General features: G+C 43.6%; 112 protein-coding genes, 10 tRNA genes, 2 pseudogenes and 1 riboswitch (1 of these 125 running past the window's edge). Of the genes and pseudogenes, 94 read left to right on the forward strand and 30 right to left on the reverse strand.

Going from position 1 to position 115,343, the window contains the following annotated elements:
* Nucleotides 1–40: 40 nt before the first annotated feature.
* The 5 genes and pseudogenes from D4N35_RS03205 to ptsP all read left to right on the forward strand — a co-directional run.
* Nucleotides 41–274: pseudogene (locus D4N35_RS03205) on the forward strand (DUF7916 family protein); the annotation flags it as partial.
* Between the two features lie 31 nt (nucleotides 275–305).
* A complete protein-coding gene (locus D4N35_RS03210; protein WP_120069901.1) occupies nucleotides 306–794 on the forward strand; it encodes a PTS sugar transporter subunit IIA in 489 nt (162 codons plus the stop codon).
* Between the two features lie 165 nt (nucleotides 795–959).
* Nucleotides 960–2,207 (forward strand): N-acetylglucosamine-6-phosphate deacetylase, encoded by a 1,248-nt coding sequence (gene nagA, locus D4N35_RS03215; RefSeq protein WP_120069904.1) that lies wholly within the window; start codon nucleotides 960–962, stop codon nucleotides 2,205–2,207.
* A 157-nt stretch (nucleotides 2,208–2,364) separates the two neighbouring features.
* Entirely contained in the window at nucleotides 2,365–2,631 is a 267-nt protein-coding gene (locus D4N35_RS03220; protein ID WP_120069908.1) for a phosphocarrier protein HPr, read from the forward strand.
* Nucleotides 2,631–4,346 (forward strand): phosphoenolpyruvate--protein phosphotransferase, encoded by a 1,716-nt coding sequence (ptsP, locus tag D4N35_RS03225; protein WP_235870274.1) that lies wholly within the window; start codon nucleotides 2,631–2,633, stop codon nucleotides 4,344–4,346. Before D4N35_RS03220 ends, ptsP begins: the two co-directional genes overlap by 1 nt.
* A 631-nt stretch (nucleotides 4,347–4,977) precedes the next feature.
* Here ptsP and D4N35_RS03230 read toward each other — a convergent pair.
* The 3 genes from D4N35_RS03230 to esaA form a co-directional block, all read right to left on the reverse strand.
* A complete protein-coding gene (locus D4N35_RS03230) occupies nucleotides 4,978–6,147 on the reverse strand; it encodes a hypothetical protein (protein WP_120069911.1) in 1,170 nt (389 codons plus the stop codon).
* A gap of 741 nt (nucleotides 6,148–6,888) precedes the next feature.
* The gene (locus tag D4N35_RS03235; RefSeq protein ID WP_120069914.1) at nucleotides 6,889–7,353 is read right to left on the reverse strand and encodes a YueC family protein; all 465 of its coding nucleotides are present in this window, start codon (nucleotides 7,351–7,353) and stop codon (nucleotides 6,889–6,891) included.
* A complete protein-coding gene (gene esaA / locus D4N35_RS03240; RefSeq protein WP_120069917.1) occupies nucleotides 7,343–10,366 on the reverse strand; it encodes a type VII secretion protein EsaA in 3,024 nt (1,007 codons plus the stop codon). The genes D4N35_RS03235 and esaA overlap by 11 nt, the downstream gene beginning before the upstream one ends.
* A gap of 323 nt (nucleotides 10,367–10,689) precedes the next feature.
* On the opposite strand from esaA, the gene D4N35_RS03245 reads away from it, so the two are divergent.
* The 14 genes from D4N35_RS03245 to D4N35_RS03310 all read left to right on the forward strand — a co-directional run bounded on the left by D4N35_RS03245 (nucleotide 10,690) and on the right by D4N35_RS03310 (nucleotide 25,961).
* The gene (locus D4N35_RS03245; protein WP_120069919.1) at nucleotides 10,690–10,980 is read left to right on the forward strand and encodes a WXG100 family type VII secretion target; all 291 of its coding nucleotides are present in this window, start codon (nucleotides 10,690–10,692) and stop codon (nucleotides 10,978–10,980) included.
* A 77-nt stretch (nucleotides 10,981–11,057) separates the two neighbouring features.
* Nucleotides 11,058–11,297: an ESX secretion system protein YukD gene (yukD, locus tag D4N35_RS03250; protein WP_120069921.1), complete on the forward strand. Its 240-nt coding sequence runs from the start codon at nucleotides 11,058–11,060 to the stop codon at nucleotides 11,295–11,297.
* A 34-nt stretch (nucleotides 11,298–11,331) separates the two neighbouring features.
* A complete protein-coding gene (gene essB, locus D4N35_RS03255; protein WP_120069924.1) occupies nucleotides 11,332–12,606 on the forward strand; it encodes a type VII secretion protein EssB in 1,275 nt (424 codons plus the stop codon).
* Nucleotides 12,606–17,078, forward strand: coding sequence for a type VII secretion protein EssC (gene essC / locus D4N35_RS03260; protein ID WP_120069927.1), 4,473 nt, complete (start codon nucleotides 12,606–12,608; stop codon nucleotides 17,076–17,078). The genes essB and essC overlap by 1 nt, the downstream gene beginning before the upstream one ends.
* A gap of 135 nt (nucleotides 17,079–17,213) precedes the next feature.
* Nucleotides 17,214–17,627 (forward strand): DUF5082 domain-containing protein, encoded by a 414-nt coding sequence (locus D4N35_RS03265; RefSeq protein WP_120069930.1) that lies wholly within the window; start codon nucleotides 17,214–17,216, stop codon nucleotides 17,625–17,627.
* 3 nt (nucleotides 17,628–17,630) lie between these two features.
* Nucleotides 17,631–17,891: a DUF5344 family protein gene (locus D4N35_RS03270; protein WP_120069933.1), complete on the forward strand. Its 261-nt coding sequence runs from the start codon at nucleotides 17,631–17,633 to the stop codon at nucleotides 17,889–17,891.
* 5 nt (nucleotides 17,892–17,896) lie between these two features.
* Nucleotides 17,897–19,591, forward strand: coding sequence for a T7SS effector LXG polymorphic toxin (locus D4N35_RS03275; protein WP_120069936.1), 1,695 nt, complete (start codon nucleotides 17,897–17,899; stop codon nucleotides 19,589–19,591).
* A gap of 168 nt (nucleotides 19,592–19,759) precedes the next feature.
* Nucleotides 19,760–20,374, forward strand: a complete 615-nt coding sequence (locus D4N35_RS03280; RefSeq protein ID WP_128205394.1) for a hypothetical protein — start codon at nucleotides 19,760–19,762, stop codon at nucleotides 20,372–20,374.
* Between the two features lie 194 nt (nucleotides 20,375–20,568).
* Nucleotides 20,569–21,660, forward strand: coding sequence for a hypothetical protein (locus D4N35_RS03285; protein ID WP_120069942.1), 1,092 nt, complete (start codon nucleotides 20,569–20,571; stop codon nucleotides 21,658–21,660).
* A gap of 463 nt (nucleotides 21,661–22,123) precedes the next feature.
* Nucleotides 22,124–23,215 (forward strand): hypothetical protein, encoded by a 1,092-nt coding sequence (locus D4N35_RS03290; RefSeq protein WP_128205395.1) that lies wholly within the window; start codon nucleotides 22,124–22,126, stop codon nucleotides 23,213–23,215.
* Nucleotides 23,216–23,305: 90 nt separating this feature from the next.
* Nucleotides 23,306–23,875: an STM3941 family protein gene (locus D4N35_RS03295; protein WP_120069947.1), complete on the forward strand. Its 570-nt coding sequence runs from the start codon at nucleotides 23,306–23,308 to the stop codon at nucleotides 23,873–23,875.
* 59 nt (nucleotides 23,876–23,934) lie between these two features.
* Nucleotides 23,935–24,723, forward strand: a complete 789-nt coding sequence (locus D4N35_RS03300; protein ID WP_120069951.1) for a hypothetical protein — start codon at nucleotides 23,935–23,937, stop codon at nucleotides 24,721–24,723.
* Nucleotides 24,724–24,753: 30 nt separating this feature from the next.
* The gene (locus D4N35_RS03305) at nucleotides 24,754–25,551 is read left to right on the forward strand and encodes a hypothetical protein (protein WP_144460779.1); all 798 of its coding nucleotides are present in this window, start codon (nucleotides 24,754–24,756) and stop codon (nucleotides 25,549–25,551) included.
* 107 nt (nucleotides 25,552–25,658) lie between these two features.
* Nucleotides 25,659–25,961 carry a dihydrofolate reductase family protein gene (locus D4N35_RS03310; protein ID WP_306463598.1) on the forward strand — a complete coding sequence of 101 codons (303 nt, stop codon included), beginning with the start codon at nucleotides 25,659–25,661 and terminating at the stop codon, nucleotides 25,959–25,961.
* A gap of 145 nt (nucleotides 25,962–26,106) precedes the next feature.
* On the opposite strand, the gene D4N35_RS03315 is transcribed toward D4N35_RS03310, so the two are convergent.
* Nucleotides 26,107–26,673, reverse strand: a complete 567-nt coding sequence (locus tag D4N35_RS03315; RefSeq protein WP_120069957.1) for a Uma2 family endonuclease — start codon at nucleotides 26,671–26,673, stop codon at nucleotides 26,107–26,109.
* A 550-nt stretch (nucleotides 26,674–27,223) separates the two neighbouring features.
* Here D4N35_RS03315 and D4N35_RS03320 point away from each other — a divergent pair.
* The 3 genes from D4N35_RS03320 to D4N35_RS03330 all read left to right on the forward strand — a co-directional run bounded on the left by D4N35_RS03320 (nucleotide 27,224) and on the right by D4N35_RS03330 (nucleotide 30,825).
* Entirely contained in the window at nucleotides 27,224–28,036 is an 813-nt protein-coding gene (locus tag D4N35_RS03320; protein ID WP_120069960.1) for a squalene/phytoene synthase family protein, read from the forward strand.
* Nucleotides 28,037–28,143: 107 nt separating this feature from the next.
* The gene (gene fni / locus D4N35_RS03325; protein WP_120069964.1) at nucleotides 28,144–29,172 is read left to right on the forward strand and encodes a type 2 isopentenyl-diphosphate Delta-isomerase; all 1,029 of its coding nucleotides are present in this window, start codon (nucleotides 28,144–28,146) and stop codon (nucleotides 29,170–29,172) included.
* A 57-nt stretch (nucleotides 29,173–29,229) separates the two neighbouring features.
* Nucleotides 29,230–30,825, forward strand: a complete 1,596-nt coding sequence (locus tag D4N35_RS03330; RefSeq protein WP_164876274.1) for an amidohydrolase — start codon at nucleotides 29,230–29,232, stop codon at nucleotides 30,823–30,825.
* Between the two features lie 265 nt (nucleotides 30,826–31,090).
* Here D4N35_RS03330 and thiT read toward each other — a convergent pair whose 3' ends face one another.
* Nucleotides 31,091–31,666: an energy-coupled thiamine transporter ThiT gene (gene thiT, locus D4N35_RS03335; RefSeq protein ID WP_120069967.1), complete on the reverse strand. Its 576-nt coding sequence runs from the start codon at nucleotides 31,664–31,666 to the stop codon at nucleotides 31,091–31,093.
* 66 nt (nucleotides 31,667–31,732) lie between these two features.
* Nucleotides 31,733–31,830, reverse strand: a riboswitch (TPP riboswitch).
* Nucleotides 31,831–31,931: 101 nt separating this feature from the next.
* The gene (locus D4N35_RS03340; RefSeq protein ID WP_120069970.1) at nucleotides 31,932–32,264 is read right to left on the reverse strand and encodes a DUF3784 domain-containing protein; all 333 of its coding nucleotides are present in this window, start codon (nucleotides 32,262–32,264) and stop codon (nucleotides 31,932–31,934) included.
* A gap of 202 nt (nucleotides 32,265–32,466) precedes the next feature.
* On the opposite strand from D4N35_RS03340, the gene D4N35_RS03345 reads away from it, so the two are divergent.
* Nucleotides 32,467–32,730, forward strand: coding sequence for a YesK family protein (locus D4N35_RS03345; RefSeq protein WP_164876275.1), 264 nt, complete (start codon nucleotides 32,467–32,469; stop codon nucleotides 32,728–32,730).
* A gap of 51 nt (nucleotides 32,731–32,781) precedes the next feature.
* Here D4N35_RS03345 and D4N35_RS03350 read toward each other — a convergent pair whose 3' ends face one another.
* The 3 genes from D4N35_RS03350 to D4N35_RS03360 all read right to left on the reverse strand — a co-directional run bounded on the left by D4N35_RS03350 (nucleotide 32,782) and on the right by D4N35_RS03360 (nucleotide 34,964).
* A complete protein-coding gene (locus D4N35_RS03350; protein WP_313957214.1) occupies nucleotides 32,782–33,420 on the reverse strand; it encodes an MFS transporter in 639 nt (212 codons plus the stop codon).
* A gap of 62 nt (nucleotides 33,421–33,482) precedes the next feature.
* Nucleotides 33,483–34,292, reverse strand: coding sequence for a hypothetical protein (locus D4N35_RS03355; RefSeq protein WP_120069975.1), 810 nt, complete (start codon nucleotides 34,290–34,292; stop codon nucleotides 33,483–33,485).
* A gap of 204 nt (nucleotides 34,293–34,496) precedes the next feature.
* Nucleotides 34,497–34,964: a C40 family peptidase gene (locus D4N35_RS03360; protein ID WP_120069978.1), complete on the reverse strand. Its 468-nt coding sequence runs from the start codon at nucleotides 34,962–34,964 to the stop codon at nucleotides 34,497–34,499.
* A 417-nt stretch (nucleotides 34,965–35,381) separates the two neighbouring features.
* Between D4N35_RS03360 and D4N35_RS03365 the strand changes: the two genes are divergently transcribed.
* From D4N35_RS03365 to salA, 13 genes are all read left to right on the forward strand, one after another.
* Nucleotides 35,382–36,461, forward strand: a complete 1,080-nt coding sequence (locus tag D4N35_RS03365) for a sugar ABC transporter substrate-binding protein (protein WP_120069982.1) — start codon at nucleotides 35,382–35,384, stop codon at nucleotides 36,459–36,461.
* 73 nt (nucleotides 36,462–36,534) lie between these two features.
* Complete coding sequence (locus D4N35_RS03370; protein ID WP_120069985.1) at nucleotides 36,535–38,058, forward strand: sugar ABC transporter ATP-binding protein; 1,524 nt, start codon at nucleotides 36,535–36,537, stop codon at nucleotides 38,056–38,058.
* 3 nt (nucleotides 38,059–38,061) lie between these two features.
* Nucleotides 38,062–39,045 (forward strand): ABC transporter permease, encoded by a 984-nt coding sequence (locus tag D4N35_RS03375; protein ID WP_120069988.1) that lies wholly within the window; start codon nucleotides 38,062–38,064, stop codon nucleotides 39,043–39,045.
* A gap of 23 nt (nucleotides 39,046–39,068) precedes the next feature.
* Entirely contained in the window at nucleotides 39,069–40,292 is a 1,224-nt protein-coding gene (gene mtnK, locus D4N35_RS03380; protein ID WP_120069991.1) for an S-methyl-5-thioribose kinase, read from the forward strand.
* Nucleotides 40,285–41,337, forward strand: a complete 1,053-nt coding sequence (gene mtnA, locus D4N35_RS03385; protein ID WP_120069994.1) for an S-methyl-5-thioribose-1-phosphate isomerase — start codon at nucleotides 40,285–40,287, stop codon at nucleotides 41,335–41,337. The genes mtnK and mtnA overlap by 8 nt, the downstream gene beginning before the upstream one ends.
* A gap of 32 nt (nucleotides 41,338–41,369) precedes the next feature.
* Nucleotides 41,370–42,170, forward strand: coding sequence for a DeoR/GlpR family DNA-binding transcription regulator (locus D4N35_RS03390; RefSeq protein WP_120069998.1), 801 nt, complete (start codon nucleotides 41,370–41,372; stop codon nucleotides 42,168–42,170).
* A gap of 25 nt (nucleotides 42,171–42,195) precedes the next feature.
* On the forward strand, nucleotides 42,196–42,837 hold the full coding sequence (locus tag D4N35_RS03395; protein WP_120070001.1) for an L-fuculose-phosphate aldolase: 642 nt from the start codon (nucleotides 42,196–42,198) through the stop codon (nucleotides 42,835–42,837).
* Nucleotides 42,838–43,164: 327 nt separating this feature from the next.
* Nucleotides 43,165–43,944 carry a glutamine ABC transporter substrate-binding protein gene (locus tag D4N35_RS03400; RefSeq protein ID WP_164876277.1) on the forward strand — a complete coding sequence of 260 codons (780 nt, stop codon included), beginning with the start codon at nucleotides 43,165–43,167 and terminating at the stop codon, nucleotides 43,942–43,944.
* 229 nt (nucleotides 43,945–44,173) lie between these two features.
* A complete protein-coding gene (locus tag D4N35_RS03405; protein ID WP_120070007.1) occupies nucleotides 44,174–44,833 on the forward strand; it encodes an amino acid ABC transporter permease in 660 nt (219 codons plus the stop codon).
* On the forward strand, nucleotides 44,834–45,556 hold the full coding sequence (locus D4N35_RS03410; protein ID WP_120070010.1) for an amino acid ABC transporter ATP-binding protein: 723 nt from the start codon (nucleotides 44,834–44,836) through the stop codon (nucleotides 45,554–45,556). It begins immediately after the preceding gene.
* 787 nt (nucleotides 45,557–46,343) lie between these two features.
* Entirely contained in the window at nucleotides 46,344–48,500 is a 2,157-nt protein-coding gene (locus D4N35_RS03415) for a bifunctional diguanylate cyclase/phosphodiesterase (protein ID WP_120070016.1), read from the forward strand.
* A 190-nt stretch (nucleotides 48,501–48,690) separates the two neighbouring features.
* Nucleotides 48,691–49,401, forward strand: coding sequence for an N-acetylmuramoyl-L-alanine amidase CwlD (cwlD, locus tag D4N35_RS03420; protein ID WP_120070250.1), 711 nt, complete (start codon nucleotides 48,691–48,693; stop codon nucleotides 49,399–49,401).
* A gap of 110 nt (nucleotides 49,402–49,511) precedes the next feature.
* Complete coding sequence (gene salA / locus D4N35_RS03425; RefSeq protein ID WP_120070019.1) at nucleotides 49,512–50,576, forward strand: iron-sulfur carrier protein/transcriptional regulator SalA; 1,065 nt, start codon at nucleotides 49,512–49,514, stop codon at nucleotides 50,574–50,576.
* Between the two features lie 251 nt (nucleotides 50,577–50,827).
* Here salA and D4N35_RS03430 read toward each other — a convergent pair whose 3' ends face one another.
* Together D4N35_RS03430 and gerD are read right to left on the reverse strand one after the other, a co-directional pair.
* Entirely contained in the window at nucleotides 50,828–52,204 is a 1,377-nt protein-coding gene (locus D4N35_RS03430) for a vWA domain-containing protein (RefSeq protein ID WP_120070022.1), read from the reverse strand.
* A 272-nt stretch (nucleotides 52,205–52,476) separates the two neighbouring features.
* A complete protein-coding gene (gene gerD, locus D4N35_RS03435; protein ID WP_120070025.1) occupies nucleotides 52,477–53,052 on the reverse strand; it encodes a spore germination lipoprotein GerD in 576 nt (191 codons plus the stop codon).
* A 145-nt stretch (nucleotides 53,053–53,197) separates the two neighbouring features.
* Here gerD and D4N35_RS03440 point away from each other — a divergent pair, with 145 nt between their 5' ends.
* Entirely contained in the window at nucleotides 53,198–53,875 is a 678-nt protein-coding gene (locus D4N35_RS03440; RefSeq protein ID WP_120070029.1) for a KinB-signaling pathway activation protein, read from the forward strand.
* Between the two features lie 12 nt (nucleotides 53,876–53,887).
* Here the strand turns inward: D4N35_RS03440 and D4N35_RS03445 are convergent, their stop codons facing one another.
* Nucleotides 53,888–54,637 (reverse strand): polysaccharide deacetylase family protein, encoded by a 750-nt coding sequence (locus D4N35_RS03445; RefSeq protein WP_120070032.1) that lies wholly within the window; start codon nucleotides 54,635–54,637, stop codon nucleotides 53,888–53,890.
* Nucleotides 54,638–54,779: 142 nt separating this feature from the next.
* Between D4N35_RS03445 and D4N35_RS03450 the strand changes: the two genes are divergently transcribed.
* The 16 genes from D4N35_RS03450 to D4N35_RS03525 all read left to right on the forward strand — a co-directional run bounded on the left by D4N35_RS03450 (nucleotide 54,780) and on the right by D4N35_RS03525 (nucleotide 67,817).
* Nucleotides 54,780–55,010, forward strand: coding sequence for a hypothetical protein (locus D4N35_RS03450; protein ID WP_120070035.1), 231 nt, complete (start codon nucleotides 54,780–54,782; stop codon nucleotides 55,008–55,010).
* 121 nt (nucleotides 55,011–55,131) lie between these two features.
* Nucleotides 55,132–55,206: transfer RNA gene (locus D4N35_RS03455), tRNA-Asn, on the forward strand.
* Between the two features lies 1 nt (nucleotide 55,207).
* Nucleotides 55,208–55,280 (forward strand) — tRNA-Thr (locus D4N35_RS03460).
* Nucleotides 55,281–55,576: 296 nt separating this feature from the next.
* Nucleotides 55,577–55,894 (forward strand): DUF3870 domain-containing protein, encoded by a 318-nt coding sequence (locus tag D4N35_RS03465; protein WP_120070039.1) that lies wholly within the window; start codon nucleotides 55,577–55,579, stop codon nucleotides 55,892–55,894.
* Between the two features lie 193 nt (nucleotides 55,895–56,087).
* Nucleotides 56,088–56,282: a hypothetical protein gene (locus D4N35_RS03470; protein ID WP_120070045.1), complete on the forward strand. Its 195-nt coding sequence runs from the start codon at nucleotides 56,088–56,090 to the stop codon at nucleotides 56,280–56,282.
* Nucleotides 56,283–56,335: 53 nt separating this feature from the next.
* Nucleotides 56,336–57,160, forward strand: a complete 825-nt coding sequence (dppA, locus tag D4N35_RS03475; protein WP_120070049.1) for a D-aminopeptidase DppA — start codon at nucleotides 56,336–56,338, stop codon at nucleotides 57,158–57,160.
* Nucleotides 57,161–57,173: 13 nt separating this feature from the next.
* Nucleotides 57,174–58,106: an ABC transporter permease gene (locus tag D4N35_RS03480; protein WP_120070052.1), complete on the forward strand. Its 933-nt coding sequence runs from the start codon at nucleotides 57,174–57,176 to the stop codon at nucleotides 58,104–58,106.
* Nucleotides 58,106–59,059: an ABC transporter permease gene (locus D4N35_RS03485; RefSeq protein WP_120070055.1), complete on the forward strand. Its 954-nt coding sequence runs from the start codon at nucleotides 58,106–58,108 to the stop codon at nucleotides 59,057–59,059. The genes D4N35_RS03480 and D4N35_RS03485 overlap by 1 nt, the downstream gene beginning before the upstream one ends.
* Before the next feature lie 4 nt (nucleotides 59,060–59,063).
* Nucleotides 59,064–60,059 (forward strand): ABC transporter ATP-binding protein, encoded by a 996-nt coding sequence (locus D4N35_RS03490; RefSeq protein WP_120070058.1) that lies wholly within the window; start codon nucleotides 59,064–59,066, stop codon nucleotides 60,057–60,059.
* Nucleotides 60,060–60,088: 29 nt separating this feature from the next.
* Nucleotides 60,089–61,720: a peptide ABC transporter substrate-binding protein gene (locus tag D4N35_RS03495; RefSeq protein ID WP_120070061.1), complete on the forward strand. Its 1,632-nt coding sequence runs from the start codon at nucleotides 60,089–60,091 to the stop codon at nucleotides 61,718–61,720.
* 71 nt (nucleotides 61,721–61,791) lie between these two features.
* Nucleotides 61,792–62,721: a S66 peptidase family protein gene (locus tag D4N35_RS03500; protein ID WP_120070065.1), complete on the forward strand. Its 930-nt coding sequence runs from the start codon at nucleotides 61,792–61,794 to the stop codon at nucleotides 62,719–62,721.
* Nucleotides 62,722–62,733: 12 nt separating this feature from the next.
* The gene (locus D4N35_RS03505; protein WP_120070068.1) at nucleotides 62,734–63,834 is read left to right on the forward strand and encodes a mandelate racemase/muconate lactonizing enzyme family protein; all 1,101 of its coding nucleotides are present in this window, start codon (nucleotides 62,734–62,736) and stop codon (nucleotides 63,832–63,834) included.
* On the forward strand, nucleotides 63,827–64,747 hold the full coding sequence (locus tag D4N35_RS03510; RefSeq protein ID WP_120070071.1) for a C40 family peptidase: 921 nt from the start codon (nucleotides 63,827–63,829) through the stop codon (nucleotides 64,745–64,747). The genes D4N35_RS03505 and D4N35_RS03510 overlap by 8 nt, the downstream gene beginning before the upstream one ends.
* A 1-nt stretch (nucleotide 64,748) precedes the next feature.
* Nucleotides 64,749–65,759, forward strand: coding sequence for an ABC transporter ATP-binding protein (locus D4N35_RS03515; protein WP_120070074.1), 1,011 nt, complete (start codon nucleotides 64,749–64,751; stop codon nucleotides 65,757–65,759).
* Between the two features lie 23 nt (nucleotides 65,760–65,782).
* The gene (locus D4N35_RS03520) at nucleotides 65,783–66,535 is read left to right on the forward strand and encodes a serine hydrolase (protein ID WP_164876276.1); all 753 of its coding nucleotides are present in this window, start codon (nucleotides 65,783–65,785) and stop codon (nucleotides 66,533–66,535) included.
* 226 nt (nucleotides 66,536–66,761) lie between these two features.
* Complete coding sequence (locus D4N35_RS03525; RefSeq protein ID WP_120070079.1) at nucleotides 66,762–67,817, forward strand: hypothetical protein; 1,056 nt, start codon at nucleotides 66,762–66,764, stop codon at nucleotides 67,815–67,817.
* Nucleotides 67,818–67,917: 100 nt separating this feature from the next.
* Here the strand turns inward: D4N35_RS03525 and D4N35_RS03530 are convergent, their stop codons facing one another.
* The 6 genes from D4N35_RS03530 to D4N35_RS03555 form a co-directional block, all read right to left on the reverse strand.
* The gene (locus D4N35_RS03530; protein ID WP_120070082.1) at nucleotides 67,918–68,880 is read right to left on the reverse strand and encodes a lysozyme inhibitor LprI family protein; all 963 of its coding nucleotides are present in this window, start codon (nucleotides 68,878–68,880) and stop codon (nucleotides 67,918–67,920) included.
* Between the two features lie 208 nt (nucleotides 68,881–69,088).
* The gene (locus D4N35_RS03535; RefSeq protein ID WP_120070085.1) at nucleotides 69,089–70,990 is read right to left on the reverse strand and encodes an ABC transporter permease; all 1,902 of its coding nucleotides are present in this window, start codon (nucleotides 70,988–70,990) and stop codon (nucleotides 69,089–69,091) included.
* Nucleotides 70,965–71,729, reverse strand: a complete 765-nt coding sequence (locus D4N35_RS03540) for an ABC transporter ATP-binding protein (protein ID WP_120070253.1) — start codon at nucleotides 71,727–71,729, stop codon at nucleotides 70,965–70,967. The genes D4N35_RS03535 and D4N35_RS03540 overlap by 26 nt, the downstream gene beginning before the upstream one ends.
* Before the next feature lie 108 nt (nucleotides 71,730–71,837).
* Nucleotides 71,838–72,812 (reverse strand): sensor histidine kinase, encoded by a 975-nt coding sequence (locus D4N35_RS03545; RefSeq protein WP_120070088.1) that lies wholly within the window; start codon nucleotides 72,810–72,812, stop codon nucleotides 71,838–71,840.
* Complete coding sequence (locus D4N35_RS03550) at nucleotides 72,809–73,510, reverse strand: response regulator transcription factor (protein ID WP_120070092.1); 702 nt, start codon at nucleotides 73,508–73,510, stop codon at nucleotides 72,809–72,811. Before D4N35_RS03550 ends, D4N35_RS03545 begins: the two co-directional genes overlap by 4 nt.
* A 219-nt stretch (nucleotides 73,511–73,729) precedes the next feature.
* A complete protein-coding gene (locus D4N35_RS03555) occupies nucleotides 73,730–73,837 on the reverse strand; it encodes a YjcZ family sporulation protein (protein WP_120070095.1) in 108 nt (35 codons plus the stop codon).
* A 211-nt stretch (nucleotides 73,838–74,048) separates the two neighbouring features.
* Here D4N35_RS03555 and D4N35_RS03560 point away from each other — a divergent pair.
* The 8 genes from D4N35_RS03560 (at nucleotide 74,049) to rocF (ending at nucleotide 76,484) form a co-directional block, all read left to right on the forward strand.
* Nucleotides 74,049–74,123: transfer RNA gene (locus D4N35_RS03560), tRNA-Glu, on the forward strand.
* Nucleotides 74,124–74,231: 108 nt separating this feature from the next.
* Nucleotides 74,232–74,307: transfer RNA gene (locus tag D4N35_RS03565), tRNA-Val, on the forward strand.
* A 16-nt stretch (nucleotides 74,308–74,323) separates the two neighbouring features.
* A tRNA-Thr gene (locus D4N35_RS03570) sits at nucleotides 74,324–74,399 on the forward strand.
* Between the two features lie 22 nt (nucleotides 74,400–74,421).
* Nucleotides 74,422–74,506 (forward strand) — tRNA-Tyr (locus D4N35_RS03575).
* Between the two features lie 63 nt (nucleotides 74,507–74,569).
* Nucleotides 74,570–74,643: transfer RNA gene (locus D4N35_RS03580), tRNA-Gln, on the forward strand.
* 1 nt (nucleotide 74,644) lies between these two features.
* Nucleotides 74,645–74,717, forward strand: a tRNA-Lys gene (locus D4N35_RS03585).
* Nucleotides 74,718–74,738: 21 nt separating this feature from the next.
* Nucleotides 74,739–74,811: transfer RNA gene (locus D4N35_RS03590), tRNA-Ala, on the forward strand.
* Nucleotides 74,812–75,584: 773 nt separating this feature from the next.
* Nucleotides 75,585–76,484, forward strand: coding sequence for an arginase (rocF, locus tag D4N35_RS03595; RefSeq protein ID WP_120070102.1), 900 nt, complete (start codon nucleotides 75,585–75,587; stop codon nucleotides 76,482–76,484).
* Nucleotides 76,485–76,515: 31 nt separating this feature from the next.
* On the opposite strand, the gene D4N35_RS03600 is transcribed toward rocF, so the two are convergent.
* The gene (locus tag D4N35_RS03600; protein WP_120070105.1) at nucleotides 76,516–76,695 is read right to left on the reverse strand and encodes an aspartyl-phosphate phosphatase Spo0E family protein; all 180 of its coding nucleotides are present in this window, start codon (nucleotides 76,693–76,695) and stop codon (nucleotides 76,516–76,518) included.
* A 175-nt stretch (nucleotides 76,696–76,870) separates the two neighbouring features.
* On the opposite strand from D4N35_RS03600, the gene sigW reads away from it, so the two are divergent.
* The 8 genes from sigW (at nucleotide 76,871) to D4N35_RS03640 (ending at nucleotide 83,637) form a co-directional block, all read left to right on the forward strand.
* Nucleotides 76,871–77,434, forward strand: a complete 564-nt coding sequence (gene sigW / locus D4N35_RS03605; RefSeq protein ID WP_120070108.1) for an RNA polymerase sigma factor SigW — start codon at nucleotides 76,871–76,873, stop codon at nucleotides 77,432–77,434.
* 17 nt (nucleotides 77,435–77,451) lie between these two features.
* Nucleotides 77,452–78,066 carry an anti-sigma factor family protein gene (locus D4N35_RS03610; protein WP_120070255.1) on the forward strand — a complete coding sequence of 205 codons (615 nt, stop codon included), beginning with the start codon at nucleotides 77,452–77,454 and terminating at the stop codon, nucleotides 78,064–78,066.
* Between the two features lie 173 nt (nucleotides 78,067–78,239).
* Nucleotides 78,240–79,055 carry a diadenylate cyclase CdaA gene (cdaA, locus tag D4N35_RS03615; RefSeq protein ID WP_120070111.1) on the forward strand — a complete coding sequence of 272 codons (816 nt, stop codon included), beginning with the start codon at nucleotides 78,240–78,242 and terminating at the stop codon, nucleotides 79,053–79,055.
* Nucleotides 79,048–80,298, forward strand: a complete 1,251-nt coding sequence (locus D4N35_RS03620) for a CdaR family protein (RefSeq protein ID WP_120070114.1) — start codon at nucleotides 79,048–79,050, stop codon at nucleotides 80,296–80,298. Before cdaA ends, D4N35_RS03620 begins: the two co-directional genes overlap by 8 nt.
* A 90-nt stretch (nucleotides 80,299–80,388) precedes the next feature.
* Entirely contained in the window at nucleotides 80,389–81,738 is a 1,350-nt protein-coding gene (gene glmM / locus D4N35_RS03625; protein ID WP_120070117.1) for a phosphoglucosamine mutase, read from the forward strand.
* Nucleotides 81,739–81,909: 171 nt separating this feature from the next.
* A complete protein-coding gene (locus D4N35_RS03630; protein WP_120070120.1) occupies nucleotides 81,910–82,230 on the forward strand; it encodes a PadR family transcriptional regulator in 321 nt (106 codons plus the stop codon).
* Nucleotides 82,227–82,793, forward strand: coding sequence for a DUF1700 domain-containing protein (locus tag D4N35_RS03635; protein ID WP_120070123.1), 567 nt, complete (start codon nucleotides 82,227–82,229; stop codon nucleotides 82,791–82,793). Before D4N35_RS03630 ends, D4N35_RS03635 begins: the two co-directional genes overlap by 4 nt.
* Nucleotides 82,780–83,637: a DUF4097 family beta strand repeat-containing protein gene (locus tag D4N35_RS03640; RefSeq protein WP_120070126.1), complete on the forward strand. Its 858-nt coding sequence runs from the start codon at nucleotides 82,780–82,782 to the stop codon at nucleotides 83,635–83,637. Before D4N35_RS03635 ends, D4N35_RS03640 begins: the two co-directional genes overlap by 14 nt.
* Before the next feature lie 38 nt (nucleotides 83,638–83,675).
* Here the strand turns inward: D4N35_RS03640 and D4N35_RS03645 are convergent, their stop codons facing one another.
* Both D4N35_RS03645 and D4N35_RS03650 read right to left on the reverse strand, forming a co-directional pair.
* Nucleotides 83,676–83,948, reverse strand: coding sequence for an alpha/beta-type small acid-soluble spore protein (locus D4N35_RS03645; protein ID WP_120070129.1), 273 nt, complete (start codon nucleotides 83,946–83,948; stop codon nucleotides 83,676–83,678).
* A gap of 45 nt (nucleotides 83,949–83,993) precedes the next feature.
* A complete protein-coding gene (locus tag D4N35_RS03650) occupies nucleotides 83,994–85,136 on the reverse strand; it encodes an MFS transporter (RefSeq protein ID WP_120070132.1) in 1,143 nt (380 codons plus the stop codon).
* Between the two features lie 270 nt (nucleotides 85,137–85,406).
* On the opposite strand from D4N35_RS03650, the gene D4N35_RS03655 reads away from it, so the two are divergent.
* The 8 genes from D4N35_RS03655 (at nucleotide 85,407) to D4N35_RS03690 (ending at nucleotide 93,049) form a co-directional block, all read left to right on the forward strand.
* Nucleotides 85,407–86,564 carry an ABC transporter substrate-binding protein gene (locus D4N35_RS03655; RefSeq protein WP_120070135.1) on the forward strand — a complete coding sequence of 386 codons (1,158 nt, stop codon included), beginning with the start codon at nucleotides 85,407–85,409 and terminating at the stop codon, nucleotides 86,562–86,564.
* An 83-nt stretch (nucleotides 86,565–86,647) separates the two neighbouring features.
* Complete coding sequence (locus tag D4N35_RS03660; protein ID WP_120070137.1) at nucleotides 86,648–87,532, forward strand: branched-chain amino acid ABC transporter permease; 885 nt, start codon at nucleotides 86,648–86,650, stop codon at nucleotides 87,530–87,532.
* 4 nt (nucleotides 87,533–87,536) lie between these two features.
* A complete protein-coding gene (locus D4N35_RS03665) occupies nucleotides 87,537–88,490 on the forward strand; it encodes a branched-chain amino acid ABC transporter permease (RefSeq protein ID WP_120070140.1) in 954 nt (317 codons plus the stop codon).
* Entirely contained in the window at nucleotides 88,487–89,257 is a 771-nt protein-coding gene (locus D4N35_RS03670) for an ABC transporter ATP-binding protein (protein ID WP_120070143.1), read from the forward strand. The genes D4N35_RS03665 and D4N35_RS03670 overlap by 4 nt, the downstream gene beginning before the upstream one ends.
* Nucleotides 89,250–89,951 (forward strand): ABC transporter ATP-binding protein, encoded by a 702-nt coding sequence (locus tag D4N35_RS03675; RefSeq protein WP_120070146.1) that lies wholly within the window; start codon nucleotides 89,250–89,252, stop codon nucleotides 89,949–89,951. Before D4N35_RS03670 ends, D4N35_RS03675 begins: the two co-directional genes overlap by 8 nt.
* A 180-nt stretch (nucleotides 89,952–90,131) precedes the next feature.
* A complete protein-coding gene (locus D4N35_RS03680; protein ID WP_120070149.1) occupies nucleotides 90,132–90,854 on the forward strand; it encodes a (Fe-S)-binding protein in 723 nt (240 codons plus the stop codon).
* Between the two features lie 48 nt (nucleotides 90,855–90,902).
* Nucleotides 90,903–92,321 (forward strand): LutB/LldF family L-lactate oxidation iron-sulfur protein, encoded by a 1,419-nt coding sequence (locus tag D4N35_RS03685; RefSeq protein WP_120070152.1) that lies wholly within the window; start codon nucleotides 90,903–90,905, stop codon nucleotides 92,319–92,321.
* Entirely contained in the window at nucleotides 92,318–93,049 is a 732-nt protein-coding gene (locus D4N35_RS03690; RefSeq protein ID WP_120070154.1) for a LutC/YkgG family protein, read from the forward strand. Before D4N35_RS03685 ends, D4N35_RS03690 begins: the two co-directional genes overlap by 4 nt.
* Before the next feature lie 810 nt (nucleotides 93,050–93,859).
* On the opposite strand, the gene D4N35_RS03695 is transcribed toward D4N35_RS03690, so the two are convergent.
* A complete protein-coding gene (locus D4N35_RS03695; protein ID WP_235870276.1) occupies nucleotides 93,860–94,849 on the reverse strand; it encodes a nuclease-related domain-containing protein in 990 nt (329 codons plus the stop codon).
* An 84-nt stretch (nucleotides 94,850–94,933) separates the two neighbouring features.
* Nucleotides 94,934–95,263 carry an MGMT family protein gene (locus D4N35_RS03700; protein ID WP_120070158.1) on the reverse strand — a complete coding sequence of 110 codons (330 nt, stop codon included), beginning with the start codon at nucleotides 95,261–95,263 and terminating at the stop codon, nucleotides 94,934–94,936.
* A gap of 178 nt (nucleotides 95,264–95,441) precedes the next feature.
* On the opposite strand from D4N35_RS03700, the gene D4N35_RS03705 reads away from it, so the two are divergent.
* From D4N35_RS03705 to D4N35_RS03730, 6 genes are all read left to right on the forward strand, one after another.
* Nucleotides 95,442–95,753, forward strand: coding sequence for a cupin domain-containing protein (locus tag D4N35_RS03705; RefSeq protein WP_120070161.1), 312 nt, complete (start codon nucleotides 95,442–95,444; stop codon nucleotides 95,751–95,753).
* A 251-nt stretch (nucleotides 95,754–96,004) separates the two neighbouring features.
* Nucleotides 96,005–96,802, forward strand: a complete 798-nt coding sequence (locus tag D4N35_RS03710; RefSeq protein WP_120070164.1) for a hypothetical protein — start codon at nucleotides 96,005–96,007, stop codon at nucleotides 96,800–96,802.
* Nucleotides 96,803–97,266: 464 nt separating this feature from the next.
* Complete coding sequence (locus tag D4N35_RS03715) at nucleotides 97,267–97,647, forward strand: GntR family transcriptional regulator (protein ID WP_120070167.1); 381 nt, start codon at nucleotides 97,267–97,269, stop codon at nucleotides 97,645–97,647.
* Nucleotides 97,644–98,555, forward strand: a complete 912-nt coding sequence (locus D4N35_RS03720; protein WP_120070170.1) for an ABC transporter ATP-binding protein — start codon at nucleotides 97,644–97,646, stop codon at nucleotides 98,553–98,555. Before D4N35_RS03715 ends, D4N35_RS03720 begins: the two co-directional genes overlap by 4 nt.
* Nucleotides 98,527–99,276: a hypothetical protein gene (locus tag D4N35_RS03725; protein ID WP_120070172.1), complete on the forward strand. Its 750-nt coding sequence runs from the start codon at nucleotides 98,527–98,529 to the stop codon at nucleotides 99,274–99,276. The genes D4N35_RS03720 and D4N35_RS03725 overlap by 29 nt, the downstream gene beginning before the upstream one ends.
* On the forward strand, nucleotides 99,273–99,980 hold the full coding sequence (locus tag D4N35_RS03730; protein WP_120070175.1) for a hypothetical protein: 708 nt from the start codon (nucleotides 99,273–99,275) through the stop codon (nucleotides 99,978–99,980). The genes D4N35_RS03725 and D4N35_RS03730 overlap by 4 nt, the downstream gene beginning before the upstream one ends.
* Before the next feature lie 216 nt (nucleotides 99,981–100,196).
* Here the strand turns inward: D4N35_RS03730 and D4N35_RS03735 are convergent, their stop codons facing one another.
* Both D4N35_RS03735 and pdxR read right to left on the reverse strand, forming a co-directional pair.
* Nucleotides 100,197–100,937, reverse strand: a complete 741-nt coding sequence (locus D4N35_RS03735) for a MerR family transcriptional regulator (RefSeq protein WP_120070178.1) — start codon at nucleotides 100,935–100,937, stop codon at nucleotides 100,197–100,199.
* 63 nt (nucleotides 100,938–101,000) lie between these two features.
* Complete coding sequence (gene pdxR, locus D4N35_RS03740) at nucleotides 101,001–102,416, reverse strand: MocR-like pyridoxine biosynthesis transcription factor PdxR (RefSeq protein ID WP_120070182.1); 1,416 nt, start codon at nucleotides 102,414–102,416, stop codon at nucleotides 101,001–101,003.
* Between the two features lie 108 nt (nucleotides 102,417–102,524).
* On the opposite strand from pdxR, the gene D4N35_RS03745 reads away from it, so the two are divergent.
* Nucleotides 102,525–102,968 carry a GNAT family N-acetyltransferase gene (locus tag D4N35_RS03745; protein ID WP_120070186.1) on the forward strand — a complete coding sequence of 148 codons (444 nt, stop codon included), beginning with the start codon at nucleotides 102,525–102,527 and terminating at the stop codon, nucleotides 102,966–102,968.
* Between the two features lie 254 nt (nucleotides 102,969–103,222).
* On the opposite strand, the gene D4N35_RS03750 is transcribed toward D4N35_RS03745, so the two are convergent.
* The gene (locus D4N35_RS03750) at nucleotides 103,223–103,774 is read right to left on the reverse strand and encodes a short-chain dehydrogenase (protein WP_120070190.1); all 552 of its coding nucleotides are present in this window, start codon (nucleotides 103,772–103,774) and stop codon (nucleotides 103,223–103,225) included.
* A gap of 141 nt (nucleotides 103,775–103,915) precedes the next feature.
* On the opposite strand from D4N35_RS03750, the gene D4N35_RS18670 reads away from it, so the two are divergent.
* The 4 genes and pseudogenes from D4N35_RS18670 (at nucleotide 103,916) to D4N35_RS03765 (ending at nucleotide 106,674) form a co-directional block, all read left to right on the forward strand.
* Nucleotides 103,916–103,996 (forward strand): putative holin-like toxin, encoded by an 81-nt coding sequence (locus D4N35_RS18670; protein ID WP_430722768.1) that lies wholly within the window; start codon nucleotides 103,916–103,918, stop codon nucleotides 103,994–103,996.
* Nucleotides 103,997–104,260: 264 nt separating this feature from the next.
* Complete coding sequence (locus D4N35_RS03755; RefSeq protein WP_120070192.1) at nucleotides 104,261–104,986, forward strand: ABC transporter ATP-binding protein; 726 nt, start codon at nucleotides 104,261–104,263, stop codon at nucleotides 104,984–104,986.
* A pseudogene (locus D4N35_RS03760) lies at nucleotides 104,983–106,011 on the forward strand (ABC transporter permease). Before D4N35_RS03755 ends, D4N35_RS03760 begins: the two are co-directional and overlap by 4 nt.
* A 12-nt stretch (nucleotides 106,012–106,023) precedes the next feature.
* Nucleotides 106,024–106,674 (forward strand): TetR/AcrR family transcriptional regulator, encoded by a 651-nt coding sequence (locus tag D4N35_RS03765; RefSeq protein ID WP_120070195.1) that lies wholly within the window; start codon nucleotides 106,024–106,026, stop codon nucleotides 106,672–106,674.
* A 25-nt stretch (nucleotides 106,675–106,699) separates the two neighbouring features.
* Here the strand turns inward: D4N35_RS03765 and D4N35_RS03770 are convergent, their stop codons facing one another.
* Nucleotides 106,700–107,485 (reverse strand): TIGR00266 family protein, encoded by a 786-nt coding sequence (locus tag D4N35_RS03770; protein WP_120070198.1) that lies wholly within the window; start codon nucleotides 107,483–107,485, stop codon nucleotides 106,700–106,702.
* Nucleotides 107,486–107,632: 147 nt separating this feature from the next.
* Here D4N35_RS03770 and D4N35_RS03775 point away from each other — a divergent pair, with 147 nt between their 5' ends.
* From D4N35_RS03775 to D4N35_RS03790, 5 genes are all read left to right on the forward strand, one after another.
* Entirely contained in the window at nucleotides 107,633–108,583 is a 951-nt protein-coding gene (locus D4N35_RS03775) for an ABC transporter ATP-binding protein (RefSeq protein WP_120070201.1), read from the forward strand.
* Nucleotides 108,576–110,090 carry an osmoprotectant update ABC transporter permease/substrate-binding subunit OpuFB gene (opuFB, locus tag D4N35_RS03780; RefSeq protein ID WP_120070203.1) on the forward strand — a complete coding sequence of 505 codons (1,515 nt, stop codon included), beginning with the start codon at nucleotides 108,576–108,578 and terminating at the stop codon, nucleotides 110,088–110,090. Before D4N35_RS03775 ends, opuFB begins: the two co-directional genes overlap by 8 nt.
* A 17-nt stretch (nucleotides 110,091–110,107) precedes the next feature.
* Nucleotides 110,108–110,236 (forward strand): hypothetical protein, encoded by a 129-nt coding sequence (locus tag D4N35_RS18495; RefSeq protein ID WP_268920374.1) that lies wholly within the window; start codon nucleotides 110,108–110,110, stop codon nucleotides 110,234–110,236.
* A 325-nt stretch (nucleotides 110,237–110,561) separates the two neighbouring features.
* Entirely contained in the window at nucleotides 110,562–110,855 is a 294-nt protein-coding gene (locus D4N35_RS03785) for an AbrB/MazE/SpoVT family DNA-binding domain-containing protein (RefSeq protein ID WP_235870277.1), read from the forward strand.
* Nucleotides 110,855–111,181 carry a type II toxin-antitoxin system PemK/MazF family toxin gene (locus D4N35_RS03790; protein WP_120070206.1) on the forward strand — a complete coding sequence of 109 codons (327 nt, stop codon included), beginning with the start codon at nucleotides 110,855–110,857 and terminating at the stop codon, nucleotides 111,179–111,181. The genes D4N35_RS03785 and D4N35_RS03790 overlap by 1 nt, the downstream gene beginning before the upstream one ends.
* Before the next feature lie 136 nt (nucleotides 111,182–111,317).
* On the opposite strand, the gene D4N35_RS03795 is transcribed toward D4N35_RS03790, so the two are convergent.
* The 3 genes from D4N35_RS03795 to D4N35_RS03805 form a co-directional block, all read right to left on the reverse strand.
* Nucleotides 111,318–111,391: transfer RNA gene (locus D4N35_RS03795), tRNA-Pro, on the reverse strand.
* A 108-nt stretch (nucleotides 111,392–111,499) separates the two neighbouring features.
* Complete coding sequence (aguA, locus tag D4N35_RS03800; protein ID WP_120070209.1) at nucleotides 111,500–112,597, reverse strand: agmatine deiminase; 1,098 nt, start codon at nucleotides 112,595–112,597, stop codon at nucleotides 111,500–111,502.
* A 131-nt stretch (nucleotides 112,598–112,728) separates the two neighbouring features.
* Nucleotides 112,729–114,114 carry a sigma-54 interaction domain-containing protein gene (locus D4N35_RS03805; RefSeq protein ID WP_120070211.1) on the reverse strand — a complete coding sequence of 462 codons (1,386 nt, stop codon included), beginning with the start codon at nucleotides 114,112–114,114 and terminating at the stop codon, nucleotides 112,729–112,731.
* Between the two features lie 172 nt (nucleotides 114,115–114,286).
* Between D4N35_RS03805 and D4N35_RS03810 the strand changes: the two genes are divergently transcribed.
* Nucleotides 114,287–115,343: the 5' portion of a Zn-dependent hydrolase gene (locus D4N35_RS03810; protein WP_120070213.1), read on the forward strand. 182 nt of this gene lie beyond the right edge of the window; 1,057 of the gene's 1,239 nt are visible here — the first part of the coding sequence; it begins with the start codon at nucleotides 114,287–114,289; its stop codon lies off the right edge, out of view.

Here is a 115,343-nt window from a genome sequence, read left to right on the forward strand (position 1 = left end):
ATGAATTAATTAATGCAACGCTAGTGAAATCGCCTATATTCACCAACAGGGCGCCTTAGTGATGACAACGATTGGAACCAGTCAGGAAGGGGCAGATGAACAAACCATCCGGCAAATTGCCCTTCACGCCAAAATGGCCGGGGCAGATGTGCATCATCTTGGCGATGCCGGTTATCATGGGGTTGCCGTGCCTGAAAACATTTTTGCCTACTCCATCGCCATCCGGGGAAAAAGGCATACGTTCAGGCGCATGGCAGCTTCACCCTTACGGTAATCAGGCTGTTCAACAAGAAAGGAGTCAGAACATGCTAAAGAACTTGTTTAAAACAAAAAAAGAACTAGAGGTAAAAGCGCCATTGGAAGGAAAGGTGATTCCCCTGGCGGAAGTTCCCGATCCTGTGTTCGCGGAAAAGATGATGGGAGATGGCCTGGCCATTATTCCTGCCGGCGGAAAAGTTGTTTCCCCGGTGGATGGAGAGCTGGTCCAAATTTTTCCTACTAAACATGCCTTGGGATTTCGTACCAGACAGGGGGTTGAACTCCTGCTTCACATCGGCTTGGATACGGTCATGATGAAAGGAGAAGGCTTCCGGGTATATGTAGAGGAAGGGACCAAAGTTGAGGCCGGACAACTGCTGCTTGAGTTTTCACTGGAACTGGTTGAGGAAAAAGCAAAAAGTCCGATCACTCCACTTGTGATCACAAACGGTGAAGCGGTGGAGGAGCTGGAGCTGCACCTTGCTGAGCAAGCTATTCCTGGGGAAACAGTACTTATGAACGTACGGGGAAAATAGGGGACAACGATGAGTCGGCATATAAGGGATGCCGTGTTAACCCTGATTGGATCGACGTGCTGTTTGCTCCTGTTTCAACTGTGATGGGTGCCTTCATTTTGCACAGCATGAGGACCTTGGATTGGGTGCATAAACTGGGAGAAGCAGGAAAGGACAGGGACATCAATGGAGAAATACTTGCTGAAAAATGGAGAGTTTGTCATTGAAGGCCGTGTGCTCCCGGGAGACCTCTATATTCGTGATGGCTTGATCGAGCGCTTTGCCGTCAGAGGGGAACAGGGAGACGTACCATCTGACAGCACGTCTTATACCGTGCTTGATTGTAAAGGAGCCTTGGTGGGGCCTGGATTTATTGATCTGCATGTACATGGCGGGGGCGGGGCCGATGTGATGGATGCTTCCTGTGAAGCATTTGAGAAAATGGCTGCCACTCATGCCAACTATGGCACGACCCGTTTTCTGTTAACGACCGTAACCGCCTCCCATGAAGAGATTCTGGAAGTTTGCCACAAATATACGGAGTGGAAGAAAAAGTTGCCATTCATTCAAGAGCAGACGGCTATACACGGAATAGCAGATTTTGTAAAGTCAGACTCTGTCAGCGGAGCATTGCCCCTCGGCATTCATTTGGAAGGGCCTTATATTGCGGTGGAGCGAAAAGGGGCCCAAAACGAAGCCCATATCCGCCCTTTTTCGATGAAAGAGTTTACCGCTTACCAGCAGGCCGCCACTGGCGGCATTAAGATGATTACCTTGGCTCCGGAAAAATTGACTCACCCCGAGATGATTACCCGGCTGTGCCGGCAGGGCGTGCTGGTCAGCATCGGACATACCGAAGCTAACTATGAACAAACCCGGGAAGCTTTTCGCCTGGGAGCCTCTCATGTGACCCACTTGTGTAATGCGATGAACACCATTCATCATCGCGAGCCGGGACCTATCGTGTTTGCCTTGGAAACGGATGGTATCAGCACCGAGTTTATCGCCGATGGCATCCACGTCCATCCGGCGATGATCAGGCTGGCCTTGCGGGCGAAGCGAAATCAGGAAATCGCTGTGATCACGGATGCGATCAGCGCTACTGATTTAGGCAATGGCGATTATCACTTGGGAGGACTCCCTATAGTGGTAAAAAATAACACTGCCGTTTTGGCGGATGGGACGTTGGCGGGAAGTTGTCTTACGATGGAGCGGGCATACCGCTTTTTACATGAGCATATTACGTCCGATCCGGCGCTGCTGTTTCAAATGATGAGCACAACCCCGGCCCGGATATTAGGGATCCAGCAGTATTTTGGCAGTATTGCGGCCGGCAAAGTGGCCGATTTGGTCATTTTCCGCGGCAATCGGGTAACCGGGGTAATGGTGGCCGGCTGCTGGGTAAAGGGCGGCACCAGGAACTCCGCGAATTGAGCAAAATATCCTGAAGCAGCTGGTTTCGAGCAGCGGAATGTAGGCTCTTATATATAATCAGCATAGAAACGAGCCAACGAAGAGATTCGTTGCTTATCATTTGGCGGCTTTTTGAACAACTTCTACAAATGAAAAAGAAACAGGGAGATTGATTTCTATGGCAGAAAAAACATTTAAAGTAATGGCAGAGACCGGCATTCATGCACGTCCGGCAACGGTATTAGTACAAACTGCAACAAAATTTAAATCCGATGTGAATCTTGTGTATAAAGGGAAAAGTGTAAACCTAAAATCTATTATGGGTGTAATGTCCCTTGGTATTCCAACCGGCGCTGAAATCACAATTGTTGCCTCTGGCCCGGATGAAAATGAGGTGCTTGCTGTTCTAGCTGAAACAATGAAAGATCAGGGGTTAGGTGAATAATGATTCACAAGTTAACAGGTATAGGAGCATCAGAGGGTATTGCTATTGCAAAGGCCTATCTCCTGGAAGAGCCGGTATTAAAAATAGAAAAAATAGGTGCAGCAGATAAGGAAGCAGAAGTAAAGCGTTTTGAGGAAGCGATTAATCGGGCAAAATCCGAGCTGGAACAAATAAAAGAGCATGCAAATCGGAAATTAGGTGCTGATAAGGCAGAAATTTTTGCGGCACATTTGCTTGTTCTGGCGGATCCTGAGTTGATACAGCCTGTTAAGGTAAAAATCTGTGATGAGGGCATAAATGCTGAAGCTGCTTTAAAAGAGATCGCAGATATGTTTGTGTCCATGTTCGAATCTATGGACAATGAATATATGAGAGAACGCGCAGCTGATATTCGGGATGTAACCAAACGTGTCATGGCCCACCTGTTAGGTGTACAAATTCCCAATCCAAGTATGATTTCTGAAGAAATGATTATTATTGCCAAGGATTTAACACCTTCCGATACAGCACAATTAAATCGTCAATATGTAAAAGGGTTTGTGACAGATATGGGGGGCCGTACATCGCACTCCGCCATTATGGCCCGTTCCATGGAAATCCCGGCGGTCGTCGGTACAAAAACAGCATTGGCTGAAATCCAAGATGGTGCATTAGTCATCCTGGACGGTACAGATGGAAAGGTCATTGTCAATCCTGATGCTGATACAGTGAGAGAATACGAAGCGAAAAAGGCAGCTCATGAAGCGAAAAAAACGGAGTGGGCAAAGCTTTTACATGCACGTACAGTTTCAGCGGATGGATGCCATGTAAAACTTGCTGCCAATATTGGGACCCCTGAGGATGTAAAAGGTGTGCTGGAAAACGGTGGTGAAGGCATTGGCTTATTCCGCACGGAGTTTTTATATATGGGCCGTAACCAGCTTCCGACAGAAGAGGAACAATTTGATGCATTTAAAACGGTATTAGAAGATATGGAAGAAAAGCCTGTAGTAATTCGCACTCTTGATATTGGCGGAGATAAAGAACTGCCGTATTTAAACCTGCCTGAGGAAATGAATCCGTTCCTGGGATTTCGGGCGATTCGTTTATGCTTGGAACTCCCGGATTTGTTCCGTACTCAGCTACGTGCCTTGCTTCGGGCAAGCGTTTATGGAAATTTAAAAATCATGTTTCCCATGATTGCCACACTTGATGAGTTCCGGTCGGCAAAAGCACTTCTTGAAGAAGAAACGCAAAAACTTTTGTCTGAAGGCCAACGGGTAGCAGAAAAAATCGAGCTTGGGATTATGGTAGAAACTCCTTCTGCTGCTATTTTAGCTGATCAATTTGCCAAAGAAGTGGATTTTTTCAGCATTGGGACAAATGATCTAATCCAATATACAATGGCTGCAGATCGTATGAACCAGCGTGTTTCCTATCTGTATCAGCCATACAGCCCGTCGATTTTAAGAATGGTTAAAATGGTAATTGATGCCGCACATGCTGAAGGTAAATGGGCAGGCATGTGCGGTGAAATGGCAGGGGATGAGAGAGCAATTCCACTTCTCTTAGGCCTTGGACTTGATGAATTCTCAATGAGTGCAACATCGATCCTAAAAGCACGTTCCCAAATTCTTCTTCTTTCCAAAACCGAAATGAAGAGTTTAGCAGAAAAAGCCTTGCAAATGAAAACAACAAATGAAGTAATCGAAGCTGTAAAGGAAATTTTTAAATAGGGGACAGTCTCGCAAATGTGATAAGATCAAGCTCTCTGAAGGGGTAACAGTGCCTGAAACTTCGTCTACTAGAGAACGGAAGAGGTACCCCCTTAAAGGTGCACGCAGGGCTCCGCAATTTTCAAAACTTTAAAGGTTCTGTTCTGAGGTAATTTTGCTAGAGGGTTTGCCACGAGCTCGCTTCAAAGCAGACTACCAGTTTGGAAACATATTGTAGGAGCTCCTATTCCTAAGTCGGGAGCAGAGCAAGTGTTGGTTTATATTAGTGATAATGGCGGCGAAACGTGGGATGGGAAAGCTTTGTTTACGTTACAGTCAGGTAGTGTGAATCCTGACTGTAACGTAATTTGTTGAGAATTTTTGGGATGTTGTTCGTGAACTTTTTTCAAAATGACGTAGATCCCCGTAAAAGTTAACTAAGAGCGCTGTTTTTTGCTTAAGTGGTTCAAAAGAATCAACAAATGTATGTTCTCTTCGTTGCTCTCTCCATCACTAGTGCGCCCAGCATGGGCGCAGTCTATAGGGGGCAAGTCCCGAGCCGTGAAGGCAGAAGTAACGGTTAGCCTAACGCAAGGGTGTCCGCGGCGACGCGGAATCTGAAGGAAGCGGGCGGTGAACGCCCGTTCCCTTTTTAATATTTATCTTCCAGTTTTTCTATTAATTTATTTAACTCTTTTTCATTTTCCGTAAATGTCGGCTTTTCATTTATTGCATCAAAAACAGCTTTATTCGCAAATACTCGATCGTCACTCATTGCTGAATCGATGATTGTATAGATGTCTTCGGTATTAATCGTTTTATCATTGTAGGATGTTACTTCAAGTTCATAATAATACACATCATCTGACCAATAGAAATAACGATCATCCTCCCCGTTGTCTGAATACTCGATGACGCTATATCCATCAGCTGTCTGTTCCTCGCCTATCTTTTTATACAGGTCATCATTCACCCATAAACTTTCCTTATCTTTGATCCTGTAGGAAAGCTGATCTTCATCGCCAGTCAGGTAGGTAATGGTAGCACTGGAACCTAATGTATTATCAACCTCTACGACGGCAGCATAGATATCTGAACGATTTTTATTTACTTTTGGAAATTTAAGTTTGTCTATATCCAATGAAAACATATGATAAAAAGGATCGTATGCACCTTCCTCTTCTGTTTTCATTGATTTGCCCATAAGCTTCATCATCTCATTTGTATATCCTTCATCTGAATGGCCAGCTTTCACGATATAACTTGTACCGTTTTTATCTTCACCGGTAATGTAGTACGTATCTTCACCCGAAAACTCATAAGCGCCATACAATGCATCCAATGAGTCGTGATCAAGTTTTTCTCCGTTGGAGGTATCGATATGCCCATTATCGGATGTTAGATTAGTCGTTCCACCTTCAAAGAAAATGGAAGAAATGATATGAGGGTACGTGTAGCTTGCTCCGTATGAAAACTCATCATCCAAAGGATAATAACCGACACCTACTCGGCCATTTCGATAATCATCCGTTATGAAGCTTAATTTTAACACGTCTCTTTGACGATTCATTGCTTCTTCCAACATTGCTCGTTCATTTAATGGATTATTTTCATCGATAAGCGGTGCAGAGTTATCTTTTTCTTCAGCTGCTGTTACTTTTTTTTCTCGGTTTTCTGCTTGTGCTGATGATTCCTCGGATGTAGTTGATTCCTTCGATTCATTGCTACATCCAATAACGACCAATGCAGTGATAAGTAAAATGACTAACCATAAATTTTTCATATGTATCGCTCCAATTTGCGTTTTTTTTTGCCATGACATAGTGTTAGACTCAGCCCCCTATTTCGTTTCGTTTACATCTTTTAATAAAATACAGGAAGTGAAGTAAAGTATGGCAGGAATTAACGGGATAATGGCTTGGGGCTTTAAGATTAGTTCCCCAGTGGTGGCATAGACATACGCATGTGAAATGCTGTTTAAGACGATGACAGAGCAGGCGATATTCAATAAGCCTAGCACAAAAAAATAAACAAGCCATTTTTTCTTTAAGAACGAGTAATTTGGATGAAGCCAATCCAGTTGAGGGTGACTATACCTAAAAAAATGGCAACTATGATAATGATGGCTAGTTGGAATGGGTTGCCCCCCAATCTGCCAATGCAAGGATAAGAAAAGCAGCAGCGATTCCTATAAACGAATTTATGAGATTGGCAAGAAATAAACATATAGCCCCAATTTTCTTTTTCTGCTTCATAACCCCTCACTCATTTCAATAGATTTAATGGCGTCCTATAAATCTTACCATGAAACGGCTGTTCCCTAAAGGGCTTGGTTTTAAGCTACGGTGGCGGCGTTTTAGAAGTTTTGCCCGCGAAGTTGAAAAAATTCAGCCCCCAGATCTGCAATCGTTGGAGTAAAAGGTGATAAAAGATTTTCCAAGTAAGATTGAACCAAATCCTAAAAAACTCAAAAATTAAGAATCCGGTTATATCAGCATTTTTGAACAGAAAAAGGGCTTCCAAAAGTCGAAAAATTGACTTTTCGGACAGCCCGAGAATGATTTTACTGCTCCATTTGCTTAAACCCTTTAGGCAAGATATACAAAAACAACATTAAAAAGAGAGCCACCACAACACCACCCAGTGCCCAAGGGAGCCAAGCGGCGGATGAATCATCATTGTTAGGTGTCTGTTGCGGCAAAGGATTTTCTGTATCAAACAGTCCAATATGACTTGCTATCATTTCAGTTGTGACTTTATCTTCTCCTGTGAAAGAGAGGGTATGAATCATTTCATCGTATTCTTGTTCTCGTGGTTGATCGAATTGTAACTTACGCACTTCTTCAGGTACCGGCTCTTGTGCCTCTTCTGAAGTGAAATCTTTTCGTAAATTGGACCGGATTTCATGCTCTTGGTACTCAGCGGGATCCGTACGCGCAGGTTCTTCCGCCCCAAAAGAGACGGAAGAAAATCCTATAAGGAACACTGCTGCTACACCACAACAAACAGTCAAACGTTTAAACTTCATATTCCTCTTCCTCTGCTGAATGACGTAATTGTTGATTTTTGTAAATGTGTTTAGCTACCATTATTGCGATCGAAAAGCAGGTGATGGCGACTAGTACCGCAGCACCTGGCAAGAATAGGCTTTTTTCTTGATGTTGAATGGATATGAATAGTTCGGCGATCGGGTTATTGGAACTAAAGTTTGGCAACGCCATATCAAGGAGCGGAGTGGTAAATAGGAAAATGATTAAAGTGCTCCCGAGTGCTCCTATCCATGGTCCGATCATGAGCATTAAGCACATCACCCCTGATGTAGCCAGAACAAGCAGTACCGTAATAATGGACCATTGAATGGCTTGTGCCTCCGACATTTTATAGATATTAAGCCCGTATATGCCAATGATTAATCCAAGAGCAACAGATAAAATGACATATAGTGATAGATGCACAGGGATAGGCAAATTCCTATAATGGTGGGCCAAATATCCAATCAGCAGGCTGACAAGCAAAATAATCACAAGCATGACAACCGGTGGCGTATTCGGTTCGGCAGGTCCTTCCACTTGTTCTCCGGCAACGTTGACCGGGTTGGATAAGTGTTTGTAAACGTAGTCGTTGTAATAGCCATCGTTAATCGCATTATGAAGGATGTCATTCAAATTGTCGTGTACAAGTTTTGTTGTATCCACACTTTTTTTCCATCGGGTATTTAGATCATCAGATTTGCTTTGGACACTTGAGACTTGTCCAAACATTTCTTCCGTTGACCCAATCAAATCGTCTTGGTGCTTGCTAAGAGAGGATACTGCATCGCCAAGTTGTTTGACCTCCATTAGAGAAGCTTGATAACTCACCTGCACAAGGTGGCCGTCAAGGCCCTCGATTGGCCCAGCTTCAATTTCGATTGGTTTGCGGTTACTCTTTATTTGCTCTAAAGCGTTGCCCGCGTGTACATGCGTTTCATTAACCAATGATAAAATATGCTGTTGTTCTTCTTTTATTTTAGCACTTAGATCATTGAGCAGGGTATTCGTATCTTCAAGAAGAGTATCCATTTCGGTACGTGCATCTGTAGAGAATTTCTGGAATTGTTTAATATCCTTGGTTAAGAACATAAAGGATGTCACGTTTTCTTGTGACTCAAGGATTTGCTCTCTTAACTCTCCCATACGAGCAAATTGCATAATCGCCGCATCTGCATGTTCCCGATTTAAAGTGCTGCTAGAACGATAGTTTTGCAGGGTTAGTTCAAGCTCGGAAAGTAATCCGTAATAATCCATCAGTAAGTCAGGATCACGATTTTGGATAGAGTCCCTAAAGCGAGACGCAAATTCATCTGCAGGTTTAGATGATAAAATCTGCTGTTCGCGCTGCTGAATTTTGTCTATCAATAAGCTCGGCAGCGCCTCTGTACTTTCTTCTAATTGATCCACGTAGCGCTGCAGTTTTTCTAAATAGTCGACATAACTAGATACGAGATCGTGATTGTTTTTGATGTTTGTCTTTTGGCTGTTCAATTCATTTTCTAGCTGATCAATAAGAGCAATTGCTTCTTCCCAGGTCGTATACGGAGAACGGCCATCTGGTTGCTGTGGTTCTTCTGGCTGTTCAGGCTGTTTTTCTGAATCCCTTTTATTGTCTTGGTCATTATCTTCGGACTGCCCTAATGTGTCTTCTTGTCCGGGATCGTCGTCCGGTTCACCCGGTGATCCAGGTTTAGTTTCTGGCTCTGGCACTGGATCAGGCTTAGGCTTCTCTTTTTCCGGTTCAAGCTTGGTAAGCAATTCTTTTATGGATTCGATTTTCCTCTGTACCTCGTCAAGCGTACTTGGTTGCAGCCCATTCAATTCATCTTGTGGTGCACTTGGCCGCTGTTGCTCACCGGGAGTTTTTTGAGTCAGGTCCTTACGTTTAACGAGAGTTGATTCCATTTTAGTTAAAAAGGCATTCAAATCGTCTTGCTGATTGTAATTTGTAATGACATCTATGTATGACTGCGGCAGGAGGTCAACTTCCTGATTTAATGCCTGAAAAGAGGTGCTCATATTCGCTTCAAAGCCTTGCATTTGTTGATCAAGAGTGCCTAGCCCAACACGAATTGTTTTCAAATAGTCGTATACGCTGTTCCCTTCATTTTCTAATTGTGGCTGAAAGGGCTCTTGGCCTTCTCTGACCCGTTTCTCACCATCTTCTAATAATGTGTTGAACTCGACGGATGCTTCATTTATCAGCTGTTCATTATGAAGATCGATTAATTGTAAGGAATCTGCCGCATCTGCTTGATAAGCCAGGTACGTGTCGATATTATTCGTGAGCGTTTCAAAAGCTTTTTCTGCTTCCGTCAAGCTGGTTTGTGAATTTCCTGCAATACCTGCCGCTTCTTTCGAGTTGAAAAATAGCTGCCTTAAGCGCTCACGCTGGCGATCAATTTCTTTCCCAAGTTCTTGTGAGCTAGGCGCGTAAAACGAATACATTTCATTTAAGAAATCGATCTCTTTGTCTAGTATTTTACCAAAGTTCGTTTGAACTTCGTTAATTTCTTCACTCACATAACGCCAATACATGGCTGTAACTTGCCCGTTCAGCTTTTGTTGGGCGGCTTCCAGCTCTTTTTGGACACGTTCTTGGTTTTTCGCGTTTAGGTGTGGCGATATCTCAAAGCGAATATTGGTGATTCTCGGTACTTCCTCCTTAAATGACATAATGTCACGTGAAAATGAGGAAGGAATATAGATGATAGCATCGTATTCCTTGTTTTTTAGCCCTGATTGAGCGGCGGGCCGGCTGACAACAGGCCATTCGTACTCAGAATCACCGCCTTCAATCGTTTGAATCGCATCTTGTCCTAGCGTGACGAGGTCATCTTTTGCTTGAAGAAAACCATCATCTTCGTTAACTATTGCGATTTGCTCTGTCGTGTTTTTTGGACGAAACATTGGTTCAGGCCCAATGTAATTAAAAAAGCCGATGGGTATCGCAGCGATGATTAGAATGGCGATGAGTAGGCTGATGACACCGTTTTTCTTGCTTCTCACAGTCTACAAATCCTCCTTCTTTATATGATTATCACGACTGTATGTCACGATTTCCTTATTATCGTAACAGAAACAACAATTGATAAAAACATCATTTTGTGTGAAAGTATAAATAAATGGAAAATATTAAGAGGTTAATCATGATTATGAGAGTGGCAGCGAAGCAAAATATTGGAGTTTTAGGGACCATATCGGCTAGATTGGGGAAAGATTAGATCCGAGATTCCTGAATATACCCAAAAAAGGTTGACACCGCAATAATTCCACTCTTACAATAATTATGTATTTATAGAAAAACCGAAATTTTTAGGAGGGGTTTTTTCATGGCACAAATTCGTATGACACCAGATGAATTACGCACCGAGGCAAATGAGACTCGTGCGGATGCAGCATCGTACCAAGAGCTACTTCAAAGAGGAGATGCACGTATTATGAAGCTGGGCTCTACTTGGGAAGGGGAGGCATTCCAAGGATTTGCCGAACAGTGGCAAGACAAACGGAAGCATGTAGAAGAGCTTATCCAGTTGTACGAAGAGCTGGGAGCACAAACGGATGATATTGCGAACGTTGTGGAAACAACAGACCAAGAAATCCGTAGCCGCATTGGATACTAATTCATTTTACGAAAGCGCAATCGCGATTCATGTTATTGTGGATTGTGATTGCTCTTTCTTTTGAGAGAGGTGTTTTTGTGTACATAAAAGTAACGGTTGACTTGCGTAATTATTCAGAAAAGGAAATTGATTTGCGTCTATCCGACCAATACACTGTGCGCAAGTTCATCGACATTGTGTGGGAAGTTGAAAAGCTGAATCAACAGCGGCGAGAGGGGGATTATATCCGGATTGAAAACAAAGCGCGGATACTTGCGGGAGATCAGATCCTGGGAGACCATGGTGTCACAAATGGTGACCGTTTAGTGATACTGTGAACATCGGCCATAGGAGAGGGGCAGAGTTGGAAAAATGAGTGAGAGAAAACGACTTTATTTAGAAGAACGACTAGGTATGCGGTTAGGGAAAGATGAAAACGGCTATTATACTATTACATTTCAAAATGAAGAGATTCAATTAAATGATACGTTAGAAGCAAGGGTACTAGACGGTTGTGACCCGCTCACTACGAGAGAAATCGAACAAAATGAAGACGACTTTGTCATTAAAGTACGACCAGTGGTCCCTTTGAGGCCGTTTGGTACGCTTAAAAACAAAGAAGAAAGTGTGAAACTCTTTGTTGCCCACGCATTGATCCAAAAAGTCATCCAACATGATAATGATAGACTTCATTTGATTGTCAGCCCGGAGAACGTGCTTGTCAGTGATGGGTTGGAGGTGACATTTATCCATTACGGTGTGAAAGACAGCATCCCCCCATATGAAAAAACCCCCGACAGATTATTTCTTGAATTACGCACGACATTACTAGTACTTTTGGATGGGAACTATAGATTCAATGAATATATGAATCATCATGATACATTAAAATTATCACAAAGAGCAACAGCTCTTAGTCAACAAACAACGTTAGAAGGATTACGTGAACTTGTTTGTGATTGGATTCGGGAACAGGAGCAACAAGAGAAGCAATTACATAAAGTACCGAAAAAAAGGTGGACCCTACAAAAGTGGATAGGCATCGGGCTCATTTCCGCGCTTGTGCCAGCGATCGTGTATATTGTGTACGTCCTTGTCTTTTTACAGCCACGCCAAGAAGCATTCACCGCTAGCCATGCCGCTTTCTTAAATGAAAACTATAGTGAAATCATTGATACCCTTGAACCGTATTCGCCAAGCAGCATGCCCCGCGTTGTAAAATATGAACTCGCGCAATCTTACGTCGCAGTAGAACCACTGCAAGACTATCATCGGGAAAACCTTAAAAATGTGCTTGTACTACAGGCTGCAGAGCCTTATTTCGATTACTGGATTGCGATTGGACGGGGCGAGAATGAAGAAGCCATTGATATTGCCCGCGGGCTTCAAGATAAAGAGTGGCTCGTATATGCCAATTTGAAGCGTCGAGAAGAAGTCAAAAATGATAATAAGCTGTCAGGAAAAGAGCGGGAAGACTTGCTCAAGGAGATTGAAGCGGAGATCGATAATTATATGCATGAACTTGAGGAATTAGCGGAGGAAGAGGAACCACTCCAGCCGAATGATGAAGGTAATCCAGGCAACCGGGAAGGAAAAGACGAGGGGCAAAAGGATCATAAGAAGGAAAAGGATGGTGGTGACAAATAATGTCCTCGACATTGTGGGTTTATTACGATCAGTATGTGCAAAGGGCAGCGGTAGATGGGCTCCCTGCTGTTATTGGCCAAGGGGAACAAGCGAAGGTGCGTATTTCTTGTTTGCAAAAAGACATACAAGTCCGTGATCAAGACGGTCAGTGCTTGATTACGTGTGCAGAGGAAGAGCTTTATACCCTTTCTTCTGGTGAATCATGCAACTTGGACATAGACGGTCAACCGTATTCTTTTCTATATATAAAAGAGGCTCCGAGTAAAAAAAGATATTACATGGGTCATACGAATCTTGTGACCATTTCCAATAAGTCTGCTGCAAATGTTGTTTTACCGTTAGATATTCAGGTGGATTGCACGTTGCTCTGTGAAGGGAAGAAATGGACGCTCTATCCGAAAGAAGGGACGCAAGCTCCATATGTGAATGGAGTGAAAGTGTCCACACCGACCCGTATATTAGACGGTGATGAACTTCTTTTTGGTCGCGTGCTTTTGAAAATTTTAGATGGGGATATTTTGGCAGTTGAAAGCAGTGAACCTTATGAAACGACATTGACCCAGGTAGAAACGCCAACGTCCCTTATGCAGCAACAGTATCCTATTTACCGTCGTACGCCGCGTATGATCTATGAACAACCGACGGAAAAAGTGGATTTCTCTATGCCGTCTGAAGAAGTGGATGATCCGACTCGGCCACTGTGGTTGGTTTTGCTGCCGCCGGTTGCGATTATCGTGATCATGGTCACAATTTCGATTACATTGAAACGTACGTGGATGTTGTTCATGTCTGTCCCGATTATGACGGTAATGGCGTTTGTGGCGACAATGATGTTTTTTCGCGAGAAGAAAAAACGGAAGCAAAAAGAAGAAAAGCGTAAGCGTGTGTACACTCGCTATTTAGAGATGAAGCGGGATGAATTGCAGGCGCTGGCGGAAGCGCAAAGGCACGCGCTTTCGTATCATTTGCCGACGTTTGAACAGATGAAGGATATGACACTTCGTGTCAGCAGCCGTATTTGGGAGAGGACCATTGATAACGCCGACTTTTTAGATGTTCGAATTGGACGCTCGTCTGTACCCGCCAGCTTTGAATTAAATCAACCGGGTGATGAGTTATCGAATCGTGATCGGGATGAGCTGATGGAGGATTTTGAGCGGTTACGTGACAAGTATTCGCACCTAGAGGATGCCCCGCTTCGTTTAAGTGTTGCCCGCGGTGCGCTCGGATATGTCGGAAAGCCTTCCATTGTGGAACGTGAAGTATCGCAAATCATTGGGCAACTCGCTTTTGCCCACAGTTATCATGACTTAAGGTTTGTCGCGGTTTTACATGAAGAACAGCGCAGGAAATGGGAGTGGATGCGCTGGTTACCACATTTTCAATTGCCTGGTTCAGAGGCAAAAGGCTTCATTTATGATGAAAAGGCGTGCGAATACATTTTAAATCCATTGTATCACATGCTGCGTGAGCGAGACTTGGCGCAAAAAGAAGAATTTGAGAAGAAGAAAGAAGGAAAAAAATTCCTTCCGCACATCGTTTTCTTTGTCGCAAACCGTTCACTGATTGCGGAACACGGCATTATGGAATATTTGGAAGGGAAAGATAAACAGCTCGGCTTCACCGTCATTTTTTTAACAGATGTGGCTCAAAACTTAAATGAACATGTACATACAATTGTGAAAGCAGTAAACCGAAACGAAGGGGAAATTGTTCTGCTAAGGAATATTTCGATTCATAAACGCTTCCAGTTTGATCCGTACGATCCGTCGAACGAAAACTATGCCCGCATGCTTGCCTCTTTGCATCATCAACAGGGTATGAGGCGTTCAATCCCTGACATGGTGTCCTTTATGGAAATGTTTCCAGCGGTTAAGCAGGCGAAAGATTTAAAAATCAATAAACGCTGGCAACTGAATGACAGCACTAAATCCCTTGCAGTGCCAATCGGCTTTAAAGCAAAAGATGAGGTGCTTGAGCTGGATGCACATGAAAAGATGCATGGTCCCCACGGATTGCTTGCAGGAACAACGGGATCAGGGAAATCAGAGTTCTTACAAACCTATATTTTGTCTTTAGCCGTCAACTACCACCCCCATGAAGTTGCCTTCTTGCTTATTGACTACAAAGGGGGCGGAATGGCGCAGCCATTTAAAGGGATGCCGCATCTCCTAGGTGTGATCACCAATATTGCAGAGAGTGAAAACTTTAGTTTGCGCGCCCTAGCCTCCATTCGATCAGAACTAAAGAAGCGGCAACGCTTATTTGATGAACATACCGTTAACCATATTAACGACTATACGGAACTGTATAAATCAGGTGTCGCTAAAGAGCCGATGCCGCACCTCTTTATTATTTCCGATGAATTTGCGGAGCTAAAAAATGAGGAGCCGGAATTTATTAAAGAGCTTGTATCTGCGGCGCGCATTGGGCGCTCGCTTGGTGTACATCTTCTCCTGGCGACACAAAAGCCGAGTGGAGTTGTGGACGGACAAATCTGGAGTAACTCCCGTTTTCGGATCGCTTTGAAAGTACAAAATGCCACGGATTCAAGAGAAATTTTGAAAAATGAGGATGCCGCATATATTAAAGAAACGGGACGGGGCTATTTGCAAATTGGTAGTAACGAGCAATACGATTTGTTCCAAAGCGCATGGAGCGGTGCACAGTACATGCGGTCAGCACACGAGGGGGAAGAGGAGATTGCTTATGTGACAGATCTCGGTTTAAAGCTTGTTTCACGAGCGGAGATGGAAGAGGACAGTAAACTTGAAAGCATCACCGAGATTGAGGCGATTGTCGAAGAAATTGTAACAACAACAGACCAATTGGGGATTGTTCCAGCGAAAAGCCCATGGCTTGACCCATTGGAAGAACGGATCTTCTATGATGCTAAAAGTGACGAAGAAGATGATTCGCAAGCATTCCCGTTTGCCCTTGCCGATGACCCGGAAAATCAACGACAATTCCCCATTAGTTACGATTGGGGCAAGAGCGGCAATTTAATGATCTTTGGCATGAGCGGATACGGAAAATCGATGACGCTCATGACGTTACTCTTGGCATTTGCGGAAAAACGGTCGCCTGAGCAAGTTAACTATTATTTGCTCGACTTCGGGAACGGCGCTCTTCTGCCATTGCGCCAGCTTCGTCATACCGGGGATTATATTAAATTGGATGAAGGACGTAAGTTAGAAAAGCTCATTGACTACATTGAAAAAGAAATGGAGCGTCGCGGTGAGCTGTTTATGGAGAAAGAAGTGAGCAGCATCTCCGTTTACAATGAGGTGAGTGACGAGCCATTGCCATCGATTTTCATTGTCATCGATAACTATGACATCTTGCCGGAAGAGTATCCAGACCTAGTCCCGGCCTTCACTCGGTTCGCCCGAGATGGTCAATCACGCGGGATTTACGTCTTTGTAACCGTAACTGCAAGAAACGCAGTGAAGCCTGTGCTGTTAAACAGCATGAATATGAAGATTTGTCATTATATGATTGATAGAACCGATGTCACATCGTTACTTGGAAGGGTTCCATTTGCGATTGAGTCTGTCCCGGGTCGAATGATTGTCGCAAAAGGCAAAAACTGGCTTGCCCATACGTACTTGCCAGCAGAAGGGGAAACGGACTTTGAAGTAATTGAAAACGTGAAAGCACGTATCCAAACGATCAATAGCCGCTATGAAGGTTCGGCACTGCCAAAATCGATGGTCATGTTGCCGAATACCTTGACACTTGCCGGGTTTCGGCAACGCTTGGAAGAAGATTCTCAACCAGGAATCCCACTCGGCCTGAACGAAGAGACTGTGCAGCCGGTCTATATGGCTGAGGATGCAGGGGCGCACACATTGGTTGTTGGTGAACCACAGCGTGGAAAGTCAAATATGTTGAAAGTCATGCTTTCGTTCTATCTTGAGTACGATAACATAGAAAAGATTGTCGTATTTGATGGGGTCGATCGCCCGTTATTTGATTTCAATCGCCATGAAAGAGTGTCCTATGTAATGGCGCCGGAAGTATTGAATCAAGAGATGGAAGAAGCGATGCGAGTGATGGAATCACGAAAGGCTCAATATGAAGAGGCATTAAGTCAGGGGATGGAATTTCCTGCTTTCTCTCCTTATCTCTTTGTTATTGATAATGTTGCAGACTTTAAACAGGCACTGGGCATGACGAAAGAAACTGCTTTTGCGGATATGATGAAAACGTTTGGGCATTTACAGTTCCAAGTCATAGCCGCAGCAAATCATCGAGAAATCAGTTTGGGGCGCAGTCCAGTTATTGAACAATTAAAGACTGTCCGACAACATATACTTCTAATGAAAAAATCAGGGCAGAGCGTGATAAGCTTTACGATGGATCGCAAAGAGACAATGGGAGAGGGATTTGGTTACCATATCGTCAATGGGCAAGATGTGAAAATCAAAATCCCGGAAGTGGTAAAAGAAGATCTGCTTGTCCTTGTATAATATGTTAATCAGTCATCGCTGTTTTTGGTTTTGTCGTCTGGCGAGGGCTAAATGAAACTTGACAGTAAGGATGGGGTTTTATTCAGTGAAGAAGGATGAAACTGTGTGATAAAAACGAAGAAGGGTGTATAGGTGATGAGCTATTATTTAAATCAAATTAATATGCTGAATCATGAGATCCGAACGATTAGGAAAGGAATGGATATAGCAGGAGAGCATCGTCAGGAGCTGCTGGATGTCAGAAGTAAGTTAGTAACTGAAAAAAGCACGTTAGTATCAGATAAAAGTCATATCGATAATCCGGAATTAGGAAATGACGCAGCGCGTGGGACCATTGCATCTGACTTCGAAAAGACAGAGCGAGATATGCTTAAACAGGAGCATGTGAAGTTACCAGAGCAAGTCCAAGAAATGATCGATGCCATCGATAGTGAGCGAGATCGACTCCATGAAAAAATGGAGAGTGGAAGACTACAAATTCAATACCGAAATGATCGAATTAACCATTTGAGAAAGCTAGATAAGCTAGCAAGGGAAAAGAAGGGGTGATAGATGATGGAAATTAAAGTAAACGTAGAGGAAGCCCTAGTAATCCTTCAAGCAGTCGGAGAGCTTGCTGGTAGTTTTCAAAAAGAAGCGGTTGATTCAACTGAGGGGCTAGACATGTTGCTAGCTGAAACCGGAGAAGTAGAAGAAATAGAGGATAAATTAAGCATGTATTTTCAGGCGTTGAGTCAAATGGAACAGCAATTCCAAACCTTAGTGCAAGAATATGAGAATGTGGACCATGAACTTGCAGGGAAAATGAGGTGAAAATAATGAAAATCTTAGATGTCAGTCAAGCGATCGCGAAGCTTGATAAAGACATAGATCAATTGCAACGTCGCTTGGATTTTTTGGATTTGATGGATGTAGGAATTGAAAGAGTACTGAATATGGACGGCGCATTCACTGGAGAAGGTGGGGAAGCAATAATCTTGAATCATGCTGAGTTACAGCTCCCAACGATCCGGGCATTTCGCGCCCACATCACCACTACGATTGAAAAAATCAAAAAAATGAAGGCATATATCCTTGAATTTGAGCCCTCTGAAAATGGGGTAGTGACCGAAGATTTTTGGGATACGCAAATGACTCGAGGGCTAGATAAAGTTGAGGAGTCAACGGAGCAGTCTAAACAAAAAGTGGATGAGTATGCCGCTTCGGTTAACCATATTATGAATCTTGGAAAGCTAGACATAAGCCAAGTATTAAACTGCATCGATAGTTCGCGAAAATTCGCAAGTGAAGTCGTTGATGATTTGTATATGCTTGATAATGACGGAGTCGATTTAATGGATGACGTACAAGCGAGCCGTACCGAACTAGACACCATTGTGCAAAAAGCGGTAGAGTGGACCAATGCAGGCGGACCTCTTTTAAAAGGGGTGAATATTCAAGACGTAAGGTCACATTTCGAAGAGATGACGTTACATAAGGAAGCGCCGGACGTGAATATGGGTCGCTTGGATCGTGGAGATGACCGTTCGTTAGTACAGGGAGTAGTGAATTTCTTAGGAACAGATGTAAAAACGATTCAGAATTGGGGACTGGTCGGTGTTGATGTTGCGCGTGGTGCAGCGACGACAATAATGTTTACAACGGGCATGTTGAAATTCGTGGACAATGGAAACGGTACTGTTAAATTGGTGGCCGATAAGAAATGGACAAAGCAAAAAGGAAAGTACGATTCAAAACTGGCTTCTAAAATACATGAGTTGATGAAACACCCAAAAGGGAAATATATTGTTCAACGTTATGGATATATGCCTAGCAATCTTCCAAAAGAAATAGCCGGATTAAGAAATCTACCTAACGTAGGAGTTGGAGGACTGTTGAACAGAGCTTCAGGTCCAACGGTGATCTATAAAAATGGACAGCGGTTTGTAAATTACTTCCGGCGTGGGGATGGTATTATAGGGAATTCTATAAACTTATTGAAAAATTTGCGTAACAATTTCTTACCAACAATAAAGAGCGTTGATGTGAAAAAATCACTTAAAAATATAAAACCAGGTGGCGGCGGTTGGCAAAAGAATCTCGCCCGCGCAGGAAATGTATTGGCGGTGGGACTCAACTTTATGGAAGCATTTTCGGATGCACATAAAGATAAAAGTACGGCACAAAGAACGGGTCGCGCGCTTGCAGGAACAGCTTTGGATATTGGTGCTGCATATGCGGGTGCAACCGGAGGGGCGGCTATAGGTACGATGATTTTCCCTGGCGTCGGTACGGTTGTTGGTGGATTTGTTGGCGCAGCAATTGGCGGTTTCGCAGCGAACACATTTTTAGGAGAGCCTGTACGGCAAGTTGGAGAGAAAATTGGAGCTGCAGCTGAAAAAGGTTGGAATGCCGCAGTAGATGCAGGAAAAGCTGCTTGGAATGCAGCAAGTGATTTTGGAAATGAGGTCAAAGAAGGAGCGAAGAATTTACTATCAAGCGGCGCCAAAGCGCTTGGTAGCCTGTTTGGTTAATGTAGGTGATAGGGGGATCTCCCCTTCCCTTATTTACTACTAGGGTTTTTATATTGTGTTGAAATGGGGATCTGAGGTGGGGCTGTAAGAAACATCGATTCTTTTTCTGATAAAAGTGAGGAGAAGGAAAGGTACCGATCAATTTTAAGCCTTTATCTCTTGGGTGGGGTGTTTGTTTATCTTTATAGCATTCCAAATATCTTTTTTGTGTATATTGATGATATATGGCGTTTGTTTGATGTTTTACTCTGTTTAAGTTATTTTGTGGTTAGTGCAGTTGCTGCATTTATTGTTTACCGCTTACCAAGTTATGAGCGACTCGAGACAAACTTGCTTGGTTTCACGGTTTGCTTATGGTCAATGGTGGAGAGCAATTTATATGGGATACAGGCGCTAGTGGATCAACCATTCTATCAAGAGCTTTATATCGATCTTCTATTGATCCAATTATTTTTAATTTTATTTTCATTGATCAAGTGGATCCCAGTTCGTACACGAGAAAGGATAGCCCGTATCGTAACCATTATACTTGGCTCTTTTTTTATATTTCATTTGTTAGGGATTTTTGCTTCCACCAAAGGCATGGGTATTTATGTGTTTTTGTTCGGTAAAGAGGTAGCAGTAGCTCTCATATGGCCAGGCATAGCTCTATTTTTCTCTGGATTTTGGACACATGTGACCATGGCCGGAGGTATAGACTTAGGTGTTACTCCAAAAGAGCGAGCGCGAATGATCGGAGAAGAGAAAGCTATTTGGAACAAGCGATTGGATACAGACGTATAGTCCCGTACTTTGTAGAGGTTCCGAGTGATATTGATGAGTCCAAGATTGACAGGGATGAATAAAATATATTTTTGAAAAAGCTATAAGCTGTTGTAGAGAATAATTTGGTACGATAAAAAACGGCTTTAGGAGAGCCTGTGTGACAAGTTGTAGAGAAAATTGTTGCTGCAGCTGCGGAATTGAGGTGCAAAATTGTGATAAATGTTAATCCTTCTACTCATACATACGAAAAAAAGGAAAGTTTTCTCTTTATTTATAGTGGGTATCATTTTTTTTTCGGGGTGTTGGTTCATCTCTATAGTATTCCCAATATCTTTTTTGTTTACCTAAATGACACATCACGTTTGTTTGCCATTTTGCTGTGGGGAAGTTATTTTATTGTGAGTGCCATTTCTGCATATGTACACTATCGTTTTTCAGACAATATTCGATTGGCAACTTATTCGTTTGTATTCACTGCAGGTCTATGGTCAATGGTGGCCATTAATTTATATGGAATACAGGCGCTGGTGGATCAACCATTTTACCAAGAGCTCTATATTAATCTTCTGTGGATTCAATTGTTGTTTATTTTATTTTCATGGATCAAGTGGATCCCAGTTCGTACACGAGAAAGGATAGCCCGTATCGTAACCATTATACTTGGCGCTTTTTTTATATTTCATTTGTTGGGGAGTTTTGCTTCCACCAAAGGCATGGGGATTAATGCATTTTTGTTTGGTAAAGAAGTAGCGGTAGCCCTCATATGGCCAGGCATCGCCCTTTTTCTCACTGGATTTTGGACACGTTTGATTATGGCTGCAGGCATAGACTTAGACATTACGCCAGAAGAGCGGGCCCGAAGGATGGCTGAAGAGAAAGCACGCGAAGAGGCGCAGAAAAGAAAACCATCAGAAGAAATGCTGTCAAGTGGACGTTACTTGGAGTATGGAGAGTTGGATTATTACATTGCAGAGGGAATAAGCAGTTATCGGGAAAAGGGATCGAAGACATTTGAAGATGTGGAGTTTTTATATGTAGAGAATGGCGTCCGTTATTTTAATCGCTTGGATTGGACTCCAACAAAAGAAATGATTTTGTACAAAGAGAACGGGCAATGGTACTGTCAGACAACAGGGCAAGAACCTGAACGAGTGTTGTTGCCAGAGCATCTAGAAGAGGAAAAGCAAGAATTTGAAGTCGATAAACGTGAATATTTGGAACAAGCAATTGAATACAGACGTATAGTCCCGTACTTTGTAGCGATTCCGAGTGACATTGATGAGTCCGAGATTGACAGGGGATGAATAAACTATTCAAAACTGGCTTCTAAAATACATGAGTTGATGAAACACCCAAAAGGGAAATATATTGTTCAACGTTATGGATATATGCCTAGCAATCTTCCAAAAGAAATAGCCGGATTAAGAAATCTGCTTAGAGTAGGAGTTGGAGGTCTGTTGAACAGAGCTTCAGGTCCAATGGTGATCTATTATAAAAATGGTCAGAGGTTTAAATTACCACCGGCGTGAAGCTGGTCGGAGTAATGCCGTGAACTTGTTCAAGAATGTAAGGAACAATTTCATACCAACAATAAAGGGCGTTGATGTAAAAATTCACTTAAAAATATAAAACCAGGTGGTAGCGGTTGGCTTGCCGGAACAGCGTTGGATATTGTGGCTGCGTATACCGGTACAACTGGAGGGGCGGCTTAGGTACGATGATTTTCCTTGGCGTCGGTACGGTTGTTTATGGATTTGAGGTGTGGCTGTGGGAAGTACCGAATCTTTTTTTGATCAAAGAGAGGAGAAGGAAAGTTACGGATCAAATTTAGGCTTCTATCTTGTGTTTGGGCTGTTTGTTCATCTTTACAGTATTCCAAATATCTTTTTTGTTTACATAAACGATACTTGGCGCTTGTTTGCGATTGTCCTCTACGTGAGTTATCTCATTATTAGCGTAGGTTTTGCGTATGTTGTCAGTTACCACCTTTCAAGTTATGAGCGACTCAAAACGTATCTTCAAGGTATTCCAGCATGTTTATGGTCAATGGCGGCAATTAACTTGTATGGAATCCAGGCGCTAATCGATCATCCATTTTATCAAGAGGTCTATATCAATCTTCTATGGATCCAAATCTTTTTAATTGTATTCACGTGGATCAAATGGATTCCCTTTCGTATACGTGAGCTTGCAGGAAAGGCAGTGACGATTGCGCTAGGAGCCTTTTTCATGTTCCATCTGGCAGGGGCCTTTAATTCGACGAAAGGCGCGGGCATTTATGTGTTTTTATTTGGGGAGGATGCTGCGGTGGCTCTTATCTGGCCAGGCTGGGCTCTTTTCTTTTCCTTGTTTTGGACACGTGTGATGATGGTAGCGGGTATCGATTTATATATTACCCCAGAAGAACGAGCGCAAATGATGGCAGAAGAAAAAGCACGCGAAGAGGCGTCAATACGAAAAGTATCAGAGGAAATGCTGTCAAGTGGGCGTTATTTGGAATATGGTGAGCTAGAATATCCGGATGAGAGTTACCGAGAAAAAGGATCGAAGACATTTGAAAATGTGCTATTTTTATATGTGGAAAATGGTGTGCGTCATTTTAGTCGAATGAAATTTGATCCGCCAAAAGAAATGATTTTGTACAAAGAGCATGGTCAATGGTATTGTCAAACATCTGGACAAGAACCAGAACCAGTATTGCTGCCGGAATGGACGATTCAAAGAGAAGAGGTATTACATGAATTTGAAGACGATAAACGTGCATATTTAAAGCGAGCGATCAGAGATCGTCTACAAGTCCCATATTTTGTGGAATTGCCAGATGACATTGACGAATCTAGGATTGATAGGTATGAATAGTAAGAGTTTTAGGAAACGAGGGTTCGTATATAAGAGTATTGATGCTCTTATTTCATTGTCATAAAAAATAGTTTGAAGGAGGAATCTCAGGTGAGTGAAACAAATCGAACACAAGTCAGTAAAGAAAGTATGATTGTTTACCCAGGGAAAGGGAGAATGTTGATGCTTTCGATCCTGTCATTGGCGTTTGTGGCCGTGCTCGTGTGGGCGGCGTTTAATCGAGGGGAAATTGCAGAGGATGCCCAAGGGATCACCACTGTCATCGCACCCATTCTCCCCTTCATCTTGGTGGTAGGCATCCCGTTCTGTAGCATTTGTACGGTGTATTTATTGTATCGTTTTGTAAAACCGAAGCCATCGCTGCGTATTGATAAAGATGGGATTGATGAAAATGCTTCTTTTGTTGGTGTAGGCCAGATCCGTTGGGATGAAATTGAACGGATTGTGATGTATTCGATGATGGGCCAAAAAATGATTGGCATCATTCCAAAAGACTTTGAGCCATTCCTGGAGCGACAAAGTGGTGTGAAACGTGCCCTTTTAAGTATGAACAAGAAAAAAGAGATTCCGATCAGTATCCCGCAAAATGCAAGTGATGTTCCGTTAGAGGCAGTGTTGGAATTTGTTGGGCAGTTTATTGATCATGAGAAAATTGGATAGGCACATTCAGTTGTACCTCTGATTGCGATAATGAACAAACCTGAGTGGAGGGATGGACAATGATTCAGGAGAAAAAAGCATTTTCGTTATCGACAGAAGAACTAAGCGTAGCGATGCTGTTGTGTGGATACGAGCAGGCGGCGGCTGATGCGTTAAAGAACACGCGGGATTGGAAAAGTGACGAACAACTGCAAGAAGTTGTCGGAGAAGCGGAGTTGTTATTATGGCGTCGCGGCTATCAAAATGAAAAAGGTGAAATAGATCATGGACTCGAAAGTTTGATTCATCTGTTGATGAGAGCAGAGAAAAAAGTACGTTGCGTGCACGATAAAACGGTGATGCTTTTACATAACATGGGGTCTCGGAAAGTGCTTGTGCAAAAATGTGAAGATGGCATGCATAGCTTTTACTACATAGATATGACAAAGAATAAACAAGGTGAAGATACAATACAAGACTTTTATCAGTTTCCCTCCGAAGAACCGATCGACATGGAGCCCTTTATAATGTCGAGTGAGATGTTCCAGTCCTTTTCAGTTGCAAAGACCGCAAAACAAATCAACGAATTGCTTTCTGAAGGAGAACATCCTCCAGCTATGCAGGCATTCATGGAATCGTTTGTGAAGAGTGGATGTTTCCTCAATAATTTTTCATTGATCAAGTCTGACTACATCACAGATGAGAATGAGATTCCGGAAATACATTTGTTTTTACCGTCAAAATCATGCATTTGGTATATCGATTACACGGAAGTAGATACGCAAGGTCAAGTATACTTCTATCCTATAGAAGCATCTTCATTAATTCAGATGATCATGACACGGATAAAAATGTGGTTTGGTTTTTAAAAAAGAGCGGATGTGCCTATGGAGGGATGGATGATGAACTTGTTAAAAGAAAAGAGGATCGCCTTATCGACAGATGAATTTATTGGAGTGCTCGCCTTGTGCGGTTATGAGGATGTGGCACGTGAAGCCTCATTGCTAAAGCGGGATATGACAGAGGAACAGCTAGGCGCTTTCGCGCATCACGTAGAAAGGCTGTTAAAGCATCGCGGTTATTGGGATGAAACCCGTTCAACACAACTAGTCCAAGAAGTAGAAGACCTGATTCATGCTGTGATAAAGGCGCCAAAAAAGGTTCGTTGCGTATATGGACAGTATGCATTAATATTTCATCATCTGGCAGATGGAGGCAGGATTGTCCAACGTTTCGAAGGTATGGATCATATGTTTACGATGATTAGTGGTAATCTTGATTATGTAGAGCATCTGATCGACTTTTATGGTTTACCTGAGGAAGAGCCAAAAGAGGGGGTCGCACCATTTAAGATCGAAAGAGAACTGTTTGATTCCATGGGTACATATACAGATGAAGAAATAGACGCAATTTGTGAGGATGAGGATCATCCAATCTCTTTCCGCTCCTTTTTAAGAGACTTTCAAGAACGTCATGCTGCTTTTGATTCAATTACGTTTATGTTCGGGGAAGAAGAGGAAGAGGAGCAGCGCGATGAGCCAGTATATCTATTTTTAAGAGGAAAGTCGTGTGTGTGGTTTCTAGATTATAGCTTCGTAATGGAAGCAGATGAAATAGATGTATATCCTGTGGAAATGAAGGAATATATGAAACTGATTGCAGAGGAAGAGCTTCCAGCTTGGTTGGAACGGAATTAACATCACAGAAGTATACTTTTCTTGGTGGCGAGCTTTCTAAAGGAGCTCGTCATCTTACTATGCGATCAAGAGTGATCTCCAATGGAATTTCCATATAAAAATAAAGATTGCTACGTGTTTACATTGAAGATACTGAAAATGTAAAATTTGTCAGCCCTAATATAACTGATTTTATTAATGAATTAAAAAGCCAACCTGGCAAAAAAATTTGGATCGTTGGTGAAGGAGAACTGTTACATTCTTTTATACAAGAGAATTTAATTGATGAACTTATCGTAACAGTTGCACCAACCATAATCGGCAAAGGAATTCCTTTATTTAAAGAGGGGGATTATCAATTAGACCTTTCATTGAAAGGAACAAGGAACTTTAATCAATTTGTTGAATTGCATTATGAGGTTAAGAGGTAAAACGTCTGACAAATAAAAAAATATGCAAGTAAAAGCTCTCCTTATTATAGCTGTTTTAAAAAAACGCACGTTCGAAAAGTAAGGAATATTTGTGATTTAAAATAATAGACCGTTTTTTAATGAAGAAAGCTAGTCACAAAAGTGATTAGCTTAGGTTGAATAATTCATTGGTATTTATCTTAAATTCTTTAAAATGGTTTGAGGTAACAATTTCCCCTAGATTAACCAGAGTGAATTGAATCTCTCCATCTTGATCCAGGAAATAAACCATTATACGATTTTCCATAGGGTCTACTATCCAGTATTCTTTAACACCGAAATTCATGTATAAATTCAGCTTTGTAATCATATCGTGCGATTTATTTGAAGGACTCAATATTTCAATAATAAAATCAGGAGCTCCGATGTATTCATTTTCAGTGAAGTTACCTTGGTTACAAACTACAAATAGATCGGGGACAACTGTCTTTTTTTCATCTTTACTTTCGTTATTAAAGACGACGTCAGTTGGTGCAGCGAATACCTTGCATTTACTCCCCTTCAATAAATTGTATAACTCACCGTGCAAATAAGATGATATCTCTTGATGTTTGATGCTTGGAGATGGAGTCATATATATAACACCATCGATAAATTCTAACCTTTTATCTGTTTTCTTCCGTTCAGATTCAAATTCTTCATAGGTGCTATACCTTTCATTTAATAAACTCAAAGCAATCACCACCCTAAGTCAATTATACTCGAATTAATAACCAAAAAGAAATAATGATGCGCGACACCCTCGCATTTGATTCGGAGGGGGATATACACTTCTATGAGGAATTGGGATTACTTATTCCGCCGAGCGCAATTAATAATATCCTCTGATATACCTTTCGATGAAATTGTGTCAATTCAATGAAATCGTTTTCTGGAAAATGGATAAGATCAAGTTCTCTCTAAAGGGGTAACAGTGCCTTAAAGAAGGTGCGCGTAGACCTCCGCAATTTTCAATACTTTAATATCGGCGTTATATCAACGTTTACAGGTTATCTCATTTATGATGGGGCAGCCTGTTTTTGTTTAAAAAAAGATAAGTGAACCCTGATAGAGGGCGTTTATTATATCCTTTATCCTTGTTTAAACCAATGCCGGGATATGAGATAATATAGTAATACACCAGATCAGGGAACAACTCCGTTTATTGTATGTTTTCGTGTGTTTTTTAAAAAATTAAGATACGATATTTATAGCCAGATTTAAATAGGAGGTACGGAAAAAGAATGAGTGGATTTCCGAAAGATGCTATGCGTATGCTGAAAGAGACGAGTCGTACATTTTATATTCCGATTACTTTTTTGCAAAAGGAGTTAAAGTATTCGGTTGCAGCTGCTTATTTAGTATTTCGGGCAATTGATGAAATTGAAGACCATGAAGAATTGGACAATGATGTAAAATGCACGATCTTAATGAAAGTAAGCGAATTATTTAAACAACCATTTGATAACCAAGAGTATTTAAGAATTCTTGGACGGACAAAAGATCAAATGCCCGAAGTTACACTTCGTTTAGAAGAATGGCTGCAAGCTTGTCCAAAAGATGCCCTGCCAATCGTTACGAACGCTGCTTCTGAAATGGCATTTGGTATGGCAAAATGGGCAAAAGCAAACTGGGATATCCGCACATGTGAAGATTTGGATGACTACACATATTACGTTGCAGGACTTGTTGGAGTCATGCTGTCGGACCTTTGGGAGCATTATGGCGAAGAAAAAACAGACCGGGAACTTGCCATTGGTTATGGGCGCGGGCTTCAGGCCGTAAACATTTTGCGCAATGAAAAGGAAGATTGGGATGAACGTGGTGTAAGCTTCGTACCCGACGGCTGGAATCGTGCAAAGCTATTTGAATATGCAGAGGTAAACTTGGCAAAGGCAGATGAATATATGAAGTTTCTAAAAAAGAAAAGCATTTTATTATTCTGCCGTCTGCCGCTTGCCCTGGCTCAGAAAACGTTAAAAGCGATGAAAGAGGGACGGGAAAAAATCACACGTGCAGAAGTAGAACAAACGGTAGAAGAAGTTCAAATCAGTTAATTCCATGTTTCAGGTGCAGAGAACGCTTTAGATTTATTAATCCCCGTCTCCCCTATGGAGCGGCTGCGAAATCTGTAAGAATATTGATGATAAGGCAGGTGTTGGCGTTGGCCAACTCAATCGAGCAAAGGAAATCTGAGCATATTCAAATCACTTTGAATGAAAAGGTTACAGGGGAGTCGATTTCCACAGGATTAGAGTCGTTTACGTTCATCCACAATGCGCTCCCCGAAATCGCTTTTGACGAAATCTCCATTGAAACCACATTCCTCGGCTTTGAATGCAAAACGCCGTTTCTCATCAGTTCCATGACGGGCGGGACAGCCCTTGCCGAGACGATTAACCGGAACTTGGCCGCAGCGGCCGAAGAACGGGGGTGGGTGCTTGCGCTCGGATCCACCCGGGCACTGCTCGACAGCGACGGACATTCCTCCTCTTTCATGATGAGGAAGTACGCACCGAGTGTCCCTGTTATTGCAAACCTTGGTGCTGTTCAGCTCAATTACGGATACGGTGTCGAAGAATGCAGGAAAATTATCGGGATGACTGAGGCGGATATGCTCGTCCTTCATTTGAACAGCATCCAAGAAGTGATTCAGGAAAAGGGAGATACGAATTTTAAAGGGTTATTAAAGAAGATTGAACAATTGTGCAGCACGCTGGAGGTTCCGGTCGGAATCAAGGAAGTTGGATGGGGCATCGATGGCCAGACAGCCAAAAAGTTAGCTGAGGCCGGTGTGGCGTTTATCGACGTGGCCGGAGCTGGAGGCACATCCTGGAGCCAGGTGGAAAAGTTCCGTGCCAAAGATCCCATCCGGCGGGCTGCCGCGCAAAGCTTCAGCGAATGGGGGATTCCGACGGTGGAATCGATCAAGCTGGTCCGCGGAGAAATTGGGGACCGTCCGCTGATTGCCAGCGGCGGGATGCAGACGGGGCTGGATGGCGCCAAGACTATCGCGTTGGGTGCCGACCTGGTCGGATTCGGGCGATCCATTCTGAAAGAAGCGACCCAAAGCCCGGAAGATGTTATTGAAGTAATGAAAATCCGCGAAATGGAACTTCGGATGTCGATGTTCGGAATCGGAGCGTCGACAATTCAAGAATTGAAAGGAACTCCCCGCCTGAAAGAACGATGATAGTGGTATGAGGGCCTCGAAAATTGATGCATATTGCTCTATTTGGAGGGTTGCAAATTGAATCGCATTTTCATGAACGGAAAATTTTTTACAGCGGATCAGAAAAACAAAGAGGCCAATGCTATGATCGTCAGTAATGGAATTGTTACTTGGGTTGGAAAAGAGGAGGATATGCCTCCTGTTCAGGGAGAGAAGTATGATTTGGAAGGTCGCCGCGTACTTCCCGGGTTCATTGATGCCCATCTTCATCCGTTGCTGCTTGCGGAAACATCGAAGCAGCTTGCATGCACGCCGCCGGGAGTGACATCCATTTCAGGCATGGTTCAAGCGTTGAAGAAGCGGCTCAAAGGGCAAGGACCTGATTCATGGATAGAAGGCTGGGGGTATGATGAAGGCAAATTGGATGAAGGCAGGGCGCCGAACAGGCATGACTTGGACCAGGCGGCCAGTGATATCCCGATTGTTTTGACACGGACATGCACCCATATTCTTACCGTGAACAGCAAAGCTTTGGAAATTGCCGGAATAACAAGGGATACGCCAGATCCTCCAGGCGGAAAAATTGATCGTGATAAACTGGGAGAGCCGACAGGTGTACTGCGTGAAAGTGCAGCCGATTTAGTGAAAAGTAAAATGCCTGTAAAAAGCCTTGAACAAAAGGCCGCATTGCTGGCGGAATACAGTGACACATTTCTTGCCAAGGGTGTTACTGGCATTACAGAGATGATGGGAGAGCATAACCCTATCGATTATTATGATTTATATAAAGCTGCAAGGAAAAAAGGGCTGAAGCAAAGGGCGGCCCTCTATTACAATTGGGATGCGTTCCAGCAGTTTGACCTGCATGAGCCGGCCATTTTTGACAGGGAACAGCCTGTTTATATCGCTGGAATTAAATTATTTGCCGACGGCAGTATTTCCGGCCAGACAGCTTGGGTAAACCCCGCATTTCTGGGAGACGGTGAAAATTTCGGGATTTCTACAACCTGTCAAGAGGAGCTGCTGGCAGCAGGGGAAGCGGCAAAAAAATACGGTATCCAATTGGCCGTTCACGCAATGGGGGAACAGGCCATTGACCAGGTCGTTGATACGTTTTACAAAAAAGCCGATTGGCTGGATGGGGCCCCATCTGTTCGAATCGAACATGTGTCGCTGCCGACGGAGCAGGCACTCCGGCGTGCAGCTGAGTCCGGAATCGCCTTTGTGACCCAGCCCATTTTTTTATATGCCGAAATAGAAAGCTACCTGAACAATTTAGGTGAAGAACGTTCGAGAAAATCTTACCCGGTCAAAGCCATTCTGGAAAAAGGAATTCAAGTGGCTTTTTCATCAGATGCGCCTGCCACTGCATGGGATGATCCCGTGAATCCATTTGTCGGACTGGAAGCGGCCGTGAACAGGAAGGCTTACAACGGGACAGATATTGGACAGGAGCAGGGCATTCCGCTTGAAACAGCGGTCGAGCTTTATACGAAAGCGGCACAGGAAGTTACCCGGATTCCTTTCGTTGGCAGGCTTGCTCCGGGATACCATGCTGACTTCATCGTTCTTGAAAAAGATATCTTTAAGGCGGACAAAGCCGAAATTAGCAGCATGAACGTAGAAGAAACGTATATGGGCGGAGAAATGGTATATCAGAAGACGAGGGTCTGAAGGGAAAGGGTCCTTGTTGCTGCTGTCATGTAACCAAAAAAATACTTGAGTTCGTGTTATCAAGGCCTAAATCGTAGAAAGTCAAAAAAATAAAGGGCAATACATATTAGTCATGTAAAATATGTATTGCCCTTTTATCTTTTGCTCAACAAATCACGCCCGATTGCAGCTTAGTCAAATCAAAGTTTTTATAGAAAAACTTAGTGAGACATGTGGGAATCGACTGGCTTCCATTGGAACTGATTAAAGCAACTGCACTTATTCTTCATTTCACTTGCAGCAGACGAGGTGCTGTTGTGGTAAGCAATGCAATCACAATAAAGCAAGCTAAGGAAGAGGCAATGCAAGAAGTGCCGTTTGCGATGAGTGAGTAAAGAAAAGCAGATTGGCCTGGAGGTGCGTACTGCCCCCAGAAAATGATTCCGGCGATGAAGTGCCAAATATATCTTGCAGCGCCGCCAATCAATACAGCACTTAATAATAACAAGACTAGCATGACTTTTCCTTCAGATTTCAAAACATTTTTTATAGCAGGTGCAAGCAATCCTGCTGCACCAATAAAACTGAATGCAATAAAATATTCAATTAATCCTTGAAGAGGCGTCAAAATTTGTCCGGCAGCATCCCCTGTTACAATTTGCAGCAGGCCCCACAAAAATCCTGAAGCAAACCCGGCCTTTATTCCCCAGCGAAGCGACACGATAAAAATGGGTACCATGGAAACTGAAAACTTAATTGCCGGCGTTATTTGAACGGATGGGATCATATCAAGCATCATTGCAAATGCCGCAAAAATCGATACCTCCATCAGTGCACGTAATGACATCTTTTCTCTTCCCATAAAAAAACCCCCTATGATATGATGACCGACCGTAACCATAGGGGAACAACGGCAATGATAATCTTATTGCCGTTTATATACCATCCCTGCGCTAGCATTATCTAACAGGTTCAAAGGGTCCGGAACGAGTCCGCTCTCAGCAAAAAGCTCCCCTTGGTACGCCGATTCAAATTTCTACCTTTATTGTAGTATATTTTGAATAAAATGCAATCTCTGTTATTGAGAGGAGATTCACTCGAACTAGGAATGGAGATAAAGAGGGCCGTTATCTGCCATCAGATTTTCTTTTAAACCGGCTCCCGGTATTCATATACACAATGGCAAAAATAACGATGATAATAAATAAAATAAGACCCAAAATGAACAGTAACTGGTTTTCCAAAGCTTCACTTAATCCCCACAGCAAGATACTAAAACAAATGCCGTACATTATTTTGCCCATAAATTTACACAACGCCGTTTCGTCATATTGGGCTTTTTCACTGTCAGACTTCGTATTGTAGCCGGCAATCAAAAATGCGCCTTTCCCTTTTGACAGTATGACGGCGAAAATGAGGAATGGAATGAGAATGATAATATTTATAATGAATCCGGTCATAGCAGCAGCCTCTCTCGTATAAATTTCATGCTCCTGATTATTATACCAACTGCGGCACAAGGTTTGGCCGATAAAAAAGTAAATCAAAAGAAAACAAAGTTAAATTGGGGTTATTCCAAAGAATAATCATTTTACAGTTCTTACCTTTTCAAACCTTTGGTATTATTAGAGTAATTAAATTAAAAAATGGGGAGTGGTTTGTTTGTTATCCGGTCCAGTTAGTACAGGTAGTATCGTTGGTGTCGTGATCATTCTTCTAACCTTACTTCTAAATAAAAAGTCAGCAGTTTTAGCAAAAATTCCATCTTATTTAGGTTTATTGGCATCAATCATCATATTCATCATAAGTTTTGAGATTAGAGGTTTTGAAGGTGCCGCATATGGTATTTGTGCGTTTACAATCCTTATTTTTACCATCTTGTCCTTTTATATATCTATAAAAATATCAAAAGTAAAAAAACATTAAACTCTAAAAATAACCCCTTGATTTATTTTAGGGGCTTTTTAGACAGCCCCCTTAAAAACTCTCCACTTCCTTTACGGCGTCCGCCGCTTTTCCATCTTGTTTATTCGGATTTAAAATCATAAGCAATATAAAGACGCAGCACACGAGCGCACTGGAAATCAAATAAATCGATTGATAACCGTTTGCTGCGGTAATGATCCCGAAAATATATGAACCAAGCGCAATTCCGCCATCGAAGAAAGTGTAAAAAGTGGCGGTGGCATACCCGCTTCGCTCGATACTCGTGGATTGAATGGCAAGCGTCTGCATACTCGGCACTAAAGATCCGTATCCAAGCCCGATCAATGCACCGGCGGTCAAAAATGTGGCGGCCGAGCTTGTATATGCCAGCATAATCAGCCCGGCGATGAATAAAACCAATCCGGGGTACAGGACGTATTGAGGTCCTTTCAGATCAAACAACCTGCCTGTGAACGGTCTTGCAAGAAGCATGACAGCGGCAAAGACGAGGAAAAAGGTACTTGTCATGCTCAGCAGATTTTTTCCTTGGGCATAGATGGATAAATAAGATAGAATGCTTGCATATGAAAGGCCTGTCAGACAAGCGAGAAAGCCGACAGGTATTGCCTTTTTCTCAAAAAAGTCGAAGAATTGGCAATTAGCAAAAAGTCCCCTTCGGATAAAGCATATCCAAAGGAGGCAAAAAAAGTGTAACTATTAATAAACGGTACTTTTTTCAAATCACATTTCTCTCATTTTTCAAATGCAGTGGCTATCTTCAGTGCATCCATCGGGTTGGTCACTTGGTCGATGGCGTAGACTACCTGACCGTCCTGCCACAGGATCCGGGTGCTCTTTCCTTCCGCGTCAAGAAAGGCATGTCCATGCGGTTTTGGAACAGGAAGTGTGTGGTCCTCCAAAAATTGTACGGCATCCCGGGCGAGAGCTGTCCCTTCTTCACCATTATTGGTAAATGCGTGTGATGAAAGAGCCCAGCGTCCTTCATTCCAGCTTGTCCATACAGAACCGGCACCTGCATCTTGGTAACCCGTTATATGATGCCCCAGGTCAGTTGGTTGTCCGCCAGTTTCACTGAAATTCTCAAATGCTATTTCCTCATCTGCAGCTTCTTGGCTTTCGTATTTTTTTACTTCTATCCGCGCTATCCGGTCAGCTGCACCACTGTCATTGACCAGTTCTTCATTATTGATTGGTATCGGCTCATCACTTTGAAAAAAAACAACCGAGTAACGATTTTCATCCGATTTGGTTGTTGCCGTCAGGTGCTTGCCATTATCCAGGGGCAGTTCATGTGGAAGCTTGATCGTTAAGTTTGTATGGATTTGGTCTTTCACAGCCTCGATGACTTCTGCTTGTGTCATACTGTGGTTCGAGCTGCTGTCCACCTCGTCTGTAGCTTCTTTGGCCTCACCTTCAACTGCTTTTTCCGTTTGGTTCTGATCAGCGGCAGGTTTTTTGCCAGGTGTCGTAGCATTATTAGAACAGGCGGCCGCCAGTAAAATAAGAGACAATAGAAGACCGGTTTGCAACGCTTTTTTCATCAGTGCACTCCTCCTTGAAGCCAAGTAAGTACATCTGGTTTACTTTTCCCTTGATGAATGGAATGAAACAACTTCGAGGTATACAGATATTGTTGGGGTAAAGGATACTGATGAAAGGAGAGGGTTTGATTTTGGAAGAAATCCATACAAAAAACAGACAGCGAGAGTTCAAATCGTCGCTGTCTGTTTTAATGAAAAAGGGAGTTAAAGTACCCTTTTTGCACCCGCATATTTGGATTTCCAATAATAAGGATCATTGATGGAGGTAATGGATACACCTTTTCCTGCAGAGTGGATAAATTTATTGTTCCCTATGTAAATTCCGACGTGTGAAATTTTTTTCTTGGAAGTTGTTTTAAAGAATACGAGATCTCCGGATTTCAAGTTCTTTTTGCTGACAGATTTTCCTTTTTTATATTGCTCAGCTGCCGTTCTTGGAAGCTTGACATTCTTTTTCTTAAAGGTATAGGAAGTGAAGCCTGAACAGTCGAAGCCTTTTGGAGTCGTTCCGCCATACTTGTATCGGACGCCCAAGTACTTTTTACCTTCTTTCACAATGGCCGATCCTGTTGGTTTGCTTGCTGCACTTGCGGTATTTATAGGTTGAGTGATCACTGCTGCGAATGTGATAACGGCGAATAAAGAAACCAAAGCTTTTTTTAACATCGTCATTCTAGCACTTTCCCCCTGAAACTCCAGCATTTTCTTGTTTATGTTAGATATAGCATAACACGACAAATTGTGACTTTGTTTTTCAGTTATGTAACAAATGTATTACGAATTCGCCGGAATGGAAAAAGCATATATGGAGGCAAGTCTTGTTAATTTTATTTAGAGTAGGACTATTTACATTAATAATTTAATTCAAGTAGATTATACATTAAAAATATATTGACTATTTGTTAATTAGTGTTAATATGTTGTTAACAACAAACATTTTATATCAAAAGTATGTGTGCATTTGTGTATGTTTGAAAAGGTTTTGTTGCTTTTGGATACGCTTCCATGCAAAAGGGGGTTATTGATAGTCAAAAAGTTTAGTAATTGCTGTGAGGAAAATAAAAAGTATTAATTCAGGGGGTTATCTAGTTGAGAAAATGTTTCTTGTTGTTTTTATTGTTGTTGCTGGTAATAGCAGGCTGCGGGAGTAAAGAAAGTACCCAATCCAAACCAAGAGAAAAAATTGAAGGTGTACCGGAGAGTGTTCAGGGAGACGTTAAAGTTGCTGTAATCAGGAATCTCCCTTCGGATGACCATACGAAGCAATTTTTAGATGGAGCCAGAAGTGAAGGAGAAGGCTTAGGCTTTAAAGTAGACACATTTATTTCGGATGGGGATGATGCAAAGTTCCAAAACCTTGTATCACAAGCTATTCAGAAAAATTATGATGGACTTGTTATTTCTCATGGCAAGGAATCGTATTCATACGATATGATTAAGCCGGCCTTAGATAAGGGAATAAAGGTTGTAACGTTTGATACCGTCGCTGTTAAAAACGGCGAAAAATTGGAAGGGGTTACATATACTGCCCAAAACGACCATAAATTGGCCGAGCTTAGCCTCGATGAAGTTGCCAGTTACACAAAAGGTGGGGAGCCTGTTAATGTCATTAAATTATGGTTTGGAGGATTACCGCCACTTGATAGCAGGGAAGAGATTTATAAAAAATATGAAAAAGAAGGCAAGATTAAAACGTTAGAAACGATTGGGCCGTCCAATATGCAAAATGTTCAAGGGGATATTGCCTCAGGTGTTAGCTCAATCTTAAGCAAGTATCCGGAAGGAAAAGTGGATGTTATTTGGGGATCTTGGGATGAAATGGCTAAAGGAGGATTCAAAGCGCTTAAAGATAATAAACGGCCTGATATTAAATTGGTCTCAATTGATATCTCCAATCAGGATATTAACATGATGTTGGAAGAGGGGAGCACATGGGAATCTACAGCAGCTGTTGATCCCTACTTAATCGGTGTAATGAATATGCGTTTGTTAGCAAAGAAGATTGCAGGTGAAGATACACCGGAAACATATGCGCTTGAACCGAAATTGATTAAAAAAGAAGATTTGTCGTCTGAAACGACGATGGATAGTTTGGCAGAAGTAGTCGAAGGTTGGGGAGAGTCCGATGATTTCAACGAAGACTGGATGAAAAAGCTCAGAGAAAATTAATCAATGGAAAAGGAAGAATGACCAATTCTTCCTTTTCTACAATCTGGTAATCAAAACTTAAATAGGTGAGCGTATGGAAAAATCTGAAAAAACACTACTAAAAATGGAAAATATCAATATTGAATTTCCAGGAGTAAAGGCACTGACAGATGTCCACTTTGAAATGGAAACAGGCTCCATCCGCGCATTAATCGGAGCGAACGGAGCAGGTAAATCAACCTTAATGAAAGTCTTGTCAGGTGCTTATAATCATTACACTGGGAAAATCTCCTTTAATAATGAAGAAGTTATTATTAAAACCCCAAAAGACGGGAAAGATCTAGGGATTGATATTGTTTACCAGGAAGTAGATACAGCTCTTATTCCCCATTTAACAGTCGGCGAAAATATCATGTTAGACATGATCGTTAATGATATGGGCAAAAGACAAATAATAAATTGGAGAAACATACATTATGAGGCCAATAAGGTTTTGGAAAGGCTAAATATTAAGATTGATACGAAAAAAATCGTATCTCAATTGGATTTAGCGGATAAGCAAATGATTTTGATTGCAAGATCTATTGTTAAAGAAAGGAAGTTTTTAATTCTTGATGAGCCGACAGCTCCTTTAAGTAATAGGGAAACAAAAGAACTTTTTAGAATTATAAAGGATTTGGCAGGAAATCAGAATATTGGTGTAATATTCATCTCTCACAGGCTTCCCGAGCTTTTTGAAATCTGTGAAGACATCACCATTATGAAAGATGGAAAGGTTGTGACAAGCCAGCCTATTAGCGATTTAACGACCCAGCAAGTTGTTGAACTGATGTTGGGTAAGACATTCGAAGAAGAATTCACCAGGGCTGACAGACAAATAGGAAATGAGACTATATTTGAGATAAATAGCTTAAATGATAAAGAAGGAAAAGTAAATGACGTAAGTCTCCATGTAAGGAAAGGTGAAATTGTAGGGATCGCTGGTCTAGTAGGCGCCGGAAAAACGGAGCTATGCAAAACAATTTTTGGTGCCCATCAAATAGACTCCGGAGCTGTTAAGCTGTATGGCAAGTCTTTGAACATAAGATCACCTCACCATGCCGTAATACAAGGCTTGGCATTGGTTCCAGAAGAGCGGCGAAAGGAAGGGGTCCTTGTGGATGAGTCCGTCTACATGAATCTCACCGCGGCAAGCCTGAACAAATATACAACGGCCACGGGTGTTTTACAACCGAAGTTAGAAAGAAACACGGCTCGGAAAATGATTGGATCTCTAGGTATTAAAACCCCGAATGAGAGACAGAAAGTATCTTTGCTGTCCGGAGGGAATCAGCAAAAGGTTGCTGTCGGCAAGTGGTTGTTATCGAATGCAGAAATCTATATTTTTGATGAACCGACAAAAGGGGTCGATGTGGGCGCTAAAAAAGAGATTTTTGATTTGATTGGTGACCTGGCAAATGATCAAAAGGGAGTTATATATGCTTCTAGTGAACTATCAGAAATAATGGCCATTACAGACAGAATCTATGTCATGTATGATAACCGTGTCGTTAAGGAGTTAGTAACAAGGGAAACGACTGAAGAAGAAGTTATGTATTTTTCAACTGGGGGAAATTAATCAATGGAAAAAAGTTTAAAAAAGAGACCCCTTTCCGTTCTTCAATCCATAAATAAATGGGGTACTATCATTGCCATTGTAGTTTTACTTGCCTTTTTTACGGTAATTATGCCGGATATATTTTTAACGAGTTCTAACATTATCAATATATTAAGAAGCATTTCTATCGTAACTATTATTGCGATCGGCTTGACCGTGTCATTATCAGTTGATGGTTTCGATCTATCGATAGGGTCGACTGCCACACTCTCCAGTTCCTTGATTGTTTCATTTTTTGTATGGTACAACTTACCGGCAGGTATTGCTATTCCTCTAGCCATTGTTCTTACATTGATCGTTGCACTGATTAATGTGTTGTTGATTGTAAAAATAAAAATTCCAGATCTGTTCGCTACATTGTCGACAATGTTCATTTTTGAAGGCGTTGCCATGACATATACTGGCGGCGGTTCCATCAGTGAGGGGATGCCAAGGCTGGATGGCTCCCCAACGGAAGGGAAGCTTCCGGTTGTTTTTGACAAGATGGGCGAGACTCCGTGGATAATAATGATCATGATTTTGGTCGTCATAATTGTTCATGTGTTTTTGAACCATACAAAGCACGGACGCTATATGTATATGATTGGAGGAAATATAGAAGCTGCACGATTATCCGGAATTCCGGTTAATCGGTATAAAACCTTCGCATATGTTATCTCGACTTTATTTGCAGCTCTTGGAGGAATTATTTTAGCTTCCTATCTTGGATCTGCACAAATTAACTCCGGGGCTGGGTACTTGATGCCAGCAGTTGCTGCTGCATTTATTGGATCCTCTTTCGCCGGGAACGGGAAACCAAATGCTATTGGTACTTTTATAGGTGCTGCTTTGGTAGGGATTCTTGAAAATGGACTTGTTATGATGTCAGTCCCATATTATTCCCTCAACATAGTAAAAGGCATGGTGTTGGCTCTTGCTCTTGCTTCAACTTATTACAACCGTAAATAAAACGAAGGGGAGGAAATGTGAGGATGTCCCGGTTCAATCAATATTTCTTAATGAAGGAAAAAGATGTAGTGGATTATGTTTTAGAGAAAGTTGATTTTTTCGATAAAAAAAGTTATTTAACGTGTGATGAAATTGGAGACGGGAACCTAAATTATGTGTATCGCGTCTCAGACAAACAATCAGATAAATCATTGATAGTAAAGCAGGCAGGGCGTACAGCCCGCATCTCGGAAGACATCACACTTTCGACAAATAGGAACAAGATAGAATCAAATGCCCTTATTATCCATGGAAAGTATGCTCCCGGACTTGTTCCGAAAGTATACCTGCTTGATGAAGTGATGAGCTGCTGTGTAATGGAAGATTTGTCCGATCATCTCATTTTAAGAGAGGGCTTTTTAAAGCATGAAATATATCCATTATTTGCCGAGCATATTACCTCATATATGGTAAAGACACTTCTGCCCACAACTGATGTTGTCATGGAACATAAGGAGAAGAAACAGCTGGTAAAGGAATTTATTAATCCGGAACTATGCGAAATTTCCGAAGATCTTGTTTATACAGAGCCGTTTAATGATTATAATCATCGAAATGAAATCATAAACGAGAACAAAGATTGGATTATCCGGGAAATCTATCAAGATGATCAATTGCGCGTTGAGGCTGCTAAACTGAAATTTGAGTTCATGAACCATGCTCAAGCTCTGATTCACGGAGATCTCCATACCGGGTCGATTTTTGCAAAAAAGGACTCCACTAAAGTGATTGACCCTGAATTTGCCTTTTTTGGTCCCATTGGATATGACACTGGTAATGTCGTTGCGCACCTGATTTTTGCATATATCAATGGAGATACATATAAAAAAGGGGAATTTGTTGACTGGGTGGAAGGGACTATTAAAGAAGTAGTTAATTTGTTCAAAGAAAAATTCAACTTAGAGTGGGATCGTTCGGCAACTGAAATACTTGCCAAGGAAAAAGGGTTTAAGGAATGGTATCTGGACCATATTTTATCAGATACAGCCGGAGTTGCCGGACTTGAAATCATAAGGAGGATAGTGGGGCTAGCCAAGGTAAAGGATATCACTTCAATTGAAAATACGGACAGCAGAGTGCGGGCCGAACGCATTTGTTTAACTTTAGCAAAAAATTTAATAAAGAGAAGAAATGAATTTAAAGAAGGCAAAGACTATACTGAAGCATTGCATCAGGCCATTGACGAGGTGAAGGTGAAAAATGAGTGATCAGCTGTTAACAATTGAATGGAAAAATAATAAACTTGTTCTTTTAGATCAAACTGTTTTACCTAATGAAATCATATATAAGGAGTATGATTCAGCAGAAAGTGTCTGGGAAGCCATTCGGACAATGGTGGTCAGGGGTGCTCCGGCAATTGGCGTAACTGCAGCCTATGGGTTATACCTGGGGATTAAAGATGCGCCTGAATCCTCTTTTGAGGATTTCCGGAAGACCCTAAAGGAAAAATCCGAACTATTGGCTACTTCAAGACCCACAGCTGTAAACTTGTTTTGGGCCCTTGAACGAATGGAGAATATCGCAGAAACAAACAAAGGTTTACCTGTAGCCGCGCTTAAAGAGACCCTGCTTAAAGAAGCGAAAGCCATTCATAAAGAGGATGAAGAAATCAATAGAAAAATTGGAGAAAACCTTCTATCTTTACTAGAGGATGGCATGGGAATTCTAACACATTGCAATGCAGGTTCTTTGGCTACAACTAAATATGGAACAGCAACGGCTCCCATCTATTTAGCTAAGGAAAGAGGATGGAACTTTAAAGTATATTCAGATGAAACTCGGCCAAGGCTCCAAGGATCTACCTTAACAGCATTGGAACTCCAAAAGGCCGGAATTGATGTTACAATAATTACGGATAGTATGGCAGGTGTAGTAATGTCCCAAAATAAAATTGATGCCATTATTGTTGGGGCGGACAGGGTTGCTGCAAATGGAGATGTAGCAAATAAAGTCGGAACATTGGGAGTCTCAATTCTTGCCAAATATTATAATATTCCATTTTATGTAGCAGTGCCAACTCCAACCATTGATTTAAAAACTAAATCAGGAAAAGATATTCCAATTGAGGAACGGGATCCCGAGGAAGTCATCAATTTATTTGGAAAGTGGACAGCATTAAAAGACAGTAAAGTATATAACCCTGCTTTTGATATCACTCCTGCGGAAAATATTACTGCCATTGTCACCGAAAAAGGAATTGTGAGAGCTCCTTATAGGGAGAACTTGTTAAAAATATTTAATGATTTTTATTGATTATCTAACCAAGATAGGATGAGCAATAGAAAATGGTAACTTTACCTAGTGCGCGCAGAGACGAGATTGTAAACATATTAAAATCAAAAGATTATGCAGAGATATCCTACTTAAGTCAAAAATTCTCTGTTTCAGAAATGACTATTCGTAGGGATATAGATAAATTGGAGAAGGAAGGAAAAGTATTAAAAGTTTATGGCGGGGTTCGGCTGAAAGAAATCCGGGAAAAAGAATATGAAGGATCCATTGAGGAGAGGAAAGGCCGAAATAGTTTTGAGAAAAAGCTCATCGCTTTGGAGGCAGTAAAATTCATAGAAGATGGAGACGTCATTGCTTTTGATGCGAGCACAACCGCTTTGGAATTGAGCCGTCATATCAAATTCAAGAAAAAGGTGACGGTAGTTACGAACAATATCAATATAGCGGTTGAGTTATCCAGTGATCCGGATATAACAATCATATTACTCGGAGGGTTTCTAAGAAGGACATCCCTTTCAGTGTTCGGCTCTTCAATCTCCAAGTATTTGGAATCTATATACATTGATAAGGCATTCATCTCCTGCAAATCTTTAAATTTTAATGATGGAGTTACAGACAGCCTCATTGATGAAGGGGAAGCGAAGCAAGCCATTATTATGCGCTCCACCTATCTATATTTATTGGCGGACCATACTAAAATAAATACAATTGCTTTCTTTAAAATTTGCCCGGCAGAAAGTGTAAATACGTTAATTACAGATGAAGTTGTTCCTTTTAACAAGGAACAGCAAAAATGTCTAGAACAATACCGGGAAAATGGTACAAACGTAATCATAGCAAAACAATCCAATTAAATATTTGTATAGGGAGGCCGCCCAATTGATTATGGAACAAGAGAGGCGGGACATCGTCGAATACTGTAACAGACTGTTGTCCAGCGGTCTAACAAAAGGTACAGGAGGTAACATCAGTATCTTTAATCGACAGAAGCAATTGATGGCTATTAGTCCCAGTGGAATTGAGTATAACACGATGAGGCCTGAAGATGTTGTGGTTCTTGACCTGGAGAATCGGATCATTGATAGTCAACGAAAGCCCTCAAGTGAGTTAGAGATGCATTCGATCTTTTATAGAAAGCGTACAGATATAAATGCTGTTGTACATACACATTCTGTATTTGCCAAAACTCTTTCTGCGCTGAGATGGAGTCTTCCCGCAGTGTCATATCTTGTGGCTTATGCTGGAAAAAATGTCAGGTGTGCCGAATACGCCAGCTTTGGAACAAAAGAACTTGCAGAGAATGCCTTTAAAGCAATGGATAACAGAAAAGCGGTTCTTTTGGCAAATCATGGCCTATTGACCGGAGCACATGACATTAAGAATGCTTTTAATATTGCGGAGGAAATTGAATTTTGCGCAGAAGTATACTATCGTGCCAAATCAATCGGGGACCCCGTAATATTGGAGGATGAAGAGATGATGCATATGGAAGAAAAATTTAAAACATATGGCCAAAAGTAAATAGCTGTGTATTAAAGACCGTAGAAGAACTATGTTTCCTTTACGGTTTTTAATATGTTTATTGAACTATATATTTACGCTTCGCTCGGGAATTATACAGGCGTACCTCGGATTTTGGATAAATCACAAGCATTATAACCCTAAAAAGCCATGAATTGCCCCAAAAGACAGATAATCCTGTAATTTGATGAATATAAGAACTTTTCTAAAAAGATAATCTTTGTTATAGTTAGCATAATCATGAAAACACTTGCAAATTGAAGAGGGGGAGTCTGATTCGTGGGAGTAAAGAAAAGAAGTCTTTGGGGAATTTTGTTGCTTGCTTTGATGTTTGTGCTGGCTGCTTGCGGCGGTGGAGGGTCTAAAAGTACAGGCGGCGGTTCTGACAGCGCCGGCAATGAAAGCGGAAGCAGCGGAGACGGAGGTTTGAAAGATACATATACAGTTGCAAGCGATACTTCTTTCGTACCTTTTGAGTTTAAAGAAAAAGGCGAGTATGTCGGATTTGATATCGACTTGATCAATGCGATTGCTGATGAAGTCGGCTTTGAAATCAAGCTGGAAACGACAAACTTTGATGGTATCATCCCTGGTTTGCAGACTGGGTCTTTTGATATTGCCATTGCAGGAATCACGATTACGGATGAGCGTAAGAAGACGGTTGATTTCAGTGACCCATATTATGATGCAGGGCTCAGGATCGGTGTTGCCGTTGACAATGATGATATTAACAGTATTGAAGACTTGAAGGGAAAAACGGTTGCAACGAGGCTCGGATCTACAAGTGCCGATTATATTAAAGAGAATATTGAGGGAGCGAAAGCCAGCCAGTTTGAGCAATTGGATCAGGCGTATCTGGCTGTTGAAAATGGAAGTGCCGACGCCATCCTCTATGACTCTCCGAATGTAGCTTACTATATTCAGACCAAAGGGAAAGACAGCCTGAAGATGGTCGGCGAGCTGTATCAGGCTGAGCAATACGGCATTGCCTTCGCTAAAGGCCAGGATGAACTTGTGAGCAAGGTCAACGAAGCCTTGTCCACGTTAAAAGAGAATGGAAAATATGATGAAATCTATGAAAAATGGTTTGGTGAAAAACCTGAATAAGCTGTGAGCCTGCAAGGAAAGGGTGTAACCGACTTTTGTTACACCCTTTTATTCATAGAAATACAGAACGAATAAAAAAGACTAAGTTTTTGAATTATGGCTAGGCGCCATCGGCTCGAGATCACAAGTCAAATTGCTGTGGTGGCTGAGGAACTGCCTCCTCGCAATTCGCCTTGTGCTTGTCGCCTAAAGCTGCGCGCCTTACGCTTTTCTAATAAGAGGTGAAGCAATGATTGGGAGATTTGATTGGGCAGGTGTCATCGAATTCCTGCCGGATTTGACAAAAGGATTGTATTACACACTGCTCATTTCAGTTGTCGGGCTTTTAATCGGTTTTGCTTTGGGAGCCCTCTTCGGCATTGGACGAGTAGCCAAGAATAAGATTTTTTATATGATCTCCACTGTATACGTTGAGGTCATCCGCGGTACTCCTGTGCTTGTCCAGGCGATCTGGATATTCTTTGCTCTTCCTTTGATCATCGGAAAAAACCTTGATTCCATTACAGCAGGGATTATCGTGATCGCGGTTAATTCAGGAGCGTATATTGCCGAGATCGTCCGGGGTGCGGTTCAATCGATCGATAAAGGCCAGATGGAGGCCGGACGGTCTCTTGGGCTGAACCATCAGCAGACGATGCTCCATATCATTTGGCCGCAGGCATTTAAAAGGATGATCCCGCCGCTCGGAAACCAATTCATCATCAGTATCAAGGACACGTCCTTACTGTCTGTCATTCTCGTGCCCGAACTGATTTTCCAAGGGCGCTTAATTGCAGCCAACCACTTTAATGCGGTGGAAATTTATACGACGGTGGCACTCTTTTATTTAGTCATCACCTTCAGTTTATCGATGATTTTACGCTTTTTTGAAAGAAGGTTGGAAACGTAAATGATACAAGTCAACAATTTGCATAAAAAATTCGGAGAGCTTGAGGTGTTAAGGGGAATTACGTGTAAGGTCGAGCCGCAGGAAGTGGTCTGCGTCATCGGGCCGAGCGGATCCGGTAAAAGCACCTTTCTCCGCTGTTTGAACATGCTGGAGGAAATGACAGACGGAGATGTTGTGATCAATGGTCATCACTTGAACGACCCGAAAACAAATATTAATGTGGTTCGTACGGAAGTGGGAATGGTTTTTCAGCAGTTTAACCTTTTTCCCCATAAGACGGTTTTGGAAAACATCACGTTGGCGCCGAAAAAAATACGGAAAATCAATAATGAGGAAGCAAAAGCACTCGGCGTGGAACTGCTGGAAAAAGTCGGGCTTTCAGATAAGGCAAACAGTTACCCGAGGCAATTGTCAGGGGGACAGCAGCAGCGGGTGGCAATTGCCCGTGCCCTCGCAATGCAGCCGAAAGTCATGCTGTTCGATGAGCCGACTTCGGCTCTTGACCCAGAACTCGTTGGGGAAGTGCTTGAAGTCATGAAGCAGCTGGCTCTTGAAGGCATGACAATGGTGGTTGTCACCCATGAAATGGGATTCGCCAGGGAAGTGGCGGACCGCGTCATATTTATGGATGGCGGTGTCATTGTCGAAGAAGATGTTCCGTCCCAAATTTTTACGGATCCCAAATCAGATCGAACCAAGGCGTTTTTAAATAAAGTTTTGTAGGAGAAGCTCCTGCTTATTCGTTCCTGTTAAAAAAAGTATAAAATTTGGATGAAGCATCTATATGGAATGATGATGTGATATGTCTAGCTTCAGGCGCCAAAGGCGAAACGATCAAGCCAGCAAGGAAGCTTATTCAGGAGGAATGTGCTCCTACGGCACACCTACTCGAGGAAGCTAAGTTCACCTCGTCGCAAAGCTGCATGAAGCCTCTCAGGGATGCTTTACACGATGTGATTTAATTTAGCTGCTTTGCTGTGGTGGCTGAAAAGCTGCCTCATCAAAATTCGGCTTGTGCTTGTCGCCTAAGGCTGCACGCCTTGCGCTTTTCTTAAAAACTTTTATTTCCAGGAAAAGCAGCCCTTTGCATGGTATTGAAAAAACTGAAATGACCAGGCCGGCAGCGGTTGCTTCTGGCCTTTTCCTTATTTAGGAAATTATAAAGCGCTTAAGTAGTTGATAACTCATTATCTTTTTGTGCTACGTCCGGCTCCAGCGCCTATCGACTAGCAGACTTCACGCTTCTTCCTACGATAAGTCAACATCGCGCCGCTGTGCTGCGCGTGTTTCCTTTATCTCGTCAGAAGCGCTCCAGTCTGTACGTCGCTAAACAGGCGCTTGCGCCTTTGTTCTTATTTGACGAGATTGTGAATGGAACTCCTCTTTTTAATACCTAGGGACTAGGAAGAAGTGTCCGGTTTCCGCCTGTCGTGCTATGATGTATGTATCGAAATAGACAATGAAGGAAGTTTTATATAGAGATTCATCAAGTGTGGAGGAGGAGAAGAATATGGGTAAGGCGGGCTTGGCGGTTGAAGAGGTGTCGAAGCTTCATCTTCATAATTTTGAATTGGCCGATCAGACAGATTTGGAGCAAGTTTTGAAGGAATTGGCCGATATCAAATATGCATTGGACCAGTCTTCGATTGTTGCAATCACTGATCAGAAGGGAAAAATACTTTATGTCAACGACTTATTTTGTAAAATATCAAAATACAGCCGCGATGAGTTGGTCGGGCAGGATCACCGGATTCTCAATTCCCATTATCATTCAAAGGAATTTTTCAAGGAAATGTGGGCGACCATTGGCAATGGTCATGTCTGGGAAGGGGAAATCCGCAATAGGGCAAAGGATGGTTCGTTTTATTGGGTGGATACGACGATTGTCCCTTTTTTAAATGAAAAAGGGAAACCTTACCGTTATATTGCGATTCGGAATGATATCACCGCGCGGAAAGAAATGGAAGAGGAAATCAGAAGAAGTGAAGAAAGATACCGTATGATCACCGAAAATTCTTCTGACCTCATATCGACATTAGATGCGGGAGGGTGCTTTCAGTACATATCCCCATCCCATGAATCATTGCTGGGATATAGCTTGGAAGACATAAAAAGCGGAACTTTTTTTGATTTGATTCATGAAGCCGACCGGAATGAACTGAAGGAAGAAATAGAACAGCTTTGGGAAAAGAAGAAAATTGCTTCCCAGCTTGAGTTTCGTTTGAAAACCAGTTCCGGAAAATATATTTACGCAGAAGCCAAGATGAATTCGATTTTGAATGAGATGGGGCATGTGAGAAAGGTCATGCTTGTCACAAGGGATATAACCGAACGAAAAAAATCGGAACAGAAAATATATCATCTGGCGTTCCATGACACGCTGACAGATCTGCCAAACCGGCGATTGTTTATGAACGAGCTGCAAAAAACGATTGCAAAGGCAAAGAAATCTTCGAAAGTGGCCGCTATGTTTATTGATTTGGACCGCTTCAAATATGTGAATGATTCCTGGGGCCACGATACAGGCGATTATATTCTCATGGAAGCGGCACACCGTATCAAACAATCACTCCGCGCAACAGACTTTGTCGCAAGACTTGGCGGAGATGAATTTACGGTTCTTCTTGGCAATATCGAAAATGAAGCGGATGTAGAATCGCTGGCAGAAAGAATTCAAAAGGGCTTTAAAGAGCCGGTTCACATTCCAGGGAAAGAAATTTTCCTTTCCTGCAGCATAGGGATCGCGATATACCCTGATCATGGAAAAAGTGCCGATGAATTATTAAAACGGGCCGACACCGCCCTTTATGCGGTGAAAGAACGTGGAAGAAGCGGCTACGCCCTCTTTAACGCCGATATGGAAGAGAAATCCTTAGAGCGAATCTTGCTGGAAATTGAATTGAGAAAAGCCGTGGAGCTTGAGCAGTTTTATTTGGACTACCAGCCGAAGCTTGACTTCTCCAAAGGGGCGCTGATCGGCATGGAGGCGCTCGTCCGCTGGCATCACCCTGCTCTTGGCAGGATACCGCCAAACAAATTCATTCCGATTGCGGAAGAAACGGGCTTGATCATTCCGATTGGAGAGTGGGTGCTTCGCGAAGCCTGCAAACAGAATAGAAAATGGCAGGAAATGGGTTTCCCGCCTGTATCAGTATCTGTAAATGTTTCAGTCCGGCAACTTGAACAAGCGGATATGCTCCGGCAGGTGATTGAAGTGTTGAACGAAACTGGCCTTGACCCGAAATGGCTGGAGCTCGAGGTTACCGAAAGCGTCTTTGCCGATCTTGAAAACGCCGCGGCCATTTTGGAGGATATCCGGGGCTTTGGCGTTCAGATTTCCGTGGATGATTTCGGAACCGGCTATAGTACATTCAGCTATGTTAAACACCTGCCCGTTGATACGATCAAAATCGACTCTTCTTTCATAAGGGATATCCATAAAAACGTCGAAAGCAAAGCGATTGTCAATGCGATTTTGACCCTTGCCGAAACTTTGGATATCAATGTGATCGCTGAAGGGGTTGAAACTTCTGAACAGCTTGAACTTCTGAACAGCGGTGGCTGTATTCAGGGACAGGGCTATCTGTTCAGCAAGCCGGTATCCAATGAACTGTTTGAAAAGTATTTTCACAATACCGATTTGCTGTTACCGCAGGAAGTCTCCTGATAAAGGAAAGTGCGATTTGATGCACTTTCCTTTTTTAGTTGATTTTTCCTTTGTTTTTTCGTGGAAAAAAAGTGTATCTTCCCCTTCCCTGTTTGTAGCTTTTTCGCAGCCTTGCCGGCTTTATTTTGTTCTAAATTCATATCTTGTCCCATATTCTATTGTAGGAAAGCATGGCAAAGGGGAAGATCGCATGCGAAAAAAGACGAAAGTCACTTTTTTTATCATCGGCACCACACTCATATTTTTGATTGTCCAATATCAATTCATTCCGCGGGATTCATTTGATACATGGAATCTGCCATTGACCGGAAAAATAATATACCTGGACCCAGGGCACGGCGGCCCCGATGGTGGGGCCGGCGACAGCGAAGCGCTTGAGAAGGATATCGCCCTTGAAGTAGCCATGAAGCTGCGGGATTATCTGCAGAGCCAAGGGGCGCTCGTTTTGATGACAAGGGAAGCCGACAAAGATTTGGCAGATCCGGAGATAAAGGGGCTCAGCAGGAGGAAAACGGCCGATTTGAAGAAACGTCTGGAATTGGTCAATGAATCAGAAGCGGATCTATTCATAAGCATCCATTTGAATTCAATCCCTTCCCCGAGGTGGAGAGGTGCGCAGACCTTCTATTCACCCCATTTGGCGGAAAATAAGCGTGCGGCGAAATTGATCCAGGAAGAACTGGTCGTAAGCCTTGAGAATACGGATCGAAAAGCCAAAATCATCGAAAATATATATTTAATCAAGCACTCCAAGAAGCCGGGCGCCTTAGTTGAAATCGGCTTTTTATCGAACCCGGGAGAGCGTGCCTCTTTAATGGAAGAAGACTATCAGGAAAAAGTGGCAGCGGCCATCTACCGGGGGGTCATGAGGTATTTTACGAAGGAAAAATTAAAAGACTAAGGGTAATGCCTTGGGCAAATCAAATGTTATAGCAGAGCGTCTTTTCCTAGAAAACAACTTGAATATGTTATACTGGATCATAGGTGCAAATCGATAAAAGGGGTGCAAAAATGTTTACTGAACAACAGGCGTTCGACATTCTTAAAGAATTAAAGGATCCGCTTTTACATAAGACGTTAGAGGAAACGAATGGAGTTGCAGAAATTAAGGTCAAGGAGGAAAAGGAGCACGTAAGTGTAAAAATCGCTTTGGCCAAGACCGGAACCCCGGAACAGATGCAGCTCCAATCCCAAATTGTGCAGCTTTTAAAAGAGGCAGGCGCTGCTACGGTCGGAATCCGATTCACAGAGCTGCCGGAAGAAGAGCTGGAGAAACACCGTGCAGCCGGCGATCTTCCGGATGAGACGGCGGGAGGCCTTCTTTCACCCGACAGCAAAACAACGTTCATCGCGATTGCCAGCGGAAAAGGCGGCGTAGGAAAATCAACCGTTTCCGTCAACCTGGCTGTTGCTTTGGCACGCCTTGGCAAAAAGGTCGGGCTTGTCGATGCGGACATTTACGGATTCAGTGTTCCGGATATGATGGGAATTACGGAGCGTCCGGTTGTCAGAGGGAAAAAGATCCTGCCGGTGGACCGGTTTGGCGTGAAGGTCATTTCCATGGCGTTCTTCGTGGAAGACAATGCCCCGGTGATCTGGCGCGGGCCGATGCTGGGAAAAATGCTCAACAACTTCTTTACGGAAGTGGAATGGGGAGATTTGGACTTCCTGCTGCTTGACCTCCCTCCGGGAACGGGAGATGTAGCGCTTGATGTCCATACAATGCTGCCGAGCACAAAGGAAATCATCGTGACGACACCGCATCCGACCGCAGCTTTTGTTGCAGCACGTGCCGGGGCGATGGCCCTTCGCACGAATCATGAAATTTTGGGCGTCATTGAAAATATGTCTTATTTTGAAAGCAAGCTGACAGGCGAGAAGGAATATGTTTTTGGACAAGGCGGAGGGGAGAAGCTTGCCGAAGAGCTTCGCACAGAGCTGCTTGGAAAGCTGCCGCTTCAGCAGCCTGATTGGAATGAAGAGGATTTCGCGCCGTCCATTTACGATGAATCACATAAGCTGGGGCAGATTTATCAAAGTATTGCAGAAAAAGTTGTTCGTGCGTTGGAAAAATAAATTAGAGTTTTAGCGGGTGGCAATTGTTTGATGGATGGGTAGCATAACAACCATGAATAAAAGCAGGATTCCAAACCATGAAAATATGCGCTCAGTTGTTCTGCCACCTTTTATATATTAATAAAAGCAGGTGGAGTCAAATTTATTCCACCTGCTTCGTTTAATATTTAGGCTACTTGGAGTCTGGAAATAATATGCATGGATATCTAAATTGGTAAAATTACCTTTCTCGGCAAATCCGGCTTCCAAGCTTATTCATTCTTCTTTTCGTCCATTTCTTCTATTTTCTTCAATCCTTCTTCTTCAAACTTTTTATACTGTTCAACGCCGCTGTCTGTGCTTTCTCTGAAGGCCTTGCTTCCTTCTTCCGATGCATATGTGTATTTGGCGCTTCCATATTCCGAAATAAGGGAATAGACTTCTGAAATGGGATGGCTGACTTCATCGAACCTCTGCTTTAAATAGAGCTGTGCCTTCTCCATTCTTTGTTTTTCCCGGATCACCTTGTCTACGATGCTATTTTTTGTATCAATGGCGAGCTGTTCCTTTTCCTGTCGCGTTTGGATCGACTGCTGTTTTCCTTCTTCTCTCCATTTAATCCATTCCTTCTTAATCTCTTCGTATTGGGTTCTCATATATTCTTTCAGGTCACGCTCGGAGTGAACATACGTAAACTCCCCATTGCCTGCACTGGCCACTTCTTTCAGCAGCTTTTGGCCTTCATTGTCCACATCAAAGCCAATAATATTCACAACGGTTTCGATTTCATCGGACACCAAATCTTTGGCGGCTTTGACAGGGTCTCCGCCGCATGTTTCGATGCCGTCGCTCACGACGTAAACGACCACATCATCGGCATCTTCGGGGATGTCTCCCTTTACTTTTTCAAGGGCAAGCCCAATCGGCGTCCAGCCGGCAGGCTTCACCTGCTCAAGAGCTGAGCGGAATTTCCCGCCGTCAAAAGTATCGTTATAAAAAGTTTCCGAACTGCTGCATGACAACTTCTTGTCCGCATCGCTTCCTGAACCTTTATGGCCATACACCCGCATGGATATGGTTGCTTCTTCCGGAACCTGTTCCGCGAACTCAAGCACAGCCTCTTTGGCGGCTTCCATACGTGTTTTATTTCCCGCTGTTGCCTTCATGCTTCCGCTGGCATCAATCAAAATGGCAAAATGTGCCTTCCTTAATGCAGGGGCGTCCACAGATTCATCAGGCCGGTCAATACTCACTTCAACATTGGGATCAAAGTGAAGGAGGGTTTCCAGCTCTTTGTGATAGTCTTCTGTAAAAAGATATTTAAGTTCGTCTGCATATTGTTCCGGCGTCAAATTGTCCGGCAACTGGTCAAGAGTTTCTTTTACTTTGTCTTCATCGTATTTGTCGCCGCTGTAAATACCCGGGTAGCGAAGCAGCTCTTTTTCCAGGTCAGTCAGTTCCCGGCCTGGATCTTTAATATCATAATACTTCACTTCTTTTGGCTGATATTCTTCCTCAGGCTGGGCGGATGTTTCTGCTTTTTCTGCCTGTTTTTCAGGCGCTGCCGATTGTTTTTCCTCTTTTTCAGCCGAACTGCATCCTCCGAGCAGAAAAGCTAAAACGAACAATGCAAACCAATATCTCTTCATCAAATTCAACTCTCTTTTTTAGTATCTCATCAAATGATATATGAAGACTTTGCCGAACATCAATAAAACACGGGCAGAATAGTGCTTTTTTCACAGATATCTGGGAGGGTACAGGGAGAATATTAATTCATTGCCGAAAAAAATGTATAATTGTATAACGAAAAATGGTTCCAACCATCAAAATTCCGATGATTGGAACCATTTTTTATCGTTTTCTGCCAGAAGACTCCCTCTTCAGTCGTGTGATTGGCGTAGTCTACGATAAGAGGGGCTTACTTTTCCTCATCCCCGCCGCCTTTATCACCTTTTTTTTCGGAGGCGGCTTTTTTGGCTATTTCTTCCAGCCTGGCTTTGTAAAGCGGGCTTTCAAGTGTATCCGTTACCACTTCGCGTATTTGCTCCCTGAACTCCTTGCTTTTGAGGGCTTGCGACAAATCTTTTTGAAAGACGGGGTCTTTCAAAATATCCATGACCATTCCTTGGTATTCGGGGTCTTTCATTAATGATTTCAATAGTTCTTCATTTTCCTTTTTCATGCTTTTGGCCATAGTTTCGGCAAACTTCGGGTCTTCAAGAGATCTCTTCCAGAAATCTTGCCCTTTTTCCGATATAAGTGTTTTTTCGACTGTATCTTTGACAACGGCTTGATCCATAACGAGCTGTTGTTTGATTTCTTCATCTGCCATAATGTCTTTGACAGCTTTTTTTCCTTCATCTGATTTTAAAATATCCACCATCATTTTTTTCGTCTGGTCATAGTCGGGCTGTCCGGCATCAATATCTTTTCCGCCGCATGCGGCAATCAGCAATGAGCAGACGAGGAGCAGCAGGAGGATTCCCTTCTTCATAAAAAACGCTCCTTTCCTAATGTTTCACCTAATTTTAATATGGGACTTTGTGAAGAATTTATGCACATTTACACGGGCAATGGCTTTTTTGAAGAAAGGTTGATAAAATCGGGTAGACAAGAATAATAATTGGAGGATTAGGTCAGTGACAATCCGGAATTGGCTGCGTTTTTTCTTTTCGACACTTTTTCTGGGCGGAATCATTACCGGTATTTTTGGGTTTTTGATCCGGTGGAGTGAATTCCAGCCATATTTTACAGAAATGAATATAGGAGCCATTATTTCAACATTTATTTGGCTTGCAGGTGTAGGGTTTACATTCAGCGTTGTAAGCCAGGTCGGCTTTTTCGCCTATTTATTTATCCATCAGTTTGGTCTTGGGGTTTTCCGTTCCCTTTCTTTATGGAATGCCGTTCAGATCTTTATTACAATCGTTGTTCTTTTTGATTTGGTTTACCTTCGCTTTCAAAACTTTGCAGGTGAAGGGGAGAGCATTCTTCCTTATATCGGGCTTGCCATTTTCATTTTGATTGCAGGCTTGATCACCGCCTTTTTCAAAGCAAAGACGACATCGAGAACAACCTTTGTTTCTGCCTTGTTTTTCATGGTAGTCATGACGATTTTGGAATGGCTGCCGGTTTTGGCAACAAACGAGGAGAGCTGGCTTTTCTTGGTGATTTTCCCTCTGATTGCCTGCAATGCATACCAGATATTGGTGCTTCCGAAATATAACCGTTTATCGGAGGAAGACAGGGCCCGCAGGCTTGAGGCCCAAAAGAATAGGCCGAAAAAAACCGGAAAAACAAAGGCGAACCGCACGTAGGGTTCGCTTTTTCTATGGTATTAAAGTTGTTTTTACCTTTCCGTTTGAGATCATATAAGAAACGGTTACCATCTCGTCTTTGTTTTTGATAATGGCCAATACCTCAGGCAAAGCCTTGGCTGTCTGGGTGGCGGCATCTGACGCATGCATTAAAATAATATCCCCTTTCTTCACCTTGCTGACATTTTTGACGATCGCTTTGACACCGGGGTTTTTCCAGTCCTGCGAATTCAAACTCCAATGGATGACGGTCAAGCCCATGTCATCGGCTATTTTGAGCGTGCGTTTGTCAAAATGGCCTGTCGGGGAGCGAAGCAGCTCCACTTCCTGGATATCCAGCTTTTTAAAAACTTCAAGGGACCGGTCTATGTCCCGCCTTACTTGCTCATCTTCAAGTTCGGTATAATCTTCGTAAGCATAACCGAGACTTCCGATTTCAAATCCCATCTCTTTTATTTTTTCAACAACTTCAGGATGTCTTTCCGCCCAGGCGCCGGATAAGAAGAACGTTGCCGACCGGATTTTCTTTTCTTCCAGAATTTTTAAAATAGGCTCCGCCTGAACATCTCCCCATCCAATATTAAACGTAAGAGCGACTCCTTTTTCCCCTTTATAAATCGCTTTCGGCTCGTCTTTCGCAGATAAGACAGGAAACTGCACAATGGATTGGGAAAAATAAAAGAGCGCGGTAAAAAACGAAATAATTACAATAAGGATTCCTTGTTTAATCCTTCTGCCGCTTACTGTAACAAAAAAATTCATCTTATCACCTTCATTCTTCCATCCTTGTACAATCTATGCGCAAACCTGGCTCGTATGCCTAAAAGGCCCAAACGAAATGACGTATGAACCCATTCAATTTGGGGATAGCTATGAATACTAAAATCTTCAACGAGGTGTAGTCATGTACGGGATGCTGATTACAGAGCAGGAGAAAGAGGAGATCGTTTACCTGCTGAAACGTGAAATGGACGAAATTTTATTCGATTTAAAAAACGAGCATATTGAGCACATTGTAAAACATGCGATGGAAGAAAGGTACAAAATACTTTTTTCTCTGTTTAAGCGCGTTGCGGACCATAGGGACTGTATGAAATATATACTCCCAGCCGGGGGAGTGGGAAGAAAATCATAAAAATATATTGACATGCACTGAGCGGGATTGTTATATTTACCTCATCCATTTTTTTATAAAGAACTCTTGAATATTTTTATAAAATGATTATAATAAGAGTTGGCTTATCCATTACAAATATTCCGCAGTAGCTCAGTGGTAGAGCTATCGGCTGTTAACCGATCGGTCGTAGGTTCGAATCCTACCTGCGGAGCCATGCTTCCATAGCTCAGTTGGTAGAGTGCATCCATGGTAAGGATGAGGTCGCCGGTTCAAGCCCGGCTGGAAGCTTAGTTATATTGGCGCTTTTGCCTGTTGTTTCTGTTTAACGAACCTTTAAAAGAAGTCCTCCACTTCAAGCGGCGATAGCCGGTAAGTGGGGGGCTTCTTTTAGTTTGAGGGAACCCAAAAGGGATTTGCTATAGGAACACTCGTTTCCTAGTGAGATAAAAGATATAATAGAAATAATCCTTGAAAAATGAAAGCGTTTGTATTAATATAAGTTATACCTTCGATCTAGTGACGGACGTTTGCATGTCACCCATGTGAATGCCCCGCACTTTATCCGAACGGCAGGAGGATCATAAGTGTTTCCTAAAGAAGCGATTTATGTGGTTGGTGACAGTAAGACAGCATCCAACAACCCTATTATGCAGCAATATAATGCATATTTCATTGGTTTGGTTGTCGACACCAGGAATCATGAAATATTAGAAGTGGAATGTTCTTCTACTATTCCACTTACTTCCAAGTTTGTTAAATCATTATTTACCGGCAGGTTTATGCATGAGCAGGAGGAAATTATTTCAGAAATCGAAAGCCGGTACTTTGGTTCCTCGCAAAAAGCGCTGATTGTCGCTTTCAAAAATGCTCTTATTAAATATAATCAGCTTATTTCAGGTTAGCTGCTTCATTTGTTATTCGCAAGTGAAATCCAGCTGTTAGAGAATTTTCTGTCTCTAATGGCTGGATTTTTTTATTTATTAACAAACAGAAATCTCGGAAATAAATTAAATCATTTATGTCAAACGCAATAGCGATATTGAAAACTGTCTGTTCCATCAGCTGCAAACCTTCTGCTACCTGGATCACCGTTTTGTGGACGGCCTGCATGCCATCACCGCCTGCATTTACCTGCAGATGGTCGCCTTTAACTTGTGGCAGCTGTATCTATTCAGATATTTACGGAAATATGATCAGATGAAGGACCCGCAAGTGGCCGTGGCTGAAAGAATGAGGATAGAATGTGAATTTGATCCGTGGATAATTTTTCTTATTTTGGGAGTATATTGAATAATTTGTTTATTTATTTTATAATAAAATAATATTTTAAAAGGAGAGAGACTATGAACCTTTATATCTCTGTCGACATGGAGGGCATCACAGGCCTCGTCGACCACACCCACGTGGATTCGGACAAGCACAATTATGAACGAAGCCGGATCATGATGACGGATGAAGCCAACCATGTGATTGCGACCGCGTTTGACCAAGGGGCGAAGGAAGTCGTCGTCAATGATAGTCATTCAAAGATGAATAATCTTTTAATCGAAAGGCTTCACCCGGAAACTCAATTAATTACCGGTGATGTGAAACCGTTTTCAATGGTTCAAGGACTTGATGAGACGTTTGCCGGTGCCATTTTTACCGGCTACCATGCCCGTGCAGCCCAGCCCGGAGTGATGACCCACTCGATGATTTTTGGTGTTCGCAACATGTTTATTAATGATGTGGCCGTTGGCGAGTTGGGGTTCAATGCCTATGTCGCTGGTTATTACGGTGTTCCTGTGATTATGGTTTCCGGAGATGATCAGGCAGCACTTGAAGCAGAACAGTTAATCCCAAATGTGACGACCGCAGTGGTCAAGGAAGCCATTTCCCGTTCTGCAGCCAAATCATTAACACCGGCTAAAGCAGAGGAGCTGCTAAAAGAAAAAACGGCACAAGCGATTAAGAACCGCCATCACGTTAAACCGCTGACCCCGCCTGATAAACCGTTGTTAAGCATCGAATTTACCAATTATGGTGAAGCGGAGTGGGCGAATTTAATGCCGGGGACGGAGATGGTGCCAGGAACAGCGATTGTCCGTTTTCAAGCCAAAGATATTCTTGAAGCCTACCAAGCGATGCTTGTCATGACGGAACTTGCGATGCGAACAACATTCTGTTAGGGAAGTGGTCATCATGAATACATATTTTATAAAACGTTTTGTGGCCATGATTATTACGTTATGGCTGATTATTACCGGAACATTTTTCTTAATGCATTCTGTTCCGGGATCGCCTTTTAACGAAGAGAGAACAACGAATGAAGCCATACAAAAAAACCTTGAATCTTACTATCAATTGGATAAGCCGCTCATTGTGCAGTACGGCAATTATTTAGTATCACTTGTTCAGGGTGACCTTGGACCATCTATCAAAAAACCCGGCCAAACAGTAAATGGTCTGCTTGGCAGAGGGTTTCCCGTATCATTTGAATTGGGGATGTATACGCTGATTGTGGCGATTATTTCCGGGATTGTCTTAGGGGTAGTGGCCGCCCTAAGGCATAACGGCTGGATTGACTACCTGGCAATGAGCATGGCCGTATTGGGAATCTCCATTCCGAACTTTGTCATGGCGACGGTGCTCATTCAACAATTGGCTGTCAATATCCCAATATTTCCGGTGGCGACATGGTCTAGTCCAAAACATATGGTGTTGCCAATTTTGGCCCTGGCAACCGGCCCTATGGCCATTATTGCACGGTTAACTAGGACAAGCATGCTGGAAGTGTTAACCCAGGATTATATAAAAACGGCAAAAGCAAAGGGATTGTCGCCAGCGAAAATCGTCATTAAACATGCTTTGCGAAATGCCCTCTTGCCGGTCGTGACAGTTCTTGGTTCTTTAGCGGCAAGCATTTTAACCGGAACATTTGTCATTGAAAAAATATTTGCGATTCCCGGCATGGGAAAGTATTTTGTCGACAGCATCAATAACCGGGATTACCCGGTCATTATGGGTACCACTGTTTTTTATAGTGCTTTATTAATTTTCATGTTGTTCTTAGTAGATTTAGCCTATGGATTCCTGGATCCCCGAATAAAGCTCCATAAAAAGGAGGCGAAATGATGGAACTGCGCAAACAGGAAGAGCGGGATATTTCGCCTGAAATACCTGATGAATGGTTTGTGCCGAAAGTCCATGACGAAAAGCAAGCAGAAGCAGTCGTAAGACCGAGCTTATCCTATTGGAAGGACTCATGGCATCGCCTGGTGAAAAACAAATTAGCCATGGCCGGTTTGATTTTCCTCCTATTTCTAGCTTTGCTGGCTATTTTCGGCCCGATGTTTTCACCCTATTCTGTTGAAACGCAAAAATTAACGCAGCAAAATCTCCCTCCATCGAGCAAGTATTGGTTTGGAACAGATGACCTGGGCAGAGATGTGTTTACCAGAACATGCTATGGGGCAAGAATTTCCTTATTTGTCGGGTTTATGGCGGCTATAATTGACTTTCTGATCGGGGTCACATATGGCGGGATTGCCGGTTATAAAGGCGGACGGGTTGATAATTGGATGATGCGGTTTGTTGAAATCTTGTATGGCCTGCCTTATTTACTAGTTGTCATTCTTGTCATGGTCGTGATTGGCCCTGGTTTAACCACTATTATTCTCGCACTATCGATTACCGGCTGGGTCGGAATGGCGCGAATTGTCAGAGGGCAGGTTCTGCAAATTAAAAACTATGAATTTGTGCTGGCTTCGCAAACGTTTGGCACGAAAACATCGCGGATTATCCGCAAAAATCTTTTGCCAAACACGATGGGGCCGATTATCGTGCAAATGACACTGACGATTCCATCGGCGATTTTTGCGGAAGCTTTCTTAAGCTTTATCGGTCTTGGCATCCAAGCGCCGCATGCCAGCTGGGGAGTAATGGCGAATGACGGTTTATCGACGATTCTGTCAGGTTACTGGTGGCGCTTGTTCTTCCCAACTTTGTTTATTTCATTAACAATGTTTGCATTTAATGTTTTAGGCGACGGGCTACAGGATGCCCTTGATCCGAAACTAAGGAGGTAGCTTCATGGAAAAAATCCTGCAGGTGAAGGATCTGCATGTATCATTTAAAACCTATGGCGGGGAAGTCAAAGCCGTACGCGGTGTCAGCTTTGATTTGCATAAAGGTGAAACATTGGCGATTGTCGGTGAATCCGGCTGTGGGAAAAGCGTAACCTCGCAAAGTATTATGAGACTGATCCCAGAACCGCCCGGCAGGATTGCAGGCGGGGAAATTATATATAAAGATAAAGATTTAATCAAGTTAAAGGAGCCTGAACTGAGAAAAATCCGCGGTGCTTATATTTCAATGATATTTCAAGATCCGATGACGGCGTTAAATCCGACACTTACAATCGGTGACCAAATTACAGAAGGAATTCGCCAGCATGAGGACATTTCCCGGGATGAAGCCAAGCAGAAGGCGATTGAGATGCTGGCGCTCGTCGGCATTCCTAACCCGGAAATCCGCTTGAAACAATATCCGCATCAGTTCAGCGGCGGGATGCGCCAGAGGATTGTGATTGCGATGGCACTCGTTTGTGAACCTGATGTACTGATAGCGGATGAACCGACAACGGCACTTGATGTCACCATTCAAGCACAAATTCTCGAACTATTCCGGGATATTCAAAAGAAAATCGGTGTTTCGATTATTTTAATCACGCATGATTTGGGGGTTGTTGCACAGGTTGCCGATAGAATTGCTGTCATGTACGCTGGCAAGATTGTCGAACTCGGGTCAAGGCGGGAGATATTTTATCAGCCGCAGCACCCCTATACAAAGGGATTGCTTCAATCCGTACCGCGCTTGGATATGGTCAAGGGTGACTTGATTCCGATTCCGGGAACACCACCGGATTTATTTGCACCGCCGGTTGGCTGTGCCTTTAGTGCCCGCTGTCCGTTTGCGATGGAAGTGTGCAGCCGCGTCTATCCGTTTCAATACCATGTAAGCGACCAGCATCAAGTCGATTGTTGGCTGCAGGATGAACGGGCGAGAAAATTGGTTTCAACATTTTAACATAATACTAATTTATAAGGGGGAGGAACATGAAAAAGTTGATGATAATGTTGGCTGCCATCATGCTTCTAATTTCTTTGTCGGCATGTACAGCCAACAAGGATGCCGGCAGTGAACCAAAAGACAATGGGAAAGAAAAGACCGCGGATAAGGGAGAAAAGGTTCTTTATTTAAATAATGGACAAGAGCCCACATCATTTGACCCGCCGATTGGCTTTGATGCTGTGTCTTACAATGCTTTAAACAATATTATGGAAGGGCTTACGCGGTTGGATGAAAGCCATGAGCCGCAGCCTGCAACGGCAGAAAAATGGGACATTTCCCAAGACGGTAAAACCTACACATTCCATATTCGTGAAAATGCCAAATGGTCAAACGGTGATGATGTAACGGCCGATGATTTCGTTTATGCCTGGAAACGCCTGTTGGATCCGAATACCGGTTCTGCTGCTGCTTTTTTAGGCTACTTTATTGAAGGCGGCGAAGAGTATAACGATGGAAAAGGCTCTGCTGACGATGTCAAGGTGAAAGCGATTGACAAAAAAACGTTGGAAGTAACACTGATGAGCCCGCAGGCTTATTTCCTAAGTGTCATTGCCAACCCTTGTTTTTTCCCAATCAATGAAAAAGTCGCAAAAGACAATCCAAACTGGTTTAACGAGGCCGGCACATTTGTCAGCAATGGACCGTTCAAGTTGGCTGAATGGAATCATGACAGTGATTTTACAATGGTAAAGAATGACCAATACTGGGATGTCAACAATGTGAAACTGGATAAAGTTCATTGGGCAATGGTCGATGATCCAAATACGGAATATCAAATGTTTACGACAGGTGAACTCGATACAACCGATATTCCGGCGGAACTGGCCGACAAGCTGTTTAAAGAGGAGAATGTCGAGATAGAGGATCAGGCAGGACTCTATTTCTACCGCTTTAATGTAACAAAAGAACCATTCCAAAATAAAAATATCCGTAAGGCCTTCGCGTTAGCAGTTGACCAAAAGCAAATGGTTGAACTTGTAACGAAGAACCAGGAGAAACCTGCTTATGGCTTTGTTTCCTATGGATTTAAAGATTCACAAGGCAATGATTTCCGTGAAAAGAATGGCGATCTGATTAAAACCGATCCAGCAAAAGCAAAAGAATTATTGAAAAAAGGAATGGAAGAAGAAGGATATTCGAAGCTGCCGGAAGTCACTTTAACTTATAACACACTCGACGAGCATAAGAAAATTGCCGAGGCTCTGCAGCAAATGTTTAAAGAGAACCTGGACGTTGATGTAAAGCTGGCCAACTTGGAAAGCAGCGTATTTGTAGAAGATCAAAAAGCACTGAAATTCCAATTTTCACGCAGTTCATTCCTTGCTGACTATGCCGATCCAATCAACTTCCTGGAGAACTTTATCACCGGTTCCCCAATGAACCGTACAGGCTGGAGCAATAAGGAGTTTGATCAAGTTATTAAAGCAGCAAAACATGAAAAAGATGAAGCAAAACGTTATGAAATGATGTATAAAGCGGAAAAAATCTTGTTGGATGAAGCACCAATTGTTCCAATTCATTTTTACAACCAACCATATTTACAAAATAAAGATGTCACCGGCATCGTCCGCCACCCTGTAGGCTATTTAGAACTAAAATGGGCTGAAAAGAAATAATCTGCTAAAAGGGGGTGTTCGATTGGAACATCCCTTTTACCCATCTATCATAGACTAGAAGAAAGGGGGGCATGATCTTGCCGTTTATCAAACCATTTCGTTTGCAAGAAAGGGATACCGTTGCGGTGATTGCACCGGCAAGTCCGCCGAACCTTGACAATCTTGAGCGGGGAATTGAGTTTTTACAAGGACTTGGATTAAACGTGATAAGAGGAAAAAGCCTCACTAACATAAACGGTTATTTGGCAGGGACAGATGAGGAGCGGCTGCAAGATTTACATGAAGCGTTTCTGGATCCTGAGGTTAAGGCAATTATATGTGCCTGCGGCGGATATGGTACTGGCAGGATTGCCGCCACGATTGATTACGAAATGATTCGTCATCACCCAAAAATTTTCTGGGGCTATAGTGATATTACTTTTTTACATACAGCCATCAGGCAGGAGGCCGGTCTCGTGACCTTCCATGGTCCAATGCTTGGGTCGGATATAGGCAAGGAAGATACCCATCCATTATCGAAAAAATGCTTTCAGCAAATATTTCAGCCGACAGAATGGTCCTATACGGAAGACATTTCACCGCTTGAAGTGTTAGTGGAAGGTAAAGCGGACGGGCCGTTAGTCGGCGGAAACCTATCATTGCTAGTAAGTACACTTGGAACAAAGTTTGAAATCGACACGAAGGATAAACTTTTATTGATTGAAGATGTCAATGAGGAACCGCGCGCTGTTGACCGAATGTTGAATCAGCTTTACATGGCCGGTAAACTGGATGACGCGAGCGGGATGGTAATTGGCGATTTTGCCGACTGTATCCCGAAACGTGACTTATCGCTTGCGCTTCATGAAGTGATTGACCATTACGTAAAGCTTGCCAATAAACCAGCCATGAAGGATTTCCAAATGGGGCACTGTAATCCGCAAATTGCGGTACCGTTGGGCGTTCAGGCGACGCTTGACACAACAGAGAAAAAGCTATCGGTAGATTCCGGCCTCATGTAAAGGATGATAAAGATGAAGATTGAGCAAATAGAAACGTATAGAGTGGCGGTTCCGCTTCTTAATCCTTTTAAAACAGCCTTAAGAACCGTGACTGTGGCCGAATCTGTTTTGGTGAAAATAATCTGCGATAACGGGATTACCGGCTGGGGGGAAGCACCGCCGACTGTTGTCATAACAGGCGACAGCTTGCAGAGCATCGAGTCCGCCGTTCATCTGGTGATTGCACCATTTTTGAAAAATAAAAGTCTGTTAAACTATGAACTTATTTTTCAAGGACTGAAAACAGGCATGGTTGGCAATTCCAGCGCCAAAGCTGCAGTTGATATGGCACTGTATGATTGTTTGGCGCAATATTGCAAGCTGCCGCTATACCAATTTCTCGGCGGCTATAAACAGGAACTGGAAACTGATTTTACCGTGAGTGTCAACGGACCGGAGGAGATGGCCGATGACGCGGTTTCTTATATCAATCAGGGGTTCAATGTCCTAAAGGTCAAGGTTGGAAAGGATGATATCGAAACTGACCTTGAACGAATTCGGGAAATTCGAAATCGTGTCGGGAATAAGATTAAAATCCGGCTTGATGCCAACCAAGGATGGACGGCAAAAAATGCCATCAGAGCAATCCGCAAAATGGAAGACAGCGGTTTAAATATTGAGCTGGTGGAGCAGCCGGTGAAGGCGGATGATATAGAAGGCCTTAAACAAGTGACCGATCACGTTGACACGCTGATTATGGCAGACGAATCTGTGTTCACAACGAAGCAGGCATTTCAAGTCTTGAAAACAAGAAGTGCCGATTTAATTAATATTAAGATAATGAAAGCCGGTGGGATTTATCAGGCGCAAATCATCAATCAACTGGCGGAAACCTGCGGCGTTGAGTGCATGGTTGGCAGCATGATTGAAACCCATCTGGGCATTACTGCTGCGGCCCATTTTGCCGCCAGTAAGAAAAATATCACCCGTTTTGACTTTGATGCCCCGCTCATGCTCAAGAAGAACATTATCGATGGGGGAATTCAATATCAGCAGCGGTTTATTACACTCCCGGATGAACCGGGGCTTGGAATAAAACAGGTACATGTTGAAGGGGGAATTTTACATGGATAGAAGGCTTGTCAATGTTGCCGTTGCAACTGTCTGGACATCTTATGATTCACCGCGGGAAATAGATTGGGATGCGGTAACAAATCCTGTGGACATTCCTGCATGGCTTCATCGCTTAACATATGAAACAAGGTTGGGGCTCTGTAATGATAATTTGGTACAAAGTCAAGTATTGTATGGCCAGGAGGTCATTGTGACCGAAGAGGCAAAGGGATGGGCCCATGTGATTGTCCCAGAACAGCCTTCTTCCAAAAATCCTTCCGGCTATCCCGGCTGGATTCCGATGGTCCAATTAACCCAATGCCCTGACGAATGGAATATCCACGATGGTCCGGTGGTTGTCGTTGCGAAACCGAAAGCTACACTGCATACGAATGTGGATATGGAGCTATCTTATCAAACCATCCTGCCGCTTGTGTGGGAAGACGATCAGAAAGTAGTGGTAAAAACACCTGACGGCAGCCAAGGAAGATTTGACTGGAAAGATGTTATGATCAGTGAATCTTTGGACTCCCGCTATAAAGGTACAGGTCTGGACATCGTTTCCTGCGGTGAGCAATTTATTGGATTGCCCTATTTGTGGGGCGGAATGAGCAGTTATGGCTATGATTGCTCAGGTTTTAGCTATTCGATGTGCAAGGCCAATGGTTATATCATTCCCCGGGATGCCCATGACCAGGCGAAATCCGGAAAAGAGATTGATATTGCTTCCGATTTACAACCGGGAGATTTAGTGTTTTTTGCCCATGAAGAAGGGAAAGGGAAAATCCACCATGTTGGTATTTATTACGGCGATGGAAAATTGCTTCATTCGCCAAATACCGGAAAAACGATTGAAATCATTCCGTTAGTCGGGACAATCTATGAAAAAGAACTTTGTGCAGCGAGACGCTATTGGCTGGAGACGGAGGCTTAAGATGGGAAAGCAGGCATTACTGCAAGTAAACAATTTGAAAAAACATTTTTACCTCGGCAAGGGCGAAACTTTGCAGGCTGTTGATGGAATTACCTTTCACATCTATAAGGGGGAGACGTTCGGAATTGTCGGTGAATCAGGCTGCGGGAAATCGACCGCCGGCAGAACGATCATCGGTCTGTATGACCGAACGGAAGGCGAGGTCATTTTTAAAGGTAAAAATATCCACACCATGAATCAAAAAGAGCGATACGCTTTTCATCGGCAAATGCAAATGATTTTCCAAGATCCGTATGCATCGTTAAATCCAAGGTCGACTGTCAGCGAAATTATTTCGGAACCGATGGAAGTCCATGGAATGTTTGCGAATAAACAAGATCAATTAAAGCGTGTGTATCAATTATTGGAAGATGTCGGCCTGCACAAAGATCATGCCAATCGATATCCCCACGAATTCAGCGGCGGTCAGCGGCAAAGGATAGGCATCGCCAGAGCATTAGCCCTTGATCCGGAATTTATTATCGCGGATGAACCTATTTCGGCTTTGGATGTATCCGTTCAGGCACAGGTTGTCAATTTGTTGAAACGGCTGCAAAAGGAAAAAGGGTTAACCTATCTTTTTATCGCCCACGATCTTTCAATGGTGAAACAAATCAGCGATAGAATCGGCGTTATGTATTTAGGCCATATGGTCGAATTGACGGAGAGCGACAAATTATACAATAATCCACTGCACCCATATACCCGGGCCTTACTTTCGGCGATTCCGATTCCCGACCCGGATGTAGAAGACAAACGGGAACGGATTATTTTAGAGGGGGAGCTTCCTAGTCCGATCAATCCTCCGAGCGGCTGTGTCTTTAGAACCCGCTGCCCAATGGCAATGGATGTTTGTGCGCTGGAAAAACCGAAATGGAAGGAAGTCCATTATCATCATTATGTGGCCTGTCATTTATATGATGAACAAAAAACAAACGGTCAAGATTTCACCGAGACTGCCGTTTCGAGGTAGACATGTTACATTTTTCAGGAGAAATGAAACAGTTGTTGGGAGATTTAAAAGGGAAGGCTGGGGCCGCGATTGAAATAGACAACGATTGTTTTTATTTCAATCATGAGGAGGTATTCCCCTCAGCAAGTGTCATCAAGGTTCCGATTTTAATAGAAGCGCTAAGGCAGGCGGAGAGCGCCAACATAGATGTAAATGAAAGCATCCAAATCCGCCATCGTGTCGGAGGATCGGGGGTGCTGCAGGTCCTATCAGATCAGGTTATCGTGACGGTAAAAGATCTCATGACACTGATGATCACTGTGTCAGATAATACTGCGACGAACATGATGATTGATCTGTTGGGGATGGATGCAATCAATACAACGATTAAAAACATGGGAATGCAGAAGACGGTGCTTCAACGAAAAATGATGGACTTTTCGGCTATTGAGCGAGGCTTAAATAATCTGACAAGCCCCGCTGATATCGTCACTTGTTTAAAAGTTATAAATCAGGGGGATTTTTTGACGGAGAAAAGCCGCAAACTGGCATTGGAAATCATGCACGCTCAGCAGTTTCATGATAAGCTCTCGGCCATGATTGACCCGGAAGCAATCTTTGTCGCCGGCAAAACCGGCAGCCTGCCGCAGGTGGAGAATGATTGTGCGATTTTCAAATGGGGTAATAAAACGGCGTATGTGGCCGTTTTAATGGACCAGCTTGAGGATTCCTATTCGGGCAGACGGGTAATTAGCAAAATCGGTAAGTACCTTTATGATAGTTTAACGACCCCCTAAAAGAAGTCCCCCACTTCAAACGGCGATAGCCGGTAAGTGGGGGACTTCTTTTAGTTTGGGAGAAATCAAAAGGGTTTTGCTATAGGAACACCTGTTTCCAAGCAGCTAAAAGGTATAATATATTAAGTTGAATTAATTTTTCTTCATCAGCGTTGGAGAGGCCGTCTACTTTGGTTAACGCTTTTTCAAAAACATATAGATTCGTAACCTTCTTGGGGAGGGATCCATGGTTACCTGCCCGAGTTCTCGGGTTTACTGCTTCTTCGGGAAGGAATCACTCGCTTTCCTTCCCGAGTTCTCAAGTTTACTGCTTCTTCGGGAAGGAATCGCTCGCTTTCCTTCCCGAGTTCTCAGGTTTACTGCTTCTTCGGGAAGGAATCACCCGCTTTCCTTCCCGAGTTCTCAGGTTTACAGCTTCTTCGGGAAGGAATCACCCGCTTTCCTTCCCGAGTTCTCAGGTTTACAGCTTCTTCGGGAAGGAATCACCCGCTTTCCTTCCCGAGTTCTCAGGTTTACAGCTTCTTCGGGAAGGAATCACCCGCTTTCCTTCCCGAGTTCTCAGGTTTACAGCTTCTTCGGGAAGGAATCACCCGCTTTCCTTCCCGAGTTCTCAGGTTTACAGCTTCTTCGGGAAGGAATCACCCGCTTTCCTTCCCGAGTTCTCAGGTTTACAGCTTCTTCGGGAAGGAATCACCCGCTTTCCTTCCCGAGTTCTCAGGTTTACAGCTTCTTCGGGAAGGAATCACCCGCTTTCCTTCCCGAGTTCTCAGGTTTACAGCTTCTTCGGGAAGGAATCACCCGCTTTCCTTCCCGAGTTCTCAGGTTTACAGCTTCTTCGGGAAGGAATCACCCGCTTTCCTTCCCGAGTTCTCAGGTTTACAGCTTCTTCGGGAAGGAATCACCCGCTTTCCTTCCCGAGTTCTCAGGTTTACAGCTTCTTCGGGAAGGAATCACCCGCTTTCCTTCCCGAGTTCTCAGGTTTACAGCTTCTTCGGGAAGGAATCACCCGCTTTCCTTCCCGAGTTCTCAGGTTTACAGCTTCTTCGGGAAGGAATCACCCGCTTTCCTTCCCGAGTTCTCAGGTTTACAGCTTCTTCGGGAAGGAATCACCCGCTTTCCTGCCCGGGTTCTCAGGTTTACAGCTTCTTCGGGAAGGAATCGCTCGCTTTCCTTCCCGAGTTCTCAGGTTTACAGCTTCTTCGGGAAGGAATCACTCGCTTTCCTTCCCGAGTTCTCGGGTTTTCCCATTCTTCCGGAAGAAAACTACCGGATTCGAAAATAGATTTACTGATAGCTACTTATTCGAGAAACATTCTCCGTTCGCAATATAATTTATTTAGCTCAAATTATATAGAAATAGCCGAAAAAATCAGAAAGGAGGTTCACTGCATATAATTCTCAATTAAATAGTAAGTCCTATCTTTCGTTTCAAATGCTAGATAGTCCATTCCTCTAGCTCTTTCCCAAGCTGATTCATCTGGTATTTCATCAAAATTTTGCTCTTTCATTGCAATCCATTCAATTTGCCCTGATTTTAATTTTTCAAATTCATTTTTCGGCATCGTATCTTTTAATACGTCCCAAACTTCATTTAATAAATCATCCCATTCATTATAGTACTGACCATAAAAACCACCCGGCATATCATGTGCGGCCACTTTTTTGGCTTCTTCCATTATCTTGTTCTCAAGAGTATCCGACTTTTGCAAATACTCCTTTTTCAAACTATTTTCTTCGATAGTTCGCTGTTTTGTTTCCTCTTCTTCTTTTAGTTTTGCTAGTTCAATTTCCTTTTCTTCTTGCATCCTTTTCTCTACTTGTTTAGCCAGTTCCTTTTCTTCTTGTTGTCTTTCTTCTTGTTTAGCTAGTTTTTTTTCCTTTTCTGTTTTCTGTTTCTTTTCTTTCTGTTTAGCTAGTTTTTCTTCTTTTTTGGCCAGCTCTTTTTCCTCTTTCTCTTTTTCTTCTGCTATATTATCCACTCTAATTAATTCACTGTTTTCTACTGCCCCGCCTGGGGCATTTACAACTATTATTTTGTTTTTATTATCAAAATAACCTTCAAACATAAATTCATGAGACCCATTTTCCGGATTGATAAATTCAATCATGAAGTTGTCGTCCTGAGTTTCGGTTAATATGTATTCAGCGGATATTGGGCTATCATTTGATTCTGACCTGTTTATTATTCTTTCTTCACCTATTTCCAGGTATGATTCTACATTACCGTTTATAACTACTTTCCAGCTTCCGATTATCTTACTTTCAGTAGAACCGCCACAAGCTGTTAAGAGTAATGCAGCAGTTATTGTCGCCAACATGATCAAACATTTTTTCTTTAAAAACATTTCTTTGGTCCCCCCTGCTTATTATTTATGTATTTTTTATAGGAAAAATGTACCATAATAGTATAGTCGTTTTTACTATAGTTCTCAAACATTTTTTTCTTTGGAGAATTCAATCAAACACGCCCTTTCCTCTGATTTGTGGAATGAACACGATTAACAGAAAAAAGACACATCTCCAAAGAAATGTGCCTGGTTTGATTATCTTCTTCTATATTTCTTCTTTAATTTTTCGAATGTATTGAAAGCGAATGAAGAGGAAATAGACGAGTTGGATAGCGGCGAAGCTTCCTAATACTGCTGATGAACTCTTGAATAAATTAAAATGGAACATATGCTGTAAAGCTGTGAGCGCTACAGCCCCATGGATAATCGCTACAAGAATCGGCACAAAGAATAACAAGGCCAATTGGACGGTCACTATTTTCGATAATTCTTTATCTGTAAGACCGAGCTTGCTGATGGCAGAAAATTTCCGTTTCTCGTCCTCTATGTCTGCATATAGGCGGAAATATAAGAAACTGCCTGCTGCGACAAAAAAGACGGCACCGATAAATAACCCAATAAACAGTACAGCTCCAAATCCTTGATTCATCTGATTCCAATCATATGCCAGAGAAGAAATCCGGAAATGTCCATCTGGGTCCTCCCCGTAGGATTGATCTACCTTTAGTTTTTTTAGAAGTTTTTCCCCTATTGTGATTGTATCTTTCCAATCTTTCAGAAAAAATGCGTAATAGGCTTCTGTGCTATCAGCTTGCATGTCCTTATATAAGTCATCAGAGACCACCAGATAATCCTCAAATGTTCGGATCAAGTTCATTGGCTGGACTGCAATTTGTTGAATGGCATGCTTTCCAAGCTGGTGGCTTGCTTGTTCCTCTAAATTTGGCATCTCTCCAAGGGCGTTTTTAAAATAAAGGAGAATGGCTTCATTGTCCTCAAGTGTGACTTGTTTATCCAATTGTCCGGCCACTTTAGCCAAATGGTTATACTCAGACTGTGAAACAATTGCTCGTTCAAAATGCTCCCCTTCAGGGCTGCCTGCGGATACATGTTTAATTGTTATGCCCGCTTCCTGGTAATTCATCGGGGCCAATTCTTTTTTAATTTCTTGAATATGTTCTGCTTCCTGTTGATTCCCTTCCCACGACACATATTCAAAGGCAAATGGCCTTTCTTCTGTCAAGTTAGTTGTAAAAATATACCGAAAGCCGACAAGTGAGCCTATTGCAGAAAACGCTACAGTCGAAACAATCGCCACGAAGAAAAAAGCACGCGCATTATCCTTCATGCGATAAGCAAGATCCGATAAAAGAACAAGGTTTGTCTTTTTCCAAAATATATTCTTGCGTTTTTTTAACCGATTAATGGTAAATACACTAAGCTGTGTAAACAGAAAGTATGTGCCGATAATGACAATAATCGTTACCGGGATCATCGCTGCGATAACCATTACATCACGAACAAGCAAGGCAACAGCATAGCCAACACCGAGTAAAAGGGCAGCTAATATGGACAGTACGATGGAGGCCTTCGGCTCCTTTTTTGGGGCTGAGCTGCCTTTAATTAAATCAATCAATTTATTCCCTTTTAAAATAGACACGGTAAAAAAGGAAATGACAATAAACAAAATCAAAAAGGCGCTGAATGTTAACACTGCGGCTTGCCAAGGTAAATAAAACGGCAGGGCCTCCTCTAGCCCCAAAATGTTTTCGGCTGCCATTAAAATCAATTTTGCAAATACCACACCAACAGCTATCCCTGAGACTGTAGCAAAAAATCCAATTATTACATTCTCTAAAAAAACCATGCGACGAAGTTGCTGATTGGTCATTCCCAACATAACCATTAAGCCGAATTCTTTTTTTCGGGACTTCAAAAAGGCACTCATCGAAACAAGTACAAAAATAAAGGAGAACACATAAATAATGCTCTCGGCAAAATGCAGGCCAATGCTTACATTGGAACTAATCTCAGCCAATCCGGGATGAAAGGCAAAAATTGCATAGACAAAAAAGACTAAAACAGAAAATACACTGCTTAAAAAGTAAGCCGCATAGATTCGCTTATTACGGAAGACGTTGTTAAACGCGAATTGACGAAAGGTCACTTGAATCCCCTCCCAACAGCGATAACACGTCTATGATTTTTTGGAAAAAGGCTTGACGATTATCTCCACGGTAAATTTCGTTGAACAATTTGCCGTCTTTGATAAACACAACTCTTTCAGTATAACTGGCGGCAATCGGATCGTGGGTAACCATCATCATGGTCGTTCTGTCTTCTTTATTTACTCTTTCCATCATTTCCATCGCCGACTTTGTGGCCTTGGAATCTAAGTTTCCAGTCGGTTCATCCGCCAGTACCATTTTTGGTTTGTGAATAATTGCCCGAGCAATGGCGGTCCTTTGCGCCTGCCCACCCGATATTTCATAAATTCGCTTTTTTAAAATAGCGGAGATGCCTAGTTTGTCCGCTACAGCCGCTACCTTTTTTTCCATTACTTGAACACTTACACCCTCCAGCGTCAAAGGTAAGACAATATTTTCCTCCACTGTCAGGGTAGGGAGTAAATTGAAGTCTTGAAAAACAAAACCTAAATGTCTGCGCCGAAATAGTGCCAGTTCATTATGTTTCATACGCAAAGGGTCTTTCCCATCCACAATAATTGACCCTGATGTTGGTTGATCAATGGTAGCCACCATATTCAATAAGGTCGATTTCCCGCTCCCGGATGGTCCCATAATGCCAACAAATTCCCCTTCTTCTATGGTTAAATCAATGTCTGACAGTGCCTTGTAAGCCACTTTTCCATCGTAGACTTTACTTAAATTTTTGATTTTCAAAATCTCCAAAACAAAAACCCCTTTCTCTGTTTTCCAACTAACTTTAGTGTAAGAGGAGGGGCGGGGTTAAACCATCGCTGTAGCTTTCATTTAGCTTACACTTCTGTAAGGTTATCTTCGGAAGGAGAGCTGAACACTTGTCCCTTCTCCCTGAACAGAGCTAATTTCAACTTTATGCCCTAATTTATCACATACCTCTTTTACTAAATATAAGCCCATCCCGGTTGATTCGCGATAAATCCGGCCATTTTCTCCTGTAAAGAAGGGATTGAACACTCTCTTTAAATCGGTTTTGGAGATCCCGACGCCATAATCCTGAACGGTGACAATCGTTTCATGTGGTGTATTCAATTCCGAGACCAGGACCTTCTGTCCTTTGCCGGCGGAATACTTCACCGCATTGGTAATGAGCTGATTAAAAATAAATTTCAGCCATTTTTCATCTGATTCCACGATTGTGGGAGATACCCGGTTTTCGGGATACACCTGATTTTTTATAAAAAGGCGCTTATTTTCACGGATTGCCTCTTCAATAACAGTTTTTAACATAACGGGCTCTATTTGAAAATCTTGTTCAAACACTTCTAATCTTGCCGCATATAAGACCATTTCCAGCCCTTTTTCCAGCTTATCTTTCTCTTCACGAATACTTTCCAAACGCTCGTCCTCATTTTCTTGCGTAATTAATTCAATGACGGATAAGGGGGTTTTCATCTGATGAACCCATTGATTAATAAAGGTTAGGTGGTCATTACGCTTTTTTTCCTGCAGGTGCAAATGATTTAAATAGAGTCGATGCTGCTTTTGGAGCAACTTTCCAAGTGCTTTGGAAAGCGGCGTAGTATCCAACGTTTCAAATGCTTCATCCATTTTATTGACCGTAACTGTCAATCTTTCATAAAACTTCCGGTTGGAAATATAGCGAAACACTAAATAAACAGTGAGAATTAAGCATCCCAAGAAAAGGGAATAGACTATCAGTGAAAGTTTATGATACCCATCAAGCCAATAAACTAATAAAACCACTGCCATCTGTACAACATTCATGACAATCAGCGGGAAATGGTCTTTTATAAATAATTTCATGATGAAAGCTCCCAATTTGGGATCAGCCGGTACCCGGCTCCCCTTACCGTTTCAATTGCCTGGCCAATGCCCAATTCCTGAAGCTTTTTCCGGACACGGGTAATATTCACGTTCAATGTATTTTCATCTACAAAAGTTTGGTCATCCCATAATTTTTCCAAGATCGCTTCGCGGGAGACGACACGAGGTGAACGCTCCATTAACATTTCAAGCAGAACTGTTTCTTTTTTTGTCAGAGAAATGATGGACCCTTCTTTGGCAGCTTCCATTCTTTCCACATAAAGAGTTAGCCCTTTCAATTCAACCATGCGTTCCTTGCCCTTAAGCGCATATTCCCCGTAAGCCCGGCGGAGGCTGCTGCGAATCTTCGCCATCACCACTTCATAGTGAAAAGGCTTTGTAATAAAATCATCGCCCCCATTTTCCAATGCCATGACTTGATCCATTTCGCCTGATCGAGCGGAAATAAACAGAATCGGACAAGTAGAGATATTCCGAATCTGCCTACACCAATAATACCCATCAAAACTGGGTAAATTAATATCCAGTAGGACTAAATCAGGGTTTACCGATTCAAAACACTCAATGATTGCATCAAATTGTTCCGTTATCACAGCATCATAACCGTATTTTTCAAGATAATTTTGCAGCAGCTTTGCAATTTTTGGATCGTCCTCTATGATTAGAATTTTTGCCATTTTCATTCATCCTTCTTAAAGTAAAGAAATGATTCGATCAAGAACATAATAAATATTATACATAATGAACAAGCCTATTTTTAGCAATATGGACGCTTTTAGGCGTGGAAGTGTCAAATGGCGGCACCGTTGTTAATCCGGGGCAGGTGGACTTTTGAACAAATCATAAAGTGAAACGGGGCTTCCATATTGGGAGCCCCGCAATCAGGTTTTAACCGTTTACCACCAGCCACAGCCGCCTACAAAGGCAGCACCTACAATGACTAAGAGGATGAACAGAACAACAACAAACGCAAAACCACCACCGTAGCCTACACCTGCACTCATGTAAAGGCACCTCCTCAGGATTATTGATTATTATTTTATGTAGTTAAAGGTCCCAAGTGCAGAAGAGTTGGGATTCCAATTAAAAAATGTGCTATTTCACTATATAGTCGATCACGAAAAATGGCGCTGCAAACATTTTCTAAAAAACATCTAAAAATGTGTTGACAAGCCAGCATGCTTTAACTTATACTCTTTATTGTGCTTAATAAACGGCCCCTTGGTCAAGCGGTTAAGACACCGCCCTTTCACGGCGGTAACACGGGTTCGAATCCCGTAGGGGTCACCATCTTTTTTGAAAAAGCAGTAACACGCTGCTCATCGTATTTTTGGCAGGGGAAGGCATGCTAAGAGCGCGACATCCTGTCGCAACGCATGCACTTGTACATTCTATTTCGGAGGATTAGCTCAGCTGGGAGAGCACCTGCCTTACAAGCAGGGGGTCGGCGGTTCGAACCCGTCATCCTCCACCACTTAAAATTATGGCTTGCCGGCCTAGCTCAATTGGTAGAGCAACTGACTTGTAATCAGTAGGTTGGGGGTTCAAGTCCTCTGGCCGGCACCATTTTTTATTTTGCCTTTTTTGAGGTGGGGTAGCGAAGTGGCTAAACGCGGCGGACTGTAAATCCGCTCCCTCCGGGTTCGGCGGTTCGAATCCGTCCCCCACCACCATTTACATAAAGAGGAATATAAAAAAAGATTATCGGGTAATATACTTAATGTGTTTTTAATCGATGGGCTATAGCCAAGCGGTAAGGCATCGGACTTTGACTCCGTGATCGTTGGTTCGAATCCAGCTAGCCCAGCCAAGAGCCATTAGCTCAGTTGGTAGAGCATCTGACTTTTAATCAGAGGGTCGCAGGTTCGAATCCTGCATGGCTCACTTTTTTATTTTCCTATCCGAGGGGCCTTAGCTCAGCTGGGAGAGCGCCTGCTTTGCACGCAGGAGGTCAGCGGTTCGATCCCGCTAGGCTCCATTTTTTAAAAAGCCTTGTTTAGACATAAGGCTTTTTTTCTATTTGGCGGCATTGAAGCGGGCGGTTAAATGTAAAACAACGCTGATTAAGGGAGCGAGGGTTTTGTTTCATAGAGCGATTTTGAGCGCAATGATCTGATAAGGTCAATGCCTCCCGAACAGAGAGTCAAAGAGGAAATTCGGTAGGCAAAGCTCGTGAATGCCTTCCAACCACCGGTTCTCCTCCAATTTATCTCATCAGGATCGTCAGTCTGTACGTCGCTCAACGAGCGCCTCCACTTTTCTGCTGTCCCGCTTCAGCGCCTAGCCCCTCGAGGTCATAAGCCAATTCCCTGTGGTGGCTGAAGTACTGCCTCCTCGGGAATCGTCTTATGCTTGTCGGGGCTGAACAAGGCGCCTCCGCTTTTCTGCTGTCCAGCTGCGAGCGGCAGGGGCTCGAGGTCGCTTCAGAAAAACCAATGAAGGCAAAGAACGCCTTCATTGGTTTTTCTTCCAGCGCTTGTCGCCCCTAAGCAGCCGCTCTCCGCTTTTCTGCTGTCCAGCTCCGGCGCTCAGCGACTAGCAGACTTCCTCATCCTTCCTACGATAAGTCAACATCGGCTCGCCTGGCGGCATCGCCGTGTTTCCTTTATCTCGTCAGGATTCGTCCAGTCTGTACGTCGCTAAACGAGCGCCTCCGCTTTTCTGCATATATATTCACTTTTTTGTCCAGTTGAGTCATTTGTGGTTCCCGGGATAGAATATATGCATTAATGTTGGTGAGGGAGCGAGCCTATGAGAAAGAAACTTTCGATTGTTGGGGTGCCCATGGATCTGGGTCAGATGCGAAGAGGCGTTGATATGGGGCCGAGTGCAATGAGGTATGCGGATGCGGTGAAACGCTTGGAGCGCATAGGTTATGTGGTTGAGGATATGGGAGATATTCCTGTGGCTCATATAAATGAGGACAAAAATGCCCAGCCTTCTTTAAGGAATTTGAAAGCGATCACAAAGGCGGCCTCCCATTTGGCCGACTGTGTAGATTCCATTATAAAAAAAGACAGTTTTCCGCTTGTTCTGGGAGGCGATCACAGTATTGCAATCGGAACGCTTGCAGGTGCGGCGAAACACTTCCACGATCTTGGCGTGATCTGGTATGATGCGCACGGGGATTTAAATACGGATGAAACGTCTCCTTCTGGTAACATCCACGGTATGCCGCTTGCTGCCAGCCTTGGTTTCGGACATCCCGAGCTGACAGGTGTTGGAGGATTCCACCCGAAGGTAAAACCTGAAAATGTTGTTATCATTGGGGCGCGCGATCTGGATCAGGGTGAAAGGGAGTTGATCAGGGAGCATTCCATCAAGGTATATACGATGCATGAAATTGACCGTCTGGGAATGACAAGGGTGATGGAAGAAACTATTGCTTACTTGAAAGAGAGAACAGACGGCGTCCATTTATCCCTTGATTTGGATGGTTTGGACCCCCATGATGCCCCCGGTGTAGGAACGCCGGTATTAGGCGGCATCAGCTATCGCGAGAGCCATTTGGCGATGGAGATGCTCGCGGAATCGGAACTCATCACTTCAGCGGAATTTGTGGAAGTCAACCCCATTTTGGATGAAAAAAACAAGACAGCGGAGGTGGCTGTCGCGTTGATGGGATCTTTATTTGGAGAAAAACTTTTGTGAAAAAATCCTTTTTGAAAAAGCAGCAGCTCATTTACGAACTGCTGCTTGCCTGTTTCTGCTCAAAAAGATGATATTTATTTAATAGCTGGTCCAATTGATCGCTTAAATATACGACGCGTTCATCCACGAAGGATCGGGACAGTCCCAATTCAACCATTTCTTTTCTTCTTTCCTCGATTTTCCTTAACAACATTTCCTGTTCCCTGTTCATGATCCATCCCTCGCAAAGTGATTGTTTATAACTGTTTAACCATTTTTTTAAAAATTAAACCAATTTCACTACCTAAGTAAAAATTTGTTATGATAGAAAAGATGATTAAATTTGAAACTTTATTTTAAACAGAACGTATATAAAGGGAACCGCGCAGGCGGGAGGGTTAAATGAGATGGATAAGCTGGTGAATCAAAGAATCAGGCAAGTTTTAAAAGGCGATCAGGAAGCATTTGGGGAAATCGTAGAGCTATATAGAGACAGGATCTTTTCCCTTTGCTACAGGATGCTTGGCAATCGGCATGAAGCGGAAGATATTGCACAGGAGGCGTTTGTCCGGGCCTATGTTAATATCGAAAGCTTCCAGATCAACCGCAAGTTTTCCACATGGCTGTATAGAATCGCCACCAATCTTTGTATAGATCGGATAAGAAAGAAAAAACCTGATTATTTTCTGGATGCTGAAATTGCAGGAACAGAAGGATTGACTTTATATTCACAATTGGCAGCAGCAGGAAAAACGCCTGATGCAGAAGTTGAAACGTTGGAACTTCAGGAAATTGTGCAAAACGAAATTTTGCGATTGCCGGATAAATACAGATCGGTCATTATACTCAGATACATTGATGACCTCTCGCTGAATGAAATCGCGGAAGTGTTGGAAATGCCGCTTGGCACAGTGAAAACAAGAATTCACCGCGGCAGGGAAGCGCTTCGCAAGAGATTGCACAATATGTGAGAAAGGTGAGAAGGAAATTGAAGGCTTGTTCAGAAGAGATCGTTCTCTATATGCAGGAATACATGGACGGGGATCTGACACAAGATAAAGAACGTGAATTGAAGGATCACTTGCAAAAGTGCCAGGCCTGTCAAACACATTTTCAAGAATTGAAACGAACAGAAGCATTGGTGAAAAGTGTCTCCCGAATCTCAGCTCCCGCTCACTTTACAAATCAGGTCATGGCCCGCCTCCCGAAAGAAAAGAATATGGTGGGAGTCAAACGCTGGTTCAGACATCATCCTATGCTGATCGCCGTATCAGTATTCTTTTTATTAATGGCAGGAAGCCTTGTCAGCGGATGGAATGATGACCAGAAGTTTGCCTTCACGAAAAAACCTAATATCATCGTGGAAAATGACACAGTAATTGTTCCTGAAGGCGAAGTGGTCGAAGGGGATCTTGTTGTTAAAAACGGGGATCTCAGGATAGAAGGCCAAGTGGATGGGAATGTTACCATTATTAATGGAGATAAATACATGGCTTCTGCAGGGAACGTGACTGGTGATATAGATGAAATTGACGAAGTGTTCGAATGGATTTGGTATAAGATGAAAGAGGGCGGAAAAAAGGTAGGCCAATTATTCAAATGATTTTATCGGGGCTGCACATGCAGTCTTTTTTTTGATAAAATCTTTCCAAAATGAAACTGCATTGGCATATTGGCGGCAAATGCCTCCGGATTATTTTTATGTTATAATAAGTTAGTTATAATTGGTTTGCCTGCAACAATGTCTGCGCTTAAAAAATAGATGGAGGAAAGATTATGTCGTTTGCCGACCTTTCTATTATGGACTACTTGTCCCGCATAGTGGATATTTTCCTCGTTTGGTACGTTATATATAAGCTGCTTATGATTATACGCGGTACAAAAGCGGTGCAGCTTTTAAAAGGTATTTTTGTCATCATTATCGCACGGTTTGTCAGTGAATACCTTAATCTACATACGCTGAGCTGGATTTTGGAAAATGCCATTACCTGGGGTTTCCTGGGCGTCATTATCATATTCCAGCCTGAGCTGAGACGCGCCCTTGAACAACTTGGACGCGGAAGTATTTTTACAAGAGGCGGCATCCAGGAAGAAGAGGAATTGCATCAAAGAGTGACTGCGATTACAGAAGCCATCAGCTACATGGCAAAGCGCAGAATCGGGGCCTTGATTTCTATCGAACGTGAAACAGGCATGGGCGATTACATAGAAACCGGGATTCCGCTCCACTCCAAGCTAACCTCTCAGCTGCTGATCAATATCTTTATCCCTAACACGCCATTGCATGATGGGGCCGTCATTATCCAAAGGGATCAAATTGCCGCGGCCGCCTGTTATCTTCCTCTTTCCGAGAGCCCGTTCATTTCCAAGGAACTTGGCACGAGGCACCGGGCAGCGGTGGGAATCAGTGAAGTGACGGATGCCTTGACGATTGTCGTTTCCGAAGAAACAGGCCATGTATCCGTGACACAGCACGGTGAACTGTATAGAGATCTGTCTTCAGAAGAATTTCAGGAACTTCTGGAAAAGGAATTGGCCAAACAGACTTCCTCAACACTTTGGAAAAGAAAGGGGAAGAAACAAAATGGATAAATTCATGGATAATCCCTGGTTCGTAAGAATTGTCGCCATGGCGCTGGCCGTGCTTCTTTTCCTGTCAGTGCAGGATTTGGGGAACAAAAACGGAGCATCCAGGCCTAACGGAATGGAAAGCAATGAGGTGGAAACCATTACCGACGTGCCGCTGGAGAAATACTTTGATTCCGAAAACCTTGTCGTAACCGGATTGCCTGAAACGGTTAATGTAACGATTGAAGGCCAAAGAAGATTTGTCGAAGCGACAAAGCGGCAAAGAGATTTTTCCATCTATGTGGATTTATCTGATTTAAGCATTGGTAACCATCGTGTTCCCATTTTATATAAAGATTTTTCCGAGAAGCTGAAGGTACAAGTGGAGCCTGTCTATGTGGAGGTCTCCATCCAGGAAAAGGTGACAAAGGACTTCACCGTCGAGCCCGAATTCAACAATAATATATTGGCGGAAGGATTTGAAGCTGAACTTCCGATTGTCGAACCGAACAAAGTCCAAATCACCGGCGGAAAAGAAACCCTTGAAAAGATTTCTTATGTGAAAGCATCCATTGATGCAAGAGGGCTGATTACAGACACCATTAAACGGGACACAAAAGTGACTGTCCTGGATCGCGAATTGAACAAGCTCGATGTGTTTGTCGAACCTGAGTATGTAACAGTGACCGTCCCGGTAAATAATCCGAGAAAGACTGTTCCGCTTAAAATCAAGCAGGTCGGATCTTCGCCTGAAGGCACTGTCATCAAGCGGATGGAAGGTGATATTGAAGAGGTCATGATTTTCGGGCGGACGGATATTTTGCAAAAAGTCGATGAAATAGAAGCGGAAGTGGATGTCAGCAAAATAACCAAAGATGAAGAATTGGATGTACCGATTATAAGGCCCGATGGGATTAATAAAATCACCCCTGAAATAGTCAAAGTGAAAGTCGTGACAGACAAGGCCAAAAAAAAGAGTGAAGAAACAAGTTTGAGTGAAGTGCCCATTGAAAGCAAGGGCTTGGCGGAAGGCTTGGATGTTGAGTTTTTATCGCCCGAGGATGGAGCTGTATCCATCAAAGTGGAAGGCAGCAAGGATCAGTTGAAAAAGGCTCAGGAGAGCGCGTTTGAAGTGTTTATGAATATGGAAGGCCTCCAGGCAGGGGACCATGAAGTGAACCTCGAAGTGAAAGGGCCGAAAGATGTCAAATGGGAGCTTTCAACAGAAAAGGCGAAGGTACGGATAAAGGAAAAAGAAACTGTTTAAACATGACAGAAAAAAGTGATAGCACACTTCGGGTTAGTTTTGTTAAATGACTGTTTAAACATAGGTGAAAGAAGGAGCGATACAATCGATATGGGTAAATATTTTGGAACAGACGGGGTAAGAGGAGTGGCCAACGCGGAGCTTACTCCGGAGCTGGCGTTCAAATTGGGCCGTTTCGGCGGTTATGTTTTAACAAACAGCGCAGAGCATCCTAAGGTTCTGATTGGACGGGATACCCGGATTTCCGGGCATATGCTGGAAGGGGCGCTTGTGGCAGGCCTTCTTTCCATAGGAGCGGAAGTCATGCGCCTCGGCGTCATTTCAACACCGGGAGTGGCCTATTTGACGAAAGCTCTCGGAGCCCAGGCTGGAGTGATGATTTCAGCATCCCACAATCCTGTTCCTGATAACGGCATTAAATTTTTCGGGCCGGACGGTTTTAAGCTTTCGGATGAAGAAGAAGCCAAAATCGAGGAACTGCTTGATTTGAATGAAGATCAACTTCCACGGCCTACAGGAGCGAATCTTGGAATCGTGAACGACTATTTTGAAGGCGGCCAGAAATATTTACAATTCCTTAAACAGACAGTCGATGAGGAATTTACCGATATTCACGTGGCTCTTGATTGCGCAAACGGTGCAACATCCGCTCTTGCAACCCACTTGTTTGCTGACCTTGATGCCGATACATCCACAATGGGTGCGTCCCCGAACGGGCTGAATATTAATGATGGAGTGGGCTCCACTCATCCGGAAAGCCTGGCTGCTTTTGTTAAAGAAAAGCAGGCGGATATCGGCTTGGCGTTTGATGGAGACGGCGACCGTCTTATCGCCATCGATGAAAACGGGAAGATAGTGGACGGCGACCAAATCATGTACATATGTGCAAAACACATGAAAGAAGAAGGACGCCTGAAACAGGATACAGTCGTTTCCACTGTTATGAGCAATTTGGGCTTCTATAAGGCATTGGAAGCCAACGGAATGCACAGTGTGCCGACAGCTGTGGGCGACCGCTATGTCGTGGAAGAGATGAAGAAAAATGATTATAATCTGGGCGGAGAACAGTCCGGGCATATTATTTTCCTGGACTACAACACGACAGGCGACGGCCTTTTGACAGGCCTGCAGCTTGTAAACATTATGAGGATGACGGATAAGCCGCTCTCTGAATTGGCTAAAGAAATGAAGAAATACCCTCAGAAGCTTGTCAATGTCAAGGTGAAGGACAAACATCACGTCACGGACCATGAAAAAGTGAAAGCTGTCATAGAGGAAGTTGAAGCGGAAATGAACGGAAACGGCAGAATCCTTGTCCGGCCTTCCGGAACAGAACCGCTCGTCCGCGTGATGGCAGAGGCACCGACGGAGGAAGCGTGTGAGGAATATGTACAGCGTATTGCTGAAGTGGTAAAAGAGGAAATGGGATTGGAAGACTAATGATGACTGGATGCATGAAACAGCGGCAGCTGCTCCATGCATCTTTTTATGTATAGTACCTTGTAATAAACAATACCTTGTGTTAATCTTTTATTGGGAGTGGCGGAACTTTTTTGTTCCGGTATTATACATTGATTAGTAGTATATATTGTATGCATGAGGTGATCAACAGTGAATGTACAGTTTAAAAAGGGTGTTTTAGAGCTTTGTGTTCTTGCTTTATTACATACAAAAGACCGCTATGGATACGAGCTTGTACAGAAAATCTCCAATCAGATTGCCATATCCGAAGGGTCAGTGTATCCGCTTTTGAGACGTTTGGCAAAGGACGGATTTTTTACAACTTACCTAAAGGAGTCGACAGAAGGTCCTTCCCGAAAATATTACAAGTTGACCGAAAAAGGCAGGGACCATTTGTATGACTTAATTGACGAATGGAAGCAATTTTCGAGCGGCGTCAATCAATTGATCAAAGAAGGTGTAGGGGAATGACAAAATATCAGTTTATGCGGATTTTGGAATCATCTTTAAAAAGGCTTCCTTCAGAGGAACGAGAGGATATTTTACAGGATTTCGAAGAGCATTTTTCCATTGGCAAGGAAGAAGGAAAAGCGGAGGAGGAGATTGCGGCATCGCTCGGTTCTCCGCAGCAAATTGCCAAGGAGCTGCTTGCAGATTATCACCTTGAAAAGGTGGAGGCCACCGCAACGACAGGAAACGTTTTTCGTGCTGTATGGGCTGTGATTGGCCTGAGCTTTTTCAATCTGGTCATTGTACTTGGGCCTTTCATAGCTGTTTTGGGAATCCTTGTTTCAGGCTGGGCATCAGGCATCGCATTTATTGTTTCGCCCCTGCTGTTTATTGCTAACGCGGTTATTTTTCCAGACGCTTTTGAATGGTTTGATCTGTTTTTCTCTTTACTGCTTTCGGGCATAGGGCTGTTTATTGGGATTGGGATGTATTTTGCAACCCGTGCCATCATCAACGGTTTCGTCCGTTATTTGAAATTCAACACGAGACTTGTAAAAGGGGGCTTGAAACATGAACGTGCTTAAAAAAGTTTCCATCATAGCTTTGGCACTTTTGATTGTGGGGATTGTCGGAAGTGTGCTGACTTTTAAATCCAAAATGACAACTGCGGACGTTTCGGAGGCCAAAACGATCCATGACAGCCATTTTACCAAGATTGACGTCAAGACGACCAATTCAAGAATCGAAATCATTCCAACAAAGGATTCCACTGTAACAGCAGAGTTGTCGGGAAAAAGGGGAAAAGGCAAAAAATATAAATTTGATGCCGATGTGAAAGATGACACACTGTATGTAAAATTGAAAGACAGGCAAATGTTATTCACTTTTGATATCACGCCACCCCTGGCTTTAAAGGTATATATACCTGAAAAGGAGTATGACTCCATCAGGTTAAAAAGCGATAACGGCAGGATCAGCACTGAAAAAATAAGAGCAAAAGAGTTTGCTGCCGACACAGATAATGGAAGGGTGAAACTGAAGGATATCCAAGGTTCAAATGTTACGGCCGTATCGAATAATGGCCGGATTGAAGCGAAAAGTGTAAAGGCATCTTCATTTACCGCAAGGTCGGATAACGGCAAAATTATCCTTGAAGATGTTGATGGGAAGATATCAGGAATAACGAACAATGGCCATATCTCTCTTGTAACGGATAATCTGGACCGGCCGATTGAGTTGGAGACGGATAACGGGGGAATTGAAATCCAAGCGGCAAAAGAACCTAAGAATGCCTCTTTTGATGTAAGGGTGGATAATGGCAAAGTGGACATTTTTGGGCAGACCTTTAGAGGGGATGCCTCCATAGGCAAGGGTGAACATGTCATCAAGCTGAAAACGAATAATGGAAGTATAAAGGTGAGCAAATAACAATAAAGCCGCTGGCCCTCGGACCAGCGGTAGTTTTATTATTTTCCCTTCATTTGTTCCTGGGCCATCTTAATCATTTCTTTGACCATATTGCCTCCGATCGGTCCGCCGACTTTGCCGGCCTGCTCGGAAGTCAATTGGCCGTTGTATCCTTCTTTCAGGGGAATTCCCTGTTCTTTTGCAACTTCATATTTTACATTGTCAGGCTTTGCCGGGTTGACCGGATATCCTTTTTCTTTCATCACCCGGGCTTTTAATTGGTCCAATTCAGCCCTGGCTTCAGGAACTAATATTTTATTATTTCTGGCCATTTTGGGAAACCTCCTTTTAAGGTAGTGTTTCCCTATTGGTTATGGCTATGCCTCAACAGGATTTTTAAAAAATTTGATAAAAAAGGTGGCTGCGATAAGCAAAATGCCGGTGAATAAAAATCCTTCATTCGCGGAAAGTTCCAATAAGCCTGTGATCCCCGATCCAGCCACAACCCCGATGGAGAAGAAGGCATAGAAATAACCATATGCTTTCCCCCGGTTTTCATCTGTTGTCGACTCAATGAGCAATGAGTTGATCGAAGGAAAAAGAAAGGCAAATCCCGTGCCGTAAAGGGCCATAAATACAAACAGAAGGGACAGGCTCACGGAAAAGCTGATGCAAATCATGCTAAACGCCATTGTAAGCATGCCAAAAACCAACGTGTTCAATGGTCTGACGCGGTCAAACAAGCGATTGGTTGGCAAGACAAAAATCAAAACTGCCACAATGCCGAACGTGCTTAACAGCATTCCGCCCGTCTGTGTGTCGTTTCCAAGAGCCTCCACTTTCAATGGGAGCATATAGGCAAGCACCCCTTGGGAAAACATAAGGAAAAAAGCTCCTGAGAATGCCTTGACAATCGAGCGGTTCCAGAATAATTGGCGCACAGGGCGCTTTGCTTCTTTCCGGGCTGCAGGCCGGGCGGCAATCGTTTTTTTCCTCAAGATAAAAAAAGCGAGAACCCCCAAAATAAGCATGGCAAATCCCGTTGCCTGCAAGACTGTTACTTCGTTCGTCCTGCTGGCCAGAATGCCGGAAAAAGCCGGGCCCATAATGGCGGCCATGCCTATAAATGCTCCGGAAAGGGCGACGCCCCTGCCCTTTTCATTCTTGGCAGCCGTGTTGGCTATAAATGTGAATGCCGCCGGCACAATCAGGCCGGCATGCAAGCCATGAATAAAGCGCACAAACAGCAATAACAGCGGATCAAAAGCAAGCTGATACAAAAACAGGGATACGCTTGTCAATAGCAAACCTGCAAGGAGAATGAGGAAAGGTCCCTTTTTGTCCGTCAAAAAACCCGAAGCAATATTTCCTATCATGTTTGAAAATGAAAACATCCCGACAGCGAGGCCGGTCACAAATGGTGTAGCTCCAAGCGAACCCGCCAGCGGTGTCATGATGGGCAATTGTGAAAATAAGTCAAAGAAGGCAAAAAAGATAATGATATATACAAAAATACGCATTAAATATAAACACCTCAATATGATAATCAAATTCTATTCTCTCGTGTTCCCAATAATTAGGCAAGAGGTTCGGCTTCTTAAATCCATACTTAATGATAGTAACTGAATTCCTATATGGAGGAATCATAATCGTCTCAATATTTTCGACACCAATAAACAATAAGTCTTACATTTCAATCAACAGCATTTTTTAAAATGACTCTATTATTTACAGATAATATTGTGTATTATTAATAGATATAAGATTTTACTAAAGTAGGAGGAAGAAAGATGTCATTGAAAAGAACATTCTCATTTGTCGCACTTTTCAGCACCTTGCTGCTTGCGGCATGTGGGGGAGGGGACTCTGCGAGTAAGGGGTCTGAAAATAATGATAAATCTGGCGGTGAGACGGTAGAGGCCAAAGTCGGAGTTATTTCCTGGCTGACCGGTTCCGGCGCAAGTTACGGAGAGGCCATTACAAACGGGCTTAAGCTGGCTAACGAAGAACTTACAGAAAAGGGAGATGTAAAAATCGACCTTGTGATAGAAGACTCCGCAGGAGCCCAGGATCAAGCGTTGTCTGCTGCCCAGAAATTGATGAACAATGAAAACGTATCTGCGATCATAGGACCGACACTAAGTACTGAGATGAACGTCGTAGGACCTGAAGCTGATATGAACGGTATTCCAATCTTGGGAACATCGACAACAGCAGACGGAATTCCGCAGATCGGGGAGTATGTATTCCGCGACTCTATTCCAGAGGCGGTGGCCATTCCGGCTTCTGTTAAAAAAGCTGTTGATGAATACGGTGCGAAAAAAGTCGCTCTTATTTATGGAAATGATGATGTATTCACGAAGTCGGGCTATGACACCATGAAGAAAACGGTAGAAGACATGGGGCTTGAAGTGGTAACGACTGAAACCTTCCAAATTGGCCAGTCCGATTATAAAGCGCAATTGACCAAAATTAAAAACCTGAAACCTGACTTGGTTCTGGCATCCGCTCTTTACAATGAAGGGGCCGTCATTTTGGACCAGGCCAGAAAAATGGGCATTGATGTACCATTCGTAGGCGGAAATGGATTCAACTCACCGGAAATCATCAATATTGCCGGAGATGCAGCCAACGGCCTGATCGTTGCTACACCATGGTTTGCCGGAAAAGAGAATGAAAAAGTACAGAACTTTGTCAAAAAGTACAATGAAGAATATGGAAAAGACCCTGACCAATTTGCTGCGCAAGCCTATGACGGACTTTACTTGATGGCTGAAGCAATCAAAACAGCAGGCTCGGACGATCCGGATGCCATCCGTGATGGTTTGGCGGGAATCAAGGACTTTGAAGGTGTCCTTGGAACAATGTCCTTTGATGAAGACGGAGACATTGTCATGGAGCCTACAGTATTGATTATTGAAGACGGGAAGTTTAAAGAGTTTAAGTAAGACTTAAAATCAAGCCTCCGTTCCTGAACGGGGGCTTGTATGCCGAAAAACAAAAGTAGATTTGAAACGGGAGGAAAAATAATTTGTTACTTGAACAGATAATCAACGGTCTGACTCTCGGAAGCATATATGCGATCGTTGCTCTCGGCTATACTCTCGTGTTTGGTGTGCTGAATATCATTAACATGGGCCACGGGGAAATTTTCATGTTCGGTGCCTTTATGGGAGTGTTGGTTACAAGTGTACTGGGCATGCCCCTTTATGTCGCTTTTCTCGCAGCCATCATTGTGACGGCAGTGCTTGGTTATTTAATGGAGCGCCTGGCACTTCGCCCGCTGCGGGGAAAAAAAGGAGTATCCCACTTGGCGCCGCTGATCAGTACAATTGGTGTATCCATATTTTTGGAAAACCTTGCACACCACTTATTTGGAGCCGGAAATAAGCCTTTCAGAACGCCGCTTTCCGAAATGAGCATTCAGATAGGATCGGTTTCCGTATACTATGTACAAATTGTCATATTCGCCATCGCCATTATTTTGATGGTGGGGCTGTCATTCTGGCTTTCAAAAACAAAAGCAGGCAAGGCATTAAGAGCAAGTGCCGAAAATTTGGAGATTGCAAGCTTGCTTGGAGTGGATACGAAAAAAATGATCACACTCACTGTTGTCATCGCTTCGGCAATGGGTGGGATTGCCGGCGTGCTCGTGGGCCTGGCATTCAACTCTGTTGCACCTCAAATGGGTCTATCCATCGGATTAAAAGGATTGGCCATTATTATTCTCGGTGGAATGGGAAGCGTCAATGGAGCCATGGCCGGCGGGCTGATTCTGGGTCTTTCGGAAACAATGGTTGTCGCTTTCGGGGATTCAGGATACAGGGATGCGATCGCATTTGTTGCCATTATTGTTATTTTAATCGTACGGCCGCAAGGAATCTTTGGCAAGGCCGCTTCGGGAGATGGGCGGTGAGGACATGTTAGAATTCATTAATCCATATTACTTACAAGTCGGGTCTTTCGTATTAATTAATATTTTACTGGGTGTCAGCATGTACGTGACTCTTTCAACCGGACAGCTTTCACTTGGACATGCAGGTTTTATGAGCATCGGAGCCTACACGACGACGATATTGACATTGAACTATGATATGCCGATGATTGTCGGGATTGTTGCAGGAGCAGTCCTTGCGTGCATCGTTGGGGTGATTGTAGGATTCCCGGCATTACGCCTTGAGGGCGTATACTTGGCGATTGCCACACTTGGTTTCGGCGAAGTCATCCGCGTGCTGCTGATCAACTGGGAATCCCTTACAAAGGGAGCAGTCGGAATTTCCGGCATCCCGCATTTGGGACGGGAAGTTCTTGCTTTCAGCAAAGGCATTGGTTTTACACCTGACATGCTGGGACTTAGAAACAACCAGTTTATCAGTCTTGCAGTTTTTCTCATTTTATTAATCATTGTCGTGGCAGTTATTGCCTTCTTTATCAGACAGGAACATTCCAGGATCGGCCGTGCCTACGCATCGATCAAGATGGACGAAAGAGCGGCTGAAGCGATGGGAGTCAACATTACGTACTATAAAATCCTTGCGTTCGGGCAGGGAGCCATGATTGCAGGTTTTGCAGGGGCGCTCTATGCACACGTGACCGCTTATATAAGCCCGTCCGACTTTGCTTACCACCGTGCGGTTGAAATATTGATCTTTGCTGTATTTGGCGGAAGCGAAGTCATTTGGGGACCCATTTTCGGTTCGATATTCTTAACAGCCATGCCGGAAGTGCTCAGATTCATCAGCGACTACCGTTTCATGGTATACGGTGCGCTTCTGATTGTTATGATGGCATACCGTCCGCAGGGCCTTATCGATGTAAAAGTGGTCAATTGGTTTAAAAAGCGGGGACGAGGGGAAAGGAGGAAAGCTTCATGATACTTGCGGTCGATCAAATCAGTAAAAACTTCGGCGGTATCCAGGCATTGACAGACGTATCGTTTTCCATCGAAAAAGGCGAAGTGTTGGGCTTGATCGGGCCGAATGGTGCCGGGAAAACGACCATGTTCAACATGATTACCGCGATGTATCCTCCTTCCAGCGGCCAAATCTCTTTTCATGGGGATCAATTGACGAATTTGAAACCCCATCAAATTACGAAAAAAGGAATCTGCCGGACATTTCAAAACATCCGTCTGTTTCCTGAAATGACCGCGCTGGAAAATGTGATGGTGGGCAATCATTGCCGTTTGGATTCGGGCGTTTTTAGAAGTGTCTTCCGGACCGGATTCCAGAAAAAAGAAGAGACGGCCTTAAGGGAGAAAGCGAAGCAATTATTGGAGACGGTCAATTTAGCCGGGCATGTGGATACATTGGCGGAAAACCTTGCATACGGTCAGCAGCGGCGCCTTGAAATTGCCCGCGCGCTGGCAAGTGATCCATCACTCCTGCTCCTTGACGAGCCGGCTGCGGGAATGAATGAAAGAGAAACGAACGAGCTGTTTGAGCTGATTCAAAAAATCAAAAAGCTCGGCATTACGATTTTATTGATTGAACACGATATGCCGCTCGTCATGCGGGCGTGCGACCGGATCGTCGTATTGAACTTCGGAAAGAAAATTGCAGAAGGATTGCCTAAAGAAATCCAGAATAACCAGGAAGTAATTGAGGCATACCTCGGGAAAGAGGAGGATGGCCTTGCTTAAAGTAACAGGCGTCAGTACTTTTTACGATAATATTCAAGCACTTAAAGAGATTAATCTTGAAGTGGAACAGGGAAGTATTGTCACGATATTGGGGGCAAACGGAGCCGGAAAAACAACGACGATGAAAACGATCGCCGGTTTGCTTAAAGCCCGCACCGGTAAGATCGAGTTTTTAGGGGAAGATGTCACGAAACTTCGTCCCGATCAGCTTTTGCGAAAGGGATTGGCCCTTGTGCCCGAAGGACGCGGCATTTTGTCGAACATGACCGTTCTTGAAAACCTTGAAATGGGTGCCTACCACCGGAAAGATTCCGGGGTGGCGGCCGATTTGGAAATGGTGATGGAGCGTTTTCCTATTTTGCGTGAAAGAAAGGCCCAGCTTGGCGGCACGATGTCCGGAGGCCAGCAGCAGATGCTTTCGATTGCACGGGCCATCATGTCAAAGCCGAAGCTGCTTCTACTTGATGAGCCGTCTATGGGCCTTGCGCCGCTCATCGTTGCGGAGATTTTTAAAATTATCAAGGAAATCAGCGAATCCGGCACAACAGTTCTGCTCGTTGAGCAAAATGCCCGCCAGGCATTGCGCATAGCGGATTATGGCTATGTGTTGGAGTCAGGAAGAGTAGTAACTAACGGGCCTGCACAGGAACTGCTCAGCGATGAGCGGATCAAAGCTGCCTATTTGGGCTATTGATGCGGGAGAAAAACCTAGATTAGGAAGGAAGAAGCCCCGGGGAAGTTTTTCCGGGGGCTTTTCCGTTGGATAATAAAGTGATAACCTTTTTAATAAGGACCATTTTGGGGCCTGTCCCCCGCTGCTTTAACGCGTTACCTTAACGGGGGACAGACCCCGGCGAAGAATGGAGGGAAGAGGATGAAGGTTTCATTATTCATTACATGTTTGGCAGATGTTTTTTACCCGGAAGTTGGGATGGACGTCGTGGAAGTCCTGGAACGGGCAGGCTGCGAAGTCGATTTTCCGGAAGAGCAGACATGCTGCGGTCAGCCTGCATACAGTACGGGATACCTCGAGGATGCCAAAGAGGCGATGAAGCAGATGATGATGGCATTTGCTGATTCGGAATATGTCGTAACGCCATCCGGATCCTGCGCTTATATGTTCAAGGAATATCCTGAACTTTTCAAGGGCGATCCGGAGTGGGAGAGCAAAGCAAAGATTTTAGCGGATAAAACATATGAATTCAGCCAGTTTCTTGTAGATGTTTTAAAAATGGAGGATGTAGGAGCAGTCTTTGAGGGACGTGCGACCTATCATAAATCGTGCCACATGACCCGCCTGCTCGGTGTAAAAGATGCTCCCATGAAACTTTTGAAAAATGTGGAGGGACTTGAACTTGAGCCATTGCCGCGGAGCCAGGACTGCTGCGGGTTCGGCGGAACTTTTTCGGTGAAAATGGGCGATATTTCATCGGCGATGGTGGATGAAAAAGTGGAGCATATCAAGGAAACGGGTGCAGACGTGCTCATTGGCGGAGACTGCGGATGCCTTATGAACATCGGAGGAAGGATCAAGCGGGAAGGATTGCCTATCAAAGTGATGCATCTGGCTGAGGTTTTAAATAAAACAAAAGCGTAGGCGCTTGGCGTAAGACACACGGCGTTGAACTAGAAAGGGGAGAGGCAAATGGGAATTAAAATCGGCAATGCTGCATTTGATGCGCGTGCAGATGAAGCGCTGCAGGATCCCGATGTACAGAGGGCAGTACCCCCTGCACAGGAACGTCTTCAATCAGTTCGATTAAAGGCGGTCGATGAGCTGGGCGACTGGGAACGCTGGCGCGATTTAGGCGAAAAAATCCGTTCGCATACGATAGAACATCTTGACTACTATTTGACGGAGTTAAGCGAAAATGTGGCGAAGCGGGGCGGGCATGTGTTTTTTGCTGAAACAGCAGAAGAAGCCAACGATTACATCGAACAGGTTGTCCGTCAGAAGCAGGCAAAGAAAGTGGTCAAATCAAAATCAATGGTCACAGAAGAAATCGGTTTGAATCCGGTGTTGGAAAAAGCCGGCTGTGAAGTCGTTGAAACGGACCTTGGCGAATATATCATCCAATTGGATCACGACCACCCATCCCATTTTATCGGACCAGCCCTTCATAAAACGAAAGAGCAGGTTCGGGATATTTTTACAGAAAAAAGAGGGTACGCCGGAACCGAAAAGCCGGAAGAACTGACACAGTTCGCGCGCGAACAGCTTCGGAAGGAATTTTTATCAGCAGATGTCGGCATAACCGGGTGCAACTTTGCGATCGCCAATTCGGGAACGGTCGGCATTGTGACGAACGAGGGGAATGCGCGGCTTTCGACAACGGTGCCGAAAACGCAAATCACCGTCATGGGAATGGAGCGGCTTGCCCCGACGTGGGAAGACTTCGAAGTGATGGTTTCCTTGCTGTGCCGGAGTGCAGTCGGGCAAAAGCTTTCAACATATGTGACATGTTTGAGCGGGCCAAAGATGGACGGAGAGGCAGACGGACCGGAGGAATTTCATTTGGTGATCGTCGATAACGGCAGGTCGGGAATCCTTGGGACGGAATTCCAATCGGCGTTGCACTGCATCCGCTGTGCGGCTTGCGTCAATGTTTGCCCGGTATACCGCCACATCGGCGGACATGCATACGGTTCGATTTACCAGGGGCCGATCGGAGCTGTTTTGACCCCGCTTTTGGGCGGGTACGAGGAATATAAAGAGCTTCCCTATGCCTCCTCATTATGCGCGGCCTGCACGGAAGTATGCCCGGTGCGCATCCCGCTTCACGAATTGCTTTATAAACACCGTCAGCGGATCGTCCAGGATGAGGGCCTTGCCCCTGCCGGAGAAAAAATGGCGATGAAAACGTTCCGGACAGTCACATCATCCAGCCGGCTTTATAGGATAAGTACAAAATCCGCCACAGTTGCACGCGGAGTGATTGCGGGCATGTCCAAGGGCGGGCCGAAGCCGATCCGGGGCTGGACTGGGTCGCGCAACCTGCCTTCCGTCGGGAAAAAGAGATTCCGGGACTTGTATAGGGAACGGAGAAAGGGGGCGGGCGAATGAGTGTGCAAGACGTCAATGCGGCCGGGCCCAAGGGCCAAATCGCCAATCGGGAGCCGTTCCTTGATCGTTTGGCTAAAAGTTTTGGACGGGAACGTGTGGTGGAAAAACCTGTCCGGCCTGATTGGGGACTTAAGCCTCAATGGGAAGTTTTTTCGGGCTTGACCAGTGATGAACTTGTTGAAGTGTTGAAGAATCAGTGCCTGCTCGTTCACACGGAAGTCATTGAAACGGAGAGAGCGGAGCTTGGAGCCGCTTTAAAAGAAGCGCTGGACCGGAATGAGTGCAAGTTGGTCGTTACGTGGAAGGATCCAAGATTTTCAGAATTTGGATTGAACGGGGTGTTAGGGCAGTATGAGCTGTGTGAGTGGAATTCTGAAGATCGGGCCGGGAGCATTGCTGCGGCCGAGCGGGCCGATGTCGGCATCACCTTCAGCGATATTACACTTGCAGAATCCGCGACAGTAGTCCTTTTTTCAGATGAAGGGAAAGGCCGCTCCGTGAGCCTGCTTCCGAAAAACTACATCGCCGTCATTCCGAAAAGCACCATCGTTCCAAGGATCACCCAGGCTGCTGCCGAAATCGACAGGCGGATCGCGGCCGGGGAAACCGTTGCCTCCTGCGTCAACTTCATTTCCGGGCCGAGCAACTCCGCCGACATTGAGATGAGCCTTGTTGTTGGCGTGCACGGTCCTGTCCATGCCACCTATATCATTGTGGACGATGCATAGATTGCGGGAGTTGGAGCGCGCCGAGCCCTTGCAGGGCGAGGGCGCGCTCCAACTCTCTTATAAAGTCTCCAACTCTCTTATAAAGTCTCCAACTCTCTTATAAAGTCTCCAACTCTCTTATAAAGTCTCCAACTCTCTTATAAAGTCTCCAACTCTCTTATAAAGTCTCCAACTCTCTTATAAAGTCTCCAACTCTCTTATAAAGTCTCCAACTCTCTTATAAAGTCTCCAACTCTCTTATAAAGTCTCCAACTCTCTTATAAAGTCTCCAACTCTCTTATAAAGTCTCCAACTCTCTTATAAAGTCTCCAACTCTCTTATAAAGTCTCCAACTCTCTTATAAAGTCTCCAACTCTCTTATAAAGTCTCCAACTCTCTTATAAAGTCTCCAACTCTCTTATAAAGTCTCCAACTCTCTTATAAAGTCTCCAACTCTCTTATAAAGTCTCCAACTCTCTTATAAAGTCTCCAACTCTCTTATAAAGTCTCCAACTCTCTTATAAAGTCTCCAACTCTCTTATAAAGTCTCCAACTCTCTTATAAAGTCTCCAACTCTCTTATAAAGTCTCCAACTCTCTTATAAAGTCTCCAACTCTCTTATAAAGTCTCCAACTCTCTTATAAAGTCTCCAACTCTCTTATAAAGTCTCCAACTCTCTTATAAAGTCTCCAACTCTCTTATAAAGTCTCCAACTCTCTTATAAAGTCTCCAACTCTCTTATAAAGTCTCCAACTCTCTTATAAAGTCTCCAACTCTCTTATAAAGTCTCCAACTCTCTTATAAAGTCTCCAACTCTCTTATAAAGTCTAATTATAGAAGGCCATCAGCTCTCTTATTATCTTTTTTATGAAAGTTTATAGTATATTTTCGATAGCGACAAGAACCGATGCTGTTTAAATCCATGGAACATAAAATTCTAGAAGCAGTATTCATATCAACTCTCAAAAATTCCCGGCAGTCTTTATTTGTCATTTCCCGTCCCATAATCAGGAACCACTCCCTAACTCCACGTTCATGTGCCTTATGATCGAGGCTTCCGCATGATCTGCAGCGCCAGCTTCTCTTAATTTTCACCATGCCAATCGCATCGCAATGGGAGCAGATAACTCCTGTTTGAATGTCTCTTGGTGGAATGTTGTAAATGTCGCACACTGGTCTTGGAATGTAGTTGATATGGCTATTCAAAAGCTTCGCAGTCAACCATCTGAAAGTCTTGCTATCTAGTATAGCCTGCTTGCGAGGGAGAGCATGAATGAAGGGAGGAACATAATTAGGGAATAGCACTTGGGTCTTTGCCGGAGCTTTATCAATGATCTGCTTTGGGTACGCTAGCACAACAATTCGATAGACAGGAATCTGAATTCCATGACCTTTAAGCCAGAGTTCAAGTAGATCGCCATTGCGTTCCACCTGCGCAGCAGGACTTTCAAACCCGTCCACCTCACCCGTCTCTCGTCTGCGGACCAATTGTGGAGGATCATCCTTAAATTCCAATCGTCCTCCAATATTTTTCACTTCAAAAACAACGGCGTAAAATCGAGTCAGAAACAAGGTGTCTATTTGAAATAGGGCAGAAGATACCAAGGAAAGATCATGGAAAACTCTGTGTTCAAATGGAAATGAATGTTTGCGAAGTGTTTCGGCCAGCTTGATTTCACCGGAAATGCCGGCTTCGAGGGAAGATGCTTTTGCAGTTAAAATGGGGATTGCCTCATGTCTCGGGTGCAGCCGCTTGATGGAAGCCTGGATACCCCCCAAAGAAAGCGACTCGTCTCTTTTTTTTATTACGATATTTACCACCTCCTAAATTACCAATATATTAGCACAAATTGTTAGCGCTTTCTATTAGTAGGAGACAGCTTTTGCAAAAAACAGAAACAAGCTTCACCCCCGCATCCAGTCCAGATCCTCCCAAACAGGCCCCTCCCACCGGAACCTCCCCAAATCAATGCGTCCGCGGGCATCTATATCGACACCTTCCTGTTCAAGCAAATCCCGTTGCCTTTCCGCCTTGAAATGAACAATTTCTCCCTTCGCATTGACGACCCGGTGCCATGGCAAGTTATATTTGGAACTCATGGAATGCAGGATTCTTCCGACCTGCCTGGCGGCCCTGTGATTCCCGGCAATTGCTGCGATCTGCCCGTAAGATGCAACTCGCCCGGAAGGGATTTGCAATATAGTCTCTATCACTTTTTCAGTAAAATGATTCATCTTAAGCACCTCCTTAATGAAAAAAACGTCCTGTCACTTCGAATAGCATGTCCGACGGCAGGCTATCTCGGTCAAATCTCCATTTCCCAGGGATAGCCAAATCGAATCTCCACCACTCAGTATATCAAAGTTTCTCTGGTATAATGATTGCAGAAATCACACGACTGGAGTTGATCCTATGTTAAAAAATATAAACGCTTTTCAGGAGTTCAATGAAAGCCGCTTTGTCAGGACGAATCTTTTCCAAGAGGGGACGACCACCGCATTTATGCTAAATCTTTTGCCGGGCCAATCGGTTCCCCCGCACCCGCATCCCAATGCACATGTGTATTTGTACGTGGTTGAAGGGGAAGGCAGCTTTATCATTGATGAAGAAGAACTCTCTGTTTCTGAAAAAGATGTTGTGCATTGTGCGGACCGGCAAATGCTGGCGATTGAAAATACAGGAGTCGAGCCTCTTTCTATCTTCGTTGTGCTGGCAAAGTCCTAGTTAATCAATCATTTGATTGAAAAAAGGGATATTTTTCAGTTTGTAAAAATTCCCTGTATATCAACAGGTTTTTCTGATTAATCAAACGTTTGAATAGCTCGAGCCTCCCTCACGAAACTTTTTCCATGCAGCATCCGTAATGAAAGTGAAGGGGGATGGTCGAATGAAAAAGCTGGGCCTTATCAGTACATTTAATTTGGGGCCTGGCCCCCGCCGAGTTAATGCGTTAAAGCGTAAGAGGAGCAATTCTAATGAATAGGAACATGATTGGCCGGAAGTTGATCACTACCGTGTTTGTGACCGCCATGGTCTCGCTTGCCATGGGGTGGTTTTTTACTTTTCATGACAGTGGGGCTTCATATCATATGGGCGATGATCTAATAGGCTGGTCCTTTGTTTACGCGATGTATATAGGGGCTATTATTCTTGTTTACGGAAACATCGTGTCCATTGGTCTGGAGCTTGCCCAGAAAAAGTGGTTTTCAAGGAACCAGTGGCTGTATGCCGTGCTGCATGGGGTATTTGGGCTCGCCAATGGATTGTTTTTCTTAAATGGCCCGCTGGCAGTCATCGGTGCAGTTGCTGCTTTATTCTATGCATTTGTGGACCGCTGGATATTATATCAGTCTGCAAAGCAAAAAAACGTGGACTATATTGTTTTAATTCCGATATTGATTTACATGCTTGCATGGGGAGTATTTGAATATATCTCACCTGAGGAACCGCCTTTTACGAAGGAAGATGCTGTGGAATTTGCCACTTCCGGGGAAGGGACCATCACTGATGTTTTTCCTGAAAAGATAGGAAAGTGCCATGGGGTCATTGAAGAATATGAAGTAACAAGAGAAACCGCGGCAAAGAAAACCGGAAAAGAGAAATATATAGTGACTTTTACCGAAACATGGAAAAAAAAGGATGGGAAAACAGGCTCGTGGTCGATGGCATACGAGGTAGAGAGAGATTCCATGTCCGCTCTTTACGAATCTGGTGAGATTCCCGTCTATTACGGCAGTTCTCAGAACGATGCTCCTAATCAAACGTTTGATTGAAAATCAAGGGTATTGGAGTGACAGCCCAATAGAAGCTGATATATTAAGGGAATTTTACATTAATCAAACGTTTGATTAATAGGAAGATGCCCAGTTAAAATTTCAGGGTATAAACTAATCAAACATTTGGCCAATATTCCGCTGGTAAACTTCTTTCAATCAAAATAGATGGACACTGCTTCACAAAGTGCCCCGTCTTTCGTACAAATGCTGCCAATATGATTAGAGAATAACCGATGATCCGAATGGAAAATCATCGGTTTTCTTATTGTCCAGCTCCGGCGCCTAGCCCCGTAAGGATTAAACCAATTCTCTATGGTGGCTGAAAGGCTGCCTCCTCGCGAATTGCCTTATGCTTGTCGGGGCTAGATAAGGCGCCTTCCACTTTTCTTATTGCTATTTTTAAAAAAACAACATATACTACATTACAACAGTAATGCACCCATCCAGAGAGGAGGATGTGTATGTTGATCGATCCGAATGATACGAAGCCGATTTATCTTCAGATTTCGGAATCGCTGGAGAATGAGATTATGGCTGGCCGTTTTAAAGTGAACGACAAAGTGTATTCCCAATATCAGCTGGCAGATATGTTCAATATTAATCCGGCAACTGCCGCAAAGGGGCTGAATGTATTGGCTGACGAAGGTATTTTATATAAAAAGCGGGGGCTCGGCATGTTTGTTGCAGGGGGAGCAAAAGAAAAGGTTGTAAGCAAACGGAGAAATGAAACGTTAAAACGATTGATTCAGGAGCTTGTGATTGAAGCTGAAAGGTTGAATGTTTCGGAGAGTGACCTGATTGACATGCTTAAAGAAGTAGGCAGGGGGAGGGACAAAAAGTGAATATCATCGAATGTAAGGATCTTACGAAAATGTATGGGCGCCAGCAGGTGCTGGATCAACTGTCATTGACAATCAACGAAAATAAAATGACCGGGCTTGTCGGCAGAAACGGGGCTGGCAAAACTACGCTGTTAAAATTGATTTCGGGATTTATTCACCCCACTTCAGGGGATGTCAAAGTATTTTCCGAGAACCCCTTTAACAGTCTGCGAGTTTCAGCCAATAGTATTTTCATAGATGACCAAATGAGTCTTCCACCTGCTCTTACTCTGAAGGAAACCCTGGAAGAGGCAGGGCGCTTTTATGAAAAATGGGATGAGGAACTTGCCGATGGTCTGTTTGACTATTTTTCTTTCAACCCCAATGCCCATTATGGCAATTTATCAAAAGGGATGAAAAGCACTTTCAATATGATTTTGGGGCTGGCATCGCGCTGTGCTTTGACGATTTTCGATGAGCCCACGACAGGAATGGATACTGCAGTCCGCAAAGATTTTTACCGGGCTTTGCTAAAGGATTATCTTGCCCATCCGCGGACCATCATCGTGTCCAGCCACCATTTGAGCGAGATAGAAGATGTCTTGGAAGATGTCCTTCTGATCAATGACGGAAAGGTTCGGCTTCATTTGCCTGTTTCCGATTTGAAGGAGTGGGCTGTCGGCCTTACGGGGAAAATTTCCTCCATCTCGGCTTGGACCGAAAATAAAGAAGTCATTCACGAAAAGGAAGCCGGGCCGGGCCGGACTTTTACAGCAGTAAAAAATGACTTCTCCGAAGAGGAGCTTCAAAAAATGAAGCTTGATGGAATCAAACTGTCTCCTGTTTCGGCAAGTGATGTGTGTGTATACTTGACGAGCAGGCATAAAGGGGGAATCGACGATGTCTTTAACCGAAATGAGCCTTTCTGATGTTGTAAAAAGACAATATGAATTCAAGCTGCGGGCTTTTTTGGGTGTATTCAGCTCGATGGCCGGGGTGCAGCTCATCAGCCTCCTTTTTTCGCTTGGGGGTGTGACTTCAGTCGGAACGGGTACAAGTTCGGGAATGTACATTAACATTTCATATTACTCTGCCGACATGGTTGTAGTTTTTACAATGATTTGGATATTCATGACCGGGATACTGATTACGACAAAAGCGGTCAGATACGACGATTTCACCTTTGTTTCCAACCGTCTGAGCAGTAATTTGGCGAATATATTATTTTTACTGACTGCCAGCGCCATCGGCGGGGCAGCAGCCGTGACGGCCGGTTTCCTGCTTAAGATTATCGCCTTCTTTTTTGGCGACATTCAATACGGCTTGGGAAACAGCTTTCTGGAAGCTCCGGCGGAATTTTTTATTGGTTTGGCGGCGGCCATTCTATACATGATTTTGTTTGCTTCTCTTGGTTATTTAACAGGGATGATCGTACAGGTGAATAAAATTTTCATCTTTTTGCTGCCGACTTTGATCACCGGCATTGTCGTTTATTTGGGCATCCGCAACGAAGAACTGGCAACAGCCATTTTGGATTTTATTTTTGCAGAGTCGTCCTTATTTTTATTTGCTGTTAAAACACTCCTCTTATCAACTCTATTTTTCACAGGATCTATCGTCTTGTCGAACCGAATGGAGGTCTGGAAATGATGGGTCTAACCAGTTTATTGATGCTTATAGGAATTGCAGGCCTCCTCATCTGGGGTATTAAAGGCATGCAGCAAAATACTGTAAAAAATAAGCGTGTTACCAAAATGCTGTTATTGGGATATGGAATTTTGCTCGCTGCTTCAATATTTGTCTTTGAAGCTTTGCCAGTCAATAAAAAGGAGCCTGACTTTAATGCTTCCTCTGACGACCAACTGGATAAAGAAATGAACCGCTTGGATGAAGCTATTTTTGATGGGCGGACGGATGACATTGATTCCAGTTTGATCTTGAATGAATGGAAGTGGCGATACAATGGAAAAGAGCTTTTCCTACAAGATCAGGATTGGTTTGACGGAACAGTGGTCGTTGAAAGAAAGGCCGATAATGACGGAATCATTGAGGGAACCTATTATGCAAGTTCGGTTATTGGAGGGGTTGACCTGACGGATGAATACCGATCCCGCCAAGTGGAGCTGGTAGATGATACATTGCATTTGAAGGGAAAGTGGGAAGAGAAAAAACTTAAATTTGCAGTTTTTGAAAAGGAATTTGTCATCACCCAGTTTACAGGGGAACGCAAAGGCGCACATGACTTCGGGGGCTTCCGGGAAATCAGCTATCTCTATTTGAAGGTGCCCAAAGACCTGAAGCTGACGCCGCAAAATGAAGATTTATATATACATTATGTCGGGGAAGATGATTGATAGGTGATTTGAATTTCAGAAGTTTGGCCAATATTTCCGGAATTCGGCTCGTATTTCTAAAGTCGGCCAGTAAATTCCAAAAAACGGCTCGTATTTCGAAATTCCAGACAGTATCTCGCCGAAACCGGATCATATTTACCCATTTGATTCCATATCTATATTCAAGCATTAGCGAAGGGGTTCAGTGGAGCTGAACCCCTTCCTTTTGAGACGTCGTCATTTAGTTTTATCTGCAAAAATCGTCATTGCCTTGCTCATAAACTGTGCCAATCCTTCTCCAAATTGATCGATATTTTTCGTAAAGCGCTCATCGGCAACGTACATCTGTCCCAAGCCTTTAAACGCTTCAAGCGAGTAGCTCCCGAAGTTGTTGTTTAGAAGGTCATACCAATCCTTGATGGCAGATTGTGCCTCCTCAGAATCCGGCGCTCCTTGGCGAAGGCCAGCCAGCTTTCTATAAATGTCATTCATTTTTGCAGCCATCGCATCGCGCTTCTCCACCGACATATCCGCAAGCTTCGCATTGGAGCGATCGACCGCCTCGCCTCCCCAGCGTTCGCGGGCTTCTTTTTCGTATGGGTTGTGGCTGAAATCAAAGCCTTGGAACTTCTCTTCATTCGTCATTTGAATCTCTCCTTCAGCGTGTTGAATCGTTTTTTCAACCAGCGCGATCATCTGATCAAGCCGGGAACGCTTTTCCAGCAGCATTTTTTTCTGCAGCAGCAATGCCTCCCGCCGATCGAATGACGGGCTGTTCAACACGTCTTTTATTTTCTTTAAAGGGAAGCCGAGCTCTCTGAAAAACAAGATTTGCTGCAGGGTCTCCAAATCCTCATCTGTATATTCGCGATACCCTGATTCTGCCTTTCGCCCGGGCGAGAGCAAGCCGATTTCATCGTAATGGTGCAGCGTCCGGACGCTGATCCCTGTCAGCTCTGCCACTTCTTTCACTTTCATTTGATCTTGCCTCCCTTTAATCACAATATAAAGTATCACGTTGCGTGAGGGTCAATGGGTTTTTCATTGATTTTTATAAAAAGGTCCCCAGGCCGCATGAAGCTGCCCGATCCCTTCAACAATCTGCTCCTCTGATAATCCGCCAAATCCCAACAATATGAGGGGGTTTCCTGTTTCCTGTCCAGAAATCCAATTATCCGTCGTGCTGTATACCTTTACTCCTGACTTTTCCGCAATCTGAACCAGCTCGTCTGCACTGTACCCGCTGTTCACTTGAATGACGATATGAAGCCCTGCGTTTTGCCCGGTGATTTCAACATTGTTATTCATGACCTTTTTTATGGTTTGCAGAAGAAGGTCATGCTTCTTCTGATAAAGCTTCCTCATTTTTCGGATATGCCGCTCCCATTCACCGCTTTCCATAAACATCTGCAATGTTCTTTGATGCAGCCGCGAAACGGTTTGGTCATACATAAACATATTCGCCTGATATATATCCAATAGCCTTACTGGAAGAACGACATAGCTCATTCGGATGGCTGGCATGAGTGACTTTGAAAAAGTCCCGGCATAAATGACATTCCCGTGGGCATCCAGCCCCTGCAGGGAAGGAATGGGTTTTCCGTGATAGCGGAATTCTCCGTCATAGTCGTCTTCAATAATCAGGCCGCCGTTCTCTTCCGCCCACTGCAACAGTTTGATCCGCTTCGTGATGGGCATGACCATCCCAAGCGGAAATTGGTGGGATGGTGTAATGTAAACAACCTTCGCACTGCTCTTCTCCAGTTCATCCAGGTTGATCCCATCTTCTTCGAGTTTGATAGGAACTGCTTCGAACCCAAGCCCTTGGAAAACATGGCGCACCCCTTCATATCCGGGCTCTTCCATTGCGATCTTTTTTCCATCAAGTCCAATCAACTGGCATAAAAGCCTCATGACGGTTTGAGTGCCTGATCCAATGACAACCTGTTCTTCTGTGCAGTTCACTGCACGTGCATGGCGGAGATAACGGCTGATTGCGGCTCGAAGCCCAGGCTCTCCCTGTTTATCTCCATATGAAAGGAATTCCGGGCTTAGATTTTGATTGACGCATGCTTTCCATTTTTGAAAAGGAAAATGGTCCACATCAATATAAGACATATAAAAATCAAACCGGATGTTTTTCTGTGCGGCAGAGCGCTTTTTTGCCGGTGCCGGCTCGGAAAAATGAGGGAGATCCCCGAAAGAATCTCCTTCCATTTCGACAACAACATATCCGCTTCGCTCTTTGCTTTCGATATAACCTTCTGCCAATAGCTGCTGATAAGCCATTTGTACTGTAGTTTTGCTAATGTGCAGATCATCGGCAAGCCTGCGGATGGACGGGAGGCGTTTAAAAGAAGGAATTCCTCCCGCCTGAATCTCCTCTTTCAAATATTGATAGAGCTGTATATATAAAGGCTCGTTAGACCGATTTTCCAATCGAGGACATATATCCATAAATCCACCTCGTATCTGTACTAGTTGAATTTTATATAACTGTATCTTTTTAAGTGTACAGATTTACTATAACCTTTTATGTAACATATTGGAATGGGGGAATTGTATATGTCAGTAAATGTAAGACCAGCTGAAAAGAAAGATAGAGAAGAATTAACAAAGCTCATGTATGAGTACATCGTGGACTTTTATCAAAGGCCGAGACCGGCAGTTGAAAAAGTGCACGATCTGATTGATATGCTGCTTGAAAAAGAGGAAGGGATCCAGTTCGTGGCCGAGAAGGAAGGCAAGCTGACAGGATTTGCGACTCTATACTTCACATACAATACGACAAGGGCAGATAAAATAACGGTCATGAATGATTTGTATGTCGTTGAAGAAGAAAGGGGAGCGGGCGTCGCCCAGGAACTGTTTAAAGCCTGCGAAAACTATACAAAGGAACACGGCTATTTCCACATGTCGTGGGTGACAGCTCCGGACAACTACCGCGCACAGCGGTTTTATGAAAAAATGGGAGGCAAACGAGCTGATTGGCTGAACTATACGATTTAAGAAAAGGAGTCTGCCCGCCGCGGAACTTGCACGAGCGGGATTTTCTTTTTCTCAGTAGGCATTCGAACCCTATGCCTACCGAACAAGCCGGAATTCCTTTTTCTCGGTAGGCATTCGAACCCTATGCCTACCGAACAAGCCGGAATTCCTTTTTCTCGGTAGGCATTCGAACTCTATGCCTACCGAACGAGCGGGGTTTTCCTTTTCTCGGTAGGCATTCAAACCCTATGCCTACTGAAAGGCAGACTCCTATTTCATGGACGCAATTCCCAAGGCCACACAGTTCCGATAATATGAAGCGGTAGATCTTTTTGGATGCATTCGATAATACCGTCCGATATTTCTTTATGTGTCAGCCATCGGGAAAAGTTATTTTCAATGACAAATCCAAGCTGGATCTGCCGATATTGGCAGCCGGCCGGTATTTCAACATCCCGGACTGCCTTTTTTAGGTCCGTACTGCTGCCCAATACATGAAAGAGCCTCCACTTGTCTTTGCTATTTTTTGAAATGACCTCCGCAATAATGGGCAAAGTGTTTTTTCCTATGGAATGGATCCAGGCCACAACTAATTTGATTTCCCCATTTTCGTGAATGATCCGGTTTATTTCTCTATGAAGGTCCGTTTCGTTACAGTAATCTACGAACACAGGCGTAATGGCGGATGGGTTCTCTGATTGGTCGATCAATTTTTTCATTCGATTCTGGTTTCTTGCTATAACAGATACCCGATAATTTTGCCGGACAAGCCAGTGCGTTGCACCGGACAGCATTCCCGTTCCGCCAATGACAAGGGCATGCTTCAATCTATGCGCCTCCTCGTTCTAAAGTAACAAAATAAAAACGTATGTTCGCATTTGTTGAAAAAATGGTATAATATAAGAACAATAGAACAGGTTTCTCAAGGGCGGTCTGTGCACACTTCTCGCAAGGAGGGAGGTGGTGCCATGACAGTATACGAATCTATCACGTCCATGATTGGCTTTGCTGTTTTGATTGTGGCCATTCTGTCATTTAACAAAGACTAAAGCCGCCTTTGAGATGGCCCTCCAGGCGGCTTAGACACTATCGTGCTGATCCCCGGCGGGACCTGCTATTGTCGGATCGTTTCGGTGTTCCCAGCGCCGAAACGATCATCTGATCTTATGATGCTTCTCATCTCATTATACCCCAATCCTTCTTATGTGAAAATACCTCAAGGAAAGGAATCCAATCTTAGCTCTTTTATTTTTTGGAAAATTCGTTTATAATATGAAGTGAGTAATCACTCACATTAAAAAGGAGTGAAAAAATTGAACGATTCTTGTGTGTCAATTCGCAGTGTCTCCAAAAAGTTTGGTCCAACAGAAATTCTAAAAGATATTGATCTTGAAGTTAAACAGGGAGAAATTTTCGGTTTGCTTGGACCTTCAGGGGCAGGAAAAACGACTTTGGTCAAGGAACTTGCAGGTCTTGATGTGCCAACTTCGGGTGAAATCGATGTTTTTCAAGAGAAGATGCCTTCCTTGCATCTGATCGAAAAGCTGGGATATATGGCCCAGTCGGATGCGCTTTATATGGAATTGACAGCCCGTGAAAACCTTGAATTTTTTGCAGCTTTATATGGCTTGAAGAAAAAAGAACGCAATCAAAGGATCATGGAAGCGATGAAACTTGTTCAACTGACTGATCACCTTGGGAAGCAGGTGTCCAATTATTCCGGCGGGATGAAAAGGAGGCTTTCTTTGGCCATTGCCCTGTTGCATCAACCTCAGCTATTAATATTGGATGAGCCGACTGTCGGTATTGACCCTGTGCTCCGAAAAAGTGTCTGGGAAGCTTTCCATCAATTGAAGGATGAGGGGAAGACACTGATCGTCACAACTCATGTCATGGATGAGGCGGAAAAATGTGACCGCCTTGGGCTTATGCGTGAGGGTCAGCTCATTGCAGTAGGCACGCCGGAGGAACTGAAACAAGAAACGAACTCAAGTACGATTGAAGAAGCTTTCCTTGTTTATGGAGGTGTATCCTTATGAGGGTCATGGCTTTGGTAAAAAGGATTCTGCAACAGATTGGAAGAGACAAGAGGACACTCGGCCTTTTAGTTTTTGCTCCCATTCTCGTTCTGACGATGCTCCATCTCGTTTTTAACGGAGATGATTACACGCCCAAAATAGGGCTGGTGAATGCGCCTGAACAAATAAGAGATAAAATGGATCTTAAAGGTGCGGAGATCACCGATTTAACAGATGAGGGTAAGGCTAAAAAACTCCTTTCTTCCCGTGAATTGGACGGTTATCTTGTTTTCGGACGAATGCCGCCGTCCGTTTATCTTGAAGGCAGTGACCCGCTTGTCAATGGAGCCACGATGAAGTGGATATAATCAGCGTTCAAACCATTGCAAGGCCCAAATGATACGGCAGACATGGATATCCACTATTTGCATGGTTCGGCTGATATGAGCCAATTTGATTATTTCGGTCCCGTCCTGCTAGGCTTTTTCGTTTTCTTTTTTGTCTTTATCATTGCAGGGGTATCTTTTATAAGAGAGAGGACGTCAGGGACATTGGAGCGCCTGTTATCGACGCCGCTCCGCAAATGGGAGATTGTCCTTGGGTATGTAATTGGTTTTGGCGTTTTTACACTTTTTCAGGCGACGATCATAGCCGCCTACAGTATTTACGCACTTGGCATGTTAATGGAAGGCTCTTTCTGGTATGTGCTGTTGATCATTGTACTTCTGTCATTGACGGCCCTGACGCTTGGAATTTTATTATCGTCATTTGCAAATAACGAGCTGCAGATGATCCAGTTCATTCCGATTGTCGTCGTGCCGCAAATATTTTTTTCGGGACTGTTCAATCTTGAAACCATTTCGGACTGGTTAAGCTGGGTTGGCCCGCTCACACCTCTTTACTATGCCGCAGATGCTTTAAGGGATGTTATGGTCAGGGGGCAGGGCATGGATGCAATCGTTTTGGATCTGCTCGTAATGTTGGGGTTTGCAGCATTATTCATGTTATTGAATATCGTTGCCCTTAGAAAGTATAGAAAGATTTAGAAGGAGACCATTATGTTGGAACAAAATCAGATTTGGGATCAATTGTCTTTGGATGAGGAAGAGTTCACGCCGAAGCAGAAGAAGATCGTAGCTGCAGCAGTCGAAATATTTGCTGAAAAAGGCTACGCCGCAACATCTACAAGTGAAATCGCAAAAAAAGCCGGCGTAGCGGAAGGGACAATTTTTCGCCATTATAAAACAAAAAAGGAATTGCTTTTATCCATTGTTGCACCGATGATGGCCAAAATGATTGCCCCTTTTGTTATAAAGGATATCAATCGGGTGCTGGATAAGGATTATGATACTCTGGAGGACTTCCTCAGAGCAATGATTAAAAACAGGGAAGCTTTTATGGAGAAAAACATGCTTCTTTTCAGAATTCTGGTGCAGGAGCTTCCCTTTCAAAAAGAACTGCAGGAGCAATTTAAGGAGCATATCGCGGCTAAAATACTCGCTCGCATGGAAAAGATCGTCGCTCACTACCAAGAAAAGGGTGAAATCGTGGTTATGCCGTCAAAAACCGTCATCCGCTTGTTTCTTTCGACGATTTTCGGCCATTTGATGGCACGTTTTTTTATATTGTCTTCTGAAGAGTGGGAAGATGAAGAGGAAACGGAAAGAACCATTCAATTTTTGATCAAAGGATTAAGCCCGGACAAATAGGAGCCTGCGAACGCAGGCTCTTCCATTATCTGTCACTGAATATATTAAAAAGGCCGCCGATTCCGCCTTCATCCTTTGAGCCTCCGCCTGCCGGCATTGCTGCGAACACTCGGCTTGCAAGCCTGCTGAATGGAAGCGACTGGACCCAGACAGTGCCCGGTCCTCTTAATGTGGCAAAGAAAAGCCCCTCCCCGCCAAAGAGTGCTGTTTTGACACCGCGGACGAATTCAACGTCATAATCCACATCACGTGTCATGGCAACAAGGCACCCGGTGTCAATTTTCAGGGTCTCTCCCGGTTCCAGCGTCTTTTGGTGAATCGTTCCTCCCGCATGGACGAAGGCCATTCCGTCTCCTTCCAGTTTCTGCATGATGAATCCTTCTCCCCCGAAAAAACCGGTTCCCAATTTTCGCTGAAATTCAATTCCAACAGATACCCCTTTTGCAGCAGCCAGAAAAGCGTCCTTTTGACAGATGATTTTTCCATCCAGCTCGCTCAAGTCCATCGGAATGATTTTTCCGGGATAAGGTGAAGCGAACGATACGTGCTTCTTTCCGCTTCCTTCATTCGTGAACATTGTCATAAACAGGCTTTCACCGGTCAGCACCCGTTTTCCCGCACCAATCAGCTTGTCCATCAGACCTCCGGCTTGGGAAGAGCCGTCTCCAAATACCGTTTCCATATGTATGTGGTCATCCATCATCATCAGGCTGCCGGCTTCCGCAACAACCGTTTCACCAGGATCCAGCTCCACTTCTACAAATTGCATGTCATCGCCAATAATTTGATAATCAATCTCATGATTATTCATTTTTCCCACCATCCCTTTAATTGGAGTACGATTAGCTTCGACTATTGGATTCAAAAAAATTACTGAGGGACCTGTCCTCAAAGTTGATTTTTTCTTTAGCAATTGGGACAATTAACCCTAAATATACAGGGAAAAAGGGGGAAGCCGATGATTACATTTGATAAAGTTACGAAGCTTTATGATGACCGGACGAAAGCCGTTGACCAGCTTGATTTACATATACAGGAAAATGAGTTTTTCGTATTGATCGGTCCCAGCGGCTGCGGAAAAACGACTACCCTGAAAATGATCAACCGTTTGATTGATGTTTCAGAAGGCAACATTTTTATAGGGGATAAAAAAGTCACAGATTATGATATTCATGAATTGCGTTGGAATATCGGCTATGTGCTCCAGCAGATTGCGCTGTTCCCCCATATGACGATTGCGGAAAACATCGCCGTTGTACCGGAACTGAAAAAGTGGAGTAAGAAGAAGATGCATGACAGGATTGACGAACTGCTTGAAATGGTCGGGTTGGATCCGGCTGTTTACCGGGACCGGAAACCGGCGGAGCTTTCCGGAGGTCAGCAGCAGCGCATCGGAGTCGCCAGGGCATTGGCTGCTGATCCGCGCATTATTTTAATGGATGAGCCATTCAGCGCGCTCGACCCGATCAGCCGGGAAAAATTGCAGAACGATATGCTGCATCTGAAGCGGACAATCAATAAAACGGTTGTTTTTGTGACCCATGATATCCGGGAAGCCCTTAAACTTGGCGACAGGATCTGCATTATGAAAGAAGGAAAGGCGCTGCAGGTCGGAACCCCGGATGATATTTTACATAAGCCGGTCAATCCTTTTGTCCGTGACTTTGTTGGGGCACATAGACAGGATGAAAGAATTGACCTTGAATCCTTTGTCCTTCCATTGGACGGAACAGCGGTTTCCCACCGTCTTTCTGCGGATGCGTCATTGGCTGAAGTGCTTGAAAAATTATCACAGCATGAAAAAATCCTGATTGAAAAGGACGGAAAGTCCATTGGCTTGATAGACAGACAAACGGTCATTGAATATATGGCAAACCGATTGAATGAAAGAGGCCGGGAACATGAGTAGCTTTATGAAGGTTTTTCAGGATAGGAAAGGAGAATTGGTCTCGGCATTGCTGGAGCATATCGAGCTGTCATTCATCGCTTTGTTCTTTGCAGTTTTGATAGCGATTCCGCTCGGCATTTTTTTAACAAGGAGGAAAAAGGCGGCTGAAAGCATCATCGGCATCACCGCTGTGTTGCAGACTATCCCGTCGCTCGCGCTGCTTGGGCTGTTGATCCCGCTCCTCGGAATCGGCAAAGTCCCGGCAATTATCGCACTTGTGGTGTATGCATTGCTCCCCATTTTACGGAACACCTATACAGGCATCAAAGAAGTCGATCCTTCATTGACGGAGGCCGCCCGGGCAATGGGAATGAATAGACGGCAGCAGTTGATGAAAGTCGAACTTCCGCTTGCAATGCCTGTCATCATGGCAGGAATCCGGACGGGGATGGTGCTGATTGTCGGAACGGCCACCCTCGCCGCATTGATTGGGGCCGGCGGTCTGGGTGATATCATCTTGCTTGGAATCGACCGGAATAACTCCGCCCTTATTGTGCTTGGTGCAGTTCCGGCAGCACTTTTAGCAGTTCTTTTCGACCTGCTTCTTCGGCGGTTTGAGCATCTTTCCTTTAAAAAATCAGCCGGCGCGATCGGCGTGATCGCCGTTGCGGCATTGCTGATCATTGTCATTCCTTTTGCAGCCGGCGGCAAGAAAAAAGAGCTTGTTATTGCAGGGAAACTTGGTTCTGAACCTGAAGTTTTAATAAATATGTACAAAGTGCTGATCGAGGAAAATACCGACCTCAAGGTTGAATTGAAGCCGGGACTTGGAAAAACTTCATTTTTATTCAATGCTTTAAAAAATGAAAGCATTGATATTTACCCTGAATTTACAGGAACAGCCATCTCCGAATTTTTAAAAGAAGAGGCGGTAAGCACAGACAGGAAAGAAGTCTACGAACAGGCTAGAAAAGGCATGTTGGAGGAATTTGGTCTCGTATTGCTGGAACCGATGCAGTTCAATAATACGTATGCGTTAGCAGTGCCTGGGTATTTTTCAGATCAATACGGAATATCCGCTATTTCTGATCTTGGTGCCGTTTCTGATAAAGTCAAAGCTGGTTTCACATTGGAGTTCTCCGACCGGGAGGACGGATATGTCGGTATCCAAAAACTGTATGGACTGAAATTCCCTTCAATGAAAACGATGGAGCCCAAGCTGCGATACGCTGCGGTTGAATCAGGGGATATCAATTTAATTGACGCCTATTCAACAGACAGCGAAATCGAGGAACACAAGCTTGTTGTGCTGAAAGATGACAAGCAACTATTCCCGCCGTACCAGGGCGCACCGCTTTTGAGGCAGGAAACAGCCGAACAATATCCGGAAGTGGTGGAATCCTTAAACAAGTTGGCCGGAAAAATTACAGACGATGAAATGCGTGAAATGAACTATAGAGTGAATGTTGATGGAGTGTCGCCGGAAAAGGTTGCGAAAGAATTTTTGAAGAAAGAGGGGCTTTACTAAAAAAGAGAGTATGAGTGATGGCCAAAAAAGTCAAAATTAATGTCGTTTCTCTGGATACGATGGTTAGCCAAACACAAATATACGGGAAAGACTTCATTCATTTGTGGCCTGGTGAAATCATTGGTTGGATGAAAAAGGAAAGATAAACGGAAAAATCCACCTAAGGACGTGACCTGGGTGGATTTTTTCTTGGACCAAAACAATCGGTTTACTATACATGGGATGTTTCTAAATATTTTTCTAAGATCTTTGTTTCTATATTCTTTTAATGCTTGTTGGAGATTTTTAGCACTATAACTTAAAAAAACTTAAACTATATGGAAATAGAAGTTTGGCTTCCACGCTTATTAAAGGAGTAAAATTTGTTGTCCTACAATCGTTTTGTTTTCTAACACCAAAGGTGATATGGTGTATCAAATACAGAATTGGTGTATATACTATGTATATACGTATTTAAGCGGAGGTGGTATAATGGAAGAAGACACAAGGAGTAGTGGAAATGAGGTGGATCATATGACAATTCCAACCACAGTTCAAAAATGGGGCAATAGCCTGGCGGTAAGAATTCCAAAGGATGTTGCAGAAAGAATTAACATTCATCAAGGGTCTGAAATGGAAATAAGCGTAACTGGAAAAGGAGTTATCATGCTTGTTCCTAAAAAGCAGCCTAAGAAATATTCGCTGGAGGAACTCCTGGCAAAATGCACCCCGGAAAACCGTCACGAGGAAATTGATTTTGGAGTAGAGGGGAAGGAGCTTATTTAATGTCAGTACCAGACCGTGGGGATCTTGTTTATGTGAACTTTAATCCGCAGACCGGCCATGAGCAAGCGGGAAACAGGCCAGGGATTGTTTTATCCCCAAAAGAGTTTAATCAAGTCACAGGATTTGCTTCCATCTGTCTTATCACAAAAACAGCCAGAGGCTGGGGATTTGAAGTCAAGCTCCCCGAGGGGTTGGCTTTTCAAGGTGTGATCTTAACCGATCAGGTAAAAAATTTAGATTGGGCTGCGCGGAATCTTAAGGTTAAAGGAAAAGCGCCCGATGAATTGGTGGAGGAATGTTTGGCCAAAATACATACTTTTTTATGAGTATACTCTAAGCAAAAAAATAAACCTCAATATTCCCCCAAAAGTGCCTGTACTAATCAGAAACCATTAAAACTGTATTAATAAGAAAAAGCGCCAAAACCTTTACGTACAAGGCTTTAGCGCTTTCCTGTACCAATCGGGATGACAGGATTTGAACCTGCGACTCCTAGCACCCCATGCTAGTGCTCTACCAAGCTGAGCTACATCCCGGAGCAGGCGACACCTCTATTATACGAGATTTACTTGCATAAGACAATGGTGAAAATTTGCCTCCCCTATAAAAAACAGGCGGAAAAGTTTTCCGCCTGTCTCCTTACATTAAGCCTTTGGCTGCTGCTGGGTAATGCAGTGGATGTTTCCTCCGCCCAGAGAAACCTCGCGTGTGTTCACCGTCACGATTTTCCGGTCAGGGAACATTTCTTTGAAGATCTCAACGGCTTCCTCATCTTTCGGGTCGCCGAATGATGGAATGACCACTCCGCCATTGCAAATATAGCAGTTGGCATAGGTGGCTATGAATAGAGTATCAGCCGAACGATCGAAGGCATCGGCAGAAAAGTCAATTTCGCGGGCTTCCTCGTCCGTTATCGCAATTTGCTCAGGCATAGGAAGTTTGTAGATTTTCAGCTTTCTGCCTTTGGCGTCGGTTTCCTGCTCCAGTTGTTTATAGGCTGCCTGCAACACCTCGTAATGTGGGTGTTCAGGATCGTCTGTCCAGCCGATGGCCACTTCTCCGGGACGCACATAGAATAACACTTCATCCACATGTCCATCAGTCTCATCCTCAAAAAGACCTTTTTCAATCCAGATGATCTTTTCAATATTTAAATACTCTTTTAGTTTTTCTTCAACATCTTCTTTGGACATGTTTGGATTTCGGTTTGGATTCAGAACACATTCAGCTGTTGTAATGAGCGTTCCTTCGCCGTCAACGTGGATGGCTCCGCCTTCCAATACGAAATCTTTTGCATCATAACGATCTATGTTTTCAATTTCCATTACTTTTTGTTTGACAAGCTGATCCTTGTCCCATGGGAAGTAAAGACCTTCATCCAAGCCTCCCCATGCATTGAACTGCCAGTCTATGCCGCGCACTTCACCCTTGTCATTTTTTACAAAAGTAGGACCGATATCACGCATCCAGGCATCATTGGATGAAATTTCAACCACCCTGACCCTGTCGTCCAAAAGTGCGCGGGCATTTTCAAATTGCTCTGCATTGACACACACCGTTACCGGTTCAAATTGCGAGATCGCTTTAGCTACCTCCGCAAAAGCTCTTTGTGCAGGTTTAGCTCCAGACCTCCATGTGTCCGTTCTCATGGGCCAAAGCATCCATGTACCTTCGTGCTCTTCAAATTCCCCGGGCATTCTGAAGCCGTCTTTTCTTGGTGTACTATTTATGGTCCGTGCCACAATGATCCCCTCCATGAATATTCAATAATACTACATGCAATTTCCGTGCCATATAGGAAACGCACGTGATTTTACACTCACACCCCGCGCAAGCGCCTGTTCATCGATGTACAGACTTGAGTGCTCCGACGCTAAAGTCCATACTTTTTTAACCTTCTCAGATAGGAAGACTGGGTCAATCCCAAAGATTGGGCCGCCTTTCTCGTAGAAGGGTATTTCGTCTTCGCTTCCTCTATCAATCTTCTCTCAATTTTTTCCAAGTAATCCGAAAGGCTTTGGTTATTCAGCTTCCGGACAGAATGGTCCATGAATTCCTCGTATAAAATTTTATCCGGAAGGTCTGAAACTGTGATTATATCTGATTTTGCCGTTACAATCAAACGCTCAATCATATTTTCGAGCTCGCGGATGTTACCGGGCCAGCTGTAGTTCTGAAGGTATTCAAGCACTCCGCCATCCAAGGTTGACTTTTTCATATATTTATCATTAAAAAGGTTTAAATAATGGTATACCAGCGGCGGGATATCTTCATTCCGTTCCCGGAGCGCCGGTATCTGGATGGACACTACATTCAAACGGTAATATAAATCCTCGCGGAACCGCTTTTCCTTGACCATCTTCGGCAAATCTTGGTTGGTGGCAGCGATGATCCGGATATCGACTTTCTTAAGCTCTGTGCCCCCAACGGGAATAAACGATTTGTCCTGGACCAATTGGAGTAATTTCGGCTGCAGGGACAAGGGCAGCTCAGCGATTTCATCCAAAAACAATGTGCCGCCGTCCGCTTTTTCAACAAGCCCTTTTTTTCCGCTTATGTTCGCCCCGGTGAAAGCCCCTTTTTTATATCCGAAAAGCTCCGATTCCAAAAGATTTTCCGGTATGGCTCCACAGTTGATTTGGATAAAATTCTTATCTCTTCTCGAACTGTGTTTGTGGATTTCGCCGGCGATCAAGCTTTTGCCAACGCCGGATTCTCCGGTTAGTAAAATCGTTGCATCAACAGTTGATACCCGATTTACCAAGTCCAGAAGTTCTTCGTTGCTCTTGCTGTTGCCAATGATCAGTTGGCTTGTGTTTTCCCTCTGCTGCTGCTTTTTCATTTCCTGAAGCTCTTGCCAATATTGCCGCATCAGGGCTTCCGCTTTTTCCAGCTTAAATGAATTCTTGACGGTTTCAGTTATATCTTTGACTTGAACAAGAATGTATTCCGAATCATCATCATCAATTTTTACAAGATAACCGGTTGCCAGAAACTGCCGGTCTTTGGAAGTTTGGACTTTCGTCACGACTTCTCTGTTTTCCAATACTATTTTAGTCACAGAAGGGGTGAAAAAACCGTTGTTCTCCAAGTCATTTACATGCCTGCCGATGATCTTAGAGCGCGGCGCACCGATCTGCTTCGTACTCGTATCATTGCACCAAAGTGCAATGCCATTTTTGTCAGCTATGAAAATACCATCCTTTAAATGATTGAATACTTGATGGAAATGCCGATCGTTAAAAAAGTGGTTTTTCATAAAAAGATCCTCCTCATCCCATCGAAAACGATTCGATTTCGCATCATTGTAATTCGAATTCGGTGCAAATCTATTATATATTAAAGGGTATCATAATTAAAAGCTTTTTATTTAATAGTAATTGAAATTTGGCACGGAAATTGCATATAATAAATAGTTGAGGAGGATGCGTATGGAAAAGACATCATTAAAAGTAAACAGAGAACGTTTGCTTGAAACGTTAAAAGTAAGCTCTTCCATCGGCTCAACCGGAAATGGCGGGTTAAACCGCCTGGCATTGTCGGAAGCCGATAAAAACATGCGCGATATATTTGTCGACTGGTTAAAAGAGGAAGGTCTTGAGGTCAGAATAGACGATTTCGGTAACATATATGGAAGAAGAAAAGGCAAAAAAGACGGTCCGTCCGTTGCCATCGGATCCCACTTGGATACGCAGCCTTGCGGCGGAAAATATGACGGCATTTTGGGTGTTCTGACTGCGCTGGAAGTGATCCGTGTTTTGAATGAAAATGATATCGAAACGGAATACCCCGTTGAAGTTATCAATTTCACCAATGAAGAGGGGGCCCGCTTCTCACCTCCAATGCTTGGATCCGGGGGAATTACCGGAAATTTTTCAAAGGATTTTATTTATGGCCTGAAAGATGATGAGGGAATTTCCTTTGAACAGGCTTTAAATGAAATTAACTATATGGGAGATATTAAAAACCGTATAACAAACATCAAAAATTTTATTGAACTGCATATTGAGCAGGGCCCTATTTTACATGAAAAACATAAAACAATTGGCATTGTCCAAGGTATCCAAGGTAATGACCTATTCACGGTGAAGGTGACAGGAAAGACGAACCATGCAGGCCCGACCCCGATGAAAAACAGGCGCGATGCACTTGTGGCTGCATCCAAGATGATTGTAAAAGTAAATGAGATTACGAATGAAATTCCTGGCTTAAAAACGACCGTCGGAAAAATGAACGTGAGGCCGAACGTCACAAACGTTATTCCCGGCGAAGTAGAATTCACAATTGATATCCGTCACGAGGACAATGACCTGCGGTCTCATGCATTCGAAAGATTAAAGGAGCAGCTTAGTGCCATTGCGCTGATGAGCGAAGTGGAATTGACGATTACAACCGATTGGAATTCCGAGACGACCTTATTTGCGCCGGCCGTCAAGGATGCCATCAAAAATGCGGCAGACGAATTTGGATATTCCGCCATGGAATTGT

Origin of the sequence: Siminovitchia fortis (genome assembly GCF_003605365.2) — a bacterium.
GTDB classification, from domain to species: Bacteria; Bacillota; Bacilli; order Bacillales; family Bacillaceae_C; genus Siminovitchia; species Siminovitchia fortis.

Bases quoted from the DNA above. Each gene is read 5' to 3' on its own strand.
- D4N35_RS03210 (WP_120069901.1), top strand. From the start codon at position 306: ATGCTAAAGAACTTGTTTAAAACAAAAAAAGAACTAGAGGTAAAAGCG.
- nagA (WP_120069904.1), top strand. From the start codon at position 960: ATGGAGAAATACTTGCTGAAAAATGGAGAGTTTGTCATTGAAGGCCGT.
- D4N35_RS03220 (WP_120069908.1), top strand. From the start codon at position 2,365: ATGGCAGAAAAAACATTTAAAGTAATGGCAGAGACCGGCATTCATGCA.
- ptsP (WP_235870274.1), top strand. From the start codon at position 2,631: ATGATTCACAAGTTAACAGGTATAGGAGCATCAGAGGGTATTGCTATT.
- D4N35_RS03230 (WP_120069911.1), bottom strand. From the start codon at position 6,147: ATGTCATGGCAAAAAAAAACGCAAATTGGAGCGATACATATGAAAAAT.
- D4N35_RS03235 (WP_120069914.1), bottom strand. From the start codon at position 7,353: ATGAAGTTTAAACGTTTGACTGTTTGTTGTGGTGTAGCAGCAGTGTTC.
- D4N35_RS03245 (WP_120069919.1), top strand. From the start codon at position 10,690: ATGGCACAAATTCGTATGACACCAGATGAATTACGCACCGAGGCAAAT.
- essB (WP_120069924.1), top strand. From the start codon at position 11,332: ATGAGTGAGAGAAAACGACTTTATTTAGAAGAACGACTAGGTATGCGG.
- essC (WP_120069927.1), top strand. From the start codon at position 12,606: ATGTCCTCGACATTGTGGGTTTATTACGATCAGTATGTGCAAAGGGCA.
- D4N35_RS03265 (WP_120069930.1), top strand. From the start codon at position 17,214: ATGAGCTATTATTTAAATCAAATTAATATGCTGAATCATGAGATCCGA.
- D4N35_RS03270 (WP_120069933.1), top strand. From the start codon at position 17,631: ATGATGGAAATTAAAGTAAACGTAGAGGAAGCCCTAGTAATCCTTCAA.
- D4N35_RS03275 (WP_120069936.1), top strand. From the start codon at position 17,897: ATGAAAATCTTAGATGTCAGTCAAGCGATCGCGAAGCTTGATAAAGAC.
- D4N35_RS03300 (WP_120069951.1), top strand. From the start codon at position 23,935: ATGATTCAGGAGAAAAAAGCATTTTCGTTATCGACAGAAGAACTAAGC.
- D4N35_RS03305 (WP_144460779.1), top strand. From the start codon at position 24,754: ATGATGAACTTGTTAAAAGAAAAGAGGATCGCCTTATCGACAGATGAA.
- D4N35_RS03320 (WP_120069960.1), top strand. From the start codon at position 27,224: ATGAGTGGATTTCCGAAAGATGCTATGCGTATGCTGAAAGAGACGAGT.
- thiT (WP_120069967.1), bottom strand. From the start codon at position 31,666: ATGGGAAGAGAAAAGATGTCATTACGTGCACTGATGGAGGTATCGATT.
- D4N35_RS03340 (WP_120069970.1), bottom strand. From the start codon at position 32,264: ATGACCGGATTCATTATAAATATTATCATTCTCATTCCATTCCTCATT.
- D4N35_RS03355 (WP_120069975.1), bottom strand. From the start codon at position 34,292: ATGAAAAAAGCGTTGCAAACCGGTCTTCTATTGTCTCTTATTTTACTG.
- D4N35_RS03360 (WP_120069978.1), bottom strand. From the start codon at position 34,964: ATGACGATGTTAAAAAAAGCTTTGGTTTCTTTATTCGCCGTTATCACA.
- D4N35_RS03370 (WP_120069985.1), top strand. From the start codon at position 36,535: ATGGAAAAATCTGAAAAAACACTACTAAAAATGGAAAATATCAATATT.
- D4N35_RS03375 (WP_120069988.1), top strand. From the start codon at position 38,062: ATGGAAAAAAGTTTAAAAAAGAGACCCCTTTCCGTTCTTCAATCCATA.
- mtnK (WP_120069991.1), top strand. From the start codon at position 39,069: ATGTCCCGGTTCAATCAATATTTCTTAATGAAGGAAAAAGATGTAGTG.
- mtnA (WP_120069994.1), top strand. From the start codon at position 40,285: ATGAGTGATCAGCTGTTAACAATTGAATGGAAAAATAATAAACTTGTT.
- D4N35_RS03390 (WP_120069998.1), top strand. From the start codon at position 41,370: ATGGTAACTTTACCTAGTGCGCGCAGAGACGAGATTGTAAACATATTA.
- D4N35_RS03400 (WP_164876277.1), top strand. From the start codon at position 43,165: ATGTTTGTGCTGGCTGCTTGCGGCGGTGGAGGGTCTAAAAGTACAGGC.
- D4N35_RS03405 (WP_120070007.1), top strand. From the start codon at position 44,174: ATGATTGGGAGATTTGATTGGGCAGGTGTCATCGAATTCCTGCCGGAT.
- D4N35_RS03410 (WP_120070010.1), top strand. From the start codon at position 44,834: ATGATACAAGTCAACAATTTGCATAAAAAATTCGGAGAGCTTGAGGTG.
- D4N35_RS03415 (WP_120070016.1), top strand. From the start codon at position 46,344: ATGGGTAAGGCGGGCTTGGCGGTTGAAGAGGTGTCGAAGCTTCATCTT.
- cwlD (WP_120070250.1), top strand. From the start codon at position 48,691: ATGCGAAAAAAGACGAAAGTCACTTTTTTTATCATCGGCACCACACTC.
- salA (WP_120070019.1), top strand. From the start codon at position 49,512: ATGTTTACTGAACAACAGGCGTTCGACATTCTTAAAGAATTAAAGGAT.
- D4N35_RS03430 (WP_120070022.1), bottom strand. From the start codon at position 52,204: ATGAAGAGATATTGGTTTGCATTGTTCGTTTTAGCTTTTCTGCTCGGA.
- gerD (WP_120070025.1), bottom strand. From the start codon at position 53,052: ATGAAGAAGGGAATCCTCCTGCTGCTCCTCGTCTGCTCATTGCTGATT.
- D4N35_RS03445 (WP_120070032.1), bottom strand. From the start codon at position 54,637: ATGAATTTTTTTGTTACAGTAAGCGGCAGAAGGATTAAACAAGGAATC.
- D4N35_RS03450 (WP_120070035.1), top strand. From the start codon at position 54,780: ATGTACGGGATGCTGATTACAGAGCAGGAGAAAGAGGAGATCGTTTAC.
- dppA (WP_120070049.1), top strand. From the start codon at position 56,336: ATGAACCTTTATATCTCTGTCGACATGGAGGGCATCACAGGCCTCGTC.
- D4N35_RS03480 (WP_120070052.1), top strand. From the start codon at position 57,174: ATGAATACATATTTTATAAAACGTTTTGTGGCCATGATTATTACGTTA.
- D4N35_RS03485 (WP_120070055.1), top strand. From the start codon at position 58,106: ATGGAACTGCGCAAACAGGAAGAGCGGGATATTTCGCCTGAAATACCT.
- D4N35_RS03490 (WP_120070058.1), top strand. From the start codon at position 59,064: ATGGAAAAAATCCTGCAGGTGAAGGATCTGCATGTATCATTTAAAACC.
- D4N35_RS03495 (WP_120070061.1), top strand. From the start codon at position 60,089: ATGAAAAAGTTGATGATAATGTTGGCTGCCATCATGCTTCTAATTTCT.
- D4N35_RS03500 (WP_120070065.1), top strand. From the start codon at position 61,792: ATGATCTTGCCGTTTATCAAACCATTTCGTTTGCAAGAAAGGGATACC.
- D4N35_RS03505 (WP_120070068.1), top strand. From the start codon at position 62,734: ATGAAGATTGAGCAAATAGAAACGTATAGAGTGGCGGTTCCGCTTCTT.
- D4N35_RS03510 (WP_120070071.1), top strand. From the start codon at position 63,827: ATGGATAGAAGGCTTGTCAATGTTGCCGTTGCAACTGTCTGGACATCT.
- D4N35_RS03515 (WP_120070074.1), top strand. From the start codon at position 64,749: ATGGGAAAGCAGGCATTACTGCAAGTAAACAATTTGAAAAAACATTTT.
- D4N35_RS03520 (WP_164876276.1), top strand. From the start codon at position 65,783: ATGAAACAGTTGTTGGGAGATTTAAAAGGGAAGGCTGGGGCCGCGATT.
- D4N35_RS03525 (WP_120070079.1), top strand. From the start codon at position 66,762: ATGGTTACCTGCCCGAGTTCTCGGGTTTACTGCTTCTTCGGGAAGGAA.
- D4N35_RS03530 (WP_120070082.1), bottom strand. From the start codon at position 68,880: ATGTTTTTAAAGAAAAAATGTTTGATCATGTTGGCGACAATAACTGCT.
- D4N35_RS03545 (WP_120070088.1), bottom strand. From the start codon at position 72,812: ATGAAATTATTTATAAAAGACCATTTCCCGCTGATTGTCATGAATGTT.
- D4N35_RS03550 (WP_120070092.1), bottom strand. From the start codon at position 73,510: ATGGCAAAAATTCTAATCATAGAGGACGATCCAAAAATTGCAAAGCTG.
- D4N35_RS03555 (WP_120070095.1), bottom strand. From the start codon at position 73,837: ATGAGTGCAGGTGTAGGCTACGGTGGTGGTTTTGCGTTTGTTGTTGTT.
- rocF (WP_120070102.1), top strand. From the start codon at position 75,585: ATGAGAAAGAAACTTTCGATTGTTGGGGTGCCCATGGATCTGGGTCAG.
- D4N35_RS03600 (WP_120070105.1), bottom strand. From the start codon at position 76,695: ATGAACAGGGAACAGGAAATGTTGTTAAGGAAAATCGAGGAAAGAAGA.
- sigW (WP_120070108.1), top strand. From the start codon at position 76,871: ATGGATAAGCTGGTGAATCAAAGAATCAGGCAAGTTTTAAAAGGCGAT.
- cdaA (WP_120070111.1), top strand. From the start codon at position 78,240: ATGTCGTTTGCCGACCTTTCTATTATGGACTACTTGTCCCGCATAGTG.
- D4N35_RS03620 (WP_120070114.1), top strand. From the start codon at position 79,048: ATGGATAAATTCATGGATAATCCCTGGTTCGTAAGAATTGTCGCCATG.
- glmM (WP_120070117.1), top strand. From the start codon at position 80,389: ATGGGTAAATATTTTGGAACAGACGGGGTAAGAGGAGTGGCCAACGCG.
- D4N35_RS03635 (WP_120070123.1), top strand. From the start codon at position 82,227: ATGACAAAATATCAGTTTATGCGGATTTTGGAATCATCTTTAAAAAGG.
- D4N35_RS03640 (WP_120070126.1), top strand. From the start codon at position 82,780: ATGAACGTGCTTAAAAAAGTTTCCATCATAGCTTTGGCACTTTTGATT.
- D4N35_RS03645 (WP_120070129.1), bottom strand. From the start codon at position 83,948: ATGGCCAGAAATAATAAAATATTAGTTCCTGAAGCCAGGGCTGAATTG.
- D4N35_RS03650 (WP_120070132.1), bottom strand. From the start codon at position 85,136: ATGCGTATTTTTGTATATATCATTATCTTTTTTGCCTTCTTTGACTTA.
- D4N35_RS03655 (WP_120070135.1), top strand. From the start codon at position 85,407: ATGTCATTGAAAAGAACATTCTCATTTGTCGCACTTTTCAGCACCTTG.
- D4N35_RS03665 (WP_120070140.1), top strand. From the start codon at position 87,537: ATGTTAGAATTCATTAATCCATATTACTTACAAGTCGGGTCTTTCGTA.
- D4N35_RS03670 (WP_120070143.1), top strand. From the start codon at position 88,487: ATGATACTTGCGGTCGATCAAATCAGTAAAAACTTCGGCGGTATCCAG.
- D4N35_RS03680 (WP_120070149.1), top strand. From the start codon at position 90,132: ATGAAGGTTTCATTATTCATTACATGTTTGGCAGATGTTTTTTACCCG.
- D4N35_RS03685 (WP_120070152.1), top strand. From the start codon at position 90,903: ATGGGAATTAAAATCGGCAATGCTGCATTTGATGCGCGTGCAGATGAA.
- D4N35_RS03690 (WP_120070154.1), top strand. From the start codon at position 92,318: ATGAGTGTGCAAGACGTCAATGCGGCCGGGCCCAAGGGCCAAATCGCC.
- D4N35_RS03700 (WP_120070158.1), bottom strand. From the start codon at position 95,263: ATGAATCATTTTACTGAAAAAGTGATAGAGACTATATTGCAAATCCCT.
- D4N35_RS03705 (WP_120070161.1), top strand. From the start codon at position 95,442: ATGTTAAAAAATATAAACGCTTTTCAGGAGTTCAATGAAAGCCGCTTT.
- D4N35_RS03710 (WP_120070164.1), top strand. From the start codon at position 96,005: ATGAATAGGAACATGATTGGCCGGAAGTTGATCACTACCGTGTTTGTG.
- D4N35_RS03715 (WP_120070167.1), top strand. From the start codon at position 97,267: ATGTTGATCGATCCGAATGATACGAAGCCGATTTATCTTCAGATTTCG.
- D4N35_RS03725 (WP_120070172.1), top strand. From the start codon at position 98,527: ATGTCTTTAACCGAAATGAGCCTTTCTGATGTTGTAAAAAGACAATAT.
- D4N35_RS03730 (WP_120070175.1), top strand. From the start codon at position 99,273: ATGATGGGTCTAACCAGTTTATTGATGCTTATAGGAATTGCAGGCCTC.
- D4N35_RS03735 (WP_120070178.1), bottom strand. From the start codon at position 100,937: ATGAAAGTGAAAGAAGTGGCAGAGCTGACAGGGATCAGCGTCCGGACG.
- pdxR (WP_120070182.1), bottom strand. From the start codon at position 102,416: ATGGATATATGTCCTCGATTGGAAAATCGGTCTAACGAGCCTTTATAT.
- D4N35_RS03745 (WP_120070186.1), top strand. From the start codon at position 102,525: ATGTCAGTAAATGTAAGACCAGCTGAAAAGAAAGATAGAGAAGAATTA.
- D4N35_RS18670 (WP_430722768.1), top strand. From the start codon at position 103,916: ATGACAGTATACGAATCTATCACGTCCATGATTGGCTTTGCTGTTTTG.
- D4N35_RS03765 (WP_120070195.1), top strand. From the start codon at position 106,024: ATGTTGGAACAAAATCAGATTTGGGATCAATTGTCTTTGGATGAGGAA.
- D4N35_RS03770 (WP_120070198.1), bottom strand. From the start codon at position 107,485: ATGAATAATCATGAGATTGATTATCAAATTATTGGCGATGACATGCAA.
- D4N35_RS03775 (WP_120070201.1), top strand. From the start codon at position 107,633: ATGATTACATTTGATAAAGTTACGAAGCTTTATGATGACCGGACGAAA.
- opuFB (WP_120070203.1), top strand. From the start codon at position 108,576: ATGAGTAGCTTTATGAAGGTTTTTCAGGATAGGAAAGGAGAATTGGTC.
- D4N35_RS18495 (WP_268920374.1), top strand. From the start codon at position 110,108: ATGGCCAAAAAAGTCAAAATTAATGTCGTTTCTCTGGATACGATGGTT.
- D4N35_RS03785 (WP_235870277.1), top strand. From the start codon at position 110,562: ATGGAAGAAGACACAAGGAGTAGTGGAAATGAGGTGGATCATATGACA.
- D4N35_RS03790 (WP_120070206.1), top strand. From the start codon at position 110,855: ATGTCAGTACCAGACCGTGGGGATCTTGTTTATGTGAACTTTAATCCG.
- D4N35_RS03805 (WP_120070211.1), bottom strand. From the start codon at position 114,114: ATGAAAAACCACTTTTTTAACGATCGGCATTTCCATCAAGTATTCAAT.